General features: G+C 62.3%; 84 protein-coding genes, 1 tRNA gene, 3 pseudogenes and 1 other annotated feature. Of the genes and pseudogenes, 58 read left to right on the top strand and 30 right to left on the bottom strand.

Going from position 1 to position 94,422, the window contains the following annotated elements:
- From smc to QZS21_RS02020, 16 genes are all read left to right on the top strand, one after another.
- Positions 1 to 2,372 (top strand): chromosome segregation protein SMC (gene smc, locus QZS21_RS02095; protein WP_295579653.1); only part of this gene is annotated, 2,372 nt, incomplete at its 5' end.
- A gap of 174 nt (positions 2,373 to 2,546) precedes the next feature.
- A complete protein-coding gene (locus QZS21_RS02090; protein ID WP_295579651.1) occupies positions 2,547 to 2,795 on the top strand; it encodes a hypothetical protein in 249 nt (82 codons plus the stop codon).
- A 27-nt stretch (positions 2,796 to 2,822) separates the two neighbouring features.
- A complete protein-coding gene (gene ftsY / locus QZS21_RS02085; RefSeq protein WP_295579649.1) occupies positions 2,823 to 3,695 on the top strand; it encodes a signal recognition particle-docking protein FtsY in 873 nt (290 codons plus the stop codon).
- A gap of 56 nt (positions 3,696 to 3,751) precedes the next feature.
- Complete coding sequence (locus QZS21_RS02080) at positions 3,752 to 4,009, top strand: hypothetical protein (protein WP_295579647.1); 258 nt, start codon at positions 3,752 to 3,754, stop codon at positions 4,007 to 4,009.
- Positions 4,010 to 4,085: 76 nt separating this feature from the next.
- Positions 4,086 to 4,802, top strand: coding sequence for a ribonuclease PH (gene rph, locus QZS21_RS02075; RefSeq protein WP_295579644.1), 717 nt, complete (start codon positions 4,086 to 4,088; stop codon positions 4,800 to 4,802).
- Between the two features lie 4 nt (positions 4,803 to 4,806).
- On the top strand, positions 4,807 to 5,094 hold the full coding sequence (locus QZS21_RS02070) for a hypothetical protein (protein WP_295579642.1): 288 nt from the start codon (positions 4,807 to 4,809) through the stop codon (positions 5,092 to 5,094).
- On the top strand, positions 5,094 to 5,684 hold the full coding sequence (locus QZS21_RS02065) for an XTP/dITP diphosphatase (RefSeq protein ID WP_295579640.1): 591 nt from the start codon (positions 5,094 to 5,096) through the stop codon (positions 5,682 to 5,684). Before QZS21_RS02070 ends, QZS21_RS02065 begins: the two co-directional genes overlap by 1 nt.
- A gap of 29 nt (positions 5,685 to 5,713) precedes the next feature.
- The gene (yhbY, locus tag QZS21_RS02060; protein WP_295579637.1) at positions 5,714 to 6,043 is read left to right on the top strand and encodes a ribosome assembly RNA-binding protein YhbY; all 330 of its coding nucleotides are present in this window, start codon (positions 5,714 to 5,716) and stop codon (positions 6,041 to 6,043) included.
- 136 nt (positions 6,044 to 6,179) lie between these two features.
- A complete protein-coding gene (gene nadD, locus QZS21_RS02055; protein WP_295579635.1) occupies positions 6,180 to 7,370 on the top strand; it encodes a nicotinate (nicotinamide) nucleotide adenylyltransferase in 1,191 nt (396 codons plus the stop codon).
- Positions 7,371 to 7,377: 7 nt separating this feature from the next.
- Positions 7,378 to 9,009: an LCP family protein gene (locus tag QZS21_RS02050; protein WP_295579632.1), complete on the top strand. Its 1,632-nt coding sequence runs from the start codon at positions 7,378 to 7,380 to the stop codon at positions 9,007 to 9,009.
- Positions 9,010 to 9,035: 26 nt separating this feature from the next.
- Positions 9,036 to 9,398, top strand: a complete 363-nt coding sequence (gene rsfS, locus QZS21_RS02045; protein ID WP_295579630.1) for a ribosome silencing factor — start codon at positions 9,036 to 9,038, stop codon at positions 9,396 to 9,398.
- 233 nt (positions 9,399 to 9,631) lie between these two features.
- Positions 9,632 to 10,774: a mandelate racemase/muconate lactonizing enzyme family protein gene (locus QZS21_RS02040; protein ID WP_295579628.1), complete on the top strand. Its 1,143-nt coding sequence runs from the start codon at positions 9,632 to 9,634 to the stop codon at positions 10,772 to 10,774.
- Between the two features lie 57 nt (positions 10,775 to 10,831).
- On the top strand, positions 10,832 to 11,980 hold the full coding sequence (locus QZS21_RS02035) for a TRAP transporter substrate-binding protein (RefSeq protein WP_295579625.1): 1,149 nt from the start codon (positions 10,832 to 10,834) through the stop codon (positions 11,978 to 11,980).
- 68 nt (positions 11,981 to 12,048) lie between these two features.
- Complete coding sequence (locus QZS21_RS02030) at positions 12,049 to 12,540, top strand: TRAP transporter small permease (RefSeq protein ID WP_295579620.1); 492 nt, start codon at positions 12,049 to 12,051, stop codon at positions 12,538 to 12,540.
- Positions 12,537 to 13,820, top strand: coding sequence for a TRAP transporter large permease (locus QZS21_RS02025; protein ID WP_295579618.1), 1,284 nt, complete (start codon positions 12,537 to 12,539; stop codon positions 13,818 to 13,820). Before QZS21_RS02030 ends, QZS21_RS02025 begins: the two co-directional genes overlap by 4 nt.
- 15 nt (positions 13,821 to 13,835) lie before the next feature.
- On the top strand, positions 13,836 to 15,446 hold the full coding sequence (locus QZS21_RS02020; protein WP_295579616.1) for an amidohydrolase family protein: 1,611 nt from the start codon (positions 13,836 to 13,838) through the stop codon (positions 15,444 to 15,446).
- Positions 15,447 to 15,496: 50 nt separating this feature from the next.
- Here QZS21_RS02020 and QZS21_RS02015 read toward each other — a convergent pair whose 3' ends face one another.
- Positions 15,497 to 16,135, bottom strand: a complete 639-nt coding sequence (locus QZS21_RS02015; protein WP_295579614.1) for a GntR family transcriptional regulator — start codon at positions 16,133 to 16,135, stop codon at positions 15,497 to 15,499.
- A gap of 167 nt (positions 16,136 to 16,302) precedes the next feature.
- Positions 16,303 to 16,527: a binding site (T-box leader), on the top strand.
- A gap of 59 nt (positions 16,528 to 16,586) precedes the next feature.
- Here QZS21_RS02015 and leuS point away from each other — a divergent pair.
- From leuS to rpsU, 3 genes are all read left to right on the top strand, one after another.
- The gene (leuS, locus tag QZS21_RS02010; RefSeq protein ID WP_295579612.1) at positions 16,587 to 19,013 is read left to right on the top strand and encodes a leucine--tRNA ligase; all 2,427 of its coding nucleotides are present in this window, start codon (positions 16,587 to 16,589) and stop codon (positions 19,011 to 19,013) included.
- A gap of 15 nt (positions 19,014 to 19,028) precedes the next feature.
- Positions 19,029 to 19,616, top strand: coding sequence for a hypothetical protein (locus tag QZS21_RS02005; protein WP_295579609.1), 588 nt, complete (start codon positions 19,029 to 19,031; stop codon positions 19,614 to 19,616).
- A gap of 115 nt (positions 19,617 to 19,731) precedes the next feature.
- Positions 19,732 to 19,917: a 30S ribosomal protein S21 gene (rpsU, locus tag QZS21_RS02000; RefSeq protein WP_295579607.1), complete on the top strand. Its 186-nt coding sequence runs from the start codon at positions 19,732 to 19,734 to the stop codon at positions 19,915 to 19,917.
- Positions 19,918 to 19,959: 42 nt separating this feature from the next.
- Here rpsU and QZS21_RS01995 read toward each other — a convergent pair whose 3' ends face one another.
- Entirely contained in the window at positions 19,960 to 20,733 is a 774-nt protein-coding gene (locus QZS21_RS01995) for a hypothetical protein (protein ID WP_295579605.1), read from the bottom strand.
- A 176-nt stretch (positions 20,734 to 20,909) separates the two neighbouring features.
- Between QZS21_RS01995 and QZS21_RS01990 the strand changes: the two genes are divergently transcribed.
- The 3 genes from QZS21_RS01990 to QZS21_RS01980 all read left to right on the top strand — a co-directional run bounded on the left by QZS21_RS01990 (position 20,910) and on the right by QZS21_RS01980 (position 22,646).
- Positions 20,910 to 21,443, top strand: a complete 534-nt coding sequence (locus QZS21_RS01990) for a YqeG family HAD IIIA-type phosphatase (RefSeq protein WP_295579603.1) — start codon at positions 20,910 to 20,912, stop codon at positions 21,441 to 21,443.
- A 124-nt stretch (positions 21,444 to 21,567) separates the two neighbouring features.
- A complete protein-coding gene (gene efp / locus QZS21_RS01985; protein WP_295579601.1) occupies positions 21,568 to 22,137 on the top strand; it encodes an elongation factor P in 570 nt (189 codons plus the stop codon).
- A gap of 80 nt (positions 22,138 to 22,217) precedes the next feature.
- Positions 22,218 to 22,646: a CD1247 N-terminal domain-containing protein gene (locus QZS21_RS01980; protein ID WP_295579598.1), complete on the top strand. Its 429-nt coding sequence runs from the start codon at positions 22,218 to 22,220 to the stop codon at positions 22,644 to 22,646.
- 53 nt (positions 22,647 to 22,699) lie between these two features.
- Here the strand turns inward: QZS21_RS01980 and QZS21_RS01975 are convergent, their stop codons facing one another.
- Positions 22,700 to 23,092 carry a DUF5655 domain-containing protein gene (locus QZS21_RS01975; protein WP_295579662.1) on the bottom strand — a complete coding sequence of 131 codons (393 nt, stop codon included), beginning with the start codon at positions 23,090 to 23,092 and terminating at the stop codon, positions 22,700 to 22,702.
- Positions 23,092 to 23,931 (bottom strand): pantothenate kinase, encoded by an 840-nt coding sequence (locus QZS21_RS01970; protein WP_295579596.1) that lies wholly within the window; start codon positions 23,929 to 23,931, stop codon positions 23,092 to 23,094. The genes QZS21_RS01975 and QZS21_RS01970 overlap by 1 nt, the downstream gene beginning before the upstream one ends.
- Before the next feature lie 187 nt (positions 23,932 to 24,118).
- Here QZS21_RS01970 and QZS21_RS01965 point away from each other — a divergent pair, with 187 nt between their 5' ends.
- The 5 genes from QZS21_RS01965 to QZS21_RS01945 all read left to right on the top strand — a co-directional run bounded on the left by QZS21_RS01965 (position 24,119) and on the right by QZS21_RS01945 (position 30,758).
- Positions 24,119 to 25,567 carry a nicotinate phosphoribosyltransferase gene (locus tag QZS21_RS01965; protein WP_295579594.1) on the top strand — a complete coding sequence of 483 codons (1,449 nt, stop codon included), beginning with the start codon at positions 24,119 to 24,121 and terminating at the stop codon, positions 25,565 to 25,567.
- 128 nt (positions 25,568 to 25,695) lie between these two features.
- Complete coding sequence (gene cls / locus QZS21_RS01960) at positions 25,696 to 27,258, top strand: cardiolipin synthase (protein WP_295579592.1); 1,563 nt, start codon at positions 25,696 to 25,698, stop codon at positions 27,256 to 27,258.
- An 82-nt stretch (positions 27,259 to 27,340) separates the two neighbouring features.
- Positions 27,341 to 28,210 carry an ATP-binding protein gene (locus QZS21_RS01955; RefSeq protein WP_295579590.1) on the top strand — a complete coding sequence of 290 codons (870 nt, stop codon included), beginning with the start codon at positions 27,341 to 27,343 and terminating at the stop codon, positions 28,208 to 28,210.
- Positions 28,211 to 28,222: 12 nt separating this feature from the next.
- The gene (locus QZS21_RS01950; RefSeq protein WP_295579587.1) at positions 28,223 to 30,601 is read left to right on the top strand and encodes a tetratricopeptide repeat protein; all 2,379 of its coding nucleotides are present in this window, start codon (positions 28,223 to 28,225) and stop codon (positions 30,599 to 30,601) included.
- Between the two features lie 83 nt (positions 30,602 to 30,684).
- A tRNA-Gln gene (locus QZS21_RS01945) sits at positions 30,685 to 30,758 on the top strand.
- 78 nt (positions 30,759 to 30,836) lie between these two features.
- Here QZS21_RS01945 and QZS21_RS01940 read toward each other — a convergent pair.
- From QZS21_RS01940 to QZS21_RS01925, 5 genes and pseudogenes are all read right to left on the bottom strand, one after another.
- The gene (locus QZS21_RS01940) at positions 30,837 to 30,965 is read right to left on the bottom strand and encodes a hypothetical protein (RefSeq protein WP_295579586.1); all 129 of its coding nucleotides are present in this window, start codon (positions 30,963 to 30,965) and stop codon (positions 30,837 to 30,839) included.
- Positions 30,966 to 31,039: 74 nt separating this feature from the next.
- The gene (locus QZS21_RS01935) at positions 31,040 to 31,498 is read right to left on the bottom strand and encodes a tyrosine-type recombinase/integrase (RefSeq protein WP_295579583.1); all 459 of its coding nucleotides are present in this window, start codon (positions 31,496 to 31,498) and stop codon (positions 31,040 to 31,042) included.
- A gap of 153 nt (positions 31,499 to 31,651) precedes the next feature.
- Positions 31,652 to 31,759, bottom strand: a pseudogene (locus QZS21_RS11640) (hypothetical protein); the annotation flags it as partial.
- Between the two features lie 837 nt (positions 31,760 to 32,596).
- On the bottom strand, positions 32,597 to 33,994 hold the full coding sequence (locus QZS21_RS01930) for a sensor histidine kinase (protein ID WP_295579578.1): 1,398 nt from the start codon (positions 33,992 to 33,994) through the stop codon (positions 32,597 to 32,599).
- Positions 33,991 to 34,716, bottom strand: a complete 726-nt coding sequence (locus QZS21_RS01925; RefSeq protein ID WP_295579575.1) for a LytTR family DNA-binding domain-containing protein — start codon at positions 34,714 to 34,716, stop codon at positions 33,991 to 33,993. Before QZS21_RS01925 ends, QZS21_RS01930 begins: the two co-directional genes overlap by 4 nt.
- A gap of 186 nt (positions 34,717 to 34,902) precedes the next feature.
- On the opposite strand from QZS21_RS01925, the gene QZS21_RS01920 reads away from it, so the two are divergent.
- Together QZS21_RS01920 and QZS21_RS01915 are read left to right on the top strand one after the other, a co-directional pair.
- The gene (locus tag QZS21_RS01920) at positions 34,903 to 35,280 is read left to right on the top strand and encodes a hypothetical protein (protein ID WP_295579573.1); all 378 of its coding nucleotides are present in this window, start codon (positions 34,903 to 34,905) and stop codon (positions 35,278 to 35,280) included.
- A gap of 119 nt (positions 35,281 to 35,399) precedes the next feature.
- Entirely contained in the window at positions 35,400 to 41,153 is a 5,754-nt protein-coding gene (locus tag QZS21_RS01915; RefSeq protein WP_295579570.1) for a leucine-rich repeat protein, read from the top strand.
- A gap of 106 nt (positions 41,154 to 41,259) precedes the next feature.
- On the opposite strand, the gene QZS21_RS01910 is transcribed toward QZS21_RS01915, so the two are convergent.
- The 6 genes from QZS21_RS01910 to QZS21_RS01885 all read right to left on the bottom strand — a co-directional run bounded on the left by QZS21_RS01910 (position 41,260) and on the right by QZS21_RS01885 (position 47,603).
- The gene (locus tag QZS21_RS01910; RefSeq protein WP_295579566.1) at positions 41,260 to 41,637 is read right to left on the bottom strand and encodes a hypothetical protein; all 378 of its coding nucleotides are present in this window, start codon (positions 41,635 to 41,637) and stop codon (positions 41,260 to 41,262) included.
- A gap of 85 nt (positions 41,638 to 41,722) precedes the next feature.
- The gene (locus QZS21_RS01905; protein ID WP_295579564.1) at positions 41,723 to 41,863 is read right to left on the bottom strand and encodes a helix-turn-helix domain-containing protein; all 141 of its coding nucleotides are present in this window, start codon (positions 41,861 to 41,863) and stop codon (positions 41,723 to 41,725) included.
- 51 nt (positions 41,864 to 41,914) lie between these two features.
- On the bottom strand, positions 41,915 to 42,613 hold the full coding sequence (locus QZS21_RS01900) for a tyrosine-type recombinase/integrase (RefSeq protein WP_295579561.1): 699 nt from the start codon (positions 42,611 to 42,613) through the stop codon (positions 41,915 to 41,917).
- Positions 42,614 to 42,658: 45 nt separating this feature from the next.
- Positions 42,659 to 42,796 carry a hypothetical protein gene (locus QZS21_RS01895; protein ID WP_295579558.1) on the bottom strand — a complete coding sequence of 46 codons (138 nt, stop codon included), beginning with the start codon at positions 42,794 to 42,796 and terminating at the stop codon, positions 42,659 to 42,661.
- Positions 42,797 to 44,200: 1,404 nt separating this feature from the next.
- Positions 44,201 to 44,917 carry a response regulator gene (locus tag QZS21_RS01890; RefSeq protein WP_295579555.1) on the bottom strand — a complete coding sequence of 239 codons (717 nt, stop codon included), beginning with the start codon at positions 44,915 to 44,917 and terminating at the stop codon, positions 44,201 to 44,203.
- A complete protein-coding gene (locus QZS21_RS01885) occupies positions 44,910 to 47,603 on the bottom strand; it encodes a sensor histidine kinase KdpD (RefSeq protein ID WP_295579553.1) in 2,694 nt (897 codons plus the stop codon). Before QZS21_RS01885 ends, QZS21_RS01890 begins: the two co-directional genes overlap by 8 nt.
- A 230-nt stretch (positions 47,604 to 47,833) precedes the next feature.
- Between QZS21_RS01885 and QZS21_RS01880 the strand changes: the two genes are divergently transcribed.
- A complete protein-coding gene (locus QZS21_RS01880) occupies positions 47,834 to 49,180 on the top strand; it encodes a TrkH family potassium uptake protein (RefSeq protein ID WP_295579551.1) in 1,347 nt (448 codons plus the stop codon).
- A 16-nt stretch (positions 49,181 to 49,196) separates the two neighbouring features.
- Complete coding sequence (locus QZS21_RS01875) at positions 49,197 to 49,844, top strand: TrkA family potassium uptake protein (protein WP_295579550.1); 648 nt, start codon at positions 49,197 to 49,199, stop codon at positions 49,842 to 49,844.
- A gap of 53 nt (positions 49,845 to 49,897) precedes the next feature.
- Here the strand turns inward: QZS21_RS01875 and QZS21_RS01870 are convergent, their stop codons facing one another.
- From QZS21_RS01870 to kdpA, 6 genes are read right to left on the bottom strand one after another with little or no spacing between them, the layout of a single operon-like run.
- Positions 49,898 to 50,782, bottom strand: a complete 885-nt coding sequence (locus QZS21_RS01870; RefSeq protein ID WP_295579547.1) for a hypothetical protein — start codon at positions 50,780 to 50,782, stop codon at positions 49,898 to 49,900.
- A gap of 2 nt (positions 50,783 to 50,784) precedes the next feature.
- A complete protein-coding gene (kdpC, locus tag QZS21_RS01865) occupies positions 50,785 to 51,384 on the bottom strand; it encodes a potassium-transporting ATPase subunit KdpC (RefSeq protein ID WP_295579544.1) in 600 nt (199 codons plus the stop codon).
- A gap of 16 nt (positions 51,385 to 51,400) precedes the next feature.
- Positions 51,401 to 51,532: a hypothetical protein gene (locus tag QZS21_RS01860; RefSeq protein WP_295579542.1), complete on the bottom strand. Its 132-nt coding sequence runs from the start codon at positions 51,530 to 51,532 to the stop codon at positions 51,401 to 51,403.
- Positions 51,533 to 51,544: 12 nt separating this feature from the next.
- Complete coding sequence (locus QZS21_RS01855; RefSeq protein ID WP_295579540.1) at positions 51,545 to 51,757, bottom strand: hypothetical protein; 213 nt, start codon at positions 51,755 to 51,757, stop codon at positions 51,545 to 51,547.
- 21 nt (positions 51,758 to 51,778) lie between these two features.
- Complete coding sequence (gene kdpB, locus QZS21_RS01850) at positions 51,779 to 53,854, bottom strand: potassium-transporting ATPase subunit KdpB (protein WP_295579538.1); 2,076 nt, start codon at positions 53,852 to 53,854, stop codon at positions 51,779 to 51,781.
- A gap of 18 nt (positions 53,855 to 53,872) precedes the next feature.
- Positions 53,873 to 55,678, bottom strand: coding sequence for a potassium-transporting ATPase subunit KdpA (gene kdpA, locus QZS21_RS01845; protein WP_295579536.1), 1,806 nt, complete (start codon positions 55,676 to 55,678; stop codon positions 53,873 to 53,875).
- 291 nt (positions 55,679 to 55,969) lie between these two features.
- On the opposite strand from kdpA, the gene QZS21_RS01840 reads away from it, so the two are divergent.
- The 3 genes and pseudogenes from QZS21_RS01840 to QZS21_RS01830 all read left to right on the top strand — a co-directional run bounded on the left by QZS21_RS01840 (position 55,970) and on the right by QZS21_RS01830 (position 58,785).
- Positions 55,970 to 56,164: a hypothetical protein gene (locus QZS21_RS01840; protein ID WP_295579533.1), complete on the top strand. Its 195-nt coding sequence runs from the start codon at positions 55,970 to 55,972 to the stop codon at positions 56,162 to 56,164.
- 71 nt (positions 56,165 to 56,235) lie between these two features.
- A pseudogene (locus QZS21_RS01835) lies at positions 56,236 to 56,340 on the top strand (P-II family nitrogen regulator); the annotation flags it as partial.
- Positions 56,341 to 57,111: 771 nt separating this feature from the next.
- The gene (locus QZS21_RS01830; RefSeq protein ID WP_366557571.1) at positions 57,112 to 58,785 is read left to right on the top strand and encodes a nucleoside kinase; all 1,674 of its coding nucleotides are present in this window, start codon (positions 57,112 to 57,114) and stop codon (positions 58,783 to 58,785) included.
- Positions 58,786 to 58,840: 55 nt separating this feature from the next.
- Here QZS21_RS01830 and QZS21_RS01825 read toward each other — a convergent pair whose 3' ends face one another.
- Positions 58,841 to 59,431, bottom strand: a complete 591-nt coding sequence (locus tag QZS21_RS01825) for a TetR/AcrR family transcriptional regulator (RefSeq protein ID WP_295579531.1) — start codon at positions 59,429 to 59,431, stop codon at positions 58,841 to 58,843.
- Positions 59,432 to 59,598: 167 nt separating this feature from the next.
- Here QZS21_RS01825 and QZS21_RS01820 point away from each other — a divergent pair, with 167 nt between their 5' ends.
- Positions 59,599 to 62,181 carry a hypothetical protein gene (locus tag QZS21_RS01820; RefSeq protein ID WP_295579529.1) on the top strand — a complete coding sequence of 861 codons (2,583 nt, stop codon included), beginning with the start codon at positions 59,599 to 59,601 and terminating at the stop codon, positions 62,179 to 62,181.
- 35 nt (positions 62,182 to 62,216) lie between these two features.
- A complete protein-coding gene (locus QZS21_RS01815; RefSeq protein WP_295579527.1) occupies positions 62,217 to 64,352 on the top strand; it encodes an RND family transporter in 2,136 nt (711 codons plus the stop codon).
- An 81-nt stretch (positions 64,353 to 64,433) separates the two neighbouring features.
- Here QZS21_RS01815 and QZS21_RS01810 read toward each other — a convergent pair whose 3' ends face one another.
- Positions 64,434 to 64,793 (bottom strand): nucleotide pyrophosphohydrolase, encoded by a 360-nt coding sequence (locus QZS21_RS01810; RefSeq protein ID WP_366557570.1) that lies wholly within the window; start codon positions 64,791 to 64,793, stop codon positions 64,434 to 64,436.
- Entirely contained in the window at positions 64,787 to 65,845 is a 1,059-nt protein-coding gene (gene rsmH, locus QZS21_RS01805) for a 16S rRNA (cytosine(1402)-N(4))-methyltransferase RsmH (RefSeq protein ID WP_295579524.1), read from the bottom strand. Before rsmH ends, QZS21_RS01810 begins: the two co-directional genes overlap by 7 nt.
- Positions 65,846 to 66,152: 307 nt before the next feature.
- Here rsmH and QZS21_RS01800 point away from each other — a divergent pair, with 307 nt between their 5' ends.
- From QZS21_RS01800 to QZS21_RS01780, 5 genes are all read left to right on the top strand, one after another.
- A complete protein-coding gene (locus QZS21_RS01800; protein WP_295579522.1) occupies positions 66,153 to 66,377 on the top strand; it encodes a PF20097 family protein in 225 nt (74 codons plus the stop codon).
- A 78-nt stretch (positions 66,378 to 66,455) separates the two neighbouring features.
- Entirely contained in the window at positions 66,456 to 67,115 is a 660-nt protein-coding gene (locus QZS21_RS01795) for a Crp/Fnr family transcriptional regulator (RefSeq protein ID WP_295579520.1), read from the top strand.
- Between the two features lie 111 nt (positions 67,116 to 67,226).
- Positions 67,227 to 67,943 carry a PrsW family intramembrane metalloprotease gene (locus QZS21_RS01790; RefSeq protein WP_295579518.1) on the top strand — a complete coding sequence of 239 codons (717 nt, stop codon included), beginning with the start codon at positions 67,227 to 67,229 and terminating at the stop codon, positions 67,941 to 67,943.
- A gap of 19 nt (positions 67,944 to 67,962) precedes the next feature.
- Positions 67,963 to 69,123 carry a DUF4317 domain-containing protein gene (locus QZS21_RS01785; protein ID WP_295579516.1) on the top strand — a complete coding sequence of 387 codons (1,161 nt, stop codon included), beginning with the start codon at positions 67,963 to 67,965 and terminating at the stop codon, positions 69,121 to 69,123.
- Complete coding sequence (locus QZS21_RS01780; RefSeq protein ID WP_295579514.1) at positions 69,120 to 70,445, top strand: glycosyltransferase; 1,326 nt, start codon at positions 69,120 to 69,122, stop codon at positions 70,443 to 70,445. The genes QZS21_RS01785 and QZS21_RS01780 overlap by 4 nt, the downstream gene beginning before the upstream one ends.
- A 152-nt stretch (positions 70,446 to 70,597) precedes the next feature.
- On the opposite strand, the gene QZS21_RS01775 is transcribed toward QZS21_RS01780, so the two are convergent.
- The 5 genes from QZS21_RS01775 to QZS21_RS01755 form a co-directional block, all read right to left on the bottom strand.
- Positions 70,598 to 71,875 carry a TRAP transporter large permease gene (locus QZS21_RS01775; RefSeq protein WP_295579512.1) on the bottom strand — a complete coding sequence of 426 codons (1,278 nt, stop codon included), beginning with the start codon at positions 71,873 to 71,875 and terminating at the stop codon, positions 70,598 to 70,600.
- Positions 71,872 to 72,369: a TRAP transporter small permease gene (locus tag QZS21_RS01770; protein WP_295579509.1), complete on the bottom strand. Its 498-nt coding sequence runs from the start codon at positions 72,367 to 72,369 to the stop codon at positions 71,872 to 71,874. The genes QZS21_RS01775 and QZS21_RS01770 overlap by 4 nt, the downstream gene beginning before the upstream one ends.
- Before the next feature lie 76 nt (positions 72,370 to 72,445).
- Entirely contained in the window at positions 72,446 to 73,468 is a 1,023-nt protein-coding gene (locus tag QZS21_RS01765) for a TRAP transporter substrate-binding protein (protein ID WP_295579507.1), read from the bottom strand.
- 73 nt (positions 73,469 to 73,541) lie between these two features.
- On the bottom strand, positions 73,542 to 74,630 hold the full coding sequence (locus QZS21_RS01760) for an iron-containing alcohol dehydrogenase family protein (RefSeq protein WP_295579504.1): 1,089 nt from the start codon (positions 74,628 to 74,630) through the stop codon (positions 73,542 to 73,544).
- Positions 74,631 to 74,699: 69 nt separating this feature from the next.
- On the bottom strand, positions 74,700 to 75,356 hold the full coding sequence (locus QZS21_RS01755) for an RraA family protein (RefSeq protein WP_295579502.1): 657 nt from the start codon (positions 75,354 to 75,356) through the stop codon (positions 74,700 to 74,702).
- Between the two features lie 354 nt (positions 75,357 to 75,710).
- Between QZS21_RS01755 and QZS21_RS01750 the strand changes: the two genes are divergently transcribed.
- From QZS21_RS01750 to QZS21_RS01740, 3 genes are read left to right on the top strand one after another with little or no spacing between them, the layout of a single operon-like run.
- Positions 75,711 to 76,430, top strand: a complete 720-nt coding sequence (locus QZS21_RS01750) for an IclR family transcriptional regulator (RefSeq protein ID WP_295579500.1) — start codon at positions 75,711 to 75,713, stop codon at positions 76,428 to 76,430.
- A 56-nt stretch (positions 76,431 to 76,486) separates the two neighbouring features.
- Positions 76,487 to 77,812 carry a hypothetical protein gene (locus QZS21_RS01745; protein WP_295579498.1) on the top strand — a complete coding sequence of 442 codons (1,326 nt, stop codon included), beginning with the start codon at positions 76,487 to 76,489 and terminating at the stop codon, positions 77,810 to 77,812.
- On the top strand, positions 77,812 to 79,320 hold the full coding sequence (locus QZS21_RS01740; RefSeq protein ID WP_366557569.1) for an altronate dehydratase family protein: 1,509 nt from the start codon (positions 77,812 to 77,814) through the stop codon (positions 79,318 to 79,320). Before QZS21_RS01745 ends, QZS21_RS01740 begins: the two co-directional genes overlap by 1 nt.
- A 246-nt stretch (positions 79,321 to 79,566) precedes the next feature.
- Here the strand turns inward: QZS21_RS01740 and QZS21_RS01735 are convergent, their stop codons facing one another.
- Positions 79,567 to 80,187: a GntR family transcriptional regulator gene (locus QZS21_RS01735; RefSeq protein ID WP_295579494.1), complete on the bottom strand. Its 621-nt coding sequence runs from the start codon at positions 80,185 to 80,187 to the stop codon at positions 79,567 to 79,569.
- A 336-nt stretch (positions 80,188 to 80,523) separates the two neighbouring features.
- Here QZS21_RS01735 and iolN point away from each other — a divergent pair, with 336 nt between their 5' ends.
- The 14 genes and pseudogenes from iolN to QZS21_RS01665 form a co-directional block, all read left to right on the top strand.
- Complete coding sequence (gene iolN / locus QZS21_RS01730; protein ID WP_295579492.1) at positions 80,524 to 81,543, top strand: 3-dehydro-scyllo-inosose hydrolase; 1,020 nt, start codon at positions 80,524 to 80,526, stop codon at positions 81,541 to 81,543.
- 65 nt (positions 81,544 to 81,608) lie between these two features.
- Positions 81,609 to 82,883: an SLC13 family permease gene (locus QZS21_RS01725; RefSeq protein WP_295579490.1), complete on the top strand. Its 1,275-nt coding sequence runs from the start codon at positions 81,609 to 81,611 to the stop codon at positions 82,881 to 82,883.
- Positions 82,884 to 82,969: 86 nt separating this feature from the next.
- Complete coding sequence (locus QZS21_RS01720; protein WP_295579487.1) at positions 82,970 to 83,233, top strand: hypothetical protein; 264 nt, start codon at positions 82,970 to 82,972, stop codon at positions 83,231 to 83,233.
- Between the two features lie 5 nt (positions 83,234 to 83,238).
- Positions 83,239 to 84,135, top strand: a complete 897-nt coding sequence (locus QZS21_RS01715) for a CoA ester lyase (RefSeq protein WP_295579484.1) — start codon at positions 83,239 to 83,241, stop codon at positions 84,133 to 84,135.
- Positions 84,128 to 85,546 (top strand): citrate lyase subunit alpha, encoded by a 1,419-nt coding sequence (gene citF, locus QZS21_RS01710; RefSeq protein ID WP_295579480.1) that lies wholly within the window; start codon positions 84,128 to 84,130, stop codon positions 85,544 to 85,546. Before QZS21_RS01715 ends, citF begins: the two co-directional genes overlap by 8 nt.
- A gap of 15 nt (positions 85,547 to 85,561) precedes the next feature.
- The gene (locus QZS21_RS01705; RefSeq protein ID WP_295579477.1) at positions 85,562 to 86,323 is read left to right on the top strand and encodes an SDR family oxidoreductase; all 762 of its coding nucleotides are present in this window, start codon (positions 85,562 to 85,564) and stop codon (positions 86,321 to 86,323) included.
- 351 nt (positions 86,324 to 86,674) lie between these two features.
- Positions 86,675 to 87,745 carry a TRAP transporter substrate-binding protein gene (locus QZS21_RS01700; protein WP_295579475.1) on the top strand — a complete coding sequence of 357 codons (1,071 nt, stop codon included), beginning with the start codon at positions 86,675 to 86,677 and terminating at the stop codon, positions 87,743 to 87,745.
- 88 nt (positions 87,746 to 87,833) lie between these two features.
- The gene (locus QZS21_RS01695; protein WP_295579473.1) at positions 87,834 to 88,358 is read left to right on the top strand and encodes a TRAP transporter small permease; all 525 of its coding nucleotides are present in this window, start codon (positions 87,834 to 87,836) and stop codon (positions 88,356 to 88,358) included.
- Entirely contained in the window at positions 88,355 to 89,629 is a 1,275-nt protein-coding gene (locus tag QZS21_RS01690) for a TRAP transporter large permease (RefSeq protein WP_295579470.1), read from the top strand. Before QZS21_RS01695 ends, QZS21_RS01690 begins: the two co-directional genes overlap by 4 nt.
- A gap of 16 nt (positions 89,630 to 89,645) precedes the next feature.
- A complete protein-coding gene (locus tag QZS21_RS01685; protein WP_295579467.1) occupies positions 89,646 to 90,824 on the top strand; it encodes a mandelate racemase/muconate lactonizing enzyme family protein in 1,179 nt (392 codons plus the stop codon).
- A gap of 119 nt (positions 90,825 to 90,943) precedes the next feature.
- Positions 90,944 to 91,669 (top strand): GntR family transcriptional regulator, encoded by a 726-nt coding sequence (locus QZS21_RS01680; protein ID WP_295579464.1) that lies wholly within the window; start codon positions 90,944 to 90,946, stop codon positions 91,667 to 91,669.
- Between the two features lie 311 nt (positions 91,670 to 91,980).
- The gene (gene scfA, locus QZS21_RS01675; RefSeq protein WP_295579655.1) at positions 91,981 to 92,127 is read left to right on the top strand and encodes a six-cysteine ranthipeptide SCIFF; all 147 of its coding nucleotides are present in this window, start codon (positions 91,981 to 91,983) and stop codon (positions 92,125 to 92,127) included.
- Between the two features lie 68 nt (positions 92,128 to 92,195).
- Positions 92,196 to 93,581: a thioether cross-link-forming SCIFF peptide maturase gene (scfB, locus tag QZS21_RS01670; protein WP_295579461.1), complete on the top strand. Its 1,386-nt coding sequence runs from the start codon at positions 92,196 to 92,198 to the stop codon at positions 93,579 to 93,581.
- Positions 93,581 to 94,422, top strand: a pseudogene (locus QZS21_RS01665) (amino acid decarboxylase); the annotation flags it as partial. The gene scfB and the pseudogene QZS21_RS01665, both read left to right, overlap by 1 nt.

The following is a 94,422-nucleotide window of genomic DNA, read 5'->3' as shown; positions in this document are numbered from 1 at the left end:
TGCGGGCGGAGGCCGCCGCCCTGGCGGCGGAGAACGGCCAGATCGGGGAGCGGCAGGCCGCCGCCGAGGCGGACCGGGCCGAGGCCCAGGCCCGGCTGGAGGCCGCCCGCCGGGAAGCCGGGGATAACCGCAAGGCCCTGGAGGAGGCCCGGGAGGAGGCCCAGGCCGTGGCCAACATCATCGCCGGACACAGCCTGCGGATGGAGGAGCGGCGGAAAAAGGCCGCCGCCGCCGCGGACCGGCGGATCAAGCTGACCATGGACGCGGGGGCTCTGGACAACCGCATCCGCCTGCTGACGGAGATGGAGAAGGAGTACGAGGGCTTCTCCAAGGCGGTCAAGGTGGTGATGCAGGCGAAGAGCAGCCTCCGGGGCATCCACGGCCCGGTGGCCAGCCTGATGAAGACGGACCAGCGGTACTCCCTGGCCATCGAGATCGCCCTGGGGGGCGGCCTCCAGAACATCGTGGTGGACCGGGAGGAGGACGCCAAGTCCGCCATCCAGTTCCTCAAGCAGCGGGACGGCGGCCGGGCCACCTTCCTGCCCCTCACCGCCATCCGGGGCGAGGAGCTGCGGGAGCGGGGCGTGGAGCAGGAGTTCGGCTTTGTGGGCCTGGGGTCCCGTCTGGTGCGCTTTGAGGAGCGGTACGCGGGCATCTTCCAAAACCTCCTGGGCCGGACGGTGGTGGTGGAGGATTTGGACTGCGGCATCGCCATGGCCCGGAAGTACCGCAACGCCTTCCGGATCGTGACGCTGGACGGCCAGGTCATCAACCGGGGCGGCTCCATGACCGGCGGCTCCACCAGCCGCTCCGCCGGCGTTTTGAGCCGGGCGGCGGAGCTGGAGAAGCTCAGCGGCCGCGCCGCCGCCATGCACGAGGCCCTCTCCGCCGCCCGGCGGGAGGAGGAGACGGCCAACCGGGAGCTCTCTGCCGCCCAGTATGAGCTGGAGACGGCGGAGGGGCAGCGCCGCCAGGCGGAGGACGAGGTCCTGCGGCTGGAGGGCGCCAAGAGCCATTACGACAGCTTGCTGCGCTCCCTGGCGGAGAGCCTGGAGAATCTGGACGGGGAGCTGGTGAGCCTCACCGGCCGGCTGGAGGACAACGCCGCCCGGGCGGCGGAGGCGGAGGGGCGCATGGCGGAGCAGGAGGCGCTGGCCGCTGAGCACCGCCGCCGGGCGGAGGCGGCCCTCTCCGGCCAGTCGGAGCTGCTGGCCCGCTCTGGCGCGCTGACGGAGGAGATCACCGCGAAGAAATCCGCCCTGGCGGCCCTCACCGCCGAGCGGGAATCCACCGCCCGCCGCGCCGCGGATTTGCGGCAGGTGGCGGCGGACCTGGCGGGGGACCGCCGGCAGAAGGAGGAGACCGTCTGCGCCTACCAGCGCAACATCGACGCCGCGGAGCAGGACATCGCCCGGCGGCGGGAGGTCCTATCGGACCTGAGCGGCCGGAGCCGGACCTTCCAGGAGCGGCTGTCCGCCCTGAACGAGGAGAAAATCGCCCTGGAGGCGGAGCGCACCGCCCAAAACAAACAGAGCCAGGAGATGAACGAGACGCTGCTGAACCTGGAGCGGGCTGCCTCCAAGCTGGAGACGAAGCTCTCCACCTCCGCCATGGAGGAAAAGCAGATTTTGGACCGTCTCTGGGAACACTATGAGCTCAGCCACTCCGACGCCCAGGCCCAGCGCATCGAGATCGAGAGCGTGCCCAAGGCCTCCCGCCGCATCGGGGAGCTGAAGCGGGACATCGCCGCCCTGGGCGCCATCAACATCGGCGCCATCGAGGAGTTCGACCGGGTGAACGGCCGGTACACCTACCTGACGGAGCAGCGGGACGACGTGGAGAAGGCCAAGGGGGAGCTGGAGGGCATCATCGAGGAGATCACCGGCCAGATGACGGCGATCTTTGCCGAGCAGTTCCAACTGCTGGCGGAGAGCTTCCAGACCACCTTTGAAGAGCTCTTCGGCGGCGGCACCGCCACGCTGGAGCTGGAGGACGAGACCGACATCCTGGGCTGCGGCATCGAGATCAAGGCCCAGCCCCCGGGGAAGAGCCTCAAAACCATCTCCCTTCTCTCCGGCGGAGAGAAGGCCTTCGTGGCCATCGCGCTGTACTTCTCCATTTTGAAGGTCCATCCCACGCCGTTTTGCGTCATGGACGAGATCGAGGCCGCCCTGGACGACGCCAACGTCACCCGCTACGCCCGCTACATGCGGCGCCTGGCGGGCCGGACCCAGTTCATCGTCATCACCCACCGCCGGGGTACCATGGAGGAGGCGGACGTCCTCTACGGCATCACCATGCAGGAGCAGGGCGTCAGCAAGATTCTGACCATCAATATGAACGATCTGGCCAAGGAGCTGAACATTCGCTAGCATGGGGATGCCGGGGTTCCCGGCGGACTGAGGGACGCCGCCGTGCAGGAGCAGAGCGTGGGCAAGACTCTGGCCATTCACAGGGACGATCCGGCCAGGGGGCGGGGCATCCGGCAGCGCGGAGCTGCCGGGGCGGCCCGGCCGGGAGGCGGAGATTCCGCGAGGAGGCGGGGGATGAGCCTGTTGCAAAAGCAGAGGTTGTCCATGGCCGTGACGGCCGCGGGCATTGTGGAGGCGCTGGTCTCCGGCGGGCAGGGGCTGTGGGGCGCGGGAGGCGTGCTGCTGCTTCTGGCGGGCCTTGTGCTGCACGGGGCGCTGGTGCGGTGCCCCCGCTGCGGCGCGTGGCTGGGCAGCCGCTCCGGCGATCACTGTCCCGTCTGCGGCGCGGAGACCGACTGGGAGGAGCCGCACCCGCGCTCCTGATTTTATAGACCTGATGGGGAGGGCACTATGGGCTTTTTTGACAAACTGAAAAAAATCACCACCAATCTCTTCGGCGGCTTCACCGAGGCGGACGAGGCCTTTTTTGAGGAGCTGGAGGAGACGCTGATCTTGGCGGACCTGGGCATGAACACCGCCCTGGAGGCGGTGGAGCAGCTCCGTACCCGGGTGCGGAAGGAGAAGCTCCGGGACCAGGAGGAGGTCCGCGCCGCCCTGCGGGAGATTCTGGCGGACATGATCGACGTGGGGAACGGGGCGCTGGACCTCACCACCCAGCCCAGCGTGGTGCTGTTCATCGGCGTCAACGGCGTGGGCAAGACCACCTCCATCGGCAAGCTGGGCCACCAGCTGCAGGCGGAGGGGCGGCGGGTCCTCTTCTGCGCGGCGGACACCTTCCGGGCCGCCGCCGCCGACCAACTGGCCATCTGGGCGGACCGGGCGGGCTGCGAGCTGATCCGCCAGCACGAGGGCGCCGATCCCGGCGCCGTGCTGTTTGACGCCCTGCAGGCCGCCAAGGCCCGGGGGGTGGACGTGGTGCTGTGCGACACCGCCGGGCGGCTGCACAACAAGGTGAATCTGATGGCGGAGCTCTCCAAGCTCTCCAAGATCATCGACCGGGAGTGCCCAGGCGCCGCCCGGGAGACGCTGCTGGTGCTGGACGCCACCACCGGCCAGAACGGCCTGATCCAGGCCAAGCAGTTCCAGGAGGCCGCCGGCCTCACCGGCATCGTCCTCACCAAGCTGGACGGCACCGCCAAGGGCGGCATTGTGGTGGCCATCGCCCGGGAACTGGGCGTGCCGGTGAAGTTTGCCGGGGTGGGCGAGGGCATCGACGATCTGCGGCCCTTCGACGCCCGGGCGTATGTGGAGGCCATCATCTGAGTGCGGGCGGCCCCGCGCCGCTGGCGGAGGGTCGGGCGCGGAAAGGGGCGTGCGGGATGCTCACCATTTGGAACCGGAGGGAGCTGATTACCGTTCCCTCGTGGCAGAAGCTGACGCACATCCGGGAGGCCCTGGCCGCCGCGGGAATCGCCTGCACCGTCAGGACCCGGGGCGCCGCCCGGGCCCCGGAGCGGGCCCGCTTCGGCATCGGCGGCCTCCGGGAGGAGGCGCTGTACAGCCACACCGTCTACGTCCACCGGGGGGAGTACGGCCGGGCCGTGGAGACCCTCCGCTCCGCCCTGCGGAACGGATGACGGGACGGAGGGGCGCCGCGCGTCCCCGGACATGGGGCCGCGGCCGGAATCGTTTGGAAACAGGAGGAGATCGCGCATGACCAGAGTGGACGGACGGGCGTTTGACGAGCTGCGCCCTGTCGACATCACCACCGATTTTGTGAAATTTGCGGAGGGGAGCTGCCTCATCCGGTGCGGCGACACCATGGTGCTCTGCTGCGCCAGCGTGGAGGACAAAGCGCCGCCCCACGTGCCCGAGGGCACCGGCTGGGTGACGGCGGAGTATTCCATGCTGCCCCGGGCCAACCGAGAGCGGACCCGCCGGGATGTGGCCAAGCTGAAGCTCTCCCCCCGCAGTGCGGAGATTCAGCGGCTGGTGGGCCGGTCCCTCCGGGCCGCTGTGGACCTGGGGAAGCTGGGGGAGCGGACCATCACCGTGGACTGCGACGTGCTCCAGGGGGACGGCGGCACCCGGACCGCCTCCGTCACCGGCGGGTTTCTGGCCCTGGCGCTGGCCTGCCGGGGACTGGTGGAGCGGGGCGTTCTGGCGGAGAATCCCATCCGCTGCCCCGTGGCCGGCGTCTCCGCCGGCATCGTGGAGGACGCCGCGCTGCTGGACCTCCGGTACAGCGAGGACAGCCGGGCCCAGGTGGATTTGAACTGCGTGATGAACGGGGCGGGGGAGCTGGTGGAGCTCCAGGGCACCGGCGAGGGCCGGGCCTTCACCCTGGCGGAGCAGCAGGAGCTGGTGCGCCTGTGCGCCAAGGGCTGCCGGGAGCTGCTGGAGATACAGAGGCAGGTTCTGGAGGGCTGAGGGAATGGCGCAGGTGTTTGAAATGCTGATGCTGATCTGCTTTGGCCTGTCCTGGCCCTTCAACATCGCCAAATCGCTTCGCTCCCGCACGGCCCGGGGCAAGAGCGCGGTCTTTGAGCTGTGCATCATCGCGGGATATCTCTGCGGCCTGGCGGGGAAGTTCCTCAGCGGAAACGTGACCTATGTGGCGGCGTTTTACGTGGTGGACATCCTGATGGTGGCGGTGGACCTGACGCTGACGCTGCGGAACCGGAAACTGGACCGGCTGGCCCAACTGGAGGAGGAATTTTGATGAAATTTGTACTTGCCACCCACAATCCGGGAAAGCTGAGAGAGATGGGGGAGATTTTGTCCCGCTTCGGCGTGGAGGTGGTGAGCCCCGGGGATCTGGGTATCACCGTGGACGTGGAGGAGACGGGCACCACCTTTGCCGAAAACGCCATGCTGAAGGCCAAGGCCATCTGCGCCGCGGCGGGCTTGCCCGCCATCGCGGACGACTCCGGCCTCTGCGTGGACGCCCTGAACGGCGGGCCCGGGGTCTACTCCGCCCGGTACGGCGGGGAGGGCCTGGACGACAGGGGGCGCTACACCCTGCTGCTGCAGACCATGCGGGGCCAGACCACCCGGGCTGCCCACTTTGCCTGCGCCATCGCCTGCGCCTTCCCCAACGGCGACGAGCTGACGGCGGAGGGCCGGTGCGACGGCACCATCGCCTTCGCCCCCATGGGGGAGGGCGGCTTCGGCTACGACCCGGTGTTTTTCGTGCCGGAGCGGGCCAAGACCTTCGGCCAGCTGACGGCGGAGGAGAAGAGTGAAATTTCCCACCGGGGCAGGGCTCTGGCGGTTTTTGCGGAAAAGCTTGCAACTTATCTGGGGAATTGAGCGTCTATTATGATATTTAGGAGAACAACATGGAATTGACAAGCAAGCAGCGGGCCCAGCTCCGGGGACTGGCCAACACCCTGGACACCATCCTCCAGATCGGCAAGGACGGCATCGGGGAGAACCTGATCCGGCAGGCCGACGACGCCCTGGAGGCCCGGGAGCTCATCAAGGGCCGGGTCCTGGACAACAACATCGACTATGACGCCCGCTTGGCGGCGGCGGAGCTGGCCAAGGCCACCCGCAGCGAGGTGGTCCAGGTCATCGGCACGAAATTTGTGCTGTACCGGGAGAGCCACTCCAAGCCCAAGGACAAGCGGATTCAGCTGGTCAAGACGCTGAAAAAGCGGCCTTTGTGAGGCCGCTGGACCTCCGGTGCCTCCGGGCGTTCGCCGGGGGCGGCGCCCCGGGCGCCGGAGGGATTCCCCGCAGGCGGCGCAGCTTCCGCTGGCCGCTTCCGCGGGGCGCCAAGAAACTGGAAAAAGAGGAGATTCCATGAAGATCGGCATTTACGGCGGCACCTTCAATCCGCCCCATCTGGGCCATGTGACGGCGGCCCGGGCGGTGTTCGAGCTGCTGAAACTGGATCGGCTGCTGTTCATCCCGGCGGGGCTGCCGCCCCACAAGCACCTGCCCGCCGGGAGCCCCACGCCGGAGCAGCGTCTGGAGATGACCCGTCTGGCGGCGGAGCAGCTGGGGCTGGGGGACCGGGCGGAGGTGCTGGACCTGGAGGCCCGGCGGGAGGGCGCCAGCTACACCGCCGACACTCTGGAGCAGCTGAGAAGCCGGTATCCGGCGGAGGAGCTGTGGCTGCTGGTGGGGACGGACATGTTCCTCACCCTGCAGAACTGGCACCAGCCGGAGCGGATTTTGTCCCTGGCGGGCGTGGCCGCCTTCGGGCGCACCGAGGCGGACACGGAGGAGCTGTTCTCCGTCCAGCGGGACTACCTCTACCGGACCTATCCCCAGGCCCGGCTCTTCACCCTCACCATCCCCGGCGTGGTGGACGTGTCCTCCACGGAGCTGCGGGAGCTTCTGGCGGCGGGGCGGGGGGCCAACCTGCTGCCCCCGGCGGTCTACGGCTATATCCTGCGGGAGGGGCTGTACGACACCCGGGCGGACCTGCGGCGTCTGCCGCTGCGGGAGCTGCGGCCGGTGGCCCTCAGCTATTTGAAGCACAAGCGCATTCCCCACGTCCTGGGAACGGAGCAGGAGGCCATCCGCCTGGCGGAGCGCTACGGCGCCGACGTGGAAAAGGCCCGGGTGGCGGCGCTGCTCCACGACTGCACGAAGCGGCTGGACATGGCCGCCCAGCTGGAGCTGTGCCGCCGGTACGGCATCGCCCTGGACGAGCTGGAGCAGCAGGCGCTGAAGCTCCTCCACGCCAAGACCGGCGCCGCCCTGGCCCGGGAGGTGTTCGGCGTGGACGACGAGATTTACGGCGCCATCTGGTGGCACACCACCGGGCGGGCGGGCATGACGCTGCTGGAAAAAATCCTCTACCTGGCGGACTATATCGAGCCCTCCCGGGATTTCCCGGGGGTGGAGGCGCTCCGCCGGACGTGCTATGAGGATTTGGACAAGGGGCTTTTGCTGGGCCTGGAGATGACCGTCCAGGAGATGGAGGCCATGGGAAACCCGGTGCACCGCGCCACGCTGGAGGCCCGGGACGCGCTGAAAGGATAGAGACGACGTGGAAAGACGCAGAGAAGAGAAAAAGACGGGCGGGAACCGGCTGGGAGAGCAGCCGAAAAAGCAGAAGAGGAAGAGCCGCCTGACCCGGCAGCAGAAGCTGCTGGCCGCGGTGGCGGTTTTGCTGGCGGTGGTACTGGCGGTGGTGGCCGCCTGCCAGAGCCTGTTCGTCCAGCCAGAGATTCCCAACCGGGACAACCGCCCCACCCAGGAGGGCGGCGGCATCGACTACGGCGAGGGCGTCCAGCCCAAGGCGGGGGGTGCCCGGAAGTCCGACGCCTACTACACCGTCCTCATCCTGGGCCGGGACACCGGCGGCGGCGGCAACACGGACACCATGCTGCTGGCCAGCTACGACGTCACCAACCAGAAGGCCACCGTCATGTCCATCCCCCGGGACACCATGGTGAACGTCTCCTGGGATCTGAAGAAGATCAACTCCGTCTACAACTGGTACGGCGGCGGGGACAAGGGCATCCAGGCGGTCTACAAGGAGATCTCCCAGCTGGTGGGTTTCGAGCCGGATTACCAGATCATCGTGGAGTGGGAGGCCATCGGGGAGATCGTGGACGCCATGGGCGGCGTGTACTTCGACGTGCCCCGGGACATGAAGTACAAGGACCCCTATCAGGACCTGGTCATCGACGTGGACAAGGGCTATCAGAAGCTGGACGGTGAGGCCGCCATGGGCGTGATCCGCTGGCGCCACGACAACCGCGGCAACGGCTATCCCGACGCCGACCTGGGCCGGATCAAGACCCAGCAGGCCTTTTTGAAGGCCGTGGTGGAGCAGCTGCTCCAGGTGAAGAACGTCACCAAGATCGGACAGTTTGCCCAGGTGTTCCAGAAAAACGTGGAGACGGACCTGTCCTTCAACGAGCTTTTATGGTTCGGCCAGCAGGCGGTGCTGGGGGGCCTCAGCGTGGAGAACGTGAACTTCGTCACCATGCCCAACACGCCGGCCAGCTGCTGGAGCCGGACGGTGAAGAACATGCAGTCCTACGTGGTGCCCAAGGCCCGGGAGCTGCTGGACCTGGTGAACAATTCCCTCAGCCCCTTCGTGGAGCCGTCTACGCTGCGGGATTTGGACATCATGTCCGTCAATGCCGACGGCTCCATCAGCTCCACCACCGGCCACGTGGAGGACAGCACCGCCGCCAAGCCGCCGGTGAAGCCCGCCAAACCCGCGGAGGAGCCCACGGACGAGCCGGTGGTGGATGAAAACGGCAACATCATCGACCCGGAGACCGGGGAGATCATCGGTACCGCCACAGACCCCGGGACCACAGACCCCGGCACCAGCCAGCCCGGCACCACGGACCCGGGGACCAGTCAGCCCGGGACCGACCAGCCGGGCACCACGGACCCAGGGACCAACCAGCCCGGCACCAGCCAGCCGGGTACCACGGACCCGGGGACCAGTCAGCCCGGCACCAGCCAGCCGGGTACCACGGATCCCGGAACCTCCCAGCCCGGCACCACAGATCCCGGCACCACGGACCCGGGCACGTCCCAGTCCGGGACCACGAACCCGGTCACGCCGCCGGAGGGCGGCGGGGAGCCTCCCGCCACAGAGCCGGAGGTGCCCACGGAGCCGAATTTCTCCATCATTGAGCCGCCGCCGGCGGCATGAGGACCAAATAGGAAAGGAAGTATGGAATGACACCGAAAGAATTGGCAATCATTGCCGCCAAGGCCCTGGATGAGAAGAAGGGCAAGGAGATCAGCGCCATTGAAGTGACGGAGCAGACCACCCTGGCGGATTATTTCGTCATCGCCACCGGCAGCTCCAACACGCAGATCAACGCCCTGTGCGGCTCCGTGGAAAAGGCCATGAAGGAGCAGGCGGGGGAGGACCCCCTGCGCCGGGAGGGCTACCGGGACGGCACTTGGGTGCTGCTGGACTACGGCTGCGTGGTGGTCCACGTGTTCTCCGAAGAGGCACGGGAGTTCTACTCCCTGGAGCGGCTGTGGCACGACGGCAAGCCCCTGGACTTGAGCGGCGTGCTGACGGCGGACTGAAATCGAAAAGAACTGTGCGGAAGACCGCGGCTCTCAGAGCCGCGGTCTTCTTCTGCGTGGGGACGGCTTGTGCGAAATGTATCAAAATCCCGTTAAAATTGTTGACAATATACAGTTTACAATCAGCAAGCGAAATGATACAATCAAACCGTAGCCGGAGCTTCCGGGCGCCGCGGCTGCGGAGCCGGGAGTTTGGCGCGCGAGACGCATCATGGGAACATGGAGGGAAGGGTATGAAGATTACAAAGGTCGAAGCGATTCCGGTGCGGCAGCCGGGGGAGATTCTGCTGATCAACGACAGCGCTCAGGACGGCATCATCATCAAGGTCTACACGGATGAGGGGATTGTGGGCTATGGAGAGGTGGACTCCGCCCCCTGGGTGGTGAAGGCCATCATCGACTCACCGGTGTCCCACCGCATCTGCCAGGGACTGTCTGCCGCGGTGGTGGGGAAGGACCCCTTCGAGGTGGAGAAGATCTGGGACGATATGTACCTGGCCAGCCTGTTTTACGGCCAGCACGGCGCCGCCATCCAGGCCATGAGCGGCATCGACATCGCCATTTGGGACATCATCGGCAAGGCCACCGGCCAGCCCATCTGGAAGCTGCTGGGCGGCATGTACCGGGACAAGGTGCGCTGCTACGCCAGCACGCTGATGCCCTATACGCCGGCGGAGGCGGCGGAGGAGGCCCTCAAGTGGAAGGAACAGGGCTATACCGCCGTGAAGCTGGGCTGGGGCGGCTTCGAGCTGGGGATGAAGGAGAACATCGCGCTGGTGAAGGCCGCCAGGGAGGCGGTGGGAGAGGAGATGGACCTGCTGCTGGACGTGGGCTTTATTCCGTCGGCGGAGGTGACCATTGACGCCGCCTCCCGGATTCAGCTGGTCCACGCATTGGAGGAGTTTTCGCCCTACGCGGTGGAGGAGGCCCTGTGGCCCCACGACTACGAGGGCTACAAAAAGCTGGTGGAGAGCACCCACACCCGCATCGTCTGCGGGGAGAACGAGACCACCCGCTTTGGCTTCAAGCAGCTCATCGACTATGTGAAGGTGGGCTTCGTCCAGCCGGACGTCACCCGCTGCGGCGGCCTGACGGAGGCCAAGCGGATTGCCACCCACGCGGGAATCAACGGCATCAACGTGGTGCCCCACTGCTGGAGCTCCGGCATTGTGGAGGCGGCCTCCCTGCACTTGATCGCCTCCATTCCCAACGCCTGCCTGCTGGAGTACTGCGTGTGGGACACGCCCATCCGGCGGGAGATCGTCCGGGACGACATCCCGGCGGTGAACGGCTACGCCGCCGTCCCCATGAAGCCGGGCCTTGGCATCGAGGTGGATGACAGGGCGATTGAAAAATACCGCTGCGACAAAGTTTGACCCACGGCCGGCCCGGCGGGCGGCTCCACAATCAGAAAGAAGAGAGGAAGGAATACGATGAAAAAGACAATTGCATGGATGCTCTCCCTGGCAATGGTACTCTCCCTCTGCGGATGCCTGGATACCAGCAAAAATACGGCCGGCCAGGCCGCCGGGGGCGGGACCTCCGACGGGGCGGGCGGCGAGGCAAAGACGGTGGTGGAGTATGTGGAGACCTACCCGGAGCTGGAGGGGAACTACACCGGCGTGACACCCGAGGTCACGCTGCGCTTCTCCCTGGCCTCCCCGGCCGGGGACAACGTGGAGTGGCGGGCCGCCGCCGCGTTCCGGGACTATGTGGAGGCCTCCACCAACGGCCTGGTGCAGATTCAGCTCTACCCCTCCAAGCAGCTTGGCAGCGAGGGGGACTCCTTCTCCTTGGTGGCGGCGGGAGACCTGGACCTGTGCACCATCACCGACGGCACTCTGGCGGGCTTTGTGCCCCCCATGGCGGTGCTGGCCATTCCCTATCTGTTCTCCTCCGGGCCGGTGGCCTGGCAGGTGTTTGACGGCGACTTCGGCGCCGCCTTGAAGGCGGAGCTGTACAAGACCACCACCGCCCGGGCGCTGGGCATCGGCGAGGACGGCTTCCGCTCCTTTGCCACCAGCGCCAAGCAGATTCAGACCCTGGAGGACCTGAAGGGGATGAAAATCCGGGTCATGGAGACGCCGGTGTACCTGAATATGATGACCGCCCTGGGGGCCAACCCCACGCCCATGTCCGGCAGCGAGGTCTACAACGCCCTGGAGCAGAACGTCATCGACGGCTTTGAGAACTCTCCCGACGTCATGTACTCCATGAATTTCTACGAGGTGCTGGATTACCTGACGGTGGACCAGCACACCGTCAGCTCCGCCTGGCTGTGCATTTCCGACAAGGCGTGGAACGGCCTGTCGGAGGAGTTCCGGGGCGTGATCGCCGCCGGCGGCCGGATTTGGCAGTACTACCTCCGGGCGCCCAAGGAGCTGGCGGCCACCGACTCCCTCTCCGATATGGCGGAAAAGGGCGTGGAGGTCTATGTGATGCCCGCCTCCGAGCGGGCCCGGCTGAAGGACGCCTGTCAGGATGCCGTCATCGGCTACATGCGGGATACCCTGGGGGACCAGTGGGTGGATCAGGCACTGGCGTGTACCGCGGAGGCGGAGGCGGACGTCCTCCATCCCTGATGGCATGCAACAGCCCGGCCGGCGGAACGCCGCCGGCCGGGCCTTCTTCTTGAGGAAAGGGTGATCTCATGTATCGAAAATTCTGTGCGGTGTTGGATAAGCTGTCCGAGGTCGTGCTGGCGGCCTCCATGCTGGCGATGCTGGTGTGCGTCTTCTGCCAGGTGCTGTTTCGCTATGTCCTGGAGCTCCCGCTTTTCTGGACGGAGGAGAGCGCGCGCTTTTTGATGGTGTTCGCCGTGTTTATCGGCTGCAGCGTGGGCATCCGGCGGGACGCCCACCTGGGCTTTACCTTCCTGCTGGAGCGCTGCGGCAGGCGGGCCAGAACGGGGATGCGCCTGATCTCCTTTTTGGGGATGCTGGCCCTGAACGTCTATGTCACCTATTACGGCATCACCCTGGTGCTGCGGAATACCTACCAGATTTCTCCCGCGCTGCAGATGCCCATGTGGATCGCATACTGCATCCTGCCGCTGTCCGGCGTGCTGTCCTCGCTGCAGATCATCGACAAGATGATCGGCCTGTTCCGGGACGGGCCGGTGGAGGGAGGTGAGGCGCCGTGACGCTGGGTCTTTTGACATTTGCGTTCTTCCTCATCATCGGGACGCCGGTGGCGTACAGCATCGGCATCGCCGCCATGGTGACCTCCTTTGTGGACCCGGTGATTCCGCAGACCACGGTGACCATGACCTTTTTCACCGGCATCAACTCCTTCCCGCTGCTGGCGGGCGTGTTCTTCGTCCTGGCGGGGGAGCTGATGAGCACCGGCAGCATCACCCACCGGCTGATGGAATTCTGCCGGGTGGTTATCGGCCGGGTCCGAGGGGCCACGGCGCTGGTGGCCATTCTGGCCTCCACCTTCTTTGCCGGCATCTCCGGCGCCGCCGTGGCGGATCTGGCGGCGGTGGGCGCCATGACCATCCCCACCATGAAGGACGAGGGCTATGACGACGACTTCGCCACCGTGGTGCCTGTGGCGGCCTCCGTGGTGGGACCCATCATCCCGCCCAGCAACATCATGATCATCTACGCCATGTGCACCGGCGGCTCCGTCAGCGCCCTGTTCCTGGGGGGCATCCTGCCGGGCATCCTCATCAGCGCTGCGCTGATGGCCTTCACCGCGTACATCTCCAAACGGCGGAACTACCCCAAGAACACGGACCCCATGCCGCCCTTCAAGGAGCTTTTGAAAATCCTCTCCTACGCCATTCCCGTGCTCATCATGCCGCTGATTGTGGTGGGCGGCGTGCTCTCCGGCGTCTTCACCGCCAGCGAGTCCGGCAACATCGCCGCCGTGTACTCCCTGGTGCTCAGCATGTTCCTCTTCCGGGACTTCGGGTGGAGGCAGCTGTACCGGATTTTGGTGAATGCGGGCGTGACCATTGCCTGCTGCTTTTTGGTGCTGGCCACGGCCACGGCCCTGTCCTGGATTCTGGCGGTGAACCAGGTTCCCCAGGTGCTGCTGCGGGCCATCACCGGCATCACCACCAGCCCCTACGTGTTTTTGCTGCTGGTGGTGGTCTGCCTGCTGGTGGCGGGCATGTTCCTGGACCCCGGCGCGGCCATCATTCTGCTGGCGCCCATCCTGGTCTCCATGGGGGAGGTGTACGGCATCGGCACGCTGCACCTGGCCATCATCGTCTGCCTGACGCTGACGCTGGGCGTGGTGACGCCGCCGGTGGGCGTGTGCCTGTATGTGGGCGCGGGCATCGGAAAGATCTCCATTGAGCGGGTGGTGCGGGGCATGATCCCCTTCATCGTGATCGAATTGGGCTGTATTTTGTTCATCACCTATTTCCCCGGCATCTGCACGCTGATTCCGTCGCTGCTGGGCCTGGTATAAGAAGGGAGACCACACATGAGACCATATGAAAAGCGGCCGGACATTCTCATCAAACATGGACGGGTCATCGACGGCACCGGAAACCCGGCCTATTTTGCGGATGTGGCCATCGTGGGGGACCGGATTGACCGCATCGGGCGGCTGGACGGGGTGGAGGCGGACCTGGTCATCGACGCGGCCGGGAAGTATGTGACGCCCGGCTTCATCGACGAGCACTCCCACTCCGACTCCACCATCTGGGCCAATCCGGAGGCCCAGAGCTCCATCCGCCAAGGCGTCACCACGGAGATCGTGGGCCACTGCGGCCTGTCGGAGTCCCCCATCACCCAAGAGGTGCGCAGCCGCATCGCCGTGGGGCTGATCTCCGCGGACGCCAAACCGCCCATCGGCGGCTTCCGGGAGGCCTTTGCAGCCATTGAGCACATGGGCATCTCCGAGAACATGGCCTGGCTGGTGGGCCACAACACCCTGCGGCACCTGGCGGGGGTCTACGGCCCCACCTGCACGGAGGAGCAGTTCCGTCAGATGGAGACGTACCTGCGCCAGTCCCTGGAGGCGGGCTGCGTGGGCTTTTCCACCGGCCTGGAGTTTGAGCCGGGCCGGCAGGCCACCCGGGAGGAGGTCAGCCGCCTGGTGGGGGTGCTGGCGGAGTACGACGGCATCTACACAAGCCACATCCGCAACCGGGATTCTCAGGTGCTGGAGTCCATCCAGGAGTTTCTGGAGACGCTGCGGGAGCACCCGGTGCGGGGCGTGCTGTCCCACTTCAACATCCGGATGAACACCGGCGCGCCGGAGGATGCCTGGCGGCGGGGCAACCGGATGCTGCATGAGGCCCGGGCGGCGGGGCTGGACATTCTCTCCGACATGACCCCCATCGAGTTCGGCATTGGCCAGATGCAGGCGATTTTGCCGGCCTGGGCCATGGAGGGGGGCTGGCAGGGTACCTGCCGGATTTTGCAGGACCCCGCCCAGCGGCAGCGGCTGCGGGGGGACTGCGACCGCTACTGGCGCTTCATCACCCGCGGGGAGTGGGACCGGGTGCGGATGCAGTCCTGTCCCAATTTCCCGGAGATCATCGGCATGACGTTCCCGGAGATCGCGGCGCTGTGGCACAAGGACGAGTGGGAGTGCTTCTTCGACATCCTGGCCGCGGCGGAGGAGCAGATGGCCAGCTGTATCATGCTGGGCCACCTCTTCCCGGAGCAGATGGTCATCGACGGCATCACGGACCCCATGTTCATGATGGTGGTGGACGGCTTCACCACCACCGAGGGCGGCAGCCTGGCGGAAAAGACGGCCATCCCCCTGCACTATATGGGGATGATGTACTTCTTCGCCCACTATGTGCGGGATCTGCGGGTAATGCCCCTGGAGACGGCGGTGCGCAAGGTCACGTCCCTGCCCGCCTCCTTCTACCGTCTGGAAAAGCGGGGGCTGCTCCAGGAGGGCTGTTACGCCGACATCAACGTGTTTGCGCTGGAGGATCTGACCATCCGCTCCACCTTCGAAAACCCCTGTGTTTACTCCCAGGGGATGGACTATGTGCTGGTCAACGGCGTCCCAGTGATCGCCCAGGGGCGTCACACCCACCGGCGGCCCGGCCGCAGTCTGCTGAGAACCTGAAAAAACGCCCCTCCGGCCGCTTGAGCGGCCGGAGGGGCGTTGACGCCGGGTCACTGCACATGGATTTTGATGACGTTGGAAATGGCGGCTTGGTCGCCGGACTGGATGGCGGCCAGCATGTCCCGGTGCTCCTCGGGAATGTAGGAGAACTCCGGCTTTTCCTCCTTCAGCCGGTTCTGAAAGAAAATCCGGCCGTAAAAATGGGCGGAGAGAGAGTCCCAGATGGAGGTCAGCATCCCGCTGGTGCACCGCACCACAATGTAGCGGTGGAAGGCCGCGTCCTCCCGGGAGGCGGCCTCCAGGTCCCGCTGGGCGCAGGCGGCGTCCATTTTGCAGATGCACTCGTTTAAAAACTGGTAGTCCTCCTCGGTGAACAGCTCTGAAGCCCGCTGGCAGGCGTACTCCTCCACCAGCTGGCGGATGGGGATATACACCTTGTCGGCCTCCTCCGTGCTGAACTCCGCCACCACGGTGCCCCGGTAGGGCTGGCTCTGCACCAGGCCGTCCCGCTCCAGCTGGCGGAGCGCCTCCCGGATGGGGCCCCGGCTGATGCCCAGCTGAGAGGAGATGCTGGACTCGGTGAGCTTTTCGCCTGCTTTGATGTTGTTGCTGAGGATGGCCTCCTTGATGGCCTCATAAGCCACATCCCGCAGGGATTTGAGATTTTCACGCTTAAATTTATAGTCCAATTTGAATCCTCACACTTTCCGCCGTCTCTCCAAGGGAATTCCATGGAGAAATTGTAGACAATAAACATTATACCACCAAGCGTCCGCAAGAGCAAGGAAAAGGAAAAAAATATGCGGTGCCGGAATTCCCCTTGACAAACGGCGAAAGTCCCCGTAAAATAGGGCTGTTAAAGACATTGATGGGAAGAGAGACGAACCCTCCCGCCTTCAGAGAGCCGGCGGCCGCTGCGAGCCGGTGGGGGAGCTTCGTCGGACTGGTCCCGGAGTTTTCCGCCTGAACCACGGAGTAGGGCGGGACGGCGGCCCCGTTACCGGCCGGATCGTTTTGGATCGCTGAGGGCCGGCCCGCCGCCGGCTGAATCAGGGTGGTACCGCGTTTGCACGCCCCTGACCGTTTTGGTCAGGGGCGTTTTCCGCATCAAACGACGTTCATCAGATGAAGGAGAAGCATATGAAGTACGATTTTACCGCCATTGAAAAAAAGTGGCAGCAAAAATGGCTGGAGGAGAAGCCCTTCGCCGCCGTCAACGGCGACAAGACGCGGGAGAAATTCTACGGCCTCATCGAGTTCCCCTATCCCTCCGCCCAGGGGCTTCACGTGGGCCACGCCCGGCCCTTTACCGCCATGGACATCATCTGCCGGAAGAAGCGGATGCAGGGCTATAACGTCCTCTTCCCCATGGGCTACGACGCCTTCGGTCTGCCCACGGAGAACTACGCCATCAAAAACCACATCCATCCGGCCAAGGTGACCCACGACAACGTGTCCAATTTCCGCAAGCAGCTTCAGATGCTGGGCTACTCCTTCGACTGGGACCGGGAGGTGAACACCACCGATCCGGCGTATTACAAGTGGACCCAGTGGATTTTCCTCCAGATGTTCAAAAAGGGCCTGGCCTACAAGGCCTCCATGCCCGTCAACTGGTGCACCAGCTGCAAGATCGTCCTGGCCAACGAGGAGGTTGTGGAGGGCGTGTGCGAGCGCTGCGGCGGCGAGGTGATCCGCAAGGAGAAGAGCCAGTGGATGCTGGCCATCACCAAGTACGCCGACCGCCTCATCGACGACCTGGAGGACGTGGACTTCATCAACCGGGTGAAAATCCAGCAGCGCAACTGGATCGGCCGGTCCGAGGGTACGGAGGTGAACTTCACCACCACCGCCGGGGACACCATGACCGTCTACACCACCCGGTGCGACACCCTCTTCGGCGTCACCTATATGGTCCTCTCCCCGGAGCACCCCTTCCTGGACAAGTGGAAGGACCGGATTCAAAACTGGAACGAGGTGGCCGCCTACCGGGAGGAGGCCGCCCGCAAGTCCGACTTTGAGCGCAGCGAGCTGAACAAGGAGAAGACCGGCGTGCGCCTTGTGGGCGTGGACGCCGTGAACCCCGCCAACCAGACGCAGATCCCCATCTTCGTCTCCGACTACGTGCTGATGAGCTACGGAACCGGCGCCGTCATGGGCGTGCCGGGCCACGACCAGCGGGACTGGGAGTTCGCTACCAAGTTCTCCCTGCCCATCGTCGAGGTGGTGAAGGGCGGCGACATCACCAAGGAGGCCTTCACCCTGAAGGACGACACCGGCATCATGGTCAACTCCGGCTTCCTCAACGGGATGACCGTGAAGGAGGCCATCCCCGCCATGAAGAAGTGGGTGACGGACAACGGCCTGGGCCATCCCAAGACCAACTTCAAGCTCCGGGACTGGGTGTTCTCCCGCCAGCGGTACTGGGGAGAGCCCATCCCCCTGGTGAACTGCCCCCAGTGCGGCTGGGTCCCCCTGCCGGAGTCGGAGCTGCCGCTGCTGCTGCCGGAGGTGGAGAGCTACGAGGTCACCGACACCGGCGAGAGCCCCCTGGCCAAGATGACCGACTGGGTGAACACCACCTGCCCCCGGTGCGGCGGCCCCGCCCAGCGGGAGACGGACACCATGCCCCAGTGGGCCGGCTCCAGCTGGTACTTCCTGCGGTATATGGACCCCCACAACGACAAGGCCCTGGCCAGCAAGGAGGCCCTGGACTACTGGTCCCCCGTGGATTGGTACAACGGCGGCATGGAGCACACCACGCTCCACCTGCTCTACTCCCGCTTCTGGCACAAGTTCCTCTACGACATCGGCGTGGTGCCCACCAAGGAGCCCTACGCCAAGCGCACCAGCCATGGCATGATCCTGGGCGAGGGCGGCGAGAAGATGTCCAAGTCCCGGGGCAATGTGGTGAACCCCAACGACATTGTGGAGCAGTACGGCGCGGACACCATGCGGCTGTATATCATGTTCGTGGGCGATTTCGAGAAGGCCGCCATCTGGTCCACCGAGGCGGTGAAGGGCTCCAAGCGGTTTTTGGACCGGGTGTGGAACCTGGCGGAGACCGCCGGGGAGAGCTATGAGGCGACCGCCGCCAATGAACCCGCCATCCACAAGACCGTCCGGAAGGTCACCGACGACATCGACAACCTGAAGATGAACACCGCCATCGCCGCCCTGATGACCCTGGTGAACGAGCTTGCCTCCAACGGCTGCTCCCGGGGCGACCTGCGCTATCTGCTGCTGCTGCTGAACCCCTTCGCCCCTCACATCACCGAGGAGCTGTGGGAGCGGCTGGGCTTCGCCGCCCGGACGGGGACCATGTGCTGCCAGGCGGCGTGGCCCCAGGCCGACGAGAGCAAGACCGTGGCCGCCACGGTGGACATGGCCGTGCAGGTCAACGGCAAGCTGAGGGGCACCATCACCATGCCCTCCGGCAGCGGGGAGGAGGCCGTGGTGGCCGCCGCCCGGCAGGTGGAAAAAGTGACCAAGGCCCTGGAGGGCATGCAGATCGTCAAGACCATTTTGGTAAAGGACCGGCTGGTAAACCTGATCGTCAAGCCCCTGTGAGGAGGGGGGACATCTGTGGAGAAGCTGAACGGGATGCTGGCGCTGCTGTGCGGCGAGTTTGACAATGCCGAGCAATACCGGCGGATGCAGGAACAGGGCGAGACGGCGTTCCCCTTTGCGGAGCACCGCAATACCCCCTGCAACGACAAGATCCGCGGCCTGCCGGAGGGCTTTTCCGGCGTGTTTGTGCTGGAGGAGAGCTACTACACCGCGGGGGGAAAGACCCACGCCTCGCCCCACCTGTTTCTCTTCACGGAGGAGGGGGACGGCGTGCGGCTGGACTCCTATGAGCTGCCGGCGAAGGCCGGGGAGCCTCTCACCTACGCGTCGTTCGAGCCGGTGGGGTTCGCGGCGCTGCGGGTGTCCGCAAAGTTCACCCCGGCGGTGTACCGCCTGAGAGACGGCGTCTGGGAGGGGGGAAGCGTCAGCATGTTTTCCCCGGTGCTGAAATTCACCCTGTTCGAGCGATTCTCCCCGGAGGTCCTGGAGGTCCAGGAGACGATGGAAGTCAACGGCAGGCGGACCTTCGGCTACGACGAGCCGATCCTCTACCGCCGCCGGGCGCCCGAGGCCGGTAAACCGCGGGAAACTGCGGAGTTTTGAAAAACCCCTTGACAATTTTTTCGGAATTCTGTATAATGCAAATGTTAAAGCCATAGTTTATGGCCCTTAAAGTATCCTGGAGATAGCCGGATACCTCGGAGGGAGGGAAATATAGATGTCTGAAATCCGTGTCAAGGAAGGCGAGTCCATCGACAGCGCACTGAAGCGTTTTAAGCGCAGCTGCGCCAAGGCCGGTGTCATCGCCGAGGTCCGCAAGAGAGAGCATTATGAGAGCCCCAGCGTCAAGCGCCGCAAGAAGTCTGAGGCCGCTCGCAAGAACAGCAAGAAGCGGTTCTATTGAGTTGCAGAAAAAGAAGCTGTGCCAACGGCACAGCTTCTTTTTTTACGGCTGCCGCCGGGAGAACAGCTGCCCGGCGATGTCCCGCACCTCCGGCCACATGAAAAAGGCGGCGGTGTAGCCCAGGGCGGCCCCGGTCCGCAGCTTCTGGCCCAGGGTGTCCGCGTCGTCGAAGAGGACGAAGTGGGCCTCTTTGTCCCGGGTGTAGGTGAAGTACCGGGCGCACAGGTCCTGGGAGAAGAACACCGCCGGGGCCTCCTGCTCCATCAGGCGCCGGAGCGCCTCCGCCGTCAGCGGCTCCCCCTGGCCGGACCGGGCGGGCAGGCGGAAGTCCATCCGCAGCCGCTCCACGTCCAGGGCCAGGCGGCGCTCGCTGTGTTGGGTGAGGCACTCCTGGAGGTGCTGGGAAAAGCTGCCGCCGGAGACGGCGGTGCCGATGAGCACCACGGCGCTCCGGGCGGCGGAGGCATAGCGCTCCGGCAGGTACAGCACCCGCCGGCTGGCTGCCAGAGTCTGTCCCAGGGCCTCCGCGAAGGCCAGCCGGTCCCGCCGGGGCGGCTCCTCAAAGTCCAGCACCGCGCCGGTGTACCCCCACCGGCTGCACTCCCGCAGCACCGCGCCGCACAGGGCCTCCGGCTCCTCGATGAGCGGCGCCTCCCGGTCGCTGAGGGACAGCAGCCCGCCCTTGGTTTGCAGCAGGAGGCTCTGCCGCAGCAAAACGGACCCCGGCCCCACCCGGTAGGCCACGTGGGCCAGGGTGCGGCTGAAGGCGGACGCCTCCCGGGCCTCTCCCGGCGTGACGGCCAGATAGACCTGCAATATGATCTCCCCCTTGTGTGACGCAGCAAAAACTGCTATACTGAAGTTGTCCCCGGCAGACGGTGCGGGGCTGAGGCGGCGTCCGGCTTGGGAACGCCCGCCGCGGCCCGGCGGAACATTCATCCCGTCCGCCGCTGCCGCGGGTAAACCATGCCTATGCAGACAAGGAGCCGTTTATGCCGTTTTCCCTGATCCCGGACCGCGTGGTGGACTGCTACGCGGATATCACGCCTGAATATCTGAGAGGGAGGGGGGTGTCCCTGCTGCTCAGCGACCTGGACTACACCCTGGCGGCCCGGCGGGACCGCTGGCCGGACCAGCCCCTGCGGGACTGGATCGCCGCCCTGGCGGAGGCGGGCATCGCCTTCATGATCGTCTCCAACAACCGCTCCGGCCGCCGGGTGACGGAGTTTTGCGCGGACCTGGGGGTGCCCTACCAGGGGGGCGCCGGAAAGCCCTCCACCCGGGGGCTGGAGGCCGCCATGGCCCGGGCGGGGGTGGGCCGGGAGCAGACCGCCATGCTGGGGGATAAGCTGCTCACGGACATGCTGGCGGCCAACCGGGCCGGGGTTCTGGCGCTGATGGTGGAGCCGGTGGGCGGCGCCGCCTCCTGCTGGCAGAAAGTGCTCCATGCCCTCCAGGCGCCCGCCAAGGCGGCCTGCCGCCGCAAAACAGCCGGAGAATGCGGAAAAAAACCAGGAACTGGCTGAAAAATACTTGCAATAGCGGGCAACATACGGTAAAATATCATCGGCTGTCAACAAGATATGGAATGTTTGAGAAAATGTCCTTCCACAGGTCGTTTTCTCGTCAGATTTGTGAGGAGGAAAACCTATGCCTACGATTTCTGCCGGCGAGTTCCGGAACGGCGTCACCTTTGAGATGGACGGCAAAGTGATGACCGTCGTGGAGTTCCAGCACGTCAAGCCCGGAAAGGGCGCCGCCTTTGTGCGCACCAAGTACAGAAATGTGATGACCGGCGCCATCCGCGAGGAGTCCTTCAACCCCACCGCCAAGTTTGAGCAGGCGGTTGTGGAGCGGAAGGACGCCGAGTACAGCTACAACGACGGCGATTTGTACTACTTCATGGACCCCGAGACTTACGACATGATCCCCCTGAACGGGGACGTCCTGGGCGACAGCTTCAAGTTCGTCAAGGAGAACACCATGTGCAAGCTGGCCAGCTACAAGGGCAGCGTCTTTGCCGTGGAGGTCCCCAACTTCATGGACCTGGTGGTGACGGAGACCGAGCCCGGCGTGAAGGGCGACACCGCCACCAACGTCACCAAGCCCGCCACCGTGGAGACCGGCGCCCAGATCAAGGTGCCCCTGTTCATCAGCGAGGGCGAGAAGATCACCGTGGACACCCGCACCGGCGAGTACCTGGGCCGCTGCAAGGAGTAAAAGAGGAGCAAGGGGGGACGGTGTCCCCCCTTTCCATCACTGCGAACCGCTACTTTTATAGGACGAAAGGAGCTACTGCTATGGAAATCACTGAGAAGGTCGCCTACCTGAAGGGCCTGGCCGAGGGCATGGAGCTGGACACCGAGAAGAAGGAGGGCAAGCTGCTTGCCGCCATCATCGACGTGCTGGAGGACATCGCCCTGGAGCTGGAGGACATCCACGACGAGCAGGGCGAGCTGGCCGACGGCCTGGACGCCGTCAGCGACGATCTGGAGGACGTGGAGGACGTGGTCTTCGGCGAGGACGACGAGGACGAGGACGCCTACTACGAGGACGATCTGGACGAGGACGAGGACTGCTACGCCACCACCTGCCCCACCTGCGAGGAGACCATCTACTTCGACGACTCCGTGCTGGAGGACGGCCAGGTGATCTGCCCCAACTGCGGGGAGAAGCTGGAGTTCGACCTGAGCAGCCTGGACGAGGAGCCCTCCGAGGACGAGGAGTAACCGACCCAACGAACAGCCGCCCCCGGCGCCATCGGCGCTGGGGGCGGCTTTCTTCATCTGCCGCAGCGGAAGCGGCGGGCCTGGGCCACCCACTCCAGAAGCTCTTCGTCCACCTCCTCCGGGGCGGAGAGGAGCAGGTGGGTGGTCCACCGGCCGGGGTACGGCTCCACCGCCGCCTCCACCCGGGGGCTGTCCAGCCGCTCCGGCAAAAACAGGCTCACCACCAGGAAGTCCCTGGGGCGGCGGCGAAAGCCCCCGTGGGTGGGGGGCCACAGCGCGCAGTAGGGCCGGGGGTCCCGCAGCCCCACCTGGGATTTCTGGGTGACCACCGCCGTCTCCGGCCACCGCTCCAAACAGCGGTCCAGAAAGGCCCGGGCCACCGGCACCAGCTCCGGCTTCCACTGGCAGAAGAAGGCCTCCGCCTGGCGCAGCGCCTCCAGGTCCATCACGTCGCCGCCCGTTTCTGGAGGCTGCAGAGCCCTGCGCCGATGGCGGTGGCGAAGGTGGCGTTTTCGGGAATGATATAGCGGATGCCGTACAGCTTTTCAAAATTGGAGAAGTTGGCCTCCACCTGGGAGAGAGTGGTCATGGACCCGGTGAGCACCACCGTCCGGGTGCCGCAGCACCCGCAGGCCAGCACCGTCATGGTGCCGATGGCCTGGAGCACCAGGTTCACCGCGCCGGCGGCCAAGTCCGCCGGGGTGGCGTCCTCCGCCAGGTTGCCGAAGTTGGCGGCGGTGAGGGTGGGGTCCAGCGTGGGGGCGGGGTTGCGGGTGATGTCCCGGATGGTCAGGTCCACCTGACTCAAATCCCCCTGCTCCGCCAGCCGCTTGATCTGGCCGAAGCGCTCCATCCCCACCAGCTTGCGGCACAGCCCCCCCAGGGTGCCGCCGCCGATGCCGCTGCCACACAGGTGGCGTACGGCGCCGCTTCGCTCCGCATACAAAAAGGCGGTGCCGGTGCCCATGGTCACCACCACGGCGCCCTCCTGTCCCGACAGGGCCAGGGCGCCGGTGCCGCTGGCGGAGAACTCGTCCACCTTGCAGGTGGGCAGGCCGAAGATGTCCCCCTCCACAAAGCTGGCGCCCACGCCGGTGAGCACCACCCGCCGCACGTCTTCCAGGGTGAGGCCGTTGCTGGTGAGGTAGTTGCCCAGGGCGCCGTAGAGGCTGGTCACCTGGTCCTCCGCCCGGACCCGCAGCATGGAGACCACGCCGCCGTCCTCCCCCAGGCCCACGACCTTGGTGGTGGAGCCGCCGATGTCAATGCCCAGGATCACATTCATGTGCAATCGCTCCTTCCGGCGGCGGGGGCCGCCTGTTTCTCCCATCATAGGGGAGGGCGGCGGCCTTGTCAATCCAGATTTGACAGAAATTTGACAGAATCTTGGAAAACCGATTGCTTTTCCGGGGAGGGGCGGCTATAATCAAGCCAAGTGACAAGACACTCTACAAAGGTTTTCGAGGTGTAGTATGCATACCGAACAAAAACTGAACATGACCATGCTCTGTGATTTTTACGAGCTGACCATGGGCAACGGCTATTTTCAGACGGGCTATCAGGACCGCATCACCTATTTCGACGTGTTTTTCCGGGACGTGCCGGACCGGGGGGGCTTTGCCGTCTGCGCCGGGCTGGACCAGCTGATTGCGTATATCCAGGACCTGCATTTCGACGAGGCGGACATCGCCTACCTGCGGGATAAGCACCTCTTCTCCGAGGGCTTTTTGGACTATCTCCGGCACTTCCGCTTCACCGGGGACATCTGGGCCATCCCGGAGGGGACGCCCATCTTCCCCCGGGAGCCGGTGGTGACGGTGCGGGCCCCCGCCATCCAGGCCCAGCTCATCGAGACCTTCACCCTGCTGACCATCAACCACCAGAGCCTCATTGCCACCAAGGCCAACCGCATCGTCCGGGCGGCCCAGGGGCGGACGGTGCTGGAGTTCGGCTCCCGCCGGGCCCAGGGCATCGACGGCGCCATCTCCGGCGCCCGGGCGGCCTTTATCGGCGGGTGCAAGGGCACGGCCTGCACCATCTCCGACCAGCTCTACCAGGTCCCCGCCGGCGGCACCATGGCCCACTCCTGGGTCCAGATGTTCGACTCGGAGTACGAGGCCTTCAAGGCCTACTGCCAGGTCTATCCCACCAACGCCACGCTGCTGGTGGACACCTACAACGTGCTCAAATCCGGCGTGCCCAACGCCATCCGGGCCTTCAACGAGGTGCTGCGGCCCCTGGGCATCACCAAGTGCGGCATCCGGGTGGACTCCGGCGACATCACCTACCTCACCCGGGAGGCCCGGCGGATGCTGGACGAGGCCGGGTGGACGGAGTGCCGGATCTCCGCCTCCAACTCCCTGGATGAGTACATCATCCGGGACCTGCTGCTGCAGGGTGCCCAGGTGGACATGTTCGGCGTGGGCGAGCGGATGATCACCGCCAGCAGCCAGCCGGTGTTCGGCGGCGTGTACAAGCTCTCCGCCGTGGAGGACGGGGCGGGGAACATCCTCCCCAAGATCAAGGTCAGCGAGAATGTGGACAAGATCACCAACCCCCACTTCAAGAAGATCTACCGCATCTTCGACAAGGCCACCGGGAAGGCGGAGGCGGACTATATCGCCGTGTGGGACGAGACGGTGGACGAGACCGCCCCCCTGGAGCTGTTTGACCCCCAGGCTACCTGGAAGCGCAAGACCTTTACCAACTTCACCGCCAAGCCCCTCCAGGTGCCGATCTTCCGGGCGGGGGAGCTGGTGTACCGCCGGCCCTCCCTCCAGGAGCTCCAGGACTACTGCATGGAGCAGGTGGAGACCCTCTGGGACGAGGTGAAGCGCTTTGAAAATCCCCACAACTACTATGTGGATCTGTCCCAGCGCCTGTGGGACATCAAGCAGGACCTCCTGCACCAAGCCCGCTGACGCGCCCCCAGCCCCGCCCTTGGGCGGGGCTGATTTGTTACAGAATCGTAGTTGAACAACCGGGGGCTTTCCGGTATAATACCAGGATAAGCTGTCGAAACTGCTGAGAGTGAGAGAGGTGACCGTCCATGCATAAAAACCTGCCGCGGCCTACAGAGCGGATTGAGCGGCGGATTTCCGCCTTCACCAGCATCTCCCTGTGCGTCCTGACGGTTATCGCCCAAATCGCCACTACGCTGCTGCTGACCCACTTCCTCCGGGAGAAGGCCAGCTATGTCTACGCCCTGCTGGAGATCGCCGGCGCCATCGTGGCCATCCGGGTGTATCAGCGGGCGGGCAGCCCCTCCTACAAGCTGGTGTGGATGTGCCTGCTGCTGGCCCTGCCGGTGTCCGGCATGATCCTCTTCTGCCTGTGGGGCGGCACCCACCAGGCCAAGAGCCTGAGCCTGCGGAAGATTCCCCCCATTCCCGAGCGGGAGAGCCAGCGGATGGCCAGCGACGCCGATTTGAGCCGCCTGCGCCACCGCTCCCCGGTCTGGGGACGGCTGGCGGGCTATCTCCAGAAGCGGGGCTTCCTCCTCCACCGGAACACCGACGCCCACTATTTCGGGGACGGGGCCGCCTTTTTGAACGATTTGATCGACCACCTCTCCAAGGCGGAGGTCTATATCTTCCTGGAATACTATATTCTGGCGGAGGGCCAGGTGTGGGACCGGTTGTTCGCCGTTCTGCGGGAGCGGGTGGCCGCCGGGGTGGAGGTGTGCCTCATCTTCGATGACTTCGGCAACCTGACCCGCCTCTCCGACGACACCTTCCAGGCCATCCAAAACGCGGGCATCGAGGTGGAGGTGTTCAACCCGGTCCACCGCTACGTCAACCGCATCTACTTCAACTACCGGGACCACCGGAAGATCGCCGTCATCGATGGCTACACCGCCTACACCGGCGGCATCAACATCGCCGACGAGTACGCCAACCTCATCGTCCGCTTCGGCCACTGGAAGGACAGCGGCGTGCGGATCGAGGGGGAGGGAGCCTGGGGCTTTGCCGCCCAGTTCATCCAGATGTGGAAGATGATGGGCCGGACGCTGCCCAACGAGGACGACTACTACCGCCCCCGGCAGGAGGCCCCCGCCACCCCCGGCTACTGCCAGCCCTTCACCGACGGGCCGCTGAACAACCCGGACAACCCCATTGAGGAGGTCTACCTCCAGCTCATCGCCTCCGCCCGGCGGATGCTCTACCTCACCACGCCCTACTACGCGGTGGAATCCTCCATGCAGCAGGCGCTGTGCATCGCGGCGGACTCCGGCGTGGACGTGCGGCTGCTGGTTCCCGCGGTGCCGGACAAGAAGTTTGCCTACATGGTGGCGGAGACCTACTGGGGCGAGCTGCTGGCCCACGGGGTGAAAATCTACCGCTATTCCCCCGGCTTCCTCCACGCCAAGAGCGTGATGGTGGACCGGGAGGCGGCCCTCATCGGCAGCACCAACATGGATTACCGCACCTTTCAGCTGCACTACGAATGCGCGGTGATGCTGTATCATATGCCGGTGGTGGAGGAGCTGCTGGAGGACATGGACGACATCATGGCCCAGAGCAGCCTCTACACCCTGGAGGAGTGGAACCGGCGCCCCTGGCTCCGCCGCACCTTCGCCTCCGTTCTGCGCCTGGGGGCGATCTGGCTGTGAGCTTTGGGGGGCTGGAGGCCCCCGCCGCCCTTTCCGCGCCTGCGCGGGGGCGGGATGACTTTGTAGATACCCGGAGGTCTGTATGTCCCGTGAACTGACGGCCCAGGAGACGGCCGAGCGCAGTCTCATCAAAACCTACCGCAAGACGCTGTGGAACCCCTTCATCGCCGCCGTGAAGCGGTACGCTCTGGTGTCCCCCGGCGACCGCATCGCCGTGTGCATCTCCGGCGGCAAGGACTCCATGGTGCTGGCAAAGCTGATGCAGGAGCTGCAAAAGCACACGGACCAGCCCTTTGAGCTGGTCTTCCTGGCCATGGACCCGGGGTACAGCCCGGAGAACCGGGCGCTGCTCCAGGCCAACGCCGCGGCGCTGGGCATTCCCCTCACCGTGTTTGAGAGCGACATCTTCGCCGTGACCACCCAGGTGGACAAAAACCCCTGCTACCTCTGCGCCCGGATGCGGCGGGGCTGCCTCTACGCCAAGGCCCGGGAGCTGGGGTGCGGCAAGATTGCCCTGGGCCACCATTTTTCCGACGTGGTGGAGACCACGCTGCTGGGATTGTTTTACGGCGCCCAGCTCCAGGCCATGCCACCCAAGCTCCACAGTAAAAATTTCCCGGGGATGGAGCTGATCCGCCCCCTGTACTGCGTGCACGAGGACGCCATCCTGGCCTGGAAGCGGTACAACGGCCTCCGCTTCCTCCAGTGTGCCTGCCGCTTCACCGAGGCCCGGGACGCCTCCGGCGACGGGGTGGGGGAGAGCAAGCGCCAGGAGATGAAGGTGCTGCTGCGGGAGCTGAGAGAGACGAATCCCAACATCGAAAAGAGCATTTTCCGGGCCATCCACGGCGTCCAGCTGGACACCTTTCCCGGTTTCAAGTACCGTGGCCGGGCCCGTTCCTTTTTAGAATACTACGACGGCGCCGCCCTGTGGGACGGCCCGGAGACTTGATTGGAGGTCACCATGGAATTCTATCGCTGTGAGAATACGGACTGCGGCTTTGTGGCCGAGGAGGAGCCGGATGTATGCCCCCGCTGCGGGGGGACCTTTTTCCTCGCCCTGGACGAGGAGGAGCTGACCGCCGGAGACTGGGTTGCCTTAGGCAACCGGGCGGTGGACGAGGAGCGGAAGACGGACGCCCTGGCCTGCTACCAGCGGGCGGCGGCCATGGACGATCCCCTGGGCCTGACCAACCTGGGCTGGTGCTTTGAAAGCGGCATCGGCGTTCCGGCGGACCCCCGCCAGGCGGTGCTGCTGTACGCCCAGGCGGCGGCCCGGGAGTATATGCCCGCCCTGACGAACCTGGGCTACTGCTATACATACGGCATCGGCGTGGAGAAGGATGAGGCCAAGGCCCTGGAGTGCTTCCGCAAGGGGGCGGAGGAGGGCTTTCCCCGGGCGCAGTTCCTGCTGGGGGAGGCCTACCGCCGGGGGGCCGGCGTGGAACAGAACGATGGCGAGGCGGCCCGCTGGTATCAGTCCGCCGCCTGGCTGGGCTATCCAGGCGCCCAGACGGAGCTGGGCCGCTGCTTTGAGTTCGGCACCGGCGTGCCGGAGGATTTGGAGAAGGCGGTGAAGTGGTATCAGTCCGCCGCCGACCAGGGCCATGCCCCGGGCCAGTGCTGTATCGGCTTTTGCTATGAGGCGGGCCGGGGCGTGGAGCAGAGCTGGGAGGAGGCGGTGAAGTGGTACCGCGCCTCCGCGGAGCAGGACTATCCCCGGGCCCAGTGCAATCTGGCCTGGTGCTATGAGTACGGCAAGGGCGTGGAGCAGGACTATGCCGCCGCCGCCAAGCTGTACCGGGCCGCGGCGGATCAGGAGTATCCCCGGGGCGAGCTGTGCACCGGCCTTTGCTGCGAGCGGGGCCGGGGCGTGCCGGTGAACAAGGAGGAGGCAGCGGCCTGGTACCGCAGGGCCGCCGACCACGGCGACGAGGACGGCGCCTGCTGCCTGGGCTATCTCTACGAGAGCGGCGTGGGCGTGGAGCAGAGCTGGGAGGAGGCGGTGAAGTGGTACGCCGTGGCCGCGGAGCGGAACCTCCCCCGGGGCCAGTGCAACCTGGCCTGGTGCCACGAGCACGGCAAGGGCGTGGAGAAGAATTTGGAGACCGCCCTCTCCTGGTACCGCAAGGCGGCGGACCAGGGGGACCCCCGGGGACTGTTCAGCGTGGCCAGGGCCTATGATTACGGCCTGGGCGTGGAGCAGAACGCGGAGGAGGCGGTCCGGTGGTATACCCGGGCGGCGGAGGCCGGCTCCGTCCCCGCCATGTGCGATCTGGGCGTGTGCTACGAGCGGGGCGAGGGCGTGGCCCAGGACATTCAGGAGGCCGCCCGGCTGTACCGGAAGGCCGCAGAGGCGGGGAATGCCCCGGGCCAGTGCAACCTGGGCTATCTCTACGAGATCGGCCAGGGGGTGGAGCAGAGCTGGGAGCAGGCGGTGAAGTGGTACAGCGCCGCCGCCCAGCAGGGAATGCCCCGGGCCCAGTGCAACCTGGCCTGGTGCTATGAGTACGGCAAAGGCGTGGAGCAGAGCGACACCCGGGCGGTTCACTGGTACCGCAAAGCGGCGGACCAGGGGGACCCCCGCGGGATGTTCTGCCTGGGCGTGTGCTACAAGCGGGGCCGGGGCGTGGAGCAGGATTGGCCCACGGCGGTCCAGTGGTATGAAAAGGCCGCCGAACAGGGCTACCCCGCCGCCATGTGCAATCTGGGCGTGTGCTGCGAGCACGGCGAGGGCACGGAGGAGGACATCGTCCGGGCGGCGGAGCTGTACCGCCAGGCGGCGGAGAAGGGCGATCCGGCGGCCCAGTGCAATCTGGGCTACCTCTACGAGTCCGGCCGCGGGGTGGAGCAGAGCTGGGAGCAGGCCGCCAAGTGGTATCAGGCCGCGGCGGAGCAGGGCTATGCCCGGGCCCAGTGCAACTTCGGCGTGTGCTGCGAGTTTGGCAACGGCGTGGAGAAAGACGTGGAGAAGGCCGCCCGGCTGTACCGGGAGGCCGCCGAGAACGGCGACCGGGGAGCGGCCTGCAACCTGGGCTATCTCTACGAGACCGGCGTGGGCGTGAAGCAGGACTGGAAGGAGGCGGTGGCCTGGTACCGCCGGGCAGTGGAGCAGGAGCATCCCCGGGCCCAGTACAACCTGGCCTGGTGTTACGAGCACGGCAAGGGCGTGGAGCAGGACCTCGAAAAGGCCATCGCGCTCTACCAGGCGGCGGCCGACCAGGAGTATGAGGACGCGGCGGAGTGCGTGGCCCGGCTGCGCCAGCAGAAGGGACCGGAGGAAAAGGGCGGAAAGAGCGGGAAAGGCGGCTTTTTGCGAGGCCTTTTCGGCGGCCGCCGCTGAAAAAGAAAAAAATTTCCGAAAACCTATTGACAAAAATCCTCTCTTCTGTATAATAATATCTGTTCGCTGCGGCGAACGGATATAGCGGGTTTGTGTAAAGGTAGCACAGCAGACTCTGACTCTGTATGTGAGGGTTCGAATCCTTCACCCGCTGCCACTAGAAACCCTGTAACCTCAACGGTTGCAGGGTTTCTCTTTGCCCAATTGACCCTTACCCTGACCCTTACCGGGTTTTTTAGAGGTTTTCGATGTACTTCTGCATACGTTTCGCGCTGTCCTCTTTCATGCGCTCAGAGACGTGACCGTAGACATCCAGGGTAAAGGCGGCGGTGGCGTGGCCCAGATTACTTTGGACTGTTTTCACGTCGTCGCCGTTTTGCAGGGACAATACTGCATAGATGTGCGCAGATCATGCACCCTCGCGTTTGGTGCGCCGACCTATACGGCGAATTCCTTGAAGTGATTGTAGACCGTCTGTGGGTGGAGATGGACACCAAACGCCGTGGTGAACACCAGAGCAGTCTGCCGCTCCTTTTCACTCTTCCAGCCCTTCCATTCCCAGCCCGCCCGCAGGCGCTCCTCCGCCTGGGGCTGCTGCCAGCATTTGAGCAGGTCCAGCACAAAGGGAGCGGGGGCGATAACGAGGGTCTTGTCATTCGTCAGCGGTGTGAAGGTGAAACCGCCGTCGGCGATGGGCCGTTTCTGGAGCTGTTTGTTGACAATCAATCTCCGCTTTTCAAAATCAATGCAGTCCCAGGTGAGCCCGATGGCCTCGGCCAGCCGGAGGCCGGTGAAGACCACCACCTTCAGCAATGTCCCGTATCCATCGTCACCGATCACCGCCAGCAGTGCGCGTACCTGTTCGTCGGTAAGGGGCTTGATTTCTTTTCGTTCCACCCTGGGGAGCGTGACGGCCTCGGCTGGATTCCGGCGCATATACGCCAACCTGACCGCGGTGGAGAGGCATTTGCTCAATATCCCATGGACATTGCGGATGCTCTTGGGGCTGAGGGACTTTTTCTCTCCTTTTCCCCGCAGGAGGGCATTGTAGAAGGACTGGATACGGTGCGGGTCCAGTTGGGAGAGCGGAACATGCCCCAGTGCGGGCAGGATGTGCGCCTTGGCCTGAGCTCTGTAGTGCTTGATGGTGGACCATTTTTTATTGCCTGTATAGCTAAATCAGCCGTTATAAGGCGGCAAATCGTTTCATAGGCAGAGGCCGCAAACCCGTATGAAATGGGCGTTTTTTCAAATCCTACGAATAAGGCGGCATATCCTGTAACAGCATAGTTTTGTAAAGTTGGGCACCATTTGGGCACCACAAAACAAAAAAACAGCAAGCCCTTGTGTGGCCCGCTGACGGTTTTAGTATACCACACCCTCCCCGAAACCGCAAGAGGCCGGACGGAGTTTGCGGGCGGGGCCGGGCGTGGACAAATAGAGTCTCCAAAACCCTGACAGAACGGGTCTCTGCGGACGCGGAACCGAGGGGGCCTGTATCATTTCACCTGAACCCCCGGAAACGTGGTTCCATCGTTCCGCATGACAGCCCCGGCGTGAGACTGAACCCCGTCTCATGCCGGGGCTGTTTCCATGCGCGGCGGGAATCCCAATCCCAACGAAAACAATCGTGGAAAACAATCGTGGCAAGCAGGGCAGGAGTATATACACTCCTGCAAAACGCTTGTTGGGTACTGGAACCCAAACCCCGGAAAAGGGCCGCCACCGGCGGCCTCTTTCATCGCCCCTGACGGGACGGCTGCGCGTCCTGCCGGATGCTTTCAAACATGAGGCATACTCCCAGCCGGTCAAGTCTCCCGTATTCAGCGCCCGCAAGGGCGCGTAGCCGCTCCACCTGTGGAGCGTTCGCAAGGCAGCGCAAGCGGCCCTTGCCGGGGGATTGGGGGCGGCCCCCAACAAGCAGATTTTACAGGTTTTCGCCAAGGCGAAAATCGGGAAAATCGCAAAGTGTGTACCACTTTGCCCTGCTTGCCGCTATTGTTTTAGCGGAAACGCCCCTTCCCCAGCCGGTACGGTTTCCCCCGTCCCGTCCGGGACGAGTTTCAACAGCACGGAGGCGTAGAACACCCCGCCTTTCTGCTCAAACTGCACCGTGCCGCCGTACCGGGCGGCAATCTCCCGCACGGATTCCACGCCGATTCCGGCCCCCTCCCGTTTGGAGGAAAGCGGCGTGTCCCCGTCGAACACCACCGGCGTCACACATGGATTGTCCACCAGAATCAAAAGCGTGGAGCCGCCCCGCCGCTTGACCCGGAGCTTAATGGTCTGCGGCCCTCCCGTCGCCTCCCGCTTGCAGGATTCCACCGCGTTTTCCAGCAGGTTCCCCAGCAGCACCGTAATGTCCGTGCTGGACACCGGGCAGCCGTCCGGGTAGTCTATCCCCGCTTCAAAGGCAATCCCGCCGTCCCGCGCCGAGGCCGCGTAGTAGCATACGACGGCGTTCACCACGTCGTTGCGGCAATACCGCTCCCAAGTGTCCGGGGGCAGCTGGCTTTGATACAGTTCGATGTATTCCGCAAGCCCCGCCTTGTCGTCATGCTCCAGATAGGACTTCACCACGGCCAAATGCTGTCGGAGGTCGTGGCGGGCCTTGCGCGTCTCGTCCATGTGGGCGGCCAGCAGGTCATACTGCTTTTTCTGCGCCATCAGGTTCCGGTCGGCGTACCGGAGCGATTCCTCCAGCTGCGTCCGGGCGCGGGAGGTCTCCAGCACTTTCAGCCCTACAAAAGACGTATAGCAGGCCCCAAACAGCATGAGGTATCGGGACACCATAAACTGCCACGTCGCGTAGGCGTACACGTCGCTGGTAAAGCAGTAGAGCATACCGAAAATCGTGGGAAACAGCGGGATTTTCCAGAACCGCCGCCACATCTCCACGTCCCCTATTTTCAGCGCGTCGGCCACCGTATGGGTGAAAAACCGGAGCAGGAACGGGCAGGTAATCAGGTAGATCACCACACGGGCGATATTGTAGATCAGATAAGGGTGCCGGTCGGAGAAATCCCAAAAGAACCGGCTTTCAATAAAGTTGGCGTTACCCAGCACAAAAAACTGCCACGCCAGAAACAGCAGCCATGTAAACATGAGCTTTGGAAAGCTGTCCTTAATGAGCAGGAACGCAAGGGCCAGAAAGACCAGCAGAAAGCCGTAGCGCGTGGCCGTCGTCCACCGGGCCGCCGCCTCGTAGCCGCCTAAGTTGATGGTGAAAAAGACGCCGCTATATAGGGCCGTCAACACCACTTGCAGCGCCACGATCTGCCGGAAAGGAATACGGAGCCTGTCGCGGCATATCCAGTACCGGGGCAGCGTGAAGGGCAGGGAATCAAGGAAGGGGAACAAAAGCACCATTAGCGCGTCAACCGTGTCCATCATAAAAGCGCGTCCTCCCTTTCCCGCTGGAACAGATAGGCGCTGTACAGCCCTTCCAGCTTTTTCTTCTCCCGCTGGGCAAAGGGGACGCCTGCCCCGTTGTCCATCCGGAACGCCAGCGCGTCGATTCGCTCCACCCGTTCCGCGTTGACGATACAGCCCTTGTAGCAGGGCAAAAACTGCGGATAGGGGGCCAGCAGCCCCGCCAGCTCCCCGAAGGGCAGACGGAACCGGAGGACGCCCCGCCTGTCGGTATGGATTTGGGTGTAGTGTTCGTCCTTGTCGCACCAGAGGATTTCACGGAGCAGCACCTTTTCCTGTTCCACCCGGACAAACCGGGCGCTGCGGATCTTCTCCACCCCGGCCAGCTCCATTGTCTTTTCAAAGTCGCCGTAGTCGTAGGGCTTGACCAGATACCCGCAGGCCCGCACCCCGTAGCTCTCGACGGCGTGGCTCACGCTGGTGGTGACGAACACCAACGCCGCCAGCTTGTCCTTCTCCCGGATTTTCCGGGCCGTGTCAATGCCGGAAAGCCCGTCCATGTACTGGTCGATAAAAATAACGTCCCACGCCTCCGGCTGGAATTGGGACAAAAAATCCTCCCCGCTGGAAAACTCCCCGACGGCGGGCGTTTCCCCGGCGTAATGCCCGTTTAAGTATTGGTGCAGGCACTTCCGTAACGCCTCCCTGCACGATTCAAGGTCGTCTATGATTGCGGCTCTCATGTCAAAAGCCCTCCCTCCGTATCACAAAGTTTTTTCGTTGTCAAGACCATTTTACCGCAAAAATCCCGTTTTGACCATGCAAGTTACGGCCAAAAATGTCAAGTTGCGGCCACCCCCTTGAAAAACGCCGTTTTTTTCCCTATGCTGAACGTGTAGAAAGCAATCTGGACAGGAAGGAGGCCGCCTATGTGGAGCATGATTGTCTGCGACGGCGACGGAGCGGAGCGGGAACAGCTGATGGATTTGGCCCGCCAGTGTTTGGAGGAAAAGGAGGTGGAGGCAGAGGTCACGGGCTGCGCGGATTGGCCGGAGCTGGACGGCATGGTAAAGCGGGCGCTGCCGGACGCGGTGATCGTGGCGCAAGACAGCGTGGAGGGCTTAAACACCATCACCAGCGCGCGGCTCCTGTCCCGGAAAATCATCTGGTTTTCCGATTTGGATTTTGGGGTACAGGCGTACCGGCTGTGTGTGCCGTTCTTCTGCCAAAAGCCCGTGACGCGCTACAAGATGGAACAGGCATTGACGCGGTTCATGGAGATAAGCCGGGGGGCCGGGAAAGCATAGGAGTTTCAAAAAAGCAATCAAGCGGATTTGAAGGGGGTATACCCCCTTCAAGCAGCTCCAAAGGAGCTGCTTGAAAAACCCCTGTCTGTCCGCATACGAAACGATAGGAGGGAACGTTTATGTTGAGAACGAGAAAACGGATAGGGGCTGCGCTGCTGGCCGCCGCGCTGGTGTTTTCCCAGCTGGGGGCCACGGCCTACGCGGTGGAATCCCCGGCAGGCACCGGCCTGTGTGAACACCACACGGCCCATGACGCTGTGTGCGGCTATGTGGAGGCCATACCGGGCCACGACTGCGAACACGAACACACGCCGGAGTGCTACACGGACGAGCTGATCTGCGGCATGGACGAGGACGCGGAGCAGACGGCCACCGGCAGCGACGCGGGCCACCGGCACGGGCAGGCGTGTTACGCGCTGGACTGCCCCCATGAGCGCGGGGAGCATGACGACGATTGCGGCTACATAGAGGCCGTTGCGGATACGCCCTGCGGTTACGTCTGCGAAGTCTGCGCCGGGGAGCCGGACAAGGACAGCGGCAAAGAGGAACCCACCGCCAGCGGAAACGGTTTGACCGCGCCGGAGAAAACGGGGCCGGAAACCGGGGAGCCGGGAGATACGGGGACGATCACCGTCACGGCCTTTGACGGGATTCCCGACGCGGTGAAACAGCAGAGCGTCCCAGCGGGTACGACGCTGGACGGCCTGACCCTGCCCGCCACGCTGGGCGCGTCCGGGTATGTGGCAGCCGACGATACCGACCCGGAGCCGGAGGCAATCACCATAACCGGCGTGACGTGGGAGCCGGACAGCCCGTGGGACGACACCGCCGAACAGGGCGGCTATCTCTTTACGCCTGTTCTTCCAGCAGGTTATACGCTGGCCGACGGCGTGGAGCTGCCGGAGATTGATGTGCTGATTGGCGGGGCAGTCACGCTTGCCCTTCAAGGCGACGTTCTCACCGTGACCTTTGACAGCAACGGCACGGGCGGCACGGACGGAGACAACAACGAAATGAAAACGGCCATTGAAACCGCGCTGTCTGGCGACGATAAAGCGGACGTTGCCACCATAAAACTCATCGGCAACGCGACGGAGATCACCCGCTACAACTGGAAACACCTGATTGACCTCTATAACGAAAGCAGCGGCTGGGACAGCCTGACGGCCCTCGACCTGTCCGGCATGGGGAACCTGACCACGGTAAAGAATGATACGGGCATGGTGAAGACCCAACAAACAAAACTGCAAACGCTGACCCTCCCTGACAGCGTGACCGAAATTGGGGATTATGCGTTTTCGAGCTGCGCAAACCTCGCCCTGACCGGGCTGCCGGACGGCGTGGAACAAATTGGGGTTTCTGCGTTTTTCGACTGCACGGGGATTACCCTGAAAGAGCTGCCGGTCGGCGTGGAACAAATTGGGAGTGATGCGTTTTCCGGCTGCACGGGGATTACCCTGAAAGAGCTGCCGGTCGGTGTGACCTATATTGGGGATGGTGCGTTTAGAGGCTGCACGGGGATTACCCTGAAAGAGCTGCCGGCCGGCGTGACCGAAATTGGGGGTTATGCGTTTTACGGCTGCACGAAGATCACACTGGACTCGCTGCCGGTCGGCGTGACCGAAATTGGGGGTTTTGCGTTTTCCGGCTGCACGGGGATTACCCTGAAAGAGTTGCCGGCCGGCGTGACCGAAATTGGGGGACATGCGTTTGAGAGCTGCACGGGGATTACCAGCCTGACAATCCCGGACAGCGTGACCGAAATTGGGGATGTTGCGTTTTCCGGCTGCACAAAACTGAAATCAGTCACCTTTCTGGGGAAAACACCCCCCACGTTTGGGACGGACATATTTGACGGTATCACCCCCCAGCCCACCGTGTATGTGCCGGAGGGGGCGACGGGCTATCCCGACAGCTTGAATGTGCAAACTGGCATACTAACCGTGACCTTTTCCAGCAACGGCACGGGCGGCACGAGCATGAACGACAACGACATGAAAACGGCGATTGACGCCGCCCTTGCGTCTGGCAGCGACAAAAAAACTGTTACCACCATCAAGCTCACCGGCGACGCGGCGGAGATCACCCGCTATAACTGGCGGTATTTGAAAGAACAGTATAACAGCAATAGCGGCTGGGACAGCCTGACGGCCCTTGATTTGTCCGGCATGACGAACCTTGAAGCGATACGGCAAGATACAGGGGGTTCTATGGGCCAAGCAACAAAACTGACCAGCCTGACCCTCCCGAACAGCGTGACCGAAATTGGGGATTCTGCGTTTGACCTCTGCAAGAATCTCAACCTGACCGAGCTGCCGGGCGGCGTGGAACAAATTGGGGATTCTGCGTTTAGAGACTGCACGGGTATTACCCTGACCGAACTGCCGGGCGGCGTGACACAAATTGGGGATTCTGCGTTTAACGGCTGCACGGGTATTACCCTGACCGAGCTGCCGGGCGGCATGGAACAAATTGGGGCTACTGCGTTTTCCGGCTGCACGGGGATTACCCTGACCGAGCTGCCGGGCAGCGTGAAACAAATTGGGGCTGCTGCGTTTTACGGCTGCACGGGTATTACCCTGACCGAGCTGCCGGGCGGCGTGACACGAATTGAGCTTTATGCGTTTTCCGGCTGCACGGGGATTACCCTGACCGAGCTGCCGGGCAGCGTGACACAAATTAGGGAGTGGGCGTTTTACGGCTGCACGGGCCTTGACGATCTGACGATACCGGCAAGCGTGGAGAGCATTGGCGATTACGCTTTCTATGACTGTACGAACCTGAAAAAAGTGACCTTTGAAGGGAAAACGGCCCCCTCGTTTGGTACGGACGTATTTGGCAATATCACCCCCCAGCCCACCGTGTATGTGCCGGAGGGGGCGACGGGCTATGAGGGCTTAGACCCACAAGAAACCAGCGACCTGGACGGCGACGGCCACCATGACGGCGACGAGGCGGCGTTCAAGGCAATTCTTGACGCGCACCCCACATTAAAGAACATTTCCGGCGTGGACGCGAACGACCCAGCAAGCTGGGAAAGGGCAAGATTGGTACAATGGGACAGCGGCACCCCGAAAAGGATTACTTCCCTGCACTTATCCGATAAAGGCTTGTCGGGAACGCTGGACGTGGGGAAACTGACGCAACTAGAAATGCTGTACTGCGCCAGTAACCAGCTGTCGGAATTGAAGGGGCTGGGGAACCTGACGAACCTGCAAACTCTGTACTGCTCCTATAACCCGTTCACCTCATTCACGACAAAAGACGGTCATACTCTGACCGTGACCCCGGCAACGGGCGGCACGGTATGGCTGACGGCCTTTGACTTGAGCAAAAACAGGGTGGAGCTGACCGCCCAGCCGGACAGCGGATATACCTTCCAAGCATGGACGGGCCTCCCTGCGGGAGCCGCCAATACCCAAACCACTACCTTTTCCCTGTCAGAAAACATCAGTATCAGCGCCGCCTTTGACCCCATCAATCTGACACTGGCCTTTGCCGACGGCGCCCCGCCCCAGCAAGGGGCCGCTATGGGAGATGGGGATTATTGTTGGCGAGACAATACTACTTGCTTTCTTTATCCCCAAGGGGATCGGGAATTGCTGCTGTCCGGCGGAGGCTCTATCGCGATTTACTGGGCCTACCCCGACCCATCGCTCCGCGTCTTTCGCGGTCGCCTGACGGGCGATGTGAAAGCGGGATTTGGGATAGGCGCCCTTTTGGTTTCTCCGTCAGACCCATACGATTATGCGCCAGCCAGCCTGATCCTGAACGGCGGCGGCTTTACGCTGCAAGGGAACCTTGGCATCGAATCTCCATCCAGCGCAAAGATTACCGGAGGGCTGACGGTGGACGGCGACATTTTCCTCTCTCCAGACAGCGTGCTGGAGGCCGAAGGTTCCTTCGCCCAGACTGGCGGACATAAGGTTAGCCTGGGGAACAACGCCCTGTTGGAGTTGCAGGACCAGCCCGCGGCGGATTGGCTGAACCGGCTGGAATATGATTATAATTCCTATTACCCAGACGTCCCGGCGCGGGCGGTCTTTGCCGACGGGGAATACATCGTGGGCAAAGACGGAGTGGTAAAGCTGGAACAGGCCGCAACGCCGGTGGCAACCCCGGCGGGCGGGGCGTACAGCATGGCCCAGACCGTCACCCTCACCTGCGCCATCAGCGGGGCGACCATCTACTATACGCTGGACGGCTCCGACCCGGCAACAAGCGGCACACGGCAGACCTATTCCGCGCCCATTTCCGTGCCGGCGGGCACCACCCTCAAAGCCTACGCCACAGCTTCGGGATATGCGGGCAGCGCGGTGCTGACGGAGATATATACCAAAAAGGCAAGCAGCGGAGGCGGTAGCAGCAGCAACGGCGGCACCAACCGAAATTATATCATCACCACCCCGGAACCGCCGAAGCCCAATAACCCCGTACTGGCCGTGATCGAGCTGCCCGTGTCCGTGGGGAACGGCACGGCCACCGGCAAGCCGGACGACGGGCGCACGGCGTCGGCCATATCCGAGGCCGGAAAGGACGCCAGGGCCAAGACAAACGGGATTGCGGTGCAGTACGACGCGAAAACGTCCACCACCTACGACGGCTTTTCCATCGTCATTCAGCGGGCCACACTTGACCGGCTGATCGCCGCCAAGGTGCAATATGTCACCTTGAACACCGGCGTTGTGGATATGACATTTGACCTTGCCGCCCTTGTGGAGATTCAGAAACAGGCCACCGGCGACATTACCCTGACCGCCAAGCGGGAAACCGGCCTTGCCGGGGACGCGCTGGCCGCTGTCGGCTCCCGCCCCGCCTACCGTTTGAGCGTGGGCTACACCGGCGCGGACGGCAAGGCGGCCACGGTTGACAGCTTCGGCGCGGGCCGCGTCACCGTGGGGCTGGCCTATCAGCCCGCCGCCACCGAGCAGACCGGCAGCCTGTATCTGGTTTACAGCGCGGACGGCAAGGGCGCGGAATGGCTGTATCAATCCAGCTATGACAGGAACAGCGGGAATGTGATCGCCTCCACCGGGCATTTTAGCGTTTACGCCGTGGGCCACCGGCCCGCCCCGGCTTTTACCGACACCGTGAATCATTGGGCCAAAGCGGATATTGACTTTGTGGCAAGCCGGGGCCTGTTCTCCGGCACAGCGGAAACCACCTTTACGCCGGACGGCACCACCACGCGGGGAATGTTCGTTGTGGCGCTGGGACGGCTGGCCGGGATAGACCCCGCCGCCTATCCTTCCAGCCGGTTCACCGACGTTGCCGCCACCGCCTACTACGCGCCCTATGTGGAGTGGGCGGCCTCCAAGGGCATTGTGAACGGCACCGGGGACAAGACCTTTAGCCCCGACGCCACCATCACCCGCGAACAGATGGCGGCCATTATGCAGCGTTACGCCGACAAGCTGGGGTACACCCTCCCCGTGGCCCGTGAGGCGGAGATTTTCGCGGACGAGGGGCAGATCACAAGCGGCATGAAAAACGCGGTACAGGCCATTCAGCAAGCCGGTATTATGAACGGCAAGGGCGGCCACCGCTTCGGCCCCAAGGACACCGCCACCCGCGCCGAGGCCGCCGCCGTCCTGCGGCGTTTCGTGGAAATCGTCATTGAGCCCGCCGCCGCTGGCGGCTGGGGGCAGAACGACGCCGGGAAATGGTTGTACTATGAGAACAACAAGCCCGTGACCGGCTGGAAACAGATTGACGGCACATGGTACTACTTCGACGCTGCGGGCCTCATGCAAGCCGGGGGCTGGCAGGAAATCAGCGGCAAGTGGTACTACTTCTACCCGGACGGCGCTATGGCCGTCAATACCAAAATTGACGGCTACGAGATCGGCCCGGACGGGGCAAGAAAAGAATAGCAAATACACAAAGGAAGGCGCTGCGGGATACAAAACCCGGCAGCGCCTTCCTTATCTTCTCATAACCTCATTTGTCAATCCGGGCACCATTTCGCCTGAAATAACGCTACCCATAACACAAGGCGCTGGGCCATAGAATCCAGTAACCATGCGGCTTTGTAGCCTTTTTTGCTTTCATTAAGCTAACCGGAAATAGCATAATAATTTTATAATTTTTATCAAACATGTAGTCTTCCAGCCAAATCGCCATCCACTCCTCTAGGGTCATTTGGCTGGGTTCGATATACGTCCCGTCGTCCAGCTCCGTGGTGATCTCGGCAAGCCTCTCCCGTACTTCTTTCTGGGTTTTACCGTAAATGGATCGCTGTGTCTGTCGCCCGGTCACCGGGGCGAAGCCCGTCGTATATCTGGCCTCCCAGCGGCCGTCAGATCGTTTTCGGATGGTCCCGGCCCCTTGCGCATTTTTCTTCGTCTTGCGCGGCATATTGACTCCTTTCCGGGGTATTGGACCGATCCACCGTGATAAGGTGGTTCTATTGTAACCTCATCACGGTGGTCGGTCAAAGGGGCTATTGTAAACTTTCTTTCGACAGGAATTCCAGCAGGGCCTCCTTGGGAATCCGGATCTGTCGACCGACCCGGATGCTCCTGATTTGCCCAGAGCGCACCAGCTCATAGGCGGTGTTCCTGCCGATGTCCAGCACAGGCATGAGGTCCTCCACATGCAGGGTGAGTGGGAGCTCGCCATAGGAGACGGGCGCTTATCCATGTCCGCCGCCCCTTTTCAGAGAGGCAAGGTAGACGCGGGTCCCGTCGTCCCTGCCGTGGCCCAACAGCTTTGCCACCGCCCACCGGGCGTTGCCCTCCTGGATAAACTGCTGATACCACTCCGCCGCCCGGGTGTGGCGTAGGCCGTGGAAGGTTATGGGGCGACAGGAATCCGGGGCCTGGACCCGTTCCCGGTTCTGATAGATGAACGCCTGGGGTTCCTTGATGGCCGCATGGGTCAGCTCCCTGTCAGGGACAAAGAGCTTATGGCCCCGCTCTGTGTGCTCCAGGTGAAGCCGAAGACGATACAACAGACTATCATTTAGCAGTACTGTCCGCACCAGTCTGCCCTTACCCTTTATGGTGAGGGCGTTTTCTTTTATAGCTTTTGCAGCCGTGGCGGTATCGGTGCGGAAGCACTCGTGGATGCGCAGGGCGGCGTAACGGCTTAGATAGAGGATCGTAATGTAGTCCTCCCGTCCCGCATCCAGCGCACAAGCCAGCATGCGGTTGAACTCCGGGTGGCTCCAGGTGCGGTCCACGTCGCCGAAGCTGCGTCGCTGAAGCATCAGGGCGTCGTTGTCCGGCAGCTCATAGCGGGGCGTAGGGATCAGGTCGTGGAAGAAGCGGATGGCGGACAGGTCGGTTTTGATGGTGGAGGCCGTCCGGCCCTTCTCTTGGAGGGAGTCCACGTAGGCGAAGATATGCTTGGGGGCGAGGTTCGCCAGCCGCTCCAGCTAGTACTCCTCCGCCAGAAAGCGGCAGAACCGCTGCATGGCCTCATAGTACCGCTGCCGGGTGCGGAAGCTCCCCTGGCGGTTGTGCCGGTAGAGCTTATCAAGCTGCGCGAGAAGGTTGTTATATTGGTTTGACAAAGTCAACATCCTTTCTAAAAAGGACGCAGCTTGCCCATTGGCGCGCCGAAGGATTTCCGGCGGTTTTCCGTCCGACGCAGCGACAAGTTCCCAGCTTACGGCCTCCTCAGACCCTGGTATATCTGGCTTTCGCTATGTCCACAGGCTCAGAATCGGGAACCTGTCTCTGTTGGACCGTTGAGTATGCTCACCGCATACCCGCTTTAAGCGGGCGGGAGAAAGGCTCCCGCGGCGGATGCGCGCCCTTGGGTAAGGGGCAGAATGCTGCCGGCGTCTGTGAACCCACCTCCGGCAGTGCGGTGGGCATAGAGGTGAACGGGGAGCCCCACCCTGCCGGTGGTGAGGCTGGCCGGCTGTCGTGGCCGGCCCGAGGAAACGAAAACTGGATGTTGCATGTGACATAACGGTGCTCCTTTCGGGCGCCCTTGGCGGCTGTGGGGTGACAGGTCCCCAGCCGTTGCGCATCGCGCCGGGCATTGCTCCTTGATTCTGGACGCAAAAAGGCCTGAAAACAAATCGTCACTTGTTTTCAGGCCCAATGGGTCCGTATTCGACTCCATGATGCAGTACGCCGATCGGTGTGTTCCAGAGTTGGGCCAAAAACGGCCCGTACAGGCGCCGGTTTGAAAGGCGGCCATCGGTTCCGGTGTCAGGCGATTTAGGCAGGGCGGCTTCAAGAGGGTCCGCATCCCTGAACAGGCAAAATATGTCTGCCCCATCTGCCCAACACACTAGAACTGACTATTCTCGGTATCTGGGCATACCTCACCCCTTGACGGGTTCGTCAGTCATTCCGGTCCACATCCATTCCCGACCGCCGACTCAGACGCACACACCGGCGGATGGATGCAAGGTGGATCGCTTGCCTGCGACCTCCGGCAAGAGGCGGCGGGGAGCCGCACGACCCACCCGTTAAACGGGCATCCCCATCAGCAAGAACGGACAAAATCATACCATGCACGGAGCGTTCGCTCCGCTGGGTGCGGCGGGTGCCTCCGCCGTCCCATTTTATCTCTGACCAATTACAGCACAGACCACCGATCAAGTCTCTCGGGCTTTGGGATGCTGTCCTACTGACATCCACACAACGGCGCGCCCGCGGCTATAGGTGGCTGGACGCACATACCAGGATTGCCGCACGGTATCTATGCCCACCGCCTTCCGGTTTTGTTAAGTCAAGCCGGTAAAATCTCTATGTATTTATTAATATACCCATTCAAAGCTTTGTAAAGGATGCAATTATCAATCATTTGTAAACTGATATACTGCCTAATGTTATGTAGTACCGACAATCAAAGTTCAGCCGATTAGATTCCTACATATCTTGAGGGATACCGTTGCCTGTCAGGCAAGGAATAGGTTCTCCAGTACGTTTATTTTGCTTTTGCCTCTCGCCGGTACTCCTTACACCTCGCTCTCCCTGCTCTGCCGCAGCATCCGATAGCCCACGCCGATGTGGGTCTGAATGAATTGAGGGTGGCTGGGGTCGGCCTCCAGCTTTTTGCGCAGGGTCGCCATGAACACCCGGAGAGACGGCGTGTCCGAGGCAGCGGGGCTCCCCCACACCTCGTTGAGGATGTAGTTATGGGTCAGCACCTTCCCCGTGTTTTTTGCCAGCAGGCACAGCAGCTTATACTCGATGGGGGTCAGATGGATCTCCATCCCGTCCCGGTAGGCGCAGCCTGCGGCGTAGTCGATCCTCAGCCCGCCGTTTTCGTAAACGCTGGCTTCCTGGCTGGTCTTTTCGCCGTCGTACCGGACTCGGCGCAGGGCCACCCGCAGGCGGGCCAGCAGCTCGTCCACCGAGAAGGGCTTGGTGAGATAGTCGTCCGCCCCCGCATCCAGGGCGGCCACCTTATCGCTGTCCTCACTGCGGGCGGAGACCACGATGATGGGCATATTGCTCCAGGAGCGGATCTTTTTGATGATATCCACCCCGTCCATATCGGGCAGTCCTAAATCCAGCAGCATCACGTCCGGGCGGTAGGACAGGGCGTCCAGAACGGCACCGGCACCGGTCTTGGCCCGGTGATACTGGTAGTTCTGTGTCTCCAGGGTGGTGGCGATCAGGTTTCCCACCGCCGCGTCATCCTCCACCACTAAAATCTGTGGTTTATTCATGGGTATTCACCTCCGAAGCGCGTAATGTAAAGCAGAAACAAGCCCCATGGGGTTCGTTGTCGGTCACGGCGATGACACCTCCATGAGCGGTCACGATGGACTTACAAAGGGACAGTCCCAGGCCCAGACCCCGGCGCCCGTCCCCTCGGGTGTTGTCCGCCGTGTAGAACATATCAAAAAGCTTGCCCTTGGCCGCGTCTGGAATGCCCGGGCCGTCGTCCGAGATCTTCACCAGCACCTGCCCACCAAAAGGCTTGGCGGACAACGTGATGTGGGAACCATCCGGAGTGTATTTGATGGCGTTGTTGACCATATTGATGACCACCTGGACAATGAGCCGGGCGTCCATATCAGCCATCAGCAGGTCGTCGGCCAGCTCTGCGGCGATATGGTGCTTGGGCGCGTTGCGGTCCAAATGAGACAGGGCCTCCTGAAACACATCGTCCAGCAGCTCCGGCTGAATGTTCAGCTTCATGGTTCCATTCTCCATCCGGGTGATGGACAGCAGGTTCTCCACCAGATTGATGAGCCACATGGAGTCGTCATAGATGGATGTATAAAGACGAAGACGCTTCTCTCGGTCCAACACCTCGCTGTTTTCCATGAGAATGCCGGCGTTCCCCGAAATGCTGGTCAGGGGGGTGCGCAGGTCGTGGGAGATGGCCCGGAGCAGGTTGGCTCGTAGGGCCTCCTGGCGGGCGGACTCCTCCATCTGCTGCTTGGACCGGACCATGGCATCCTTCTCCAACGCCAGGCCGCACTCGTCCAGGATGGCCACCATCAGATTCTTTTCAAAGGCCTCCAGCCCATGCTCCTTTGGAATGGGGACTCCGGCCACGGCCAGCACCCGTTCCGAGCCCCGGACCGCCATATAAAGGCATTTGGCGCTGGGCAGGGTGTTCGTGGTGGCGCCGGCGTGTTTGTTGTTCTTGAGCACCCACTCGGCTACCGCCCGCTCCGGCGGCCCAGCGCAAGCCGCAAGGTCCTCCGCCTCCCCATAGGGGTATTGCTTCACCTCCCGGAGGGCGCCGTCCTCACCCACAGGATAGAGCAAAAGCCCACGCTCCAGCAGCTTGCCAAGCTGGGTGGCGGTCACGGTCAGGATGGCCTCGGCGTCCTCCGCCTTTTGCAGCTGCCGGCTGGTCTCCAGCAGCACCTCGGTCCGGTAGGCCTTACCGGCGCTCTGGACCGCCTGCCGCTTGATGCGGGTGGTCAGGGAGCTGCCCAGCAGGGCCACCACGAACATGACGGCGAAGGTTGCGAGATAGCTGGGATCGCTCATCAGAGTGAAATAGGGGTAGGTAAAGAAGAAATTAAATACCAGCACGGAGAGCAGGGAGGCCATCAGGCTGTATGCGCGCCCTGTGGTCACCATAGCGACTCCCAGCACCCCCAGGATATAGACCATGATCATGTTGGCGGCATTGAAGCCCAGCTCCCTAAACCCGTAGCCCACGGCGGTGCAGAGGGCCAGGATGCCCAGTGTCTTCATGGTGTCCGCCAATGTAAAACGCTCCTGGATCCGCTTTATGGAGCGGCCTCTCCCGCCCGGTGAGGAAACAGCGCCGTCGGGGATGATGTAGATGTCCAGTCCGGGGGCCAATTCATTGAGACGGTCCATGAGCGTGTTGGACTGGCGCAGCAGACCGCGTTTCACCGGGCTGCGGCCCAGCACGATCTTTGTGATGCCTCCCACCCGGGCGTACTCCGCGATCTGCACCACCGGGTCGTCCCCGTATACCGTAGTGATCCGGGCGCCCAGCTCCTCCGCCAGGCGCAGATTGGCCCGCAGCTGCCGCCGTTCCGGTTCACTCTGGTTCTGAAAGTCCGGCGTTTCCACAAACAGGGCGGTAAAGGCCCCGTGGAAGGCCTCCGCCATCCGGGCCGCGGTACGGATGACCTTGGCGTTGGAGGGGGCGCCGGAGAGGCAGATCAGGATGTGCTCCCCCGCCCTGGGTCTGGATACATCCGAATCCCCCGGTACCCGCTCCAGCCGGTCCGCCGTTCTGCGCAGGGCGATCTCACGCAGGGCGGCCAGGTTTTTTTCCGTAAAGAAGTGGCCCATAGCCTGGGCAGCCTGACGCTGGCGGTAGATTTTCCCCGCCTGAAGCCGCTCCAGCAGATCGGCGGGCTCCAGGTCCACCACCTCCACCTGGGCGGCGGAGTCAAACACGGAGTCGGGGATCCGCTCGCTGACGACCACACCGGTGATGGAGGCCACCACATCGTTCAGGCTCTCCAGATGCTGGACATTGACCGTCGTATAAACGTCGATACCGGAGCGCAGCAGCTCCTGCACATCCTGATACCGCTTGAGGTGGCGGCAGCCCTCGGCGTTGGTGTGGGCCAGCTCGTCCACCAGCAAAAGCTGGGGGCGGCGGGCAAGGGCGGCGTCCAAATCAAATTCCCGCAGCTCCATCCCCTTATAGGGAATCTTCCGGGGCGGGAGGACCTCCAGCCCGTCCAGCAGCGCCATGGTCTCCGGCCGGGTATGCGGTTCGATGTATCCGGCCACCACGTCCAGTCCGGCGGCCTTGGCCCGGTGGGCGGCCTCCAGCATGGCGTAGGTCTTGCCCACGCCGGCGGCGTATCCAAAAAATATTTTCAGCCTGCCGTCGGATGGCTTAGAACTTGCCCGCGCCATATTGTCTAACAGGGCGTCGGGATCCGGGCGAAAATCATTCACGGGACCACCTCCCTTTCTGCTATATCGTCCAAAGTATAGCACAAGACCGCTGAGAAAGGCATTGGAATTTCCTCCGCCGTATTAAAATTATATAAATAGGCGTCTTAATGCGGCGTTAATATACGGGGATTTGTCTTAACGGAATGCTCATTCTTTCCGTGATACAATGAATCAAACGTCATTCCATGCGAGTCGGGGTACAACGGTGAAGAAAACGGTGGAGGATTGCCATGCCATTTTGGAAGCGGGAGCAAATTAAACCGGCGCAGATCATCCTCCTCGGCTTTTTCTTTCTGATTCTCACAGGAACCGCCCTTCTTATGCTGCCCTTCGCCACCGTTGCGCCGGGGGGCGCGTCTTTGGGGGACGCGCTGTTCACCGCGACTTCCGCCACCTGCGTTACCGGGTTGGTGATCCACGACACGGCACTTTACTGGACCCCCTTCGGCCAGACGGTCATTCTGCTGCTCATTCAGGTCGGCGGCATGGGCGTTGTCACTATGGCGGTGGCTGTCGCCACCTTTACCGGGCAGAAGATCGGGCTGAAGCAGCGCTGGATCATGCAGGAATCCATTGCGGCCCCGCAGGTGGGCGGAATCGTACGCCAAACCAGATTTATCCTGCGCACGGCCCTTTGCATTGAGGCCGCCGGGGCATTGCTGCTGGCCTTTCGGTTCTGTCCCCAATTTGGTTTGGGAAGGGGACTGTGGTACGCGGTGTTCCACGCCGTTTCCGCCTTCTGTAACGCGGGCTTTGACCTAATGGGCACAAGCCGGCCCTTTTCCTCGCTGACGCAGTACACGGGTGACCCGCTGGTAAACGGGGCTGTTACCCTGTTGATCCTGATGGGCGGCATCGGGTTTTTGACCTGGCACGATGTGGCGGAGCACAAGTTCCATTGGAAGCGGTACCGCCTGCAGACCAAGCTGATCCTGGGTACCACGGCGGCACTGCTGGCGGCGGGTTTTCTCTTTTTCCTCCTATACGAATTCCGCCTGCCCCAATGGCGGGGCCTGTCTATGGGGGAGCGGGTCCAGGCGGCCTGGTTCCAGTCCGTGACCCCCCGCACCGCCGGGTTCAACACCGTGGACCTGACCGCGCTGAGCCAGCCCGGCCAGCTTCTCACCATCCTGCTCATGCTCGTCGGCGGTTCTCCCGGCTCCACGGCGGGCGGCTTCAAAACCACCTCCCTGGCGGTCCTGCTCCTTGGGGTCCGGGCGATCTTTCATCGGCGGGACTGCCCCCAGTGCTTCGGAAGACGAGTGCCGGACGAGGCGCTGCGCAACGCCTGCGCCATCTTTATGCTCTATCTGCTGCTGTTTTTGGCGGGTGGATTTTTCATATCCTGTATCGACGGCGTCCCAATTTTGTCCGCCCTGTTTGAGTGTGCCTCCGCCATCGGCACCGTGGGCCTGTCCCTGGGGATCACGGCGGAGCTGTCGCACATGTCCCGGCTGATCCTGATCGGGTTGATGTATTTCGGCCGGGTAGGCGGCCTGACCCTGATCTATGCCGTGACGGCAAGTGAAGTGCCGAAAGGGTTTCAGTTCCCACAGGAGCGGGTCACAGTGGGCTGAGGAAAGGAATTGTTGTATGAAATCGGTATTGCTCATCGGATTGGGCCGCTTCGGACGGCATATGGCCCAGCGGCTCCGCGACCTGCACCACGAGGTGCTGGCGGTGGATAAGGATGAAAGGCGTGTCAACGACGCGCTGGCCTTCGTGACCAACGCGCAGATCGGGGACGGCACGGATCCGCAGTTTATCGCTTCCCTGGGCGTGCGCAACTTCGATCTGTGCGTGGTGGCCATCGGGGATAACTTTCAGAGTTCTTTAGAGACCACCGCTCTGCTGAAGGAGGCGGGCGCGCCCTTCGTCCTCTCCAGGGCCACAAGGGACGTTCACGCTAAATTCCTGCTTCGCAACGGGGCAGACGAGATCATCTACCCGGAAAAACAGATGGCTGACTGGGCGGCGGTGCGGTACAGCAGCGACCATATTTTCGACTATGTGGAGCTGACCCCGGGCTACTCCATATTTGAGACCGAGGTCCCTTCGGCGTGGGTAGGCAAGACGGTGATGGAGCTGGCGGTACGGCAGAAGTACCACATCAACATCCTCGCCACCAAGCGGGATGGCAGGCTGGACCCGCTGCCCGGAGCGGGCCACTGCTTCCGTCCGGAGGAGAGTATCTTTATTCTGGGCAACGACCGGGACGTGCAGAAATTTCTGCGCTTTTGATTCGTTTCATAATTCCCCAGAAAGGGGCCTTCCGCAAAGGAAGGCCCCTTTCTCTATTTTGCATCCAGCGGAAACAGCAGCTTCAAAAATACCTTTTCCGCAGGGCCGCCCCGGGCGAAATCAAAGCGCCGCCCCCGACCCGCCCGGTCCAGGATGTGGAAAGACCGCTCTGAGCGCTCTACCTGGAATCCCAGCTCCTCCAGCACCATGCGCAGCGCCAGCTCCCACTCCAGCAGGAGCAGCGGCTCCCCCGTGTAGTAGAGCTCCCACAGCCAGTCGAATTCCGGGGGCTGGAGCCCGTCGTCCAGGAACTCCCTCCACAGCGCCGCCTTATGGTCCGCGGTGAGGGCCGACAGGAGCTCCCGGGCCGGGAGAGGTTCCCAGGCCAGATAAGAGAAACGGCTGTCCCGGACGTGCGCCAGCAGCGGACTGGCCGTTAACAGGGGGACGCACCCCGGCGGGAGAACGGCACAAGGCGGGAGAAAGGGAGCCGTTTCGCAGAACGCTTCAAGCGCGTCGGCGCAGTTGCGATCAGGCAGGTCTACCCGAAGGCCCAGCCCCTCCAGATGGTCAAAGGGTGCTCCAGAGACGGAGCGCAGGCGCACGGCCGCCGTCCCTGCGTCGGGGGCGGAGATCGTCCACTCCGCCGTCTCCCTGGCCTCCGTGGTCCCATAAAACCACAGAGGCCAGACGGCACCGCTGAGCGCCGCGGCATAGGGGGCCGTACACTCCACCACATCCCGCGTAAGATAGACGGCGTTTCGGTAGAGCAGGGTCAGCGTCCGGCTGCCGGGGAGCCGCAGCACGGTGGGCGATACGCCGAACAGCCGGCTGAGGACGCAGGCCAGCTCCAAAAAGCGGGCGGCCGGGGTGTCCGAGCCCAGCAGGGGCGGGAGCGGGGTCCGGCCCTCCGAGACGACCCGCAGGGGATAGAGCATGCTCATCCCTCCAATATTCCGTCCAGCGTCAGGTTGACCTTCAGGACGTTGACCCCGGGCTCGCCAAAGACGCCCAGCGTCCGGCCGGTGGTATTGGCCTCGATGGCAGAACGCACCTCGTCCTCGGAGATGCCCCTGGCCTGGGCGATGCGGTGGACCTGATACTCGGCGGCGGCGGGGCTGATCTGGGGGTCCAGGCCGGAACCGGAAACGGTCACGAGGTCCACGGGGATCGGCGTCCCCTCCATGGTGGGATCGGCGGCCAGCAGCGCGGCCACTCGCTCCTGGATCAGCGCGTCCAGCTCCTCGCCGGCGGGGGTCTTGTTGCTGGCCCAGGCGTACAGGACGGGATTGCCCTCCCCGTCGGTGAAAGAACTCACGTCCAGATTCATGGGGCGGCCCCAGAGATGCGCAGGCTGGGTGAACTGTTGGGCCAGCAGTTCGGAGCCATAGGTCTTGCCGTCCATCTCTATGACGCTGCCGTTGGCCTGGCGGGGGAACAAAAGCTGTCCGACCCCTGTGATCAACAGGGTATACAGCAGCCCGCACACCAGGAGCATCAGCGCCAACAGTCCGGCGGCGCGTGCAATTACGAGTTTCATTTTTGATTATCTCCCTTCAATGGATGTATTGGGGCAGAAACAAGGCGTACCGCAAGGCGACCGTGCCCAACATGATGCCGAGCATCACCAACAATCCGATCCATTCACGACGGATCCCTCGCCTCGGCGTCAGCTTTCCATTTTTCATAGCGAACTCCTTTCAAAGCCAGCCCATCACCAGGCCCAGCGGTAGAACGCAGAATGCCGTTGCGGCTGTGACCGCCAGCACCATACCCACCCCGGTCAAAAGCATGGTGATGGCCACCGCCAGCACCGGGCACCGCTTTAACCCGATCTCCAGGCAGCGGGCCAGCGTCTCCCGTGCCCGGAGGGACCGGGAGGGCTGGGATGAAGCCAGAACAACGGCGCGCATATCCATGCTTCCTTCCTATGGCTACAGTACGCCCAGCAGGGGGGCCACGATCAGGTCGATGGCCTTGATGGCGACGAAGGGGATCACGATGCCGCCCAGGCCGTAGACGAGCAGGTTGTGGGAGAGCAGCTTGCCGGCCGGCACCTCCCGGTACTTGACGCCCCTCAGGGCCAGGGGGATCAGGGCCACGATGATGAGGGCGTTGTAGATCAGCGCGGAGAGGATGGCGCTCTGAGGGCTCTGGAGGCCCATGATGTTGAGGACCCCCAGGCCGGGGTACAGGCCCATGAAGAGGGCCGGGATGATGGCGAAGTACTTGGCAATGTCGTTGGCGATGGAAAAGGTGGTGAGGCTGCCCCGGGTCATCAGGAGCTGCTTGCCGATGCGCACGATGTCGATGAGCTTGGTGGGGCTGGAGTCCAGGTCCACCATGTTGCCCGCCTCCTTGGCCGCCTGGGTGCCGGAGTTCATGGCCACGGCCACGTCGGCCTGGGCCAGGGCGGGGGCGTCGTTGGTGCCGTCTCCGGTCATAGCCACCAGATGGCCCTCGGACTGGTATTTGCGGATCATCTCCAGCTTGGCCTCGGGCGTGGCCTCGGCCAAAAAGTCGTCCACGCCCGCCTCGGCGGCGATGGCGGCGGCGGTGACGGGGTTGTCGCCGGTGATCATGATGGTCTTGATGCCCATCTTGCGCAGGTCCGCGAACTTTTCCTTCACGCCGTCCTTGATAATGTCCTTTAGATGGATGACGCCCATAACCTTGTGGTCCTTCGCCACCACCAGAGGAGTGCCGCCCTGGCGGGCCACCTCCTCTACCAATTCGGCGCACTGTCTGCTGTAAACTCCACCGGCGCCTTCCACCCAGGCCCGCACCGCCTCGGCGGCGCCCTTACGGACCTGGCCCTCCTTGTAGTCCACGCCGCTCATGCGGGTCTGGGCGGTAAAGGGGATAAAGCTCATGTTCTGCTCCCCCAGTTCCCGGCCCCGGAGATCAAACTTCTCCTTGGCCAGCACCACGATGGAGCGCCCCTCTGGGGTCTCATCGGCCAGGGAGGAGAGCTGGGCCGCGTCGGCCAGCTCCGCCTCCGTCACACCGTCCACGGGAAGGAAGGCGGCCGCCTGGCGGTTGCCCAGGGTGATGGTGCCCGTCTTATCCAGCAGCAGGATGTCGGTGTCCCCCGCCGCCTCGATGGCACGGCCGCTCATGGCCAGCACGTTGGCCTGGTTGAGGCGGCTCATGCCGGCGATGCCGATGGCGGAGAGCAGGGCGCCGATGGTGGTGGGCGCCAGGCAGATGAGCAGGGCTACCAGGGAGACCACCGAGGTGGGGTTATCAATGCCCGCCTGCCCGGCGGAAAATACAGAATAGGAATAGAGGGAGGCGGTGACCAGCACGAAGATGAGGCTGAGAGCCACCAGCAGGATCTGCAGGGCGATCTCGTTGGGGGTCTTTTTGCGGTTGGCCCCCTCCACCATGGCGATCATCTTGTCCAGGAAGGAGCCGCCGGGCTCCTGGGTCACCCGGACGACCAGGTGGTCGGAGAGGAGGGTGGTTCCGCCGGTGACGGCGGAGCGGTCGCCGCCCGCCTCGCGGATCACGGGGGCGGACTCGCCGGTGATGGCGGACTCGTCCACGCTGGCCGCCCCCTCCACCACCTCGCCGTCGGCGGGGATCTGCTCCCCGGCGGAGACGATATAGCAGTCGTCCCTCCTGAGAGAGACGCCGGGGACATCGACCGCGCTGCCGTGGTCGGAGGGGTCGGACAGCTTGTGGGCGGTCACGTCCCGCTTGGAGGAGCGCAGGGAGTCGGCCTGGGCCTTGCCCCGGCCCTCGGCGATGGCCTCGGCGAAGTTGGAGAACAAGTCGGTCAGCCACAGGATGACGGCGATGGCGAGGATGAAGCCGCTGGAGACCAGTTTTTCGGAGACGCCTGCCAGCGAGAGGAGAAAGAGCGCCGTCGTCAGGATCGCGGAGAGATAGACCAGGAACATGACGGGATTTTTGATCTGGTCCTTTGGAGAGAGCTTGATCAAGGAGTCCTTGACCGCTCTGCCCATCAAATCCTTCGCGGCGAAGGCATTTTGATTCTTAGACATGGTTGACACCTACCTTTCTTAGCCCAAGCCCAGCATTTGGGTAAGCTCCGCGATGGGACCCAAACTCAGGGCGGGGAAAAAGCTCAGGGCGCCCACAATGAGCACGATGAGGATGAGCAGGAACACGAACATGGCGTTGCAGGTGGAGAGGGTGCCGGCGCTCTGGGCCACCTTCTTTTTGGCGGCCATGCTTCCGGCAATGGCGATGGCGGCCAGCATGGGCACAAAGCGGACGAAGAGCATGACAAGGCCCAGGCTGGTGTTGAGGAAGGGCGTGTCGCAGCCCATGCCGGCAAAGGCGGAGCCGTTGTTGCCGCCGGCGGAGGCGTAGTTGTAGAGGACCTCGGACAGCCCGTGGGCGCCCGGATTGTTGAGCGCGGCCGCCGTGGAGGGCAGCAGTGCCGCGATCCCCGACCCAATCAGGATGGCGATGGGGGTGGCCAGGCAGATGAGGACGGCCATACGCATCTCCCTGGGCTCGATCTTCTTGCCCAGGTATTCCGGTGTGCGGCCCACCATGAGCCCGGCGATGAATACGGTGAGGAGCACGAAGCCGATCATGCCGTAGAGACCGCAGCCCACGCCGCCGAACACCACCTCGCCCAGCATCATCAGCAGCATGGGGATCATGCCGCCCATCGGGGTATAGCTGTCATGCATGGAGTTGACCGAGCCGTTGGAGGCCGCCGTGGTGAAGCCCGCCCAGGTACCGGAGGTCACGACGCCGAACCGGGTCTCCTTGCCCTCCATGTTGCCCAAAGCCGTGTCCACCAGGCCGTTTTGTTCCAGAACAGGGGTGGCCGCTTGTTCGCTGGCGTAGATCACGCCCAGGGCGGCGAGCAGCATAATAAACATGGCCAGGAAGATGGCGACGCCCTGGCGCTGATCCTTGACGTTGCGCCCGAAGGTGAAGCACAGGGCCACAGGGATGAGCAAAAGCAGCGTCATTTCGATCAGGTTGGTAAGGCCGTTGGGGTTTTCAAAGGGGTGGGCGGAGTTGGTGCCCACCACGCCGCCGCCGTTGGTACCGGCCTGCTTGGGGGCCACCTGGCTGGCCTGGGGGTACATCGGCAGCACCTGTTTGGTGATGATCTGTGCCCCCTCCACGAGCTCACCGTCCACCGTGACGGTGTTGGTGTCCAGGTCGATCTCCGCGCCGGTGAGGACGTTGCCGTCCGCGTCGGCGGCGATGGGCTCCACCAGGTCCACATAGGTGTTCCCGCCCAGAGACTGGGGGACGCCGAGCCCCACCAGGGCAATCGCGGTGACCAGGCAGATGGGGAGCATGATGTACAGGACGCTGCGGGTCAGGTCCACCCAGAAGCTGCCGATGCCGGTGGCCTTCTTACGGATGAAGCCGCGGATGATGGCGAACAGCACCGCGATGCCGCAGGCGGCGGAGACGAAGTTCTGCACCGTCAGGCCCATGGCCTGGGAGAAGTTCGACAGGGCCACCTCGCCGGAGTACGTCTGCCAGTTGGTGTTGGTGACGAAGCTGATGGCTGTGTTCAGGGCCAGGTGCCAGCTCAACCCCTCAAAGTCCTGTGGATTCCACGGCAGGACGCCTTGGAACATCAGGATCAGAAACAGGACGATGAGTCCGAACAGGTTGAAGAATACCGCGCATAGAGCGTACTTCTTCCACCCCATGTCCTCCTCGCCGTTCATCCTCATGAGCTTGTAGATCCCCTTCTCGCAGGGCGAGAGGATACGGGAGAGAAACACGCGCTCCCCGTTCATGACCTTGCCGATGTACTTCCCCAGCGGAATGGCCAGGGCGACTAAAATCACCAAATAGAGGACGGCTTGCAAAACACCGTTCATTTCATTCATCCCCTTTCAAGAGCACCCAGCTCAAGTAGACCAGGACCAGCACCGTCAGGACGCCGACGCCGCCTAATACGATTCCCATGATAATTCCTCCTTCGTCTGTTGACATTCGGAGTATAGCGCCAAAAAAATAAGGGTGCCATTTGAGAAACTGGCGCCCTTATTAAGGTTTTGTAAATAGGAAGATTCGTCTCTCCTGACATTAATACCGTTTTAACATCAGCTCTCAGACGTTAACCTCACGCAAAGGCCCGCTGCGGTAGAATGACAGTGAGGAGGCGCATTATGGAAGCATTGGTATTGATCGGCGGATTCCTTTATCTTGGCGTACTGGGTTTTGGGGTCATGGGAAAGATCGGCCATTTCATCGACGGGGGAGGTTTCATACCTGAATGGGACGAGGGGGATGCACCGTCGGCTGCAGATGACACAGCCTCATTGGATCATACAAAAAATCAAAAAGATCAGAAGATCGGATGATTGCCAAAAAATCGGAGTACACATGGAGAAATCGAATAAAACCTTTCCCGAGTGCTACCATAACACGCAAGACGGGCCATGTTGGAGATGGTAAGATATGCGTCTACGATGTGGAGGCCATTGTCAAGATCCGCACCGGCGAGTCCGGCGTCGACGTGCTCCAGGGGAAAGAATAAGGAGCCTGCCGGACAAAGCGAATGACCGCTCGACAGGAAGGTGTGGCTGGGTAAAACATCACCACGCCGCACCTTCTGTTTTCCTTTTCGTTGCCCCTTATCCTGACCCTTACCGCGGCAGTATCGGTCAATACGGTCCAATACCATTCAATATCATATTTTCTAAAAGACTTTGAATGGCAGTATCTGCGGGTATCCGGTGACACAGAGTGCGGCAGCCTAAAACCATCCCGGCACAATTCGATCCTTCACCCGCTGCCAGCTCAGAAACACCCCATTTGGCACGAATTTCCGCCTGCGGGCGAGGCTTCTTAGCCGGATGGGGTGTTTCTTCGCTTTCGAGGCAGACCCGCTCCGCCGGGCTCCGCCCCGAGTGAGGACGGGAGATGCGAAGGTCGAGTTTGCCCGGTGGTGGCTGCTTGGGAACGGCCTGCTTGGCACGAAACCCCGCCTGCGGGCGAGGCTTCTTAGCCGGATGGGGTGTTTCTTCGCTTTCGAGGCGGACCCGCTCCGCCGGGTTCCGCCCCGAGTGAGGACGGGAGATGCGGGAATATCGAAAAAAGCGCCGGGGCCTCTGGGCGCCGGCGCTTTTTTGGCCCTGGCGGCCGGGGGCGGGGCGCTTCTCTCTTGCAATACGGGCGAAAAGCCCGTATGATAGAGCATATGGCCGGAGAGAGAACCCCTCCGGGCGGCCGGCCTGTGCGGAGACGCCGCGGCCCGGAGCGCGGCGTGAAGACACCCCTGCGGTGGCGGAAATGAGGAGGCTATTCGATGGAAAATGCAGAACAGATGGTGAATGTCACGGTGGACGGCGCGGTATACCTCTATCCCCGGGGGACGGCTTACCGGACCATTGCCGCCGATTTTCAGGCGCGGTATGCCCACGACATCCTGCTGGTGAACCGGGAGGGCAAGCTCTGTGAATTACATAAGACGCTGGACAGGGACTGCACGCTGAAGATGGTCACGGCGGAGGAGAAGCCCGGGATGCAGACCTATCAGCGCAGCGTGGTGTTTTTGATGCTGAAGGCGTTTTACGACGTGGCCGGGGAGAAGAACGTAGAGCGCCTCTTCGTGGATTACTCTGTCAGCCATGCCCTGTTCGTCCGGGCAAAGGGCGCCTTTGCGCTGGACCAGGCGCTGTTGGACCGGGTGGAGGCCCGGATGCGGCAGCTCTCCCAGCAGGCGCTGCCCATTCAGAAGCGGTCGATGAACACGGAGGAGGCGGTGGAACTGTTCCAGCAGCGGCAGATGGAGGACAAGGCCCGGCTGCTCCGCTTCCGTGTCAACTCCCGCGTCAACGTCTACTCCCTGGACGGGTTTGTGGACTATTTTTACGGGTATATGGTGCCGGATACCGGGTACCTGCGGTGCTTTGCCCTGCAGATGTTTGAGGAGGGCTTTGTGCTGCGGCTGCCGGACCAGAAGGACCCCAGCCGGCTGGGGGAATTCCTGCCCTCCGCCAAGGTGTTCCGGGAGCTTTACGACGCCACCCAGCGGGCGGAGCTGCTGCGGATTTCCAACGTGGGCGAGCTGAACGAGATTATTTCCCAGGGGGAGTCCACCCAGATGATTCTGACCCAGGAGGCCATCATGGAGAAGAAGATCGGCGACCTGGCGGAGAAGATCGCGGCCCGCCGGGACGTCCGCTTCATCATGATCGCCGGCCCCTCCTCCTCCGGCAAGACGACCTTCTCCCACCGCCTGTCCACCCAGCTTCTGGCGTGCGGGATGCGGCCCCACGCCGTCGCCACGGACAACTACTTCAAAAACCGCTCCGAGACCCCCCGGGATGAAAACGGCCGGTACGACTTTGAGAGCCTGGGCGCCATGGACGTGGAGCAGTTCAACGCCGACATGACCCGGCTGCTGAACGGCGAGACGGTGGAGATCCCCCGGTTCAATTTCAAGAAGGGCGTCCGGGAGTACAACGGGGACTACCTGACCCTGGGGCCCCAGGATATCCTGGTCATCGAGGGCATTCACTGCCTGAACGAGAAGCTCTCCTACGCGCTGCCGGCGCAGAGCAAGTACCAGGTCTATATCAGCTGCCTGACCACCCTGAATGTGGACGACCACAACTTCATCTCCACCACGGACGCCCGGCTGCTGCGCCGGATTGAGCGGGACGCCAGGACCCGGGGGTACAGCGCCCGGGATACCATCCGGATGTGGCCCTCCGTCCGGCGGGGGGAGGAGCAGAACATCTTCCCCTTCCAGGACCGGGCGGAGGTGATCTTCAACTCGGCGCTGGTGTATGAGACCGCCCTGCTGAAGTCCTACGTGGAGCCGCTGCTGTTCCACGTGCCCAGAGACTGCGACGAGTACATCGAGGCGAAGCGCCTGCTGAAATTCCTGAGCTACTTTTTGCCGGTGCCCGCCGACGACGTTCCCCGGACCTCCCTGATGCGGGAATTCATCGGCGGCGGCTGCTACCAGGTGTGAGGCCCGCCGAAAGACAATAAAAAAGGACCGGACAGCATCGCTGTCCGGTCTTTTTTTACGTGGGGGAGTCCAGCAGGTGGTCCGCCGCGCCGGTCACCATCCGGTCCGCGGCGGCGGTGAGGATGGCCTTGGGCAGGTGCATCTCCTGGTCAAACCAGGTCTTCATCAGACCGATGAGGCCGTAGGTGATGAAGCTGAGCAGGTAGGAGAGCTGCTCCCGGGAGGCGGCGGGATACCAGGTCTCCACCAGGCTGGTGCCGTTGCGGCAGATCAGCTCGTAGAGCCGGTCGGTGAAGTTGCTGGTGGAGTTGTTGATAAACAGGGCCAGACACAGCTCCCGGTGCTCCACCACGTAGTCCAGAATGGGCTCAAACACCGGCCGCAGGCTCCCCTTTTCCACGGTCTCCGCCATGTGGGCGTCGATGAGGGTCTGGGCCTCCTCCAGCATGTCCGTCTCAATGCTCTTGAGCAGTGCAGTGGTGTTGGGAAAGTGGAGGTAAAAGGTGCCCCGGTTCAGGTCCATCCGCTCCGTGATGTCCCGGATGGAGATGTCCGAAAAGGCCTTTTCCCCCATCAGCTCCAGCAGGCCCTGTTTCAGCAGCTTTTGGGACCTGCGGAACCGCCGGTCCTCCTGTTTCTTCTCCATGAGGTCTCCTCCTGTCCGTCACTCGAAAGCCATTATAAAACAAATTTACAAATCTGTCTATCTGCCCCTTGCTTTTTGCCGCTGGCTATATTATAATCTGGTTCAAGAAATAAATCAACAATTTTTTGTTATCGTACGGTTGTCTATAAATGAAAGGGGCAATTTCTATGGTATCCAAGACCCGTATCCTCTCCCAAAGCCGCCGTGTGACGGCGCTGGCACTGGCTGCGGCGCTGGTCTGGGCCTGCGGGACGACAGCGGTGGCGGCGGAGCCCATCGGAGACGGCGTGGCGCCAACCTTCGACGAGGCGTATTACGCCACGCTGGACTATTACGGCAACCTGACGGAGGGCAGCGTGGTGAAGAGCTACATCCTCAACGGCGCCGCCTCCCTGACGGATTACGGTACATACGACGATGTGGTGAACCTCACCGACGGTACCCTGCCCGCCACCTCCGGCGGCGAGACCACCTTCTCCTTCGACGGGAAGAAGGCGCCCACCCACTTCTACTTCGAGGGCAAGACCACGAAGCCCTTCCAGGACCTGCCCTGGACCCTCTCCCTGCACTACACCCTCAACGGCGTGCCCACCAAGGCGGAGGATCTGGCGGGCAAGACCGGCGTGGTGGAGATTCTCATCGATATTGTGCCCAACGACCGCGCCAGCCAATACGCCCGGAACAACTACACCCTGGAGGCCATGGCCATGTTCAACCAGGACGATATCCTGTCCCTGGAGGCCCCCGGCGCCCAGGTGCAGCTGATCGGCAACCTGCGGGCGGTGCTGTTCCTGGCCCTGCCGGGGGAGGAGCAGCATTTCACCATCCGGGTGGGGGCGGAGGACTTCTCCTTCGGCGGCATGACCTTTTTGATGGTTCCCGCCACGCTGAGCCAGCTGGAGCAGATTGCGGACCTGAGCCAGAAGAAGGACGAGCTGGAGGATGACTACCACCGGCTCTCCGGCAGCCTGGACGACCTGCTGTCCGCCATGAACGGCCTGACCGGCAGCCTGAACGCCTCCGCCAACGGGCTGGATCTGCTGAACCAGGCCCGGGGTACCTTCTCCGACGGCAAAGGCGCCCTATATGACGGCACCGGCCTGGTGCGGGGAGATCTGGAGGACCTGGCCGCCCAGCTGGAGCCGGTGGCGGAGCAGGTCCGGGCCCTGAGCCAGCTGGTGACGGACTCCAAGGGGACGCTGAACACTATGGCGGACACCGCCCTGGAACTGCGGGAGCAGTTGGCCGATCTGGAGGACGCCCTGGAGAACCTGGAGGACGGCACCGGCGACGTCCGGCGCCTGCTGACGGCCGCCGCCAATCTGAAGGGCAGCCTCAACAGCCTTCAGCGGGCCCTGGGCGGCATCAGCGGCGGCTCCGGCGGGGAGGAAGAGGAGACCCCCTCCAGCCGGGTGCTGGTGAAGCGGGTGAAGGCCGTCCACAAGGCCTATGAGACCGCGGACTTACAGTCCTTCATGGAGCAGATGCTGGTCATCAACGGCACCGCCGCCAGCGACAGCCAGGCCGAGGCCCTGGCGGGGCAGCTGATGCAGCTGGTGAACATCCCCGCGGATGTGGCCGCGGAGCTGCTGCCGGAGCAGTACGCCTACTGGCAGTCCGCCCAGGCGCTGAAATCGCTCCGGGACTATGCCCAGTCCGGTGCCACCTTCCAGCAGTTCTGCGAGCAGCTGCCCGGCGTGACCAAGAGCCAGGCCAAGCAGATGAACGACCTCTGGATCGTCTATAGCAGCGGAAAACTGGAGGAGGACAGCGGGACCCAGGAGGAGACCCGGACCCTATATGCCGCCATGGTGCGCAACGACCCCGCCGAGGACGGCTCGTCCTCCGGGAGCAATGGCGCCTCCGGAAACGGCGGGACCGCCGGGGACGGCTCGTCCACCGGGGACGGCGACCCCACCGGGGACTCCGGTTCCTCCGGCAGCGGCGGCGAGGAGAGCGGCACCGTGGGCGGCGCCGCCATCGACCTCATCACCGACGGCCTGGACAGCACCGTCTCCACCATCAACTCCATCAAAAAAGAGCTGACCGGCGCCATGGAGGCCGTCGCCAAGCCCACCGCCGCATTGGTGGGGGACCTGGCGGACCTCTGCGGCCGGCTGGACGACATCACCGACCTGATGGAGGACGCCGAGGACATGACCAAGGCCCTGCGCCGCGCCTCCCACAAGATCCGCAGCCTGCTGACGGAGGCCGACGGGCTGCGGGATCTCCTCAACGACTATGAGCCCACCTTGCAGGAGACCCTGTCCACCGTCAGCGGCCTGAGCGTCACCGCCTCCGCCGCGGTGGCGGACACCGCCTCCCTCATCGGCACTGCAGAGGACCTGCTGCGGCGCACCGGCTCCCAACTGGACGACGGCACCCGCCAGACGCTGGAATCCCTGGCCACCGTCCTGCGGCGCACTGCCAACGTGATGGCCACCTCCGGCAGCATCCAGTCCTCCAAAAACGCCATGACGGACATCATCGAGGACCTGTGGAACGACCACACCGGCGACGTGGATAACCTGCTGATGATGGACGCCACCGCCAAGGCGGAATCCCTGACGGACGCCCGGAACGGCTCGCCCCAGAGCATCCAGGTCCTGATCCGCTCCCAGGAGATCAAGGTGGAGGAGCCGGAGGAGCCGGAGACGGAGAAGAAGGCGGGGGACAACGGCACCTTCTGGAGCCGGGTGGGCCAGATGTTCCGGGATTTCTGGGCCGCCATCACCGGGATTTTCCACTGAGACCATGGAACGGCTGAAAGGTAAGGTGTGCTCCCTTGATTGAAAAAATCGCTCACGGGCTGACCCGGAAGCCCCGGCTGGTGGCGTTGGCGGCGGTGCTGCTGCTGATTCCCGCGGCGCTGGGCTTCGTGGCCACCCGCATCAATTACGATATCCTCTCCTACCTGCCCCAGGACCTGCCCTCCTCCCAGGGGGAGCAGCTGCTGGAGGAGCCCTTCCAGATGGCGGCCACCAGTATGCTGGTGGTGGAGGGGATGCCCGCCGGGTACACCAACGACCTGGTGCAGGCCATCAAAGAGGTGCCGGGCGTGTCCAACGCGGTGTGGCTGAGCAACCTGGTGGGCATCCAGATTCCGACGGAGATGATTCCCGCCGGCTTCCGGGATGTGTTCTTCTCCGGTGACGCCACCATGCTGATCATCCAGTACAGCCACCCCGGCGCCTCCGACGAGACCATGGAGGCCATCGAGCAGGTGCGCTCCGTGTGCAACGAGAAGTGCTTCCTGGCGGGTTTCTCCGTGGTCATCAAGGACACCCGAGATCTGATGGACAGTGAGCTGCCCCTCTTCGTGGGTCTGGCAGTGCTGCTGGCTCTAGTGGCCATGTCCCTGACGCTGGAATCCACGGTGCTGCCCCTGGTGTTTCTGGCGAACATCGGCATCGCCATTGTTTACAACTTCGGCAGCAACATCTTCCTGGGGGAGATCTCCTATATCACCAAGGCCATTGCGGCGGTGCTGCAACTGGGCGTCACCATGGACTACTCCATCTTCCTCTACCACCGCTACCGGGATGAGCGGGCGCTGTACGAGGACCCGCGGGACGCCATGACCCAGGCCATCATCGCCGCGTTCCGCTCCCTGTCCGGCTCCAGCATGACCACCATCGCCGGGTTTCTGGCGCTGTGCTTCATGCGGCTGACCCTGGGGCGGGACATCGGCATCGTCATGGCTAAGGGCGTGGTGCTGGGCGTGCTCTCCGTCATCTTCGTGCTGCCCGCCCTGGTGCTGCTGCTTGACAAGCAGATCGACAGGCACCAGCACAAGACCCTGATCCCCAGCTTCGACCGGGTGAACGGCTTCATCCTGCGGCACCGGGTGGCCTTCACCGTGCTGGCCCTGGTGCTGTTCCTGCCCGCGTTCTACTCCGAGAGCCACGCCGGGATTTACTACAAGCTGGATGAATCCTTGCCCCGGGACCTGCCCTCCATCGTCAGCAACGAGAAGCTGAAGGACAGCTTCGACATGGCGGTGTCCCACTTCGTCATCCTGCGGGACGACATCACCGCCACCGACATGAATGAGATCGAAAACCAGCTGGAGGAGGTCCCCGGCGTCACCTCCGTGCTGAGCTATCACGCCATGCTGGGCACCGGCATCCCCGACTTCTTCATCCCCGACGCGGTGAAGGAGATGCTGAAACAGGGGGGGTACCAGCTGATGATGGTGAACTCCAGTTACGAGCCCGCCACCGACGAGGTGGCCCAGCAGCTGGACCGGATGGACGCCATCCTCCGCACCTATGACCCGGAGGCCATGATCACCGGCGAGGGCGCCATGTACCGGGATTTGATCGACACCACCGCCGTGGACTTTCAGGTTACCAACTATATCTCCATCGCCGCCATCTTCCTGATCGTGGCCATCGTGTTTCAGTCCATCTCCGTGCCGGCGGTGCTGGTGGCCACCATTGAACTGGCCATCCTCCTCAACGAGGGCTTCTGCTACTTCACCGGCGCCCAGATCGCCTTCATCGCCCCCACCATCATCAGCTGCGTCCAGTTGGGAGCCACGGTGGATTACGCCATCCTCATGACGTCCCGGTTCCAGGAGGAGCTGCGAAACGGAAAGGACCGGATGGAGGCCATCCGCATCGCCGCCGACACCTCCGACGCCTCCATCATCACCAGCGCCCTGGTGCTGTTCTGCGCCACGCTGGGGGTGTCCTTCGTCTCCTCCATCGACCTCATCGGGGACCTGTGCGTGATGCTGGCCCGGGGGGCCCTGGTGTCCGCTCTCATCAGCCTGTTCCTGATGCCCGCCATCCTGTGCGTCTGCGAGCCGCTGTTCCACCGCACCAGCCGCTACTGGCGGACGCTGCCCCCGGCAAAGCCCGCCCGGAAAGAGAAGGCGGCCAAAGAGGAGGAGCGGGACCCCGCCGGGGTCCGGTGAGACTTCCACTGCAAAGCAAAAAGAGACGGCCCGTAGGCCGTCTCTTTTGTTTTGGGCGGGCCGCCCCGGCGCGGGACTCCGTTACGGCTTCCCGGGGTCTTTCGGCTGCCACTGGGTGTATTTGGCTGCGCTGCCCCGGGCCTTTTCCACTGGGTATTTTTCCCCGTTCTTGGCAATTTTTTCATTCATGAGCTCGTCCAGGTCCCAGCCGCAGACGTCCGCCAGTAAAATGCAGTAACTCAGCACGTCCGCCAGCTCCTCCCGGAGCCGGTCCCGCCGGGACAGGCACTCCAGGTCGCCGCCGCTCCACTGGAACAGCTCCAGCACCTCCGCCGCCTCCAGGCTCAGGGAGATGGCCAGGTCCTTGGGGGTGTGGAACTGCCGCCAGTCCCGGTCGTCCCGGAACTGCACCACCCGGCGGATGGTCTCGTCGCTCAGCATGGGCGGTCCTCCTCTCCGGCGCGGACGGCCCAGCGCAGCTTGGTGGACTTGGCCCGGGGGTTGCGGAAGCACTCCTCGGCGGAGGGACGGACGACCTCCTGGGCAATCTCCGCGTAGAGCCCCTGCCGCAGGTGCTGCTGGAAGGCCTTTTTCACCAGCCGGTCCTCTCCGGAGTGGAAGGTCAGCACCGCCGCCCGGCCGCCGGGCTTCAACACCCCCGGCAGCTTGTCCAAAAAGGCGTACAGCACCTCGAACTCGCTGTTCACGTCGATCCGCAGGGCCTGGAAGGTCCGCTGGCAGGATTTCTTCACCGCCTCCTTCCGCTCCCCGGCGGGGAGGAAGGAGAGGGCGCCCTCGATGAGGGCGGCCAGCTGGCGGGTGGTCTCCACGGTGCCGCCCCGCCGGAAGACCTGGGCCACCGCCCTGGCGATGCGCTGGGCGTGGGGCTCGTCCGCGTTCTCCGCCAGCAGGGCCGCCAGCTCCTCCTGGTCCAGCTCCCGCAGGCGCTGGGCGGCGGTGACCCCGGCGGTGGGGTCCAGCCGCAGGTCCAGGGGGCCGTCGTACTTGAAGGTGAAGCCCCGCTCCGGGTTGTCGATCTGCATGGAGGACACCCCCAGGTCCGCCAGCACGAAGTCAAAGGCCGTGCCCGGCGCCACCTGGTCCACGTCGGCGAAGTTCATCCGCCGGATGGTCAGAATCTCCGGGCCGTAGCCCAGGTCCGCCAGCCGCGCCCGGGTTTTCTCCGATTCCACCGGGTCCACGTCGGTGGCGTACAGGTGCCCCCGGCCCTGGAGCTGCTCCAGCATCCGCCGGGTGTGGCCGCCGTAGCCCAGGGTGGCGTCGTAGCCGGTCTGTCCCGGCTGGATGCACAGAATCTCCAGAATTTCCTCCGCCAGGATGGGGATGTGCATCCCGGCGGGGGTTTTGCCGCTTTGCAGGATTTTCTCCACGTCGGCTTGGTACTGCTCCGGATGGAGCTCCTTGTATTTCTCCCGGTAGTTCCGGGGATGGGTGCCCTTGTAGCGCACGCGGCGCTTGTGTTCCTGTTCCATGGGGTCAGCTCCTTTCCCGCCCCATCATACCACAGGATCGGGGAAAAGAGAAGCCGCCGGCGGCGTCCCCGCGGAAAATCCGCCGGTTTTGGCCTATGGCCTTGAGCGGAGCCGCCCGGTGTGGTACGATAGGCAGGCGGAGCGGCCGGAGAAGCGGCCCGGAAGGCGTTTTGCGGAGAAGGGCTTGAGTACCGCCCGGAATGGTCCGCGCTGACGACTTGGGGGCCAGGCGGGGCCGCGGCCCGGTTCCGTGGCGGCTGGAGAAGCGACTTTGAAAGGGTGAGCAGAGCGGAAGGAGCCATCGGATATGGATTGCCCGAAGTGCGGGGCGGACATGCCCTCCGGATTCTTACAGACAGGAACGCTGGTGGCGTTGAACCGGACGAGACACAAGCTCTCCCTGAATTCCAGGGAGGAGGGGGACGTGATGATTGCACGGAAGGCCTTTACCGGCACGGACTTTCCCGGCTTTCTCTGTAAGGCGTGCGGCCTGGTGGTGTTCGACTATCAGCATGGGTGTTCGCGGCTGTAAGGCACTCGCTGCGGGAGAAACTGGACGTTTGGGGCATCCTGAACGGTGTGAGCCCGGACAGGGAAGGGGGGATACGGAATGGACACGGAGTTTTTAGCGGGGACGCCGCTGTTTCGGGGGGCCGCTCCCGGGGAGGTGCAGACCATGCTGGACTGCCTGGGGGCGCAGGTGCGGCGGTACCCGAAGGGGGCGGCGGTGCTCCGGGCGGGGGAGACCACCCTGTGCCTGGGCGTGGTGCTGACGGGGAGCGTCTGCGTGGAAAACGACGACTTCTGGGGCAACAAGAGCATTCTGGACCGGATCGGCCCCGGCCAGGTGTTCGGCGAGACCTACGCCTGCGCGGGGGTGCCGCTGCTGGTCAGCGCCGTGGCGGCGGAGGCGGCGGAGATTCTGTTTTTGAACGTGAGCCGCCTGCTGACGGTCTGCTCCAGCGCCTGTGCCCACCATGCCCGGTTGGTGAAAAATCTGCTGGCCATCTCCGCCCAGAAGAACCTGACCCTCTCCCGGCGGATGTTCCACACCGCCCCCAAGACCATCCGGGGGCGGCTGCTCTCCTACCTCTCCGACGGAGCGGCCCAGTCCGGAGGCGGCGCCTTCACCGCGCCCTACAACCGCCAGCAGCTGGCGGACTACCTGGGGGTGGACCGCAGCGCGCTGTCCCATGAGCTGAGCAAGATGCGGCGGGAGGGGATTCTGGAGGTGGAAGGAAACCGCTTCCGCCTGCTGAGGCGGCTGTGAGCGGCGGGGCAGATGCCCCGCCGCTTTTGTGGTTGCCTTCTTTTTCGACCTGGGGTATACTGAAATGACCGGCGGACGCCCGGCGCCCCGGCGGAGAGAGGAGCGTGCCCTATGTTCTGGATGATGCCCCTGATGCCCATTTTGTCTGTCTACATCCTGGCCGCGGTCCTGCCGGCGGCGCTGCTGCTGCGGTATATCTACCGCAACGACACCGTGGAGAAGGAGCCGCCGGGACTGCTGGTGTCCCTGCTGGTTCTGGGGGTGGCGGCGGCGCTGTGCGCCGGTGTGCTGGAGGGACTGGGGGAGCGGATTCTCTATCTGCTGGTGGACCCCGGCAGCCCGGTATACACCATCCTGCTGGCCTTTTTGGTGGTGGCGCTGGTGGAGGAGAGGATGAAATTCGCCTTCCTGTACCGCCGCACCTGGCGGGACGATAATTTCAACTACCGCTTTGACGGCATCGTTTACGCGGTGTTCGTCTCTCTGGGTTTCGCCGCCTTTGAGAACATCCAGTACGTGCTGCAATACGGACTGTCCGTGGCGCTGCCCCGGGCGCTGTGCGCCATTCCGGGGCACATGTCCTTCGCGGTGTTCATGGGCGTGTTCTACGGCCGGGCCCGGCTGCTGGAAAACGAGGGCGATGGGGCGGGCGCCCGGCGGAACCTGTGGCGGGGCTATCTCACCGCCGTGTTCCTCCACGGGTTTTACGACGCCTGCGCCATGATCGGCGGGGCGGCCACGGCGGTGTTCGTGGTGTTTGTCATCGGCATGTACGTCCGGGTCTACCGTTTGGTCCGGCGGGAGTCCGCCACCGACAGTCCGGTTTGAGGGAAGAGGAAAGGAAGCTATGACTGAAAAGGAAATCGCGGAGCTCCGCCGGCGCTTTCGGGCGGAGAAGAGCAACATCACCCATGTGCGGGGATGTTATGTGAATGAAAAACGGGAGATCATCTCCCAGTTCGACCAGTCCCTGGCCCTGATGAGCCAGGAGGAGAGCGGTCAATTGCTGGCCACGCTGCGCAAGACCCTGTCCGGCACCCCGGGCAAGAACCTGCTGGACATCGCCTTTGAGACCCGACAGGTGGCCGAGGGGGAGGAGCACCGGCTGCTGATGGACCTGCGCAGTTCGGAGCTGCGGGACGATGCGGCGGTGGAGACCTTCTTCCGCAAGGCCATCGACAGCCTGGACCTGGAGGGGAACTACCTGATTCTCCTGGCCCACGACGCCTACGACGTGCCCTACCGCTCCAAGGACGGGGCCCGGCAGGACGACGCCGGCAGCGAGGTCTTTTCGTACATCCTGTGCAGCGTCTGCCCGGTGAAGCTCACCAAGGAGGCGCTGAGCTATTTTGTCTATGAAAACCAATTCCGCACCCTGGCGGCGGACTGGGTGGTGTCGGCTCCGGAGACGGGCTTTCTGTTCCCCGCCTTCGATGAGCGCAGCACCAATCTCTACAACGCCCTCCTCTACACCCGGGACACCGCCCAGACCCGGGAGGCCTTCGTAGACGCGGTGTTCCGCGCCCCGGCCCCCATGCCCGCGGCGGTGCAGCAGGAGACCTTCCACACCATTTTGGGGGAGACCCTTTCCGAGGCGTGCAGCTATCAGGTGGTCCAGGCGGTCCATGAGCGGCTGTGCGGCATCATCGAGGCCCACCGGGAAAACCACGAGGAGAGCCCCCTCACCGTGTCCAAGACCACCGTGGGACAGGTGCTGCAAAACTGCGGCGTGGAGGCGGAGCGGGTGGAGGCCTTCGAGGCGCAGTACGACGGGGCCTACGGCGAGGGCGCGGACTTGAGCCCCCGGAACCTGGTGGACACCAAACAGCTGGAGCTGCGGACGCCGGACGTCACCATCCGGGTGACCCCCGGCCGGGGAGACCTGGTGGAGACCCGGGTCATCGACGGCGCCAGGTACATTCTCATCCGGGCGGAGGAGGGCGTGGAGGTCAACGGCGTCCAGGTCCACATTTCCGCGGAGGGCGCGGAAGAGGGAGGGCGGCCATGAGCCCCACGGTCAGCATCATCGTCCCGGTTTACAACGCGGAAAAGACCATCGGCCGCTGTGTGGAGAGCATTCTGAGCCAGGAATACGGCGATTTTGAGCTGCTGCTGATCGACGACGGCAGCACGGACGGCTCCGGCGCCGCCTGCGACGCCTTCGCGGAGCAGGACGCCCGGGTGCGGGTGCTGCACCAGGAGAACAGCGGCGTCTCCCAGGCCCGGAACCTGGGCCTCTCCCAGGCCCGGGGCACCTACCTTCAGTTCCTGGACAGCGACGACTGGATCACCCAGGACGCCACCAAGGCGCTGGTCCGGGCGGCGGAGACCCACCGGTGCGACCTGGTGATCTCCGACTTTTACCGGGTGGTGGGGGACCGGGTCTCCCACAAGGGGGACATCCAGGAGGACGGGGTCCTCACCCGGGAGGAGTATGCCGCCCACATGATGGAGCGGCCCGCAGATTTTTACTACGGCGTGCTGTGGAACAAGCTGTACCGCCGGGAGATCGTGGAGCGGCACCACCTGCGGATGAGCCCGGAGATCAGCTGGTGCGAGGACTTCATGTTCAATCTGGAGTATATCCGCCACGCGGAGACCTTCTGCGCCATGCAGGTGCCCATCTACTACTATGTCAAGACCAAGGGCTCCCTGGCCAGCCAGTATATGAGCATCCCCAAGACCATCCGCATGAAGCTGCTGGTGTTCGACTATTACAACCGCTTTTTCAAGGCGGTGCTGGACGACGAGGAGTATGAGCGCAGCCGCCTGAAGGTGTACCGCTTCCTGGTGGACGCCGCTGGGGACGGCGCGGTGCCGCCGGCCATCCTGCCCGGGTCCCGGAAGCTGGGGGACGAGCGGATCAGCGTGTCGCCCCAGGCGCTGCTGGGCCGGGGCATTTTGTCCGACGCCTTCCGGGAGCGGAAGCTGCTGGAGGCATACCTGGAGACAGTGGCGCTGAAGTACGACCTTGCCCTCCAGGACGTCTGGGTGCTGCTGTATCTCAGCCAGTCGGCCTGGCTGGGCACCCGGAAGGACCTGGCGGAGGTGCTGGGCTTCAGCCGCAGCGCCCTGGCCCTGGCGCTGCAGCGGCTGTCCGCCCGGGAGCTGCTGCAATCGGAGGCCGTGGAGGACGAGGACGGCAAGACGGTCCGGGGGCAGGTGCGGCTCTGCTGCGCCCCGGCGGCCCGGGCCGTCCTGGCGGACATCGCCATCGCCCGGGGCGACTATGAGCAGGCCCGGACCGCGGGCCTCACCGGGGAGGAGCTGGCCCAGTACGCCGCCCTGACGGATAAAATCCGCGCCAGCGTCCAGCAGGCATTGCAGTGAGCGACCGCGCCCGCTGTGCCGCCGGGGCGGCGGGGGAAACTGCGTAGATGAACACAGCCGGACCTATCCCTGCATGGGACGGGTCCGGCTGTGTTTTGCATTGGAGGAAGTCTGTACCTGCGGCGGTGCAAAGGGCTGCCGGGTGCTCCCGCTCAATAGATCAGATTGGGCAGGAACATGGAAATCTGGGGGACAAATGCCACCAGGAGGCAGATGACGGTGGCCGCAATGACGAACTTGATGACGTAGGGCACCATGGACTCAAACTTCACGCCGGCAATGCCAGCCGCGATATAGAGATTCTCTCCGACTGGGGGCGTGGAGATGCCAAGGCAGGTGACCATGACAATCACGATGCCGAAGTGGACGAGATCAATGCCGAGGGCGGTGGCCACAGGGGCCAGCACCGGCGTGATGATCAAAATGATGGCGTTGGAGTCCAGGAAGCATCCCATGAACAGCAGAAGCACCACAACAAGGGCCATAAAGATGGTGGGATTGGTGGTGATATGCATGAACCAGCCGCCCAGCAGCTTGCCGATGCCGGCAGAGGTGATGATCCAGGAGAAGGCGGTGGAGCAGGCCAGAATCATCAGCACCATGGAGGTGTTGGAGGCGGCTTGCCCGAAGGTGTGGAGCAGCTCCTTGAGGTCCAATTCCTTGTAGATGAACAGGCATACCACGATGGCGTAGACGGCGGCCACTGCGCCTGCTTCTGTGGGGGTGAAGACGCCGGTGTAGATGCCGCCGAGGATGATGCCGGGGACCAGCAGCGCCCAGATGGCATCCTTGAAGGAGCGCCATACCTCACCTGCGGAAAACGGCTTTTTGTAGCCGAAGTGCTCTTTTTTGGAGATGCTGCCGGCGGTGAGCATCAACGCGATGCCGTAGAGAATGCCGGGAAGGATACCGGCGGCAAACAGCTTGCCGATGGAGACGCCTGCGGCGACGCCGTACACGATCATGCCGATGCTGGGCGGGATGATTGGCCCGATGGTGGCAGCAACGGATTGCAGCGCCGCGGAGAACTCCGCAGGATAACCCTTGTTCTTCATCTGCGGGATCATGGCCGAGCCGATAGCGGCGCAGGTGGCGGGAGCGGAGCCGGAGAGGGCCGCAAAAAACATGGAGGCGATGACGACCACGTGGCCCAGGCCGCCGCTCATCCAGCACAGCAGGGATTCGGCGAATTGGACGATCCGGCGGGACATGCCGCCCTTCTCCATGATGGTACCGGAGAAGAGGAAAAAGGGGATGGCCAAGATGGTGAAGGAGTCCACGCCGGAGGCGACGGTGCTGACCATTTGCAGCAGCGACGTCCCGTTGACCAGAAAGCCCACCAGGCTTGCCAGTCCGATGGCGATGGAGATGGGGATGCCGATGAGAATAAAGGAGAAGAGAGACAAAAACGTGATGATAGCGATTGTCATGAGAGCGTGTCCTCCTTTTGGCCGGTCCCCTTCAGAAGTTGGTAGATGTCGCAGCAGAGCCGGATGACCACCAGAACGCCGCCGAAGGGGAGGGCAAAGTAGGGAATCCACACGGGAATGTGACCGGCCGGGGAGACCTGGCCCAGGTGATATTTATTGAGGACAATCTGCCAGCCATAGACGACGATGAGAAGGAAATAGGCGATGGTGACGAGCTTTATGAGGATTTCCATGACCTTGCCGGCCCTGGGACCCAGTTTGCCGACGACGAATTCCACGCCCACGTTTGCGCCCATGTGGAAGGCGTGGGCGGCTCCGCCGAAGCACATCCAGTAGCAGAGGTATCGCAGGAACTCCTCGGCCCAGGGGGCGGAGTAGGAAAACACATACCGCGTCACCACATTCAAAAAGCCGATGATCAGCGAGATGCAGAGACAGACGGACCCAATGACCAATTCCAGATGTTCCTGAATGCCTGTCAGAAATTTTTTCATATGAAATCCCTTCTTTCCTTTTAAGTGGGGCCTTCACCTTCCGATGAAGGCCCCCTGCGCGTTTCAAAGAGAGGGATTATGCCCTGCCGGTGGCCTTCAGATAGAGGTTGATGCCCTCTTCCCCGATGCTGTCGGCAAAGTTCTTGTAGACGTCCTTGGTGGCCTCGGCAAAGAGCTGGTGCTGCTCGGGCGTCAGCTCAGTGACCTCGCAGCCGTTTTCACGGAAGAAGTCGATGTACTCCTGCTGCGTCATGCAGCCCAGGTTGTCCCGGGACTCCTGCAAAGCCTGGGCGGCGGCCTGTTCCAGCCACGCCTGCTGCTGGCTGGTCAGCTTGGCGAAGGATTGGCTGTTGATGAAGAGGATATCGGGGTCGTACACGTGGTTGTCCACGGTGATGTACTTTTGCACCTCATAGAACCGCATGGAGTAGATATTTCCCAGGGGGTTTTCCTGGCCGTCCACGACGCCCTGCTGCATGGCGGTATAGAGTTCGCCGTAGGGAATAACCGTGGCGGAGGCGCCCAGCGCGCTGTACATGTCGATATACACCTGGCTGGACATGCAGCGCATTTTCAGACCCACCATGTCGGCGGGAGAGGTGATGGGGCGGACGTTGTTGGAGAAGCAGCGCAGGCCGTTTTCCAGATAGACCAGGCCGTGCATCCCCATCTTCTCCTCCGTCAGCTGGAAGAGGTAATTGCCCACATCCCCGTCCAGGAACGCAAAGGCCTCCTCCTTGGTGGCAAAGGAAAAGGGCAGGTCAATCAGCTGGTACTGGGGGATAATGCCCTCCAGCGCCGCCGCGGCGCAGAAGATCATGTCGATGGTCCCCATGCTGCAGGCATCCACCAGGGCGTCTTCTTCGCCCAGGGCGCCGTCGGTGTGGCATTCCAGCTCCATGGTGCCGCCGGAGAGCTCCGCCAATGTGTCGGCCATTCTCAGCACGGCGGCGGTGGAGGTCTGCAGGGGGGAGGACCCGGTTGCAAAGACCAGCTTGACGGTTTCCCCGCCGGAACCGGAGGCGCCGCCTCCGGAGGGATTGGAGGAGTCAGAACCGGGCTGGGGGGAACTGCCGCAGGCAGCCAGAGAAAGGGTCATCGTCAGTGTCAAAAGAAGTGCGAACGCTTTTTTCATAGAGTGACCAGCCTTTCTTGTGATTGGGTGGAAGCAGTCAGTGGGTCTCGTTGTACGTCTCGAGTTTTTCGATGGCGGTCATCAGCATCTCCCGGGTCACCTCGTAGGGGACAAAGGTGATGTCCTCCACGCTCAGCGTTTTGGTGATGACGGCCTCCAGCTCCTCCCGCCGGACTTCCAGATCGGCATACCGGGTGGGCAGGCGGATGGCTTTGTACAGCGGCCAGAGGATTTCCACCATGTCCTTCTTGTCCTCCACCATCAGCAAAACCAGCACGCCGTAGGAGACAATCTCGCCGTGGAGATGATGCTTTTCCACCTGCGGCAGGATCGTCAAGCCGTAGCAGAGAGAGTGGGCGATGCTGGTGTTGATCGTGCCGCCCACCATGCCGGAGACTGCGCCGGTGGTGATGATGTTTGTCAGGACGATCTGCTCAAAGGCGTTGGAGGCGGTGTTGTTCTTGCAGTCCTGAATGGCCTGCGCGCCAAACTGCACCAGGGGTTTGTAGCACATCACACCCATCTCCACCCCCAGGGCCTGCTTGTAGGTGAGGGCTTTCCCCTGGGCGGAGCTGGAGGTCTCAAAGTGCTTGGCCATCGTGTCGCCGATGCCGGCCCAGAGATACAGGTCGGGTGCCTCGGCGATGATCTGGGTGTTGATGAACACGTGCTCCGCCGGCCGCCCCAGCTGATAGGTGTCCCTGGCCTCGCCGGAGGGGTAGTACATGATGGACTCTGCGGAGGCCGGAGCGCAGGTGGCGGCGATGGTGGGGAAGGTGAACACCGGCTTTTGCGCAATCAGGCGGGAGGCGTATTTTCCGGTGTCCAGAGCCTTGCCGCCGCCCACTGCAAAGCACATGTCAGCTTTTTGAAAGCTGCCGTTGTCGGCCACCATCTGGGCGTTTTCCAGGGAGGCCTCGCCGCCGTACCAGATGTACTCCAGAATATGGATGCCGCTTTTTGCCGCCGCCGCGTCCAGCGCGGGCTTTGCCGCCGCCATGGCCCGGTGACCGCCGACCACAACCGTCGTCGTGCCGAAGGGCAGGCAGACCTCTCCGAGCCGGTCATAGGCCTGGGGGCCGGTTGTATAGCTGGGAAAATAGTGGAACAGGTACTCCTGTGTCATATGCTTCACTCCCATTTTATTCAGATACTGTCCCCGCCGGGCAATCGGGACAGCCGGTTCTCCCTGTGCTCAGAGAATGTGGTATTTCTCGTAGACCTCGGTGGCGCTGACACCGCGGAGAACCTCGTCGCGGACCACGTTTTCGGCGGAGACCTTTTCAAAGGCCATTTTCAAGGCCTCCTCCTCTACCTCCTGGGGGATGACGGCGATACCGTCGTAGTCGCCGAAGATGATGTCGCCGGTTTTGACCTGGACACCGCCGCAGAGAATGGGCACGTCGTAGGCGATCACGTCGGTGCGGCCCTTGGAGTCCAGCGGATTCATGCCCCGGGCGAAAACGGTGAAGTCCATGCTGCGGATTTTCCGGGTGTCGCGGGTGGGACCGTCGATGATGGCGCCGTTGGCGCCCCGCACCATGCACACGGTGCTCAGCAGTTCGCCCCAGAAGCCGCTGGCGGTGGAGCCGTTGGTGGTGGCCACCAGCACGTCGTCCTTTTTCAGGTGGTCGCAGGCCTCCAGTTCCATCTTGTAGGGATGCGCGGGAATCTCATAGACGTCGGTGGCCAGGACGGTGAAGGCCCGGCCCACGACAATGTCCCGCTGGTCCAGAGGACGGATATCCCCGCGCATTGCCTGGTTCCGATACCCCAGGGTGTCCAGAACGTCTACGATGACTGCCGAATAGAGCTTTTCCCGCATCTCAGCGAAATTTACAGTGCCTTCCATGTTGCGTGCCCTCCTAAAGATGATTTCAATTTTTGAGGATATTTCTTATTAAGAAACGATTATGAAAAATCATTTCTTAATTTATGTATAGCACCGCATTTTCCTGCTGTCAACACATTTTTTGAAAAACTTTTCACCGAATATTTCTTTTTAGATAATTTAATAAAAAAACTATTGAGTTTTTAGAAACTTATGATATAATTGATTTCAAATAAAGAAACAACAAAGGGAGGACAAATCACTTTTACTTTTTTGTCAATTCATATATAATCAATGGGCAGGTAAATATTTCCTGCTGGTTTTTGTATGGAAACCACGAATTTCTGACAAGAGAGGATTGATCTTATTAAAACCGTGGCAAAAGCAATGGACATCCTGGAGGTGCTGGCGTCTTCCTATAAGAAGCTGAGCCTGACGGCGATTTCCGAGCGGACTGAAATCAACAAGAGTAGTACCTATAAGATGCTGCAGGTGCTGTGCGACTACGGCTATGTGGAGAAGCTGAGCAACGGCTCCTACTATAAGCTGGGCAGAAGCATTGTGGATGTGTACAGCCACATCACGGAGAAGAGCGACCTGCGCGGCATTGCCCATCCCTACCTGGTGCGTCTGCACGAGATCACCGGCTGTGTGACCAACCTGATGATCCTGGTGGGCAGCGCCGGGGTCTATCTGGATGTTGTCCCGCAGGAGAACGGCGGCAACGGCGTGGGTATGAGCGACCATCTGCATGCCACCGCCCTGGGAAAGGCCATCCTGGCCTATCTTCCTGAAAAGCAGCTTGAGACCATCATCGAGGGCCGACCGCTGAAAAAGGTCTGCACCAATACAATCTGCGATCCCGTGCTGCTGAAAAACGAGTTGGTTCTGACCAAAAAGCGCGGGTTTGCCATCGACGACGAGGAGAATCACATCGGCTCCCGCTGCGTGGCGGCGCCGCTGCTGGACGCGGACGGCGATATCATCGGCGCCATCAGTGTTTCCGGTATGGCCACTTCCATCTCCGTCAGTACCCTGTTTGAGAACTCCGCCCATGTTGTGGACATTGCAAAGGAGGTCTCCGCACGGCTGTAAGCGGAATGGGCGCACGCAAAAGTGCTGGAAAATAGAGAGGGAGGTCCTGGCAGCGTATGTTTATTGCATTTCCAGAGGTGGAGGGTGTCGTGATCGAGGGTATGGACGCCGTCTCCATCCCCCCGATGATCACGGTGGAGGAGACCTACGACCATCAGAAGATCGAGGATGCGGCATCCTGTATCCGGGAGAGACTGGACGCCGGGATTTCCCATAAGGAGCGGTTTTGCGGAAAGCGGATTGCCGTTACCGTGGGCAGCCGCGGCATTCCCCATCTTGCGGAGATGGTCCGGGCGATTTGCGAAGAGCTGAAGGCGTGGGGGGCCCTGCCCTTTCTCGTCCCCTCCATGGGCAGCCACGGCGGCGGAACGGTTTTCGGACAGCTGGAGATACTGCGCGGCTACGGCATCACGGAGGAGCAGATGGGCGTGCCCATCCTCGCCACGCTGGACGTGGTGCAGTACGGGGAACTGGAAAACGGCATTCCGCTCTGCTGCAACCGCTGCGCCTGGGAGGCGGACGGCATCTTGCTGTTCAACAAAGTGAAGCCCCACACCGACTTCCGGGGCAGCCATGAGAGCGGCCTTGCCAAGATGATCGCCATTGGACTGGGGGACCACAAGGGGGCCTCCGTCATCCATGGCGCCGGGGTGGAGCAGTTTCCCACCCTCCTTCCGGCGGCGGCGGAGCGGTTCATCGCCTGCCGCGACCTGATGATCGGCATCGGCGTGGTGCAAAACGCGTATGATGAGATCTGCGCCATAGAAGCTGCCGAGCGGGAACACATTCTGGAGCTGGACCGGCGGCTGCTGGCCCTGGCGAAGGAGCGCATTGGAAAGCTGAAGTTTGACCAATGTGATATTCTGATTTTGGACGAGATTGGAAAGGATGTCAGCGGCTGCGGCGCCGATCCCAATGTCACCGGCCGGCCGACGGACCCTGGCTGCAGGGCCTTTTCCGAGGTGCTGGACACGGCCCTCGTCGTTGTGCTGGGCATTACGCCAAATACGCACCACAATGCCTGCGGCATCGGCCTTGCCGATGTGACGACCCGGGACTGTCTCAACGAGATTGACTGGGGGCCGACTTGGACGAATCACTTCAACTCGCTGGAGCTCCGCTGCGCCCACATCCCCTGCTATGCCAACAGCGACCGGGACGCCATTTTGCTGGCGCTGCGAAATCTGCCGGAGGAGCGGCGGAAACGGGTGAAGCTCGCCCGGATTCGCAACACGCTGGAGGTGTCCTTGGTGCAGGTCTCTCCGGCGCTCTATGAGGAGATGCGGGAGAGAGAAGGCGTGCGGGCGGTCTCCGGGCCGGAGGAACTGCGGTTTGACGCTTCCGGCAGGCTGATTTCAACACTGGGCGGACAGGGGGCGTGATGCGGATGCAGGCATATGGGAGAATGCACCCGGAGGACTCCGTCTGTGTTGCAGTGCGGGAGCTGCAAAGGGGAGAAGAGGTTGTCCTCGATGGCCGCACCCTTTCGGTGCGGGAACCCATACCGGCCGGGCACAAGCTGGCACTGCGCCCGATCTGTCGGGGAGAGCAGGTGATCAAGTACGGCTATCCCATCGGCCACGCCGCTGCCGATATCCCCGCGGGCGGTTGGGTACATACCCACAATCTGGTGACCGATCTGGATGGTCTGCTGGGGTACCGCTATACGCCGGCGGAACCGCCGGCGCTTCCCGTCCCGGCGGAGCGCTTCTTCCTGGGCTATCCCCGGGAGGGGGGCGACGTCGGCATCCGAAATGAGCTCTGGGTGGTTCCGACGGTCGGCTGTGTCAACGCCATCGGCAGCCGGATTGTCGAGGCCTTCCTGAAGTCCGTCGGCTGCGGAGGCGGCGAAGTGCCGGAGGGGGTGGACGACGTTCGGGTGCTGGCCCACCCCTACGGCTGCGGGCAGGAGGGATACGACCATGAGAACACCCAAAACGCCCTGGCGATGGCCGTCAGGCACCCCAACGCGGGGGGCGTTTTGGTGCTTGGGCTGGGGTGCGAGGACAACCGCATTGCGGAGTTCCAAAAGGTCCTGGGGGCGTACCCTTCCGACCGGGTGTGCTTCCTGGAGACGCAGCTTGTGGAGGACGAAATTGCCGCCGGCGCGTCGCTTCTGCGGCAGCTGTATGAGCGGGCGCGGCAGGACCGGCGGGTTCGGACGCCCTTTTCCAAACTCCGTGTGGGGCTGGAGTGCGGCGGGTCCGACGGCTTCTCGGGCCTGACGGGAAATCCCTTGCTGGGGGCGCTCTCAGATGTCATCGTCGCCTGCGGCGGCAGCGTTGTGATGACCGAGGTGGCGGAGATGTTCGGCGCGGAGACGATTTTGATGAACCGGGCGGCTGACCGGCAGACCTTTGAGAAGATCGTCGAGATGGTCAACGGTTACAAGCAGTACTGCATGGACAACGGCGCCTCCATCTCCGGGAATCCCTCCCTGGGCAATCTGGATGGAGGAATCAGCACGCTGGAGGAGAAGTCGCTGGGCTGCATCCAAAAGGGCGGGCGCGCTCCGGTTGTGGACGTGCTCCGCTACGGGCGGCCGCTGGAAAAGGCCGGGCTCCACCTGCTGTGGGCGCCGGGCAGCGACACCGCCGGGACGACGGCGCTGGGACTTTGCTGCCATATGGTGGTGTTTACCACAGGCCGCGGGACCCCCTATGGCGGCTTTGTGCCCACCTTCAAAGTGGCCACCAACTCCCAGCTCTACAGGCGGAAGAGACATTGGAACGACTTTGACGCCGGACAGCTTCTGACGGGGACTTCCATGGACTCCGCGCTGACGGCGCTGTGGGCGCAGTTGGAGGCGGTCGCCGGCGGGGAGCTGACTGCCGCTGAACACAACGGGTTCAAGGAGTTCGTGATTTGGAAAAACGGCGTCTCCGAATAAAAACGCCGGGCGCCTGCCGGATCATCCGGCAGGCGCCCGGCTTATGCAGACGGGGGATACGAGAGGGAACCATTTCGTTCCGGCCCGGCGTTCCTTTGCAGAAAAATCCCCGGCTCGTGCACCGGGCACAGGCCAGGGGAAAGAGAGGCAGCGGCGATACCACAGGTATCGCCGCTGCCTTTTCTCTGTGCAAAAGCGGAGGGGAGAGGCCGTTCATACCGCCGGATGCGGCCCGCTGCCGGAAAATTATTCGGAGAACAGCGTGAACCCGGCGATCATGTTTGTCCTGGCGTGGGCAATGTGGGCATTCAGGATGTCCACGGCCCCGGGGCAGTCCCCTGCCCTGATGGCGTCCAACAGCTGGAGGTGATCGTTGATCGCATAGGACAAGACGGAGTTGTTCTGCCTGGAAAAATACATGTTCTGCTCCCGGATGGCCTGGTAGAGGTTGGAGAGATGGGGGTTTTTGTAGCGGTCGAACATGACCATGTGAAAGGCGATGTCGTGGGGGATGAACCCGCGGGAGTCGTCGGCCCGGATCGCCGCAGAACAGGCCTCGAACTCCCGCTCCATGGTGGAGATGTCCTCGGGCGTCAGGTGGTCAAACACATTTTTCAATACAAAGGGCTCCAGACACTCCCGGGTCTGATAGTAATGGATGATGGCGGGAATATCGTAAGACTGCACCAGAAATCCGACGTTCGGAATCTGGCGCAGCAGGCCCTCCCGCTCCAGCCGCAAGAACGCCTCGCGGACGGGCGTATACCCCATATGGACTTCCTCGCAGAAGCTGCGGACACTGAGATGTGTCCCGCTGTCCAGCTTGGAGATCTTGCCCTTCAGGGCGGTATAGGCTTGCTCAGACAAAGTTACTCTTTTCATGAAGGCGGCCTTTCTTTCGTATAATTTCTATATTATATAAGGTTCTGGAAGACTTTTCAACCAAAAATCCCAATGGACGCTGCGTCGGAAATTTTCTATGAAACCCACAAAGCAACTCCTGAAAACTGTGAGGTTGGTAGAAAGTTGAAAAAAGTTGAAAAACCCCTTGACAAATCCTGCGGCAAAGATATATCATTCAATCATTAAGTGATATATCACTGATTGAAAAACAAGACGTACAAAAAAGAGGCGCCATTTCCGGCCGCGCCCGTTGGATCATGCCGGCCCAACCACCAGCTGAATGAAGAAGGAGAAATCGCTATGGACGAACAGAAGATCATGGAAGACCAGCAGAACGCAGCCGTTGCAGCCCCTGCCAATGAATGGAAGTTTCCTCCCCGGGGCGGGCATATGGACAAGCCCGACGGCCTGTACCTGTCCACAATGACCATGAAGGAGTGCAAGGAGCGGCTTGCCAAAGACGATGTGATCCTGATCCCCATGGGCTCCATGGAGAACCACGGAAACAGCGGCCCGGTGGGGCAGGATGTGTTTATTGCCTCCCGCATGTGCGAGATGGTGGCGGAAAAGGTGGGCTGCACCATTGCGCCCCCGATCTATTACGGCTCCCACCCCGCCTATCATCTGGGCCAGTTTCTGAACATCCCCGTGCCGGACGAGACCTTCTGCGCCTATCTGCGGGCCATCATGTCCGGCCTGTGGAACTCCGGCTTCCGCAAGATGATTTTTGTCAGCCTCCATGGGCAGGAGTACTCCACCCCCGTGGCCATGCAGGAGTGGCACAAGAAGTATCAGGTTCCCGCGATGATCTACTATGTCGATGTGCCCCGCACCATGGGCACCCGTCTGAAGGACAAGAAGAACGGCGGTCCCTTCAACAACCCCATGCAGCACGCCTGCGAGGCCGAGCAGTCCGTGTTTGGCGCCCTGGCCCCCGATCTGTACCATCCCGAGGACGCGGACAACACAGAGGTGAAGGGCTGGCTGCCCTACGGCCATGTGGACCGGGGCGGAGACATCTACGGCTACCCGCTTCCCGGCCATTGCCAGGTGGGCAACTGCGGTTTGGAGGTCGTCTGCTTCCCGGAGGGGGCGCTGGGGCACGCCAAGGAGGCGGACCCCGCCAAGGGGATTCCCGCCTGCGCACGCGTCTGCGACTATCTGGTCAAGCTGCATGACGATATCCTGAGCGTTGCCCCGGTGGGCACCCTGCCTGACGCCAGACTGATGAGCCAGCGCGATCCCGAGCAGCTTGAGAAGATCCTCAAGGGCGTCTGGAATGGCGGCCCCAGCATCTATACGCTGGCCTGGCCCTGCTGAGCCGTCCCGTAGACGCTCTGGAGGGCGGGTTCCATCACAAATAGACGGATATTGGGAGAACGACTATGAATACCATGATCGCGACCTTTGTCATCATGATCATCGCCATCATCCTGATGGTGACGGAAAAAATTCCTCTGGCGCTTACCGCAATGTGTACCACGCTGGCCCTGTGCCTTTGCGGCTGCCTGGATGCCTCGCAGGCCGTGGCCGGGTTCTCGAACTCCAACGTGATTTTGATCGGCGCATTTTTGATCATCGGACAGGCCATTTTCTCCACCGGGCTGGCCCATGACATCGCGCGGTTTGCGCTGCGCTTTGCCAAGACGGAGCGCAGCCAAATCCTGACGACCTGCCTTGTGACCGCACTTCTCTCCGGCTTTCTCTCCAACACCGGCGTCACCGCCATGATGATGCCCATTGTCATGGGCGTCTGCCATGAATCCGGGACGCACCGCTCCAAACTGATGATGCCCATCTCCATCGGCGCCGGCGTGGGCGGGACCATCACGCTGATCGGCACGGTGGTCAACGTCATCGCAAACACCACAATGGCCGAGTTTGGCTACGAGCAGCAGTTCAGCATGTTTGAGTTCACCAAGATCGGCCTGCCGCTTACCGTCCTCACCTCCATCTTGCTGGCCACCGTCCTGCGGCCCCTGCTGCCGGACTACGAGGACGACCGCACCGTTGTGGCGGCGGCGGAGGAGGATTACAGCAAGGTGCCCCGGTGGAAAAAGGTCCTCACCGTCGTTCTCCTGGCAGTGGCGTTCCTCGGCATGTGCTTTGAGTCCCAGATCGGCGTCAAGCTGCATATCACCGCCTGCGTCTGCGCGGCGCTGCTGTGCCTGACCGGGATTTTGAAGGAGCGGGAGGCCCTGGGCTCCATCCATCTGAAGACCATCTTCATCCTGGCCGGCCTGCTGCCCCTCTCCACCGCCATGAACAACACCGGCGCGGGCCAACTGCTGGCGGATAAGGTGGTTGCCATGGCCGGCGAGGGGATGTCCCCCATCCTGCTGATGGCGATTTTATACCTTGCGTGCAGTGTGCTGACGCAGTTCATCTCCAACACGGCGGCCGCCACCATCATGTGCACGGTGGGCTGCTCCATCGCCCAGGGGCTGAACGCGGACCCAAGAGCCATCCTGATGGCCATTGTCCTGGGGGCCAGCTTCGCCTATGCGACCCCGCTGGGAATGCCCGCCAACACACTGGTCATGGGCATCGGCGGCTACAAGTTCCAGGACTATACCAAGGTCGGCCTGCCCTTGGTGGGGATCTCCTTTGTGTTCTGCATGGTGCTGCTGCCGATTTTCTACCCCCTGACAATTGCCTGACGACTTACATCCGCTCTGCCAGCCGCCGCCGGGCACGACGATGCTCCGCGGCGGCTGCATCCATCCAGTGTAATGGGGAGGGTCCTATGCTGAGACGAAACATAACAGCCGGTACCGAGGAAAAGGGAGATGCGCAGATCACCGTCTCTCCGCTGGCGGCCGGACGCGAGATTGCTATTGAGCAGCTGCCCCACGAGCGGTTTCGGGCGGCGGTGACGGCAGCGGCGGAGCGGGTTTTGGAGGAGGAACATGCGGACGGCATCCGCGTCTCCATCCGGGACTGCGGCGCGCTGGAATTTGTGATCGAAGCCCGCCTCCGGGCGGCGATCCGGGAAGCGGAAAGGACGTGAGAAACATGCTGCTTCGCACCATACTCTCCATTCCCGCCAACTCGCCGAAGATGCTTCTGTATTCGGATTTGATGGGGGCGGATATGATCCTCTTTGATCTGGAGGACGGGGTTGCGCCGGATCAAAAGCCCTTTGCCCGGGAGCTGCTCCGCACCTACCTCTCCCGGGGCCTGTCGTCCTGCCCGGCCATGGTTCGCGTCAACGGCGTCAACACCCCCTTCTTCCTGGACGACATCCGGGAGATGCTGCCGCTTCCCATCCGCGGCATCATGCTGCCCAAGATGGAGCGGTCGGAGGAGATCCGCTATGCGGACGCGGAGATGCGAAAGGTCGAGGAGGCCTGCGGCCTGGAGCCCGGATCGCGTTGGATCATCGGCACGGCGGAGTCCGCCCTGGGGGTGGAGAACGCGCTAAGCTGCCTGTGCTGCTGTGACCGGCTGATGGGATGCAGCTTTGGAGGCGAGGATTTTGCGGTCAGCCTCGGGGTGAGGCGCACCGCGGATCACGACGAGCTGGAGTACGCCCGCCGCCATCTGGTCGTTGCGGCCAAGGCCGCCGGAAAGCTTGCCATCGACACCGTGTATACGAACGTCAAGGACGACGAGGGTCTCCGCGCCATGACGGAGCAGGGGAAGCGGTGGGGATACGACGGAAAATTCATCATATCTCCGCGGCAGGTGCCCATTGTCCACGCGGTCTATGCCCCCACCCGGGAGGAGGTTGCCCATGCGCTTCGCGTGACCCGGAAAATGGAGGAGGCACGGCGGATGGGCGCGGGCGTGGCCGTGCTGGACGGAAAAATGCTGGATAAACCGGTGCTGCGGCAGGCGGAGGCTGTTTTGGCCGCGGCGGCGGCCATGGGGCTGTCCGGCGGGGAGGAAGGAGCGGCGGAAAATGAGTAAGGTGGTGAACTCGCTGGAGGAGGCGATCCGTCTCTGCGGCCTGGAGGACGGCATGACGATTTCTTTCCACCATTGCCTCCGGAGCGGCGACGCGGCCAGCGGACAAATTGCAGAGGCCATCCGGCGTGCCGGCAACCGAAATCTGACGGTGGCCCCCTCCAGCCTGTCCGGGGGAAACGATGTGCTGGCGCCCTATATTGAGGACGGCACTTTTACAAAGTTCCAGACCAGCGGCTTTTCCCCCGCCCTGGGGCGGCTGCTGCAACGGGGAAAAATCCGTCAGGTCTGCGAGCTTCGCACCCATGGCGGGCGGCCGGCGGCCTTGCAGCGGGGCGATATCCGCATCGACGTGGCCTTCGTCGCCGCATCGGCTGCGGACCGGAACGGAAACTGCAACGGAACCGGCGGCCGTTCCGCCTTTGGCGCCATGGGGTATTCCCTCACGGATGTGCGCTATGCGAAGAAGGTGGTTGTCCTGACGGACGCGCTCTCCCCGGTGCCGGTCTCTCCGGTCTCTATTGACCAGAGTTTCGTGGACTATGTGGTGCCGATGGATACGATTGGAGACCCCTCCGGGATTGCCACCGGCTCCATGCGGCTGTCCTCCAGCCCCCTGCACATCCGGATCGCCGAACTGGCGGCGCAGACCATCATCCATTCCGGGCATCTGCACGAGGGCTCCGCCATGCAGACCGGGGCGGGGAAGATCTCTCTGGCGGTGGCCGCCCAGGTGGAGGCCTACATGGAGCGCCGCCAGCTGACGGGCCGCTTTGCCATGGGCGGGATCACAGCGATTCTGGTGCGAATGCATGAAAAGGGGCTGCTCCCGGTTCTCTATGATACCCAGAGTTTCGACCAAACCGCCATCGCGTCCCTGGGGCGGAATCCAGGTCACGTGGAGGTCTCCGCGGAGGCGTATGCAAGCCCCCTGGCCAAGGGGGGACCGATTGTAAAGGATTTGGATTTTGTGATCCTGGGCGCTACGGAAATCGACACGGACTTCAACGTGAATGTCATCACGGACTCCAATGGGTGCGTCATCAGCGGGGCCGGCGGGCATGGAGACACGGCGGAGGGCGCCAAGATGACGGTTATTACGGCGCCCACATACCGCAGCAAATATCCCACCATTGTGGACCGTGTGGGCACGGTCACGACGCCGGGGCGGTTTGTGGATGTGTTCGTCTGTCAGGACGGCGTGGCGGTCAATACCGCCCTTTCCCGGAACCGGGAACTGGCGCTGCGCCTGAAAGACGCCGGGGTTCCCGTGACGGATATCCATGCGCTGAAGCGGATTGCCGAGAGATATACGGGAAAACTGCCGTCATTGCGGAAGGGGCGGCGGACCGTGGGCCTGGTCTACTGGAGAGACGGGTCCGTTCTGGATGAAATCAAGGCCCTTTCCGAATAGAAGAGGAGGAATACGATGAAAAATTTACTGGATTTGACGGGGAAAAAGGCGCTGGTCACCGGCGGCAGCCGTGGAATCGGCAACTGTCTGGCCCGGGGCCTGCATGACGCCGGGGCGGAGGTGGCGATTTTTTATCATCATACCTGTGCGGACGGGCTGGTGGCGGACATGCAGGGGGACGGCCCCGCGGTGCATGCAATCCGCTGCAACGTGGCGGAGCGTGCTGAGCTGGAGGCCGGGGTGGAGGCCGCGGCCCGGGCGCTGGGGGGCCGGATTGACATTCTCATCAATGCGGCCGGCATCAACCGCCGCCACTGGCTGGAGGAGTTTCCCGCGGAGGAGTGGGAGGCGGTGATTGCCACCAATCTGAATTCCGTGGTGTATTGCAGCCAGCTGGTGGGCAGATATATGATCCGGCAGGGGGATGGCCGCATCATCAACCTGGCCTCCATGAACAGCTTCGTCGCCGGAAAGCGGGTGGGGGCCTACGTGGCGTCCAAGGGCGCCATCGCCCAGGTCACAAAGGCGTTTGCCAACGAATGGGCGGACAAGGGAATCCGGGTGAACGCGATAGCCCCCGGATATATCCGGACGGATATGACGACGGCGCTTCAAAATGACGAGGCGGCCTATATGAACATTTTGAACCACATCCCCGCCGGCAGATGGGGGACCCCGGAGGACTTGGTGGCCCCGGTGCTCCTGCTGGTCTCGGATGCGGCGAGTTATGTCAACGGCATCGTCATGCCCATCGACGGCGGATACCTGGTCCGGTGACGGGCCCGGGCGGACCGCCGACCAAGAGCCCCGGCAGCTTCGGCTGCCGGGGCTTCTTGCCAGCCGAAGGGGAGGAGGCCGTGCAGGCGGTGCATGCGGTTATCGCTGCCGCGCCCATGGCGATCCTTTCGTTTTCATCATAGTTCTCCTTGGGCAGGTTCTTGAGACGAGTACGGTCTTAAATGCGAGAGATGGAGCGTCGATACCGAGCCGAAGATTGGTACAAATTAATAAAAGAGGGAATGTAATACTGTAAACATACGCACTTGACGAATGGTAAATGGCGTGAGATAATTTGAATTAGAAAATGTATACATTTTCTAATTCAAATTATCTGGGGGGTAAATTGAAATGAAAAAAGTCTTGGGAATTGCAACGCTCATCGCATTGCTCGTCACCTCATTCTGCGGCTGTAGCGGGGAACCTGTAGATACCACCCCCAAATCTGAACAACCGGTGCAAACGGAGCAGCCGGGCGGGGAAGCGGCATCTCTGGGTGGATATACCCCTGATAAGCCCTTGGTCATCCGGCTGGCCAATGCATCTGCGGTTGGTGAAATCAAAGATCAGGTGGCGGTTAAGCTGTCTGAGCTGGTTGCAGAGCGGTCGAAGGGCTGCATTGACATTCAGGTTTATTCCGGCGGTGTTCTGGGCGACTGGACGGACACGATTGAGGGCCTGAAAATGGGGATGAACGAGGTCGTTCTGGAGGGGTTTTCCTCCTATGCAAGTTATGATCCCAGTGCCAACTTGGATGCGATCCCCTATCTCTTCGAATCTTATGATCATTTTATGAAGGTGTACCAGGGCGACCTTGGCGAAGAAGTCCTCGACTATGTTGGAGAGACCTGCGGCTTTAAGTTTCTCGGCGCTCAGTATAGAGGGTTTCGCGTGACGACGTCGAATAAAAAGTTTACCAACTTGGAGGAGCTGAAGAACAGCGGATTGAAGATTCGCGTTCCGTCCGTTGAGTCGTACCTGATTTTGTGGGAGGCGCTGGGAGCATCTCCGGTTGTGATCGGCCTTACCGATACCTTTACCGCTCTCCAGCAGAGCACGGTTGATGCGCAGGAAAACTCGATTATTGAATCTTATGGCCACGGCTTCTACGACGTCTGCGACTACCTCATTAGAACAAACCACATTTGCGGATGCGATGTGTTTGCACTTGACCTGAATTATTGGAATGGGCTTCCGGCGGAGGTGCAGGAGGTCATTGAGGAATGTGCGAACGAGGCCGCTCTCTGGCGAAGTGAGTATTCCTACAATGAGGAGGAGAAGTATATCGGCATGTGGAAAGAGGCCGGTGTCGAGATTGTTGATGTGGATATGAGCGAGTTTGCCGACCGCGTTTCCTCTTTTACGGAGGACAATTATCCGGAATTGGTAGAGTGGGTCAATAGAATCAAAGAGGCGGCATAAAGGGCAATCCATTTTCCGACGCTGGAATTTTGACGGGTGTGCAGGACATCGAGAACACGAATCTGCCTGCCATTGGGGGGAGAGTACTTTGCTGGAATTGATTTTAAAAAGATACAGCAGGGTGTTAAACGGTATTGAAAAATGCCTGTGCATCATTTCCATGATGCTTTTGTCCATCATGACCCTGCTTATGTGCTATCAGGTTTTCATGCGATATGTCTTATCGAATGCGCCGTCTTGGTGTGAGGAGCTGATCCGGTATCTGTTTATCTACCTGACGATGCTTGGTTCCGCTGTTGCGACGAGGAAGGGCAAGCATTTGGCTGTGGATGTTGTCATCGGGATACTGCCTAAGGAAAAGGCGGCACGGTGCAAAATCATTTTTTCCGTATGCATTTTGGCTTTTTTGATGCTGCTGCTGGTATATGGCACGCAGCTGGTGTTCAATACCATGAACACCATTTCCACATCCTTGAAAGTTCCCATGGGATATTTCTATGCAGCGCTTCCGCTGGGGACGTTCTTCATCATGATGGCTACCGTGGAAGATTTTTTGCTTCAAATTGCAGCGTGCATGCAGCCTAAGCAGCAGAAGGAGGGAGATGCAGTATGAATCCTGGAGTCCTCCTTCTTGCTGCGATGGTTCTGCTTTCTGTCATTGGAATGCCGATTGCCTACTCCATTGGTATTTCCACAACCATTGCCATTTTGATGTCCGATAACTGTTCTCTCATGTATTTGCCGCAGAAAATGTTCCTGGGAATGAACTCGACCGCATTGCTGGCCATTCCGTTTTTTGTCCTTGCCGGAAATATTATGGCCCGCGGCATTACACAGAAAATCCTAAAGGTCAGCAATGCACTGATTGGCTCACATAAGGGCAGCTTTGGCATGGTATCTGTTGTTGCCTCGGCAATTTTTGCATCCATCTCTGGTTCCGGTTCTGCTACCGTGGCGGCGATTGGCGGCATCACCATTCCCGGCATGAAAAAGGTGGGGTATCCCGCTGACTTTGCGGCGGCCATTGCATCGATGGCGTCGACTCTGGGGCCGCTGATTCCCCCAAGCATTTTCCTGATTGTGTATGGAGTGGCATCGGAAACTTCGATTGGGCAGTTATTTCTTGCGGCTATCATTCCGGGCGTGGGCCTTGCGCTTGCCCTGACGCTGTATGTGTGGGTATATGCCCGGCGTCATAACTTCCCATCGACTGAAAAAGTATCCCTTCAAGTGAAGATGAAGGCGCTGACGGACGGCTCCTTCGCAATCCTTATGCCGATTCTCATTATGGGAGGCATTTTTGGGGGAATTTGTACAGCGACAGAGGCTGCTGCACTGTCGGCGGTCTACGCGCTGGTTGTGTCGATGTTCATCTACAAGACGGTCACAATAAAAGATCTGAAGTCGATTCTGATTGATTCCTCCGTCGTATCGGCGGCACTTCTCCTGCTGACGGCTACGGCGAAAGTCGCCGGCGTTGTGATTGTGCTGGCCGACCTGCCAAACAAGCTTACCGCATGGATGAGTACACTGACCTCGAACCCATATGTCTTGCTCCTCATCATCAATGTGTTCCTCTTTATTGTTGGAATGTTGATTGAGGCGAATGCTGCAATTGTGATGCTGGTCCCCGTACTGTTGCCGCTTGTAGAGTCCTATGGAATCAGCCCCGTGCATTTCGGCATCATCTTTGGCATGAATATGTGCTTGGGACTTGTGACGCCGCCGGTGGGTGTTTGTGTTCTGCTGGGGTCTCAAATCGGCGAGGTGTCTTTGGGCGGTGTTATGAGAAAAATTGCAGTTCCGCTTGGCATTGGCTTGGTGTTCCTGCTGCTCACCACGTATGTGCCTTGGTTTACGGAGTTCCTGCCCAGTTTGATGTAAAATAAAGGAGAAGGCCATGAAAATTAAGAGCGTAGAGGCAATTGTGCTGAGTTACAAATACGAGAAGGCAATTTCGGACGCACTGAACGTCTTCGACACCAGAAATGCAGTTCTGGTGAAGCTGACTGCGGATAACGGCCTAATTGGGTGGGGAGAATCTGCATGTTTTGGCGGTCCTCCATTTTCTACGGCGCATATGATTGAACACGAACTGGCCAGGTATGTCATTGGCGAAGATCCGACAGACATTATGAAAATCTTGCAGCATATGTGGGTTGGCTCACGAATGCACGGAAGGGCGGGTCTGACTGCTGCGGCCATGAGCGGAATTGACATTGCACTTTGGGATATGATCGGAAAGCTGGCTGGACTTCCCCTGTATAAAGTGGTCGGCGCTTACCGGGATCAGCTCATTCCCTATGCCAGCGCCGGATTTTACCAGGCGGGTAAGGATGCCGCCGGCCTTGCGGAGGAAGTGGGGCGCTATATGGAGCAGGGATATCGATACGCAAAGATCAAGTGCGCAAGAACCCCGGCGGAATTCATGTCGCCCGTCAATGATATGCCGTTTCCTGAATATAACACTTGGACGATGGAAGAGGATTTGGAGAGGATTGAAGCCTGTGCGAAGGCCGTGAAAGGGAAGGGGCGGCTGATGGTCGACGGCAACGGCGCATGGACGCCCTTTGACGCCATCAAGGTCGGCCGGGAACTGGAGAAGCTTGGGGTTTACTGGTTTGAGGAACCGGTGGCCACCGATGACATTGACGGCAGTGCAAGGGTTGCGGACGCTCTGGATATTCCCATCTCCGGGTATGAGACGCAGACCAATATGTACGCGTTCAGAGATATGATTCAGCGAAGAGCCGTGGATATCGTGCAGCCTGACTGCATCTGGAGCGGGGGCTTTACGATCGCAAAAAAGATTGCGGCGATGGCGGAGCTCTACCACATGCCGGTGGTTCCGCATGTCTTTGCCACAGGAATTTCCCTTGCCGCAAATATGCATTTGATTGCCTCCATTCCAAACGGCAGCCTCCTCGAATTTGATCAGAATCCCTATCCCTTTAGGGATGAATTGCTGGCCGACCCGATTACGGTGACGGACGGCGTTGTAAAGATGCCGGAGGCGCCCGGGCTCGGAATTGAGATAAACCAGGCGGTTATTGACAAATATCGCATTTTTGAGAAATAAATAGTTCCTTCTTTCGACGCATGATGAGATGAGAAGTGCGGTTCCTAAATTCCTTGACAGTATATGGAAAAGAGGATAATATCGTATACATCACTAAACAGAAACTGGAGATTCGCTAAATGGAGATAAAGGAATCTGCTTCTTTGACGTTTGAAACATACAAAAGGCTGAAGGATGATATCATTCGCCTCAATTTGAAGCCCGGGGAACTCATCATCGTTCAGCAGCTGGCAAACAAGATGCATATCAGCAGAACACCGGTTCGGGAAGCCCTCACGATGCTGACGAAGGATGCTTTTGTGGAAAAGGCCGAGGGGAATAAATTCAGGGTGACGGATATCACGGTCAAATCCATTACGGAGCTGTATACCATACGGAGGCTGCTGGAAACGTTTGCGGTGAAGGAGACCCTGAATGACTTTACGCAGGAGGATTTTGACTATTTGGAGAGCAACACGGAATCATATCGGAAAGCATATGAAGTCAAGGACTACTTGCAATTTTTCACTTTGGATAATGAGTTTCACCACTATTTTTTTAAAAAACTCGATAACAAGCTCCTATATGATTTTTTTGAGCAATTGAGTGACAGGCAACAGAGAATCCGTTTCGCAACGATGTATATTTACGATCGGCCTGGTCTATCGGTCCAGGAACATATCAATATTTTGAATGCATTGAAGCGAAAAGATTTTGCCGAATTTGAAAAAGAACTGTGTGCGCACCTATCGAAAGTTGAAGATGATATGATGGCAAAGGTGTCACAGCAAAGAAGTGCTTTTACCGCCAACGGGGAGTTGTCCGCTGATATGTCCATCCATGCTGCGTTGATTCATTTGCTGTAAATGGGAAGTTACATCCTCAAGCTGGAAGAAGAATTTTTAAAAGTTGCTTTGGCTGTCATGCGGAGGCCCTCGGATCGTCTGGGGGCCTCCTTCTTTGCGGAGCTTTCGAGCCTGTGTCCGGGGGCTTGGTGTGGAAAGGGTGCCCTCAGCAGGTAGACCTGAAATTTACCTGGAGATGCAGAGTTTGCGCCCCCTCTCCCGAGGCGGAATGCCTTGACTTTACACGCCGGTTGTGTTAAAATCTTCCCGATCATCAGGCCGCCGTCCCCGGCGGCCGGGCCAGAAAAACGAAGAGAATGGAGATATGCATGATGGAAAGAATCAAGACGCTTGAGACCCGCAGCCTGTGCGACAGCGCCAAGAACGGCGGCTGCGGCGAGTGCCAGACCTCCTGCCAGTCCGCCTGCAAAACCAGCTGCGGCGTGGCCAACCAGAAGTGCGAGAGCGCGGAGAAGTAAGCATCTGCCATCCAAAAGGGTGCCGCCGGTCCAGGCGGCACTTTTTGCGTATAAGGAGAGAAAGATCTATGGTACATCAGTATCAGCTGGGGGGCTACCACATCGTGCTGGACACCTGCTCCGGCGGCATCCATGTGGTGGACGAGGTGGCCTATGACATCATCGCCCTGTACCCCGAAAAGACGGCGGAGGAGATCGTCTCCGCCCTGCTGGAAAAGTACGCCGGCCGCCCCGACGTGACAGAGGCGGAGCTGCGGGCGTGCATCGCCGACGTAGAGGCGCTGGTGCGGGCCGGAAAGCTCTACACGCCGGACACCTTCGCCGACATGGCGGGCACCTTCAAGGAGCGCTCCGGAGACGTGGTGAAGGCCCTGTGCCTCCACGTGGCCCACACCTGCAACCTCAACTGCGCGTATTGCTTTGCAAGCCAGGGCAAGTACCACGGGGACCGGGCGGTGATGTCCTTCGAGGTGGGGAAGCAGGCCCTGGACTTCCTCATGGACCATTCCGGCACCCGGACCAACCTGGAGGTGGACTTCTTCGGCGGTGAGCCGCTGATGAACTGGGACGTGGTGAAGCAGCTGGTGGCCTACGCCCGGACCCAGGAGGGGCCCCGCCGCAAGCGGTTCCGCTTCACCCTCACCACCAACGGCATGCTCCTGGACGACGACGTGATCGACTTTGCCAACCGGGAGATGAGCAACGTGGTGCTGAGCCTGGACGGGCGGAAGGAGATTCACGACCGCCTCCGGGTGGACTACGCCGGAAACGGCAGCTGGGAGCGGATTGTGCCCCGGTTCCAGAAGCTGGTGGCGGCCCGGGGCGGGAAGAACTACTACATGCGGGGCACCTTCACCCACGCCAACCCGGATTTCCTGAAAGACATCCAGTGCATGCTGGACCTGGGCTTCACGGAGCTGAGCATGGAGCCGGTGGTCTGCGCCCCCGGGGACCCCGCCGCGCTGACGGCGGAGGACCTGGAGATTGTGAAGGGACAGTACGAGGAGCTGGCGGCGCTGATGCTCCAGCGAAAGCGGGAGGGGCGGCCCTTCACCTTTTACCACTACATGCTGGACCTCACCGGCGGCCCCTGTATCTACAAGCGCATCTCCGGCTGCGGCTCCGGCACGGAGTACATGGCCGTCACCCCCTGGGGGGACCTGTACCCCTGCCACCAGTTTGTGGGGGAGGAGGACTACCGGCTGGGGAACGTCTGGCAGGGCGTCACCGCGCCCGCCCTGCGGGAGGAGTTCCGCAGCTGCAACGCCTACGCCCGGCCGGAGTGCGCCAGCTGCTGGGCCAAGCTGTACTGCTCCGGCGGCTGCGCCGCCAACGCCTACCACGCCTCCGGCTCCATCCGGGGCGTGTACGAGCCGGGCTGTGAGCTGTTCCGCAAGCGCATGGAGTGCGCCATCATGCTGAAGGCGGCGGAGGCCGCGGACGGAGCGGACTGATGGAGACCCCCATCGCGGATTTTGTCCGGGGCTACGGCGCCGCCCGGCTCCACATGCCCGGACACAAGGGGCGGCCCTTCCTGGGCTGCGAGCACCTGGACATCACGGAGGTCCGGGGGGCCGACGCGCTGTATGAGGCCTGCGGCATCATCGCCCGGAGCGAGGCCCGCGCCGGGGAGCTGTTCGGCTCCGGCAGGACGTTTTACGCCACGGAGGGCTCCAGCCAGTGCATCCGGGCCATGCTGCACCTGGCGCTGGTGCACCGCTCCGGCGGGGCGGCGCCGGTGGTGGTGGCGGCCCGGAACGTCCACCGGGCCTTCGTCAGCGCCGCCGCCCTGCTGGACTTTGAGACGGTGTGGCTGTGGCCGGAGGCGGACAGCCGGTCCCTGTGCGCCTGTCCCGTGTCCCCAGCGGGGCTGGAGCGGACCCTGGTGGCCCTGCCCGCCCCGCCGGCGGCGGTGTACCTCACCAGCCCGGACTACCTGGGGGGAACGGCGGACCTGGCCGCCCTGGCGGCGGTCTGCCACCGGCGCGGCACGGTGCTGGCGGTGGACAACGCCCACGGCGCCTACCTCCACTTCCTCTCCCCGGCGGCCCACCCGCTGGACCTGGGGGCCGACCTGTGCTGTGACTCCGCCCACAAGACGCTGCCGGTGCTCACCGGCGGGGCCTACCTCCACGTGGGAAAGACCGCCCCGGCGGCCTTCCGGGAGGGGGGAAAGGACGCCCTGGCCCTCTTCGGCTCCACCAGTCCGTCCTATCTGACCCTGGCCTCCCTGGATCTGTGCAACCGGTATCTGGCGGAGGGGTACCCCCGCCGTCTGGCGGAGACGGTGTCCCG

It is taken from the genome of uncultured Oscillibacter sp. (assembly GCF_900544955.1).
GTDB lineage: Bacteria > Bacillota > Clostridia > Oscillospirales > Oscillospiraceae > Oscillibacter.
Note: the sequence above shows the minus strand (reverse complement) of the source record. Positions and strands in the feature narration are given on the sequence as shown.

Excerpts from the sequence above, each read along its gene's own strand:
- QZS21_RS01965 (WP_295579594.1), top strand. The coding sequence starts at position 24,119 with ATGCATACCGAACAAAAACTGAACATGACCATGCTCTGTGATTTTTAC.
- QZS21_RS02090 (WP_295579651.1), top strand. The coding sequence starts at position 2,547 with ATGAGCCTGTTGCAAAAGCAGAGGTTGTCCATGGCCGTGACGGCCGCG.
- QZS21_RS01975 (WP_295579662.1), bottom strand. The coding sequence starts at position 23,092 with ATGGACCTGGAGGCGCTGCGCCAGGCGGAGGCCTTCTTCTGCCAGTGG.
- QZS21_RS02065 (WP_295579640.1), top strand. The coding sequence starts at position 5,094 with ATGAAATTTGTACTTGCCACCCACAATCCGGGAAAGCTGAGAGAGATG.
- QZS21_RS01685 (WP_295579467.1), top strand. The coding sequence starts at position 89,646 with ATGAAAATTAAGAGCGTAGAGGCAATTGTGCTGAGTTACAAATACGAG.
- QZS21_RS01915 (WP_295579570.1), top strand. The coding sequence starts at position 35,400 with ATGTTGAGAACGAGAAAACGGATAGGGGCTGCGCTGCTGGCCGCCGCG.
- QZS21_RS01760 (WP_295579504.1), bottom strand. The coding sequence starts at position 74,630 with ATGACACAGGAGTACCTGTTCCACTATTTTCCCAGCTATACAACCGGC.
- QZS21_RS02070 (WP_295579642.1), top strand. The coding sequence starts at position 4,807 with ATGGCGCAGGTGTTTGAAATGCTGATGCTGATCTGCTTTGGCCTGTCC.
- QZS21_RS01720 (WP_295579487.1), top strand. The coding sequence starts at position 82,970 with ATGCTGAGACGAAACATAACAGCCGGTACCGAGGAAAAGGGAGATGCG.
- QZS21_RS02035 (WP_295579625.1), top strand. The coding sequence starts at position 10,832 with ATGAAAAAGACAATTGCATGGATGCTCTCCCTGGCAATGGTACTCTCC.
- QZS21_RS02020 (WP_295579616.1), top strand. The coding sequence starts at position 13,836 with ATGAGACCATATGAAAAGCGGCCGGACATTCTCATCAAACATGGACGG.
- QZS21_RS01950 (WP_295579587.1), top strand. The coding sequence starts at position 28,223 with ATGGAATTCTATCGCTGTGAGAATACGGACTGCGGCTTTGTGGCCGAG.
- rpsU (WP_295579607.1), top strand. The coding sequence starts at position 19,732 with ATGTCTGAAATCCGTGTCAAGGAAGGCGAGTCCATCGACAGCGCACTG.
- QZS21_RS01785 (WP_295579516.1), top strand. The coding sequence starts at position 67,963 with ATGACTGAAAAGGAAATCGCGGAGCTCCGCCGGCGCTTTCGGGCGGAG.
- QZS21_RS01810 (WP_366557570.1), bottom strand. The coding sequence starts at position 64,793 with ATGCTGAGCGACGAGACCATCCGCCGGGTGGTGCAGTTCCGGGACGAC.
- kdpA (WP_295579536.1), bottom strand. The coding sequence starts at position 55,678 with ATGAACGGTGTTTTGCAAGCCGTCCTCTATTTGGTGATTTTAGTCGCC.
- QZS21_RS01740 (WP_366557569.1), top strand. The coding sequence starts at position 77,812 with ATGCGGATGCAGGCATATGGGAGAATGCACCCGGAGGACTCCGTCTGT.
- nadD (WP_295579635.1), top strand. The coding sequence starts at position 6,180 with ATGAAGATCGGCATTTACGGCGGCACCTTCAATCCGCCCCATCTGGGC.
- QZS21_RS01955 (WP_295579590.1), top strand. The coding sequence starts at position 27,341 with ATGTCCCGTGAACTGACGGCCCAGGAGACGGCCGAGCGCAGTCTCATC.
- QZS21_RS01930 (WP_295579578.1), bottom strand. The coding sequence starts at position 33,994 with ATGATGGACACGGTTGACGCGCTAATGGTGCTTTTGTTCCCCTTCCTT.
- QZS21_RS01780 (WP_295579514.1), top strand. The coding sequence starts at position 69,120 with ATGAGCCCCACGGTCAGCATCATCGTCCCGGTTTACAACGCGGAAAAG.
- QZS21_RS01770 (WP_295579509.1), bottom strand. The coding sequence starts at position 72,369 with ATGAAAAAATTTCTGACAGGCATTCAGGAACATCTGGAATTGGTCATT.
- QZS21_RS01920 (WP_295579573.1), top strand. The coding sequence starts at position 34,903 with ATGTGGAGCATGATTGTCTGCGACGGCGACGGAGCGGAGCGGGAACAG.
- QZS21_RS01725 (WP_295579490.1), top strand. The coding sequence starts at position 81,609 with ATGAATACCATGATCGCGACCTTTGTCATCATGATCATCGCCATCATC.
- QZS21_RS01970 (WP_295579596.1), bottom strand. The coding sequence starts at position 23,931 with ATGAATGTGATCCTGGGCATTGACATCGGCGGCTCCACCACCAAGGTC.
- QZS21_RS01715 (WP_295579484.1), top strand. The coding sequence starts at position 83,239 with ATGCTGCTTCGCACCATACTCTCCATTCCCGCCAACTCGCCGAAGATG.
- QZS21_RS01910 (WP_295579566.1), bottom strand. The coding sequence starts at position 41,637 with ATGCCGCGCAAGACGAAGAAAAATGCGCAAGGGGCCGGGACCATCCGA.
- QZS21_RS01755 (WP_295579502.1), bottom strand. The coding sequence starts at position 75,356 with ATGGAAGGCACTGTAAATTTCGCTGAGATGCGGGAAAAGCTCTATTCG.
- QZS21_RS01830 (WP_366557571.1), top strand. The coding sequence starts at position 57,112 with ATGGAAAATGCAGAACAGATGGTGAATGTCACGGTGGACGGCGCGGTA.
- QZS21_RS01790 (WP_295579518.1), top strand. The coding sequence starts at position 67,227 with ATGTTCTGGATGATGCCCCTGATGCCCATTTTGTCTGTCTACATCCTG.
- QZS21_RS01925 (WP_295579575.1), bottom strand. The coding sequence starts at position 34,716 with ATGAGAGCCGCAATCATAGACGACCTTGAATCGTGCAGGGAGGCGTTA.
- QZS21_RS01800 (WP_295579522.1), top strand. The coding sequence starts at position 66,153 with ATGGATTGCCCGAAGTGCGGGGCGGACATGCCCTCCGGATTCTTACAG.
- kdpB (WP_295579538.1), bottom strand. The coding sequence starts at position 53,854 with ATGTCTAAGAATCAAAATGCCTTCGCCGCGAAGGATTTGATGGGCAGA.
- QZS21_RS01680 (WP_295579464.1), top strand. The coding sequence starts at position 90,944 with ATGGAGATAAAGGAATCTGCTTCTTTGACGTTTGAAACATACAAAAGG.
- QZS21_RS01775 (WP_295579512.1), bottom strand. The coding sequence starts at position 71,875 with ATGACAATCGCTATCATCACGTTTTTGTCTCTCTTCTCCTTTATTCTC.
- QZS21_RS01875 (WP_295579550.1), top strand. The coding sequence starts at position 49,197 with ATGAAATCGGTATTGCTCATCGGATTGGGCCGCTTCGGACGGCATATG.
- rsfS (WP_295579630.1), top strand. The coding sequence starts at position 9,036 with ATGACACCGAAAGAATTGGCAATCATTGCCGCCAAGGCCCTGGATGAG.
- QZS21_RS01880 (WP_295579551.1), top strand. The coding sequence starts at position 47,834 with ATGCCATTTTGGAAGCGGGAGCAAATTAAACCGGCGCAGATCATCCTC.
- rsmH (WP_295579524.1), bottom strand. The coding sequence starts at position 65,845 with ATGGAACAGGAACACAAGCGCCGCGTGCGCTACAAGGGCACCCATCCC.
- cls (WP_295579592.1), top strand. The coding sequence starts at position 25,696 with ATGCATAAAAACCTGCCGCGGCCTACAGAGCGGATTGAGCGGCGGATT.
- QZS21_RS01690 (WP_295579470.1), top strand. The coding sequence starts at position 88,355 with ATGAATCCTGGAGTCCTCCTTCTTGCTGCGATGGTTCTGCTTTCTGTC.
- iolN (WP_295579492.1), top strand. The coding sequence starts at position 80,524 with ATGGACGAACAGAAGATCATGGAAGACCAGCAGAACGCAGCCGTTGCA.
- efp (WP_295579601.1), top strand. The coding sequence starts at position 21,568 with ATGCCTACGATTTCTGCCGGCGAGTTCCGGAACGGCGTCACCTTTGAG.
- QZS21_RS01990 (WP_295579603.1), top strand. The coding sequence starts at position 20,910 with ATGCCGTTTTCCCTGATCCCGGACCGCGTGGTGGACTGCTACGCGGAT.
- QZS21_RS01765 (WP_295579507.1), bottom strand. The coding sequence starts at position 73,468 with ATGACCCTTTCTCTGGCTGCCTGCGGCAGTTCCCCCCAGCCCGGTTCT.
- rph (WP_295579644.1), top strand. The coding sequence starts at position 4,086 with ATGACCAGAGTGGACGGACGGGCGTTTGACGAGCTGCGCCCTGTCGAC.
- QZS21_RS01795 (WP_295579520.1), top strand. The coding sequence starts at position 66,456 with ATGGACACGGAGTTTTTAGCGGGGACGCCGCTGTTTCGGGGGGCCGCT.
- QZS21_RS01870 (WP_295579547.1), bottom strand. The coding sequence starts at position 50,782 with ATGCTCTATCCCCTGCGGGTCGTCTCGGAGGGCCGGACCCCGCTCCCG.
- citF (WP_295579480.1), top strand. The coding sequence starts at position 84,128 with ATGAGTAAGGTGGTGAACTCGCTGGAGGAGGCGATCCGTCTCTGCGGC.
- QZS21_RS01825 (WP_295579531.1), bottom strand. The coding sequence starts at position 59,431 with ATGGAGAAGAAACAGGAGGACCGGCGGTTCCGCAGGTCCCAAAAGCTG.
- QZS21_RS02080 (WP_295579647.1), top strand. The coding sequence starts at position 3,752 with ATGCTCACCATTTGGAACCGGAGGGAGCTGATTACCGTTCCCTCGTGG.
- QZS21_RS02040 (WP_295579628.1), top strand. The coding sequence starts at position 9,632 with ATGAAGATTACAAAGGTCGAAGCGATTCCGGTGCGGCAGCCGGGGGAG.
- QZS21_RS02030 (WP_295579620.1), top strand. The coding sequence starts at position 12,049 with ATGTATCGAAAATTCTGTGCGGTGTTGGATAAGCTGTCCGAGGTCGTG.
- scfB (WP_295579461.1), top strand. The coding sequence starts at position 92,196 with ATGGTACATCAGTATCAGCTGGGGGGCTACCACATCGTGCTGGACACC.
- QZS21_RS01700 (WP_295579475.1), top strand. The coding sequence starts at position 86,675 with ATGAAAAAAGTCTTGGGAATTGCAACGCTCATCGCATTGCTCGTCACC.
- QZS21_RS01890 (WP_295579555.1), bottom strand. The coding sequence starts at position 44,917 with ATGAATAAACCACAGATTTTAGTGGTGGAGGATGACGCGGCGGTGGGA.
- QZS21_RS01820 (WP_295579529.1), top strand. The coding sequence starts at position 59,599 with ATGGTATCCAAGACCCGTATCCTCTCCCAAAGCCGCCGTGTGACGGCG.
- QZS21_RS01705 (WP_295579477.1), top strand. The coding sequence starts at position 85,562 with ATGAAAAATTTACTGGATTTGACGGGGAAAAAGGCGCTGGTCACCGGC.
- scfA (WP_295579655.1), top strand. The coding sequence starts at position 91,981 with ATGGAAAGAATCAAGACGCTTGAGACCCGCAGCCTGTGCGACAGCGCC.
- QZS21_RS01980 (WP_295579598.1), top strand. The coding sequence starts at position 22,218 with ATGGAAATCACTGAGAAGGTCGCCTACCTGAAGGGCCTGGCCGAGGGC.
- QZS21_RS01855 (WP_295579540.1), bottom strand. The coding sequence starts at position 51,757 with ATGCGCGCCGTTGTTCTGGCTTCATCCCAGCCCTCCCGGTCCCTCCGG.
- leuS (WP_295579612.1), top strand. The coding sequence starts at position 16,587 with ATGAAGTACGATTTTACCGCCATTGAAAAAAAGTGGCAGCAAAAATGG.
- ftsY (WP_295579649.1), top strand. The coding sequence starts at position 2,823 with ATGGGCTTTTTTGACAAACTGAAAAAAATCACCACCAATCTCTTCGGC.
- QZS21_RS01905 (WP_295579564.1), bottom strand. The coding sequence starts at position 41,863 with ATGCCTGTGCTGGACATCGGCAGGAACACCGCCTATGAGCTGGTGCGC.
- kdpC (WP_295579544.1), bottom strand. The coding sequence starts at position 51,384 with ATGAAACTCGTAATTGCACGCGCCGCCGGACTGTTGGCGCTGATGCTC.
- QZS21_RS01860 (WP_295579542.1), bottom strand. The coding sequence starts at position 51,532 with ATGAAAAATGGAAAGCTGACGCCGAGGCGAGGGATCCGTCGTGAATGG.
- QZS21_RS01840 (WP_295579533.1), top strand. The coding sequence starts at position 55,970 with ATGGAAGCATTGGTATTGATCGGCGGATTCCTTTATCTTGGCGTACTG.
- QZS21_RS01745 (WP_295579498.1), top strand. The coding sequence starts at position 76,487 with ATGTTTATTGCATTTCCAGAGGTGGAGGGTGTCGTGATCGAGGGTATG.
- yhbY (WP_295579637.1), top strand. The coding sequence starts at position 5,714 with ATGGAATTGACAAGCAAGCAGCGGGCCCAGCTCCGGGGACTGGCCAAC.